The following is a 115,343-nucleotide window of genomic DNA, read 5'->3' on the forward strand; positions in this document are numbered from 1 at the left end:
GATCTCAGGTAGTTTTATGGTGGTTGATTTAACCAAGTTTCAAGAGGTATCAGGTTTCGATGAGCGTTATTTCATGTATTTTGAAGACAATGATCTATGCCGAAAAATGGAGGCAATGAATTATAAAATATTATATACCCCTCGCTATACTGTCACGCATCTCTATGAAAGAGGAGCTGTCAAAAGTCGGAAATTATTTCGTATTTTTATGTCCTCTATGGGAAAATACTTTGGCAAGTGGGGCTGGAAATTTTTTTAAAGGAGATACCACATGAACAAAAAAGATTTTTCAATTTCTGTTTGTATGGCAACCTATAATGGCATTCACTTTATAGAAGCACAATTAAATAGTATTCTTCCTCAATTAGCCGAAACTGACGAGTTAATTATTTCTGATGATCATTCAACAGATGGTACTTGGGATTATTTAACAAAGCGACAACAAGAAGACACGAGAATTCAGCTTCATTTGAACCCACAAAAAGGATTGACTAAAAATTTTGAGAATGCTATCTCTCGCAGCCAAAATGAACTGATCTTTTTATCTGATCAAGATGATGTTTGGGCAACTGAAAAAGTTGCAGTTACAAAGGAGTACTTCGCAAAAGCACCAGACAAGACAGTCATTATTTCAGATTTAATGATTGTCGATAATGATTTTAACGAGGTAATCAGTAGTTATCAAAAAATGCGTCATACCAAAAATGGCTTTTGGGCAAATCTGATTCGAAGCAGCTATATTGGTGCGGGGATGGCTTTTCGTAAAAGCTTAACCCAATTGATTTTACCAATACCTGCGGATGTCCCAATGCATGACATGTGGATCGGTTTATTAGCAGATAGTCAAAAAGGGGTTCAATTTATTCCAGAAAAATTGGTTTATTATCGTCGCCATGATTTTAATGTTTCTGAAATTAAAACGACAGCGAATAAAAAGCAACAATTTATCTGGCGTTGGCAAGCACTAAAATTAGTTAGACAAAGAATAAGAGAATTTAAAAAAAATCATTAATATATCTGTTTCGATAAGGAAATCGTGTATAATTGCAGAGTATGTATTACAGAAAAAAGTTAGGAGCGTTTCGATGAAAGGAATTATTTTAGCAGGCGGAAGCGGTACACGCTTGTATCCATTAACTAAAGCAACTTCAAAACAACTAATGCCGGTTTATGATAAACCAATGATTTATTATCCAATGTCCACTTTAATGTTAGCAGGAATAAAAGATATTTTGATTATCTCAACGCCACAAGATACACCGAGATTTGAAGATTTATTCGGTGATGGCAATGAATTAGGAATCAATCTTTCATATGCTGTTCAAGAAAGCCCAGATGGTTTGGCACAAGCCTTCATTATTGGTGAAGAGTTCATCGGTGATGACAGTGTTTGTCTAGTTCTAGGAGACAATATTTATTATGGTGATGGCTTATCTAGAATGTTACAACGGTCAGCTGAGCTGACTGAAGGTGCTACTGTTTTTGGTTATCATGTGAACGATCCAGAACGTTTTGGAGTAGTTGAATTTGATGCTGATATGCAGGCAATCTCAATTGAAGAGAAACCTGAAGAACCCAAATCAAATTACGCAGTGACTGGTTTATATTTTTATGACAATGATGTCGTAGAAATTGCAAAAAATATTAAACCATCTCCTCGTGGTGAATTAGAAATTACTGATGTGAATAAGGAATATTTAAAACGCAACAAATTATCTGTCGAGGTGATGAGTCGTGGTTTTGCTTGGTTAGATACTGGAACCCATGAATCATTATTAGAGGCATCTACTTTTATTTCAACCATTGAAAAACGACAAAATTTAAAAGTGGCTTGTTTGGAAGAAATTTCTTACCGGATGGGTTATATCAGTCGTGAACAATTAATTAAATTAGCACAACCATTGAAAAAAAATCAATATGGACAATATATGTTACGTTTAGCAGAAGAGGGTTAATCATGGGAAAAATTAAAGTAACAAAAACTAATTTAACAGACGTTTTAATCGTTGAACCAGCTGTGTTTGGTGATCATCGTGGTTTCTTTACCGAAAGTTACTCAGCTGAAGATTTCAAAGCAGCAGGTATTGATTTTGATTTTATTCAAGATAATCACTCTTTATCAACAGAAGCGGGAGTGGTTCGCGGATTGCATTTTCAAAAAGGACAATCTGCTCAAACCAAATTAATTCGAGTTGTTACTGGTGCTGTTTTAGATGTGATTGTGGACATTCGTAAAGGGAGTCCAACTTACGGTAAATCAGAAGGGTATATTTTATCTGAACATAATCATCGTCAATTGTTAGTTCCTCGTGGCTTTGCCCATGGATTTGCTACCTTGACGCCGAATGTGAATTTCTTGTATAAATGTGATAATTATTATGATGCAGCAGCCGATGGGGGAATCGCTTTTAATGATCCTGAATTAGGAATTGACTGGCCGATTGATATTGATAAAGCAATCACTTCAGAAAAAGATCAAAAACACCCAACATTGAAAGAATTTGAATCAGAAAATCCTTTCATCTATGGTGAAATTTAAGGAGAATATTATGAAAAACATTATTGTTACTGGTGGTGCTGGTTTTATCGGCTCGAACTTTGTACATTATGTGGTAAAAAATCATCCAGATGTTCACGTGACTGTTTTGGATAAATTGACTTATGCAGGTAATGAAGCCAATTTGGCTGGCTTACCGAAAGATCGTGTTGAATTAGTTGTTGGTGATATTGCTGACTTTGAGTTGGTAGATCAATTGGTGGCTAAAACTGATGCAGTTGTCCATTACGCAGCGGAATCTCACAATGATAATTCATTAAAAGATCCATTTCCTTTTGTGCAAACCAATTTAATTGGGACGTATGTATTATTAGAAGCTTGCCGGAAATACAAGGTTCGCTACCATCACGTATCAACAGATGAAGTTTATGGAGATTTACCATTAAGAGAAGACTTACCAGGACATGGTGAAGGTGAGGGTGAAAAATTCACTGATAAAACGCCATATAATCCATCTAGTCCATATTCATCAACTAAAGCTGGCTCAGACTTATTAGTACGCGCATGGGTTCGCTCGTTTGGATTACAAGCAACGATTTCAAATTGTTCAAATAATTATGGTCCTTACCAACATATTGAGAAGTTTATTCCTCGTCAAATTACCAATGTTTTAATGGGAATTAAACCCAAACTTTATGGTGAAGGTAAAAATGTTCGTGATTGGATCCATACAAACGACCACTCTTCAGCTGTTTGGACAATCCTGACAAAAGGAGAAATTGGTGAGACTTATTTAATCGGTGCTGATGGCGAAGAGGATAATAAAACAGTGATGGAAATGATTTTGACTGCAATGGGTCAACCAAAAGATGCTTATGATCACGTTACAGATCGTGCGGGACATGATTTACGTTATGCGATTGATTCAACAAAATTAAGAGAAGAATTAGGCTGGCAACCAGAATTTACGAATTTTGAAAGTGGCCTAAGAGATACGATTCAATGGTACACAGACAATAAAGACTGGTGGATTGCAGAAAAAGAAGCTGTTGAAAACAGTTATGCAAAAAATGGTCAATAATAAATGAACGTTTTGCTGAGGGCGGGATTTCCTGCCTTTTTTTGAGAGGAGAATTGAAAATGATTTTAATTACTGGAGGCCATGGCCAATTAGGTACTGAATTAAGAAAATTATTGGATGAAAAAAATGTTGATTACATTTCTACGGATGCTCATGATTTAGATATTACAGACAAAGAGGGCACTTTAAAATATATTAGTGATTTAAAACCTGAATTAATTTATCATTGTGCTGCCTACACAGCAGTGGATAAAGCTGAAGAAGAAGGCAAAGAACTAGATGAAAAAATTAATGTCGAGGGTACCCGTAATGTAGCTGAAGCAGCAAAAGCTGTAGATGCAACATTGGTCTATATTTCAACGGACTACGTTTTTGATGGTAAGAAAAAAGATGGTATGTATAAAGAAGATGATGTCAAAAATCCACTAAGCGAATATGGTCGAACAAAATTATTAGGTGAACAAGCTGTTCAAGAAATTATGGATAAATATTACATTATTCGAACTTCTTGGGTGTTTGGTTTATATGGACACAATTTTATTTTCACCATGCAAAAATTAGCTGAAACCCATGACAAATTAACGGTTGTGAATGATCAATTCGGCCGTCCGACGTGGACTAGAACATTAGCTGAATTCATGCATTTTGTTATTGAAAAACATGCTGATTACGGTGTTTATCATTTATCTAACGAAAATAGCTGTTCATGGTATGAATTTGCGAAAGAAATTTTAAAAGATACTGACGTAGATGTACAACCAGTCACATCGGCAGAATATCCTCAAAAAGCGACTCGTCCACAATATTCTGTTATGGATTTAAGTAAAGCTGAAGCGTTAGGTTTTAAGATTCCGACTTGGCAAGAAGCTCTGTCACAGTTCATTGCTTTAGAAGGAAATAATAAGTAAAAAAGAGGTGAGAAGATGTTTAATATTGTAGTTGTTTTATATGGTGTTACTTATCAAGAATCAACTACGGTTAATAGTTTAAAACATCTTCTCTCAAAAAAATCCTATCCTGAGTTAGCGGAAATTATTTTATTTGATAATAGTCCAAAAACTTATTGTCCTAATGATTTACCGGCTCAATTTACATACATGCATAGCGAAGAGAATGTTGGGCTGGCAAAAGCTTATAATTATGCTCTGAATTTTTCCAAAGATAAAATTGATTGGCTGATAACTTTTGATCAAGATACCGTAGTGACTGCAGAATATTTAGCTTTAATGATTGAAAATCAAAAGCAAGTATCTGATACGATTGTCGCGATAGCTCCAATTATTCAGAATGGAGAGCAACAAATTTCACCGGTAAGCAGTAATACTTTAAGACCATTAAAGGAAAAAAAAATTGCACCAAATCAAATTTATCTTCAAAATATTATGGTAATAAATTCTGGTACGGCAGTTAAAGTGGAATTTTTAAAAGAGATTAATGGTTATAATGAAGAATTTCCTCTAGATTATTTAGATCACTGGTTATCATGGGAAATTTTTGCAGAAGGAAAAGAAATAGAAATTATTGATACCGATTTGCAACATGACTTATCTGTTCTTAATTATCAGCAAGTCTCGCTTGTTCGTTATCAGAGTATTCTTAACGCAGAAACTAAATATTTTTCTAAATATCAAACAAAGCTTGCTAAAACTTATTCCAAGCAGTTATTATTACGTGTAATGAAACATCTAATTAAAGGACGCTTTTCTTTTGCAAAGTTAACATTTCGTTATTTTTTAATTTTTTTGGAGGAAGTCAATGGAAGCAGAAGTACAGCATCGATCGAGACGAAAAAGTCGAAAAAAAAATAAAATCAGAACAAATAACTTTACCAATATTGGTAATATTTTAATTAAAGGACGATTTGTCATTGGTCTATTACTGCTCATTTTGATTGTTTCTTTAAATTTAAATGGTAGTTCCATCAATGAATGGAATAAAATTTTGTCTGAAGATTCCAATGAAAAAACAAGTGATATTATTTTTGGTAAAAGTCGCGGCGCGCGTTCAGATGAATGGATGGTTCAAACACCTTTCTACTTATCTCAGGCGGAAGCGGATTATCCGTTAAATAATGATAATTATGGACTTAGTGGCCAAAATATGGTGATTGCTTATAATTCACCGGTTAAAGATATTACAGCAATTGGTAAACCATTTAACTGGGGCTTCTTTTTTTTAGGAAGGGATAGAGGATTATCATTTTATTGGGGTTTTAAATTAATTGCGCTATTTTTGCTGAGTTTCGAATTATTAATGATTTTAACGAAAAGAAAAAAAGGTCTGTCTGCTTTAGGTAGTTTTATGATCACCTTTGCACCAGCTGTTCAATGGTGGTTTATGCAACATGTAGGCGATTTGGTTTTCTTTACTATAGCAATTATGGTGGCAGTCTATTACTTTTTTGCGCCATGGACCAAACGTTGGCTAAAATTATTAATGGTTCTATTGGGTAGTATTTGTGCTATCGGATTTGTCCTAGTAATTTTTCCAGCGCATCAAGTAATTTTCGCGTATATGTTGATTTTTTGGTTAGTTGCTGTCATTTTACAGTTTAAAAAGGAACTAAGAGATCCAATTTTTATAGCTATCAGTGTAGCTCTTTTTATAACTATCGTTGGTGGTGTACTGCTGTACTTTTATAGCACGTCAAAAGAAGCGTTGGAAGCAACACTTAACACAACATATCCAGGCCACCGTGTTTCTACTGGCGGCAATTTAGATTTCTTCCAATTATTTATGTTTCTAACCAATTGGAAACTCCCTTTCAAAACGATTAATTTCGGAAATCAAGTTGAAGCAGCGCGGTTCTATAATTTATTTTTTGTTGCAATCTTTTTACTACCGATATTTTATCGTAAAAAAAGATTTAGACGGGAAAACTATTTAGGAACCAGTTTAGTTGTTACAGCTCTCTTTATTCTTTTTTGGATATCTGTAGGCTTGCCAAAGGGTTTAGCGGAACTAACTTTGTTGTCATACGTACCGGTCAATCGCGCATTGTTAACTTTTTCTTTTGTATCAATGCTAATAACTTTTTGGTTTATTAGTGTGATTTTAGATAGTCGGCAGTTAAATATTTATCTTCGATCATTGACAGTTCTTTTATTAGTGTTGTTAAGCTTTGCTACAATTTATCCTTCTTATATCAATTGGTATTTAAGTATTCCGGAAATGATTATATCCGTTTTAGTTTTTGGACTCGTTACTTGGTTGATTTTAAGTAAAAATATGAAAGTGTTAGCTCCTATACTAATTGCTGTGACCGTAGCTTCTGGTTTTTTTGTAAACCCAATAGTAAAAGGCACCGATACTATCTATGAGAGTAAATTGGCTAAGGCAATTTTAAAAATTAAACAAGAAGATCCCAATGCTTTGTGGTTATCAGAAGGATCAATTTACAATTTTGTTCCAGCGTTGGGCGTCCACACCTTAAATAGTGTACGCTTTTATCCAGATATGGAAATGTGGGATATCGTGGATTCTAAAGGGAAAAATGAAAAAATTTATAACCGATATGCACATGTTAGTGCGTATCTTACTGCTGAAAAAACTTCTTATAAATTAACCAATCGAGATTCTTTGACAGTTAATATAAATTATAAAACTGTAAAAAAATTGAATGTAAAATATATTGTTAGCCGTCGCTTGTTGGAACAATATGAACCTTTTGGTTTTGCCAAGTTTGAAAAAATGTACGGAGGTTCTAGTAAAAAAAGTTGGAAAGTCTATCGTGTAGTTTTTAATGAAGAAGAGCCTGCAGCACCTGAAACACCACCAGTAAGCAACACTATTCCAGAAATTAACATGAGTGAGAATCAATATAACTACTATAGTTATTAAAGTAGGAGCGTTTTATGAGAAATAAATTTACAAAAGAGATGAATACAATTTCAATTGTTCTATTATTTGGAATGATAATCCTGTGTTATTCACTTTGGACTTTTGGTATCCGTAATCAGTTTATGTTTGGATTATATAGTTCGATGCAACAAATCATGTTTATTATGGCCAGTATTGGTATTTTTATCAATCTCGCAAAAATGAAAAGTGTTGATATTATATGGATTTTATTAGCTATTTTTTCAATTGTCTTTTTTGTATTTTTTAATAACTTTAGAGAATCTAATTTCTTCCGAGATACAGCTCTGGCACTGATTATTTTTACAGTTTTAAATGTAAAATATACGGAGTTTGATAAATCAGCGCGAATTTTTTTATTAGGAATTGTTGGTATCTTTTTATTGATTACAGTTTATCGAATATTTACTGAGATACCTGTAACAGAAGGGGTTTCAATCTGGTCTGGAAAAAACAAGCCCCAAGAAATTTGGATCAATACAAATACAATTGGTGCCTCAGTGATGACACAAGTTTTAATTATGGTCCCGTTATTGCATTCTCTGAAAATAAAATGGACGCAAACCATTGTATATTTACTATACGTAATTGGACTATCAAGTCTTTGGGTTGTTCAATCTCAGGCAGCTTTCTTTGCATTAACAGTTTTCGTTTTAGTTGATATCTGCCCAAAAGAGATAATCGTCAAGAAAAAAAATATTTTAAAAGATATTTATACAGGATTTTTAGTTTTGATTTTTCCTGTTTCTCTTTGTTTGGCATATTCAGAAAAAATTGATTTATTTACTGGTAGAGAGGAAATTTGGCAGTCTTTTTATCATAAACTTTTCGAATCTACTGAAAGTTTTTTGGTTGGACCCAAACCATTTGTCTTTATCCGACGTGGTGTAATTCTAGGTCATCATAATAGCTATAATGCCACTTTGGGACAATATGGCCTAATTGGTTTCATTTTGTTAATAAGCTTTATTGTATATAATGTTTGGACGGTTGTTTCCAAAAAAACTTTTTCTAGCTTACAAGCAGGCTTTCTAATCGCATTTTTTAGTGTATTGCTACAATCAACGATGGAAGACGGATTAATGGCTGCTTTTTGGATTCCAGTTACATTTATATTGTTAGGTTTTGCCTTAAAAACAGATAACAAAAAAGGTGATATATCTAGTCTACCTAGGAATAGAGCATCTCGTCGAAATCGCAGAAGAAAATAAAAAAGTTGTACTTTTACATTTTGTAAAAGTACAACTTTTTTTAAATGGTTAAAAATAAGTAACCATAACAAATCATGCCCACTAAAAAAATCATTCCGGTTAAAAAATCATTTGTTTTCTTCGGAAGTTTTAAGGATGCAAACAAGGATAAAGTAACTAAAATAAAAATCCCAAAGGTAAAAATATAGGTGCGAGTCGCCGAGGCCCAAATAGTTGGCGAAAAGCCCATCATCATTCTGGAAGCCAATCCAGCTAACATCAGGATGATGGAGAATCCTCCTTGAATAGTTAGTCTTTGTAAATAAAGTATCGAAATTAAAACAGCCATAAAAGTGATAGCTAAGATGATATCTGCTATCCAAGTTTCAGGATTAGCTAAATTAAAAGCAGTACCATATCCATTGAACAGCGCCAAAATTTTCTTTACAAAAGAAAAATTCCATAGATCATTAAAACTAAAAATAATTGAGACAATTAATGGAATAAATCCCAAAAGACTTATAACTAGCGGTTTTTTCTTTAACTTTAGATAATAACCGACTAAGATTGCTAAGAGTATTGTGAATAAAAAAATTGTTATTTGTTTATCAAAAAACAAATGTCTAACAGTTGAAGAGAAGCCTAACTCTAATTTTCTAAATAATGTGAGTTTTTCAAAGTCTGGAAACCAATTAGCTACTTCCTGCTCATAACGGATATCATTTCCATTTGCTGAGAGCACGTAGAACAAACTTAAAAAGTTAATCACAAAAAAAGGCAACAGTATTTTAATCCGACGTTTCTTTATTAGCAGGTAACCTAAAAAGACTAGGTAAAAACCTAATAATAATGCGCACATTTGCTCCTGATTACAAGCATATAAGGCCGCCAGCCAGCTAATCAAATAAGTTGGTTGATTGACTTTTTCATCGTGTAGATACTTGGCAATTGGGTATAGGGAAACTAGTCCTAAACTGTATACCCACAAATAGTTAGTAGTTGTAGCAATCCAACCAGTTTCATTGAAAAAAGTTAGCGGCATAGTAAAGAATAAACCACCAGAAATTAATATGTCTGATGTTTTAACTGCATTATTTTTTTTCAAAAGAAAGGGTGGTAGGCTGATTGCCAAAAACATGATTATACTATTACAAATTCGCCAAAATATATGGTACTTGACACTTAGAAGCGTGAAGATCTCGATGACAGTTCTGGAACTCCAGGTTTGATAGCGATTGACTAAAAAAGCCAAAATATCACCGTTGAATTTATTCATTAAGGGATCATAGAATAAGAAATCATCGTCACCAAAACCTGTTAACTGAATTTTAAGATTTAAGATAAAGCAAGCAATTAAAAAAGCTGTTAATGTAATAAACAGCCATTGTGGTTTGTTTAAATTTCTTAGTTTTCTTTGCACAGAATCACTCCTTATAGGCAAACAAATTATACCATAAAAAAACTTTTAGCTAACTATTTCTAAAAATTCATTTAAAATGCTTTATTTGTATTAATGGTTTACCTGAGGTTTGCTTGCTTTTGAAGAGGTGTTTCTGTAGAATGGGACTGTTAATCATTGCTAGAAAATAGATAAAAACAGTGAACGAGAGGAAATAAAATGTTTAAAGATGTATTTGATTTTTTCAAGGATATTTATCAAAATCGGGTGTTGCTAAAACAGTTTTCAATGAATGATTTCAAAGCCCGTTATGCAGGTTCGGTATTAGGGATTTTTTGGGCTTTTGCCAATCCATTGGTTATGGTATTGACCTACTGGTTTGTATTTAGTTTTGGATTCAGATCAGGTGACAAGGAAGGATTACCCTTCATTTTGTTTTTAATTTCAGGTTTGGTTCCTTGGTTGTATTTCTCAGAAAATCTTGGAGCAGCAACCAATGTATTTCGTGAATATAGTTATTTAGTAAAAAAGGTAGTGTTTAATATTCGCATCTTACCGACTGTTAAACTAGCTTCGAATATTTTTATCCATGTATTCTTTATTGCTATTACTTTTATTGTAGCAGCGGTTAATGGGATATTTCCGAGCTTACAAAGCATTCAACTGATTTATTACTTGTTTGCTATGATGATGTTCTTGACGGGGTTAACTTGGATTACGTCATCAATTCAACCATTCTTCCCAGATATCAATCAATTTATTGTTGTAATTATGCAAGCTTTAATGTGGGGAACTCCGGTTTTATGGAGTGTGAATGATTTTGCAGGACACCCAACTATTCAATTTATTTTAAGACTAAATCCGATGTTTTATGTCGTCCAAGGCTATCGAGATGCATTTTTTGGTCGGGCATGGTTCTGGGAAAGCCCACAATTAACTATTTATTTCTGGGTAGTGACAATCGTAATGTTATTACTCGGCGCAGTAATCTTTAAACGTTTGAGACCACATTTTTCTGATGTGTTATAAGGAGAAAATTCATGACTGAAGCAGTAATTGAAATTAATCACTTAACGAAAAAATATGATATGTATAAAAAACCGGTGGATCGTCTGAAAGAGGCTTTAAGTATTCGCCATAAGTCTTATCATGAGGTTTTTTATGCTTTAAATGATGTCAATGTTAAAGTCGATCAAGGAGAAATGATTGGTTTTATTGGCGAAAATGGCTCTGGCAAATCAACTATTTTAAAAATTATTACAGGCGTATTGACACCGACAGATGGTGAAATCAATATTAGAGGAAATATCGCCGCTCTTTTAGAATTAGGTTCTGGTTTTAATCAAGAATACACAGGTTATGAAAATATCTTCTTAAATGGGATGGTATTAGGTTATTCCAGAGAAGAAATGGCTGATAAAGTTGATGATATTATTAACTTCGCGGACATTGGTGATCATTTATATCAACCAGTAAAAACTTATTCTTCAGGGATGATGGTCCGCCTTGCGTTTGCAGTAGCTATCAATGTTGACCCAGATATTTTAATTGTTGATGAAGCATTGGCGGTAGGGGATTTAGAATTCCAATTGAAATGTATGGAAAAATTTACTGAATTTCGAAATGCTGGTAAAACAATTCTTTTTGTTTCCCACGATGTGAATGCCGTTCGTCGTTTTTGTGACCGGGTTTATTGGTTAAAAAATGGTGTGGTAGAAGCAGAAGGTGAAACGATGGAAATCACCGAAGAATATGAAAACTTCCTAAAGAAAAAATCTTTGAAAACTGTTGATCGTGACAGCTCCGTGATGGAAGAATTTTCTGCTTACGATATTGTTGAAGTTACCAAAGCTGAACTTTTGGATGGTGAGTTGAATCCGTTAGAAATTATCGAGCAAGATAGTCGTGTTGTAGTAAAGGTTAATTACACAGTTAAAGATGATTCAATCAAGAAACCAGTTCTTGGTGTTGCTATTCGAACGGTTGATAATCAGTATGTTTGTGGGCTGAATACATTATTAGATGAAGAATCGATTCCTTGGGAAAAAGGCGAAAATGTCTTTTATTTAGATTATCAAAAAATGGCCTTACTAGGTGGCGAATATTATTTTGATGTGGCTATCTTTGAAGAAAATGCAACTGTTCCATTGGTTTACAAAACACGCTATTTAACAATGTTCATTACTGGTAAATATGTAGGCGAAGGAATCGTCGTATTAGATCACAAATGGAAGGATAAAATTTAAATGATGAAATATGACTTTGATTTATCGTTGGATCAACATACAAGCGTTGGCAAAATCATTGCTGAAATCAAAAAAGGTAGCAAAGTCTTAGAATTTGGTCCTGGAAATGGTCGAATGACGAATTATTTAGTCAATGAACTAAAATGTGATGTTTCTATTGTAGAATTTGATCCAGTATTATTTGAACATGTAATGAATACGGCGCAAAATGGCTATTTAGGAAATATTGAAGAATATAAATGGGTGGATTATTTCGCTGGTCAAAAGTTTGATTTTATAATTTTTGCTGACGTTTTAGAACATCTAACCAATTCGGAAGAAGCATTGAGAAGATGCCGCGATTTTCTTAGTCGTGAAGGTGAAATATTAGTTACTTTTCCCAATATTACCCACAATTCTGTGTTGATTAATCTTTTTAACGAAAAATTAGATTGGAATCAGTACGGTCTATTAGATCGTACCCATAACAGCTTTTATACCCAAAGTGGTTTTGAGGATTTGTTTTCGCGGATTGATTTACACATTCGCAAAGAAGATTTTACTTATGCCCAAGTAGGCCAAAATGAGATTGAGTCAAACTATGAGGATTTACCTGCAATTATTCGCTATTCATTTAAACAACGTCCGTTTAGTGAAGTTTATCAGTATTTCTACGCTTTAAGGAAAGAACCTGTAGCAGAGCCTGAGAGAACGATTCCGGTAAATTCTAATAATAATACACAAATTCAGTTGGCTTATCGAATTGATGGTAAATATGAGATTGAACCTTACTTAGTAAACCATAAGACCAAAGAAAACTTAGTAACTGAACATCATGCACCAGTTGAAACAGAGCGCTTGCGAATTGTTGTGGGACATTTTCCATCAACTGTTCGAATCTCAGTTGTTTCAAATAATCAGTTGTTGCCAATTAGAAACACCAATGCTGACTGGTATCAAGAAGATTTATTTGTTTTTGATCAGATTGAAGAGGAGCCATTTATTACGGTTTCCGGTCGTCACGTAGCAGATAAAGATTTTACTGTGACAATTGAAGTCTTGAATGAAGAAGAATTTTTACCTATCAATCAACTGATATTCAAAGATCTTGCTGACAATAAAAAAATCGAACGATTATTACGTGCTAAGATGGATTTTTATGACAAGTATCATTATGAATTAAGCAAAATCCCTTTTAAAAACCCAGATGAGTATGGTGATAATGAAGATCCAAACATAAATGACCAAATCAAAATAACGGTGGAGTCCCTTGAAAATAATGAAGTAGATAACGAACTGATTGTTAAAGGTTGGGCCTATAAAATTGCTACGGAAGAACCAGTTGATTTTTTATTGGCAGAAGGTAGCAATGATTTGCACGTAAATCATCTTTATCGTCCGGATGTAAATGAAGTGTTTGATTTGATGGACGATGTAAAATATGGTTTTATTTTAACCATTAAAGATTATCAGATTACTGATAGTTTTAGATTTTTAGCGATCACTAGAGAGAGTCAAGTTTTCCCTATTACTGTCTCGTTACCTGAGAAAAAAGTTGTTTCGACGGCCAGTAGAATTCGCCGTGTCTTAGGAGTGATTAGACGAGAAGGATTTAGCCAAGCTTATAAAAAATTCCAATTGCGTAAACAACAAAGCGCAGATTACGAAGATTGGATGGAAAAAATTGAAATACCTAAGAGAGTAGCTTTGATAGAAGAAGCCAAAAGCTTAGAATTTCAGCCTAAAATATCATTGGTGGTTCCAGTTTATAATGTAGATGAAAAATGGTTACGGGCATGTGTGGGTTCTTTAACAATGCAAATTTATCAAAACTGGGAACTATGTTTAGCCGATGATAATTCACCAAAACCTCATATTAAACCATTATTACAAGAATTGGCAGCAGAAGATGACCGTATTAAGGTAGTTTTCCGATCTGAAAATGGACACATTTCTGAGGCAACTAATTCTGCTTTAGAAGTTGCAACCGGAGAATATATCGGATTTTTAGACAATGATGATATTTTAGCTGATACAGCTTTGTTAGAAGTGGTTAAAGCATTAAATGAAAATCCTGAAATCGAGTTTATTTATACAGATGAAGATAAGTTATCAATGTCAGCTAAACGATTTGATCCATTTTTCAAACCTAACTGGAACGAAACCTTGTTATTAGGGCATAATTATATCACTCATTTTGTGGTGGTGAAAAAAAATGTTATCGATCAAATCGGTGGTTTGAGAACGGAATTTAATGGCAGTCAGGATTACGATTTTGTTTTACGTGCGACTGAAACTGCTAAAGAAATTAAACATATTTCTAGTATGGCTTATCATTGGCGGACGATTGAAACATCAGTTGCGATGGATCCTCAAAGTAAAGAGTATGCTTATGTTGCTGGTCAAAACGCAGTTGCTGCAGCTTTAGAACGTCGTAAAATCAAAGGGAAAGTTAGCATGACTAAAAATTATGGTGCTTATAAAGTTGATTTTACTTATGCTAAAGAACCAAAAGTTTCAATTATTTTTGCTAAGGATTTAACTGATGCAACCGTTATTGAAAAAATGATTGAACTAACAAATTGGGAAAACTTTGAAGTGATTGTACCAACTAAGATAGCTGAAAAAATTGATATAGCTAAGGTTATAGGTGCTGAAAATACTACTAAAGCTGTTGAGCAAGCAACTGGAGAATATTTAGTTTTTCTATCTGCAGATTTATCACCCACACGAGCGAATTGGTTACACGAGGGAATGAACTTTGCTCAATTACCTGATACAGGAATTGTAACCGGAAAAATTATCAGTGACTATGACGCAATCTTAAATATCGGCGTGGTGATTGATCAAAGAAATGAGACTCTCGTTTATGAACAACAGGGCCTATCTAATAAAACGATTGGCAATTATTTTAGACCTACATTGCCACGGGAAATTTATTCTGCGACAGAAGACTGTATTATTATCAGAAAAAGTGATTATTTAGCGGTAAATGGTTTTGATCTTAATTTACCTAAAGAAATAATGGGCGTGGATTTTAGTATTCGAGTTTACCGCGAATTAAATAAAAATATTATTTTCGATCCGTATTTTGAAATGATCGCGGAACAAGATCAACGATTTAATGTTAGAAGAGAAGAATTTCAAAAACTCTCAGAGAAACATTCAGTGGAAAACTTAAAAGATCCTTACATTAATTTTTATCAATTTAACATTGGAGGATAGCTTCGTGACAAAAAACAACTTAACAATTGCAATTGATAATAGTCAGTATCTTCCTGAAACCCAAGAATTTATTGTAACTGGCTGGGCACTTGATACCGGGACAAAAGCAGTACCCAAAATTGAAATTGTAGGTACGGGGATAAACGAGTCAAAGATTACTTATCAAGGACGTCACGATGTGGCTGCATTACACAAGACTAGTGCTACTTTACAAATGGGCTTTCAAATTGTCTTGAAAGTTAATAATCCGGAAGATAAAGTTGTGATTTCGTTTGTTTTGGCAGATCAAATCATAGAAAAAATTTTTATTCCTAACAATCAAATAATTACTCCAGAAAAAATGCCTTCAAAAACCCAGCAGTATTATACAAAAATCCGTAAAGGACTGGGTTATTTAAAGCGTAATGGTTTAAAAAGTACTTTGCGGCGCATTTCATTGGAGCAGGATAAACAAAGTGATGAAACCTATCAAACATGGATTGCTCAAAATGAAAATTGGGACCGTAATTCAATAGAAAAAGAAATTAAGGATTTTTCTTATCAGCCTAAAATTTCTATTTTAATGCCCACTTATAATGTTGAAGAAAAATGGTTGACCAAGTGTATTGAATCAGTAATAGGGCAGTTTTATGGGAACTGGGAACTGTGTATTGCTGATGACCATTCTACTGATGATAGTGTGCGACCACTATTAGAAAAATTTGCGGCTGAAGATGACCGCATCAAACTGTTTTTCCGTCCAGAAAATGGTCATATTTCTCGAGCAACGAATTCTGCTTTAAAAATAGCAACAGGGGAATTCGTAGCACTATTAGATAACGATGATGAGCTAGCGCCAATTGCGTTATATGAAGTTGCAAAGCTTTTAAACCGTCAAACAGATTTGGATCTTATTTATAGTGATGAAGATAAGATCGATATGGAGGGGCGACGATTTGATCCGGCTTTTAAACCAGATTGGTCACCAGATTTATTATTAGGAACAAACTATATTTCCCATTTAGGTGTTTATCGAAAAACAATTATGGATAAAATTGGTGGTTTTAGAGTTGGGTTGGAAGGCTCACAAGATTATGATTTAGTTTTACGGTTTACTGAACAAACGACAGCAGATAAAATTGGACATATTCCCCAAATTTTATATTATTGGCGTATCTTACCGAGCTCTACAGCAGCAGACCAATCGACTAAGAGATATGCTTTTGATGCCGGATTAACTGCTGTTCAAGATGCAATCCAAAGACGTGGCATTAAAGCAACGGTCACACATGCTGCAGGAAATGGCCTTTATGATGTTAATTACGATATTCTTTCAGAAGATTTGGTCAGTGTAATCATTCCAACAAAAAATGGATATGATGATGTAAAACGCTGTATTGATTCAATTATTGCATTGACGACTTATTCTAATTACGAAATTATTTTAGCGGATAATGGCAGTGATGATCCTAAGATGACTACTTTATATCAAGACTATCAAGAACAACTTGGTGAAAGGTTTGTTGTTGAGGTGATTGATATTCCATTTAATTATTCACGTATTAATAATCTAGCTGCCAAAAAGGCAAAAGGTAAATATTTATTGTTTTTGAATAATGATACAGAGGTTATCACGCCAGAGTGGATGAGTAAAATGGTTTCTTTTGCACAATTTTCGAGAGTGGGTTGTGTTGGAGCGAAGTTATATTATCCTAACCAAACGGTTCAGCATGCCGGAGTTGTTTTAGGCTTAGGCGGCGCTGCTGGACATGTACATCATACATTTCCAAGAGGAGATTTTGGTTATTTTGGGAAATTAGAAATTAATGTAAATTATTTAGCTGTTACAGCAGCTTGTATGATGATGCGTGCAAAAGATTTTTCTGAATTAGGTGGTTTTAACGAGGAATTAACCGTTGCCTTTAATGATGTAGATTTATGTTTACGAGAATATGAAGCTGGACATGACAATGTGTGGCTCCATGGTGCTGAATTGTATCATTTTGAATCTCAGTCTCGTGGTTATGAGAATACACCAGAAAAATTGGAGCGTTTCGAAGCAGAAACAGCCTATATGGAAGAAAAATATCATGAATATATTGAAAATGATCCTTACTATAATCCCAATTTGACTCGCCAAGGCGGGAATTTAGCAGTAAGAATTGATTAGTTGAACTCAGAGGATTTTCTCTGGGTTTTTTTGAAGAATGACTTTTTGATTTCTTTAACAATTATGATCAATCCTACTTTTTTCAAGCTAATTATGGTATTATCATAAATGGATTATTTTATCAGTTAGGAGTGTCATGATGAATAATAATGAATGGGGCGGGGCAAGAAGAGCAATCATTATTCTTTTTGATGTGATTTGTTTTAATTTTTCCATTTATTTAAGTTTTTTAATAAAATTTCATGGAAATATTCCAGCACGAAATTTTGAATCCTTTCAGAATTCAGCGATTTTTATTTCCCTTTTTTTTATTGCGTTAAACATTTTATTAGGATCTTATGTTTTTTATAATCGAATTATCAGTGATATTGTTTTTGTAACAGTGATTGGGCAGTTTTTAATGTCATTAGGAATTATGATTATCACTTTTGCAGGTCGCTGGTTTGCCTTTCCAAGGAGTGTAATTCTGTGGTCTTTTTTAATTGGGACAATTTTATTGATTATTTATCGGATCATTGTTTATCGTATTTATTTAAAACTGAGTAAAAATAAACAAGTCTTAATTATAGGCTTTGAAAAAGATGTAGCACCAGCTGTTCAAAATTTTAATTCTCAAAAAAATAATAAACATAAAGTTTATGGTATTGTTGTTGATCATTTTTTTGATCATCTAAAAGAATTAATTGACAATGTCGATATTGTTTATTTAGCTTCTGAAATCAATGAAAGTGAAAAAATAAATATATACCAACTGGTTACGAAAAAAGAAAAAAAACTTTTTTTGAATACCACATTTGAAAATTTAATGACAATTAATTCAAATATTATGAATTTTGAAGATGAAAGTATTATTGAGTCAACAGGTTTTAAAATTCCGACCGAGGATGCATTATTTAAACGTTTGTTTGATATAGTTATCTCAATCGTATTATTAATAATTGCTTCACCTTTTATGCTGTTTACGGCGATTTTAGTCAAAGTAACTTCGCCAGGACCAGTTATTTATAAACAAATTCGAATTACCAAAAATCAAAAAGAGTTTCCAATTTATAAATTCAGGTCAATGACTGCAACAGCAGAAGCGAAATCCGGACCTGTCTTGGCTAAGAGTAATGATGCTAGAGTGACACCAGTCGGTAAATTCATTCGAGCAGTTCGTTTTGATGAACTACCACAATTAGTTAATGTATTAAAAGGTGATATGTCGATTATTGGTCCAAGACCAGAGAGACCTTTCTTTGTTGATCAATTTAATCGAGAAAATCCATATTACTATTTGCGACACAATGTCCGAGCCGGAATCACAGGATATGCGCAAGTATATGGAAAATATGTTTCAGACTATAATAGTAAATTAAGATTTGATTTGTTATATATAAAAAAATATTCTCTTATGTTGGATTTAAAGATTTTACTGCAAACCATTAAAATTCTTTTTGATAAAGTATCATCTCAAGGAATAGAAGAAGCGGCAGTGACAAAATTATGCGATATTGATTTTCCTAAAGAGAGTATTTATTCATAAGGAGCGAAAATTTGTGAAAGTTGCGGAGATTAGTGTATTGATGTCTGTGTATCAGAAAGAAAAGCCTAAATATTTTGCTGCAGCCATCAAAAGTACCTTGGATCAAAGCTTGCTACCGCAAGAATTAGTTCTTGTATTAGACGGACCAATTACAAATGAGTTGCAAACAATAATTGATGCAAATAAAGATAATGGCAAAGTGTTAATTAGAGTTGTTCCTTTGAAAACCAATCAAGGCTTGGGTATTGCTTTAGCAAAAGGGGTTACAGCCTGTCAAAATGAATTGATTGCTCGGATGGATACTGATGATATTATGCGAGAAGACCGTTTAGAAAAACAGTATCAAGCTTTTTTAGATAATAAAAACTTAACTATTGTTGGATCTGATATCGATGAATTTACTGGTGATCCTTCCAACGTCATTGGTAAAAGAGTAGTACCCGAAACAAACAAAGATATTAGACAATTTTCAAAAAAAAGAAATCCTTTTAATCACATGACAGTAATGTTTAAAAAATCTGATGTCTTAGCAGTTGGAAATTATCAAGCTCTAAATGGTTTTGAAGATTATTATTTATGGGTTCGTCTATTAAAAGCGGGTTACCAGGGAATGAATATTAAAGAGTCGTTGGTATACGCTCGTGGTGGAGAAGATATGTACGCTCGGCGTGGCGGGATGAACTATTTTATTTATGGATTGAATGCACGAAAAGTTATTTATCAAAATGGACTAGGAAGTCTAAATGACTACTTTGTATCGATTAGTGCGCATATAGTAACTAGTATTTTACCTAATCGTGTGAGAGGTTTTGTATATAAAAAACTACTAAGACAGCGAGGAAAGCTTAATGAAGATTAAAGTGAATATTACTGGTTATAAAAGATTTCTAAAAAAATATAGTTTATTCATTGTTTTGTCGACTATCATTTGTGGTGCAGCTATTTCAGGAGCTGCTTACTTTTTAACAGGGAGAGAATACGTCTCTGAGTCCCAGTTATTAGTGAACTTGCCTCAAAATGAGGCTACAACAAATGCTGATGCTATCGTTGCAAATGAAGGAATGATCAACACTTACAAGCAAATTATTAAAAGTGATGAATTTTTAGATCTAATTGCAAAAGATAATAAAATAGATACTTCTGATTTAAAAGACAACATTCAAATTGAGCAAGTAGAGAATTCTTATGCATTTAGTGTTAATGTAACAGATAAATCTAGAAAAACTGTGGCGGCATTAAGCAAGCAAATTTCTACCCAATTTAAAAATACAATTAATCAATATGTTGAAGTTGAAAATGTCCAAATTTTATCTTCAAATATAGTGTCCAGTGATAAAAGCCGCTTAATTAATTTACTACGTTTTGCAGCTATTGGATTATTAACTGGATTTTGTTTATCAATGGGATTCGCTTTGATTAAAGAAAATGTCATATTTGAGTAGGCAAAATTATGAGTATAATTTTTTGGTTCTTTTTAGCTCAACCTATCTTAGGAATGTTCTTAGTTCCTAAATTTATTTTCACTGAAAAAAATAAAGTGATAGCTTACGCATTATTATTAGGTGCTTTTTTCGGCTATTTAGCTTATTTTATTGATCCATCTCCAACAATTGATTTGGCTCGTTACTTTGAGAAAATGGAAATGTTATCACATTTTTCTCTAAATAGATTTCTTAATTATTATGATTTGAGTGCACAATTAGACTTATCCAATTGGTTCTTTTTTGGTATTTCAAAATTAAATGATGTAAATTTAATGCCATTGATAGTCATGTTTTTTGTTTATTCTTCGGTGTTTTACATGATTTTAGATAATAGAAAGAGAAATGATGTTAGTAACAAACTTCTTTTTGTTCAAATGTTTATCGTCGTTTCTTTTTTGTCTTTTCCAGGAATTGCTAGTAACATTCGAAACATTTCAGCCTTTGTCTTTTTTATGTTGGGTTTTTATCTAGAAGTGTACCATGAAAAGAATTGGAAAAGAGTTATTTGGTTATATTTAGTGGCAATTTTAATTCATAAAACGGCTGTCATTTTGATTCTTTTGAGAGTACTAGCCTATTTCATTAATAAGTGGAAAAGTAAAAAAATCTTAATCACTATATGTTTAATTTTTCTATTGTGTTCTGTTTCAATTATTGTAGTTTATAAAATTATACATGTATTACCCATAGCGATACCATTTAGTTCTTTAGTTGATAAGGCCTATTCGTATGCAACTGGTTTTGGAAGTACTGATGATTATATGGTTTATATTGAAGGTAGCTTATTCATGCGTCTTCAAAAAATGTTCTTTTTGATTGTTAATCTGTTATTTTTAAGCTTTTTCATCATAACAAAACAATACAAAAAGATTTCTCAATTTTCAAATGAAAATAAAACCAATCAATTTTCAATTTTTATTTTTCTGGTTTTAATACTTACAATTGGAACAATCCCAATTACGTTACCTGTTTATTGGCGTTTTTCTTTGGTTACAGTAATATATTCCTGGTCGTTTATAACTAAAGATATCTTAAAAAGACAGAATTTTTTAATCATCATAATGTGTGTTTGCATTGGGGGGCTTTTATATCAAAGTCTTCTTTTGGCTCAATTTACTGATATAACTCAATTTATATTCCACATTTTTACAAACAATTATTTTTCGATATTTTTCGGTAAATGATTGTTTTACTAAGATACACTATATTTGAAAGCTAGGATGTTTGTATGGAGAAAAAAATCAGCGTCATTGTTCCTGTATTTAACGTGGAGGACTACTTAAAGGCTTGTTTATTATCAATTTCAAATCAAACTGTTCAAAATATTGAAATTATTGTTGTTGATGATGGTGCGACTGATAATAGCGGTGATATTGCTGATCAATATGCTAAAGAAGATCAAAGAGTAAAAGTCCTTCATCAATTAAATGGAGGGCTAAGTGCTGCTAGAAATACAGGATTGGATTACGCTTCCGGCGAATACGTATGCTTTATTGACAGTGATGACTGGATAGAACCTGATTATCTGGAAATATTATTAGAAGCATTATTAAAATTTGAAGCAGATATCGCTGTTTTAAAAATGAAAAAAATTCAAGATTATCATCAAATCACTAACTTAACAGAAAATAAAAATCAATGGGAATTGATGGATCGACAAGTCGCAATGAAAAATTTATTTATGAATAACAAAATTGGTTATTCCTCCAACAATAAATTGTTTAGAAGCGAATTGTTTTTGAATTTAAGATTTCCTGTTGGAAGGTTAATGGAAGACATGGCAACAACTTATCTGTTAATTGACCGTTCTCAACTTGTTGTTGTTAATCAATCTGAGAAGTACCACTATTTTCAAAGTCCTAATAGCATTTTACGAGGAAGTTTCAATCCAAAGAGATTAGAACTATTCGATATTCAAAATGAAATCATCCAATTTATTGATGAAAAATATCCAGATGTGTCAGTTAAAGTTAGAACTAGAACTGTTTACGCGGCTATCAGGATGATTATGGCTATGATTGAAAATCAATATAGCAATCGAAAGAATTTTGACTATGTGCTGGCATTTATTGAAAAATATCAGGATTGTTTAAACGAAGATCCTGATTTTTCTAAGAAGTTAAAGTATTTAGCAAAGTTTATTGCCAATCATCCAAACATGATTTTTTCATTTACTAGAAAGAAAATCATAGGCAATTTTTTATCAAAAATAGAAATGATGAGGTAAAAATGAAAAATATAAAAAAGTTCTTTTTTCGCAATATCTTACCACTTCTTTTTAGGCTGTTTCCAATAAAATCTGACACGATTGTTTTTTCAAGTTTTGGAGGTAGAAATTATTCTGGAAACCCCAAAGTAATTTGTGAGAAAATGATTCAACAAGGCATTGATTTAAAGTATGTTTGGCTAATTAAACCTGAAGTAGAAGTGGATCTCCCAAAAGAAATACAGAGAGTGGCATATGATTCTTGGCGAGCAGCGTATTATTTATATACTGCTAAATTTTGGATAGATGATAGCCGAAAGACCATTGCTATAAAAAAAAGAGAGCCACAGATATATTTTCAGACTTGGCATGGTACGCCGCTTAAATTAATAGAATTTGATGCAAAAGATAAATTAAGTAATCATTATTTAAATTACTCTGCTCGTGATAGTGAATCTATTACTTATTTACTTTCGGGAAATCGATATTCCTCTGAAATTTATCCTCGTGCTTTTAAAATCTCTAAAGAAAAAATATTGAATATCGGTACGCCTAGAAACGATCAGTTGGCAATATATCCAAAGAAAGATATTTCTTTTTTTGAAAAAAAACAGTTAAATATTTTATTTGCACCAACTTTTCGCGACAACCTTTCAGAGAATGGAATTCCTCAATTGGAAAAGCTAAATATTCTTGAAATTAAAAAGTACTTTGCTACGCAAAATGTAGATATTATTTTCATGGTTAAATTTCATCCTAATGTAAACCGTAATTTATCAAATGATCAAACTAGTTTGAATTATATGAAAAAAAATCAGTTTAATTTATTACCAGATGGTCAATCATTAGAAGAATTATTTGAAGAAATTGATTTATTAATTACTGACTACTCCTCTATATTTTTTGATTATGCACTTTTAGGAAAGCCATTAATTCTTTTTAATTATGACGAAGCGGAATATAAACAAGAACGGGGTTTCTATTTAACTTTGACTGATTTGCCAGTTCCCACTGCAAAAAACGGTTTAGCATTGATTGATGTTTTTAAAAATCAAAAAGATAAATTAGAATATAGTAGTCAAAGATTACTAGATTTTATTGGCAATTTTGAGACTGGAAAAAGTACTGATTATATTATCGAGTTAATTTTGAAAGAAGTTTAGTATGAAAAAAACTATTAAAGATATTATGTATAATGCGGTCTACCAAGTATTTTTAATTATTTTACCCTTGCTTACAACACCTATTTTAAGTCGTAGAATTGGTTCTGAAGGGCTTGGGATTTACGGATATGTTTTTTCAATTGCCCAGTTTTTAATTACTGTTATTGCAATCGGCATGAGTCCGTTTAGAATAAGGAATATTGCAAAAGTTAAAAATGATCGAGAAAAGCTAACAAGTCAATTTTGGAATTTATACGCTATGCAATTTTTAATTGGCTTGATTTCTATTTTGTTTTATGTAGCGGTTATTTGGATTTTTCAAGTTAAGTATGCTTCTTTGTATTTGATTCAATTGCTCTTTATTATTGGGGTCACACTGGACATATCTTGGTTTTTTCAAGGCATTGAAGAATTTGCTAAGGTTGTTGTTCGTAATACTTTAATTAAAATTACTTCTGTCGTTTTGATTATTTTATTGATTAATAATCAAGAGGACCTTTGGTTATATATATTTATAACTTCAGCAGTTAATTTGGTTGGTAGTTTAGTTTTTTGGGTTGGTATTCATAAAAAAGTTGGAAAAATACAATTTGATCGAAAAATATTTGCGAGCATGTGGAAACCAGGTCTCTTTATTTTAATTCCGCAATTGTTTATGCAAGTCTATACAACTTTGGATAAAACTGTGGTGGGTCAGTTTGTAGATCCAACAGAATTATCATATTACGACCAATCACAAAAAATTGCTCGCATAATTTTGGCCTTGTTAACTTCTGTAACGATTGTCATGTTACCTAAGATGTCAAAAGCACAAGCAGAAGGAGATCGTCAAAAGATTGTCAGATACACCAAAAAATCATTTGATTACACCTTGATTTTTAGTATCATGTTTTTTAATATTATTTTTGCTAATACAATCACTTTTGTCCCTTGGTTCTTTGGCAATGACTTTATTAAAATGACCAGTAATATGTTGTTGGTGTCATTGATCATTATTTTGAGTCCACTTGGTGGAATTTTTTCAAATCAGTTTTCAATTGCAATTGAAAATGATCGTGCCTTTGCTTATCCTTTGATTACAGGTGCATTCATCAGCGTGATAGGGAATGTCTTGATTGTTCCAAAGTATGGAGCGATTGGCGGCACAATTGTACTGGTGTTTGTAGAATTTTCGATTTTTTTGATGAAAGTATTTTTAGTCAGGAAAGAACTAGATTTAAAACTTATTTTTGATAAATCAGTTGTGGTATTTACTGTTATTTCAATTTTTATTTCTTTGATCAGTTTCTTTTTATTACCAAATCACCTAGGACCACCGTTTGTCAATATGGTTTGGAAATCACTGTTAATTTTCTTAGTATACTTGATTGTGGCATGTGTAACATTTCCTGATTTACGACAGCTTTTGGGAAAATTTTTTAAGAGAGGTGCTTAATTAATTGGATGCTTTTTTAATCATGGCCCATGAAAAGCCAGAAAACTTAAAATTATTACTGCAACAACTAGATTATACTGAGCACGCCTTTTTTATTCACATAGATAAAAAAAGTAAGCTAACGAAAGAACTGATTAATTCTTGGAAGATGAAGAGTCCAATTACTTTTGTTGAAAATAGAAATGTTATTTGGGGAGCGTATTCTCAGATTGAGGCGGAGATACTACTTTTAGAAGAGGCGGTAAAAGGAAACTTTAATTATTATCATTTGTTATCAGGGATTGATTTTCCGATAAAAAGTAATGAAGCAATGCAAGCTTTTTTGAAGAAAAATGATGGTAAAGAATTTGTCCAATTCCAAAAAGAAATAATTAACGAGAAAAATTTAAAACGTGTAAAATACTACTATTTTTTACAGGAATATACTGGTAAAAAAAAGAATTTTTTTTGGGCAGTTCAAAAAATCAGCATTATTTTACAAAAAATAATTGCTATTGATCGCACAAAAAAAAGTACGTACTTTAAAGAATTTCAAATGGGTGCTAATTGGTTTTCTATTACAAATGAATTAGCTCATTATGTAGTGCAAAAAAAATCAGAAATTGAACAGACCTTCAAATTTACTCAGAATGGTGATGAGCTATTTTTACAAACGATTATTTTAAATTCACCTTTTCGAAAAAGTTTATATCACTTGGAATTTGATAATTCAACAGATTCCAATTTACGGTATGTATCTTGGGAAAATGATACACCAAAAGTTTTAACCGAAATTGATTTTCAACGATTAAAATCGGGTAACGAATTTTTTGCTAGAAAATTTGATGATCAAATAAGTAAAGCTTTGTTAAATAAAATAAAAAAATTAATAAATTAGACTAAGTACAATCTATAAACTGGTAAATAAAAAATTCTAACGACAAAAATCGTTAGAATTTTTTGTTAGATAAATTTAAGTTACTTTACAAAAGTTACCTATTTAAATCATTTTTGATTTGAGTTGTTGATATTTCAGGTGTTCGTGGTAGGTAAATTACTTTTGCATTCGATTCTTCTTGAACAAAATCAAATTTTCCGGTCCAATCATCGCCCATGACAAAATAATCCACGTGGAATTCATTTGCGTCAGAAACCTTTTGTTCCCAATTTTCTTCAGGAATAACTAAGTCAACATAGCGGATGGATTCTAATAATTGTTTTCTCTTCTCATATGAAAAATACGTTTTTTTATGTTTTTCATTCCAATTAAACTCATCAGTTGATAGCCCGACAATTAGATAGTCACCATATTGCTTTGCTCTTTTTAAAAGGTTGATGTGTCCATAGTGCAATAAGTCAAATGTTCCATAAGTAATTACTCTTTTCATGCTTTTCTCCCTCGATTAAAGTATAAATGATTGGCTTATACTTTAAATGTCTTATTAAAAAATTCTACTTCAAATGTATATTTAAAACAAATAATTATTATTTATGTTGGAAAAACGTCATTTTAAAATTGATTATATCACTTGAATCAAGCGATAAATCAAATAAAAAATTCAAAAAATGAAAAATGCCGTAATTTATTCCTATCAATTTTAGCATTTATTTGCTAAAATTGATAGGAATTCTTAATGTGAAGAGAGGAAGTTATCGTTGGTTGATAATAAAAAAATTCTGATTACTGGTGGCGCTGGTTTTATTGGCTCCACGTTAGCCAATTTTTTAAATGAAAACAATACCGTAACTGTTATTGATGATCTATCGATGGGTAAAAAAGAAAATGTAGATCAAACGATTAATTTCATTGAAGGATCGGTAACAGACCAAAGAGTGATGGAAAATATTCTATCAAAAGAGCAATTTGATTATATATTTCACTTAGCAGCTATTGCTAGTGTCGCTGATTCAGTTGAACGGCCGATTGAAACCCATAAAGTAAATTTTGATAGTGTATTATTATTATTAGAATTAATTAGAGAGTATCAACATAATTTAAAAAGATTGGTTTTTAGTTCGTCTGCTGCAGTCTATGGAAACGAGCCAACACTACCTAAAAAGGAAGAATCGATTATTCGTCCGCTGACGCCATATGCGGTTGATAAATTTGCAGCAGAACAATATGTTTTAAATTACCAACATTTATACAATGTGCCCACAAGTGCGGTTAGATTTTTTAATGTTTACGGTCCAAATCAGAATCCTGATTCGCCTTATAGTGGTGTCATTTCGATTGTAGTTGATTGTTATAAAAAAATGTTGGCAAATGAACCAGCTGAGTTTACATTATTTGGTGATGGACAACAGTCGAGAGATTTTATTTATGTTGATGACGTTGTTCAAGCATTATTATTAGTTGCCGAATCAGCTGAGGCTTTAGGAACACAATTTAATGTTGGTTTAGGCAAAGAAATATCACTAAATAAATTGATTACAGTCATGGATGGGCTATTAAAATTGCAATTACCAGTTAAAAATCTATCAGAACGTGAAGGAGATATTAAAGTTTCGGTTGCTGATAATTCAAAACTAAAAGATTTAGGTTTTAAAGAAAAATACGATGTTCAAACTGGTTTAAAAAAATATTTAACGTACGAAAAACTACTTTAAGTCAGTTAAAAAGCTGGCTTTTTTGATTTAGGGTAGTATTTTTTTGGGGTTTCTTGTATTCTAGATAGTGGTTTTTTAAAAGAGGAGAAGCAGATGAATAAAGATAAAGTAGCCGTTTTAATTCCTTGTTATAATGAAGCATTAACGATAAAAAAAGTAATCAATGATTTTCAGTTAGTATTGCCTGAAGCAGAAATTTACGTTTATGATAATAATTCAACCGATAATACATTCGATATTGCTGTGGCAGAAGGGGTAAATGTGAAAAAAGAACCTCGTCAAGGAAAAGGCAATGTGATTCGCCAAATGTTTTTTGACATTGACGCAGATTATTATTTAATGGTGGATGGAGACGATACTTATCCTGCTGAAGCAAGTCAATTATTATTAGAAGAATTACGATCGGGAAAAGCTGATATGGTTATCGGCGATCGCTTATCAAATGGGACTTATTATGAAGAAAATAAACGATCATTCCATGATTTTGGCAATAATTTAGTAAAGGGTACTATAAACTTTTTATACAAATCTAAAGTTAGTGATGTGATGACTGGTTATCGTGGCTTCAATCGCATTTTTGTCAAAAGTTTTCCTGTAATGAGTGCAGGTTTTCAAATTGAGACGGAGTTTACGATTCACGCACTAGACAAACGCTTTAAGTTGGTGGAAATTCCGATTGATTATCGTGATCGACCTGAAGGAAGTGAATCAAAATTAAATACCATTACTGATGGTACAAAAGTAATCTTTACTATTTTTAAAATGTGTAAAGATTATAAACCGATGTTTTTCTTTTCAATTTTTGCATCCATTTTTTTTATTTTGGCTTTAATTGTAGGAATTCCAGTCATTATTGAGTTTTTTACAACTGGTTTTATTACAAAATTACCCTCAGCGGTGTTGGCTTCAGGTTTAATGACGTTTGTGTTATTGCTATTAATTACTGGTTTTATTTTAGATACGGTTGTTACAGATGATAAAAAGCAATATGAGTTAAATTTATATAGAGTTTATCATGAGGAGAAAAATGATGAAAAATAAAATGAGAGGAATTATAATATTTGTTGGGTTAATTGCTCTTTTTTTTAGTAGCCTTTTGTTAGTATACACTATCCCCAACTCAGCTGTTGAGAAAAACATTGAGAAAAGTAGTGTAGTTTTTGAAGCTGAGGGTAATTATCCGGTTTTAAATTTTGGCGATAAAAGTGCATCGCAACTTGACAATTTTACCGATAGTCTGATGATAAAAGGAGCTTCTAAAGGGAATAAGGGTGTCGTGTATGAGAGTATGGATAATTCGGATTATCCTAGATATTGGCACGGTTATTTAATTTTTCTACGTCCATTGTTAGTATTTTTTAGTTACGGATCAATTCGGCAATTGTATGGTTTGGTTCTCGCTGTCTTGATCGGCTTGAATTGCCTTCTTCTAGCAAAAAAATTGAACATTTTCTTTGCTTTCTCTTTTTTAGTTACACTTTTTATGGCAAGATTTTATACATTCTTTGTTAGTATGCAGTTTTCAAATGTTTTTATTATACTAATGTTGTGCAACATATTCTTGTTAACTAGAAAAGAAAAATATTTTTCAAACTACGGGAACATTTTAATTACTTGTTTAAGTATCGGAATGATCACCAATTTCTTTGACCTATTGACTGTTCCTTTGATTACTTTGGCAGAACCACTTATTCTGTATTTGTGTCTCAAAAATAAATATATTGCACATACTGACTTTTTTACGAATGCCTTAGAAATTGTCACAAATTCAATAGTATGGATGGTAGGTTATACGGTTACTTGGTTTTCAAAATGGATATTGGCTAGTTTTATTTTGAAAAGAAACATTATCAAAGAATCGCTACATCGGATTTTATTTAGAACTGAAGGTAGTGCTGACTATCCTATTGACCGTGCATTTATGTTGAAAGGTAATACTTCTAACTTTTTTAGCAATTTTAATATAGTAATTTTACTCTTACTAGTTTTAGCTGCAATCATTTATTTCATAAAAACTAAACACATGCCTTTTTCTAAAAAGATGTGGCCGATACTTCTACTGATTGCTTATCCTTATATATGGTATATGATTGTCGTAAACCATTCACAGATTCATTCTTTTTTTACGTATAGATTACAAATCATCTCCGTATTTAGTTTGTTATCCTTTATTTCGATGCAATTTGTCACAGTTAGAAAAATTAGAAGGTAATAAAATTACTAGTTTTCTTTAACTTTTAAATTTCTCGTTTCCCTCCTCCTGACTTTCATGTATAATGGTATCCGTTATAACATGGAGTAAGGAGGAGTTGCTTTGTCTGAGGAAAATAAAGACTCAGGAGAAAGTTCTTTTAAAGATCAGATTATGCGCTCATTAGATGAGAGCCGTAAAAAAAGAGGACAAGATGACGCAACAGATCCAACAAGAAAAGTTTCCTTATCTTCTGATAGAATAAGAGAAAGCCGATTTCGCGGTAGAATTAGCACAGCTAGCAACAAAGAAAATGAAGAAACTGTTCAGAAAATTGAACATTCACCGAGAATCGAAAAAATAAATCATCAGGTTGAAGAGCAAGAGCAGGCTGAGAAACGTTCTACTGATTTTTACGAGAAGATGTTAGAAAAAGCAGAGCAAGAAAAAATTGACAGGAAAAAGAACCGCAAAAAAGATTTAGAACCTACTGTATTTAGAAAGATTAATCAGAAGTTCGATTCTTTGCAGGAAGAAAACCTACCTAAGAAGCGGTCAGCAAGTGAGGAGAACAATTTGAAGAAAACGAGACGACGCAAAGAAGATCGCGTAGTTCGTAAAATCGTGTATGTATTAACGATTGCAATGTTAATTATCGCTGGAATTGTTGTGATTTCTGGCTACAATTATGTTAGTGCAGGCTTGAAGCCTCTAGATACGAATGATAGTAAGTTGGTCCAAGTTCAAGTACCAAGTGGTTCATCGAATCGTCAAATTGGAGAAATTTTACAGCGAGATGAAGTTATTCGAAGTGGTCTAATTTTTAACTTCTATACAAAATTTAAAAACTTAACCAATTTTCAATCAGGTTATTATCATTTTTCAGCTGATATGAGCTTAGATAAGATTAGTAAAGAGTTGCAGCAAGGTGGTAGTGCTGAACCGTTAGATGATGCTACTAAGCTGACAATTCCGGAAGGTTACGATGTGGATCAGATTGGTACCTTGATCGCGAAGAAATCTGATTTCAAAAAAGATGATTTCATTAGTTTAATGCAAGATCAAGATTTCTTCTCTGAATTAGAGGCTGCTTATCCAAATCTTTTAACAGATGCTGGAACGGCTACGGATGTTCGTTATCGTTTGGAAGGCTATTTATTCCCAGCGACGTATAATGTTCACAGCGATACAACATTGAAAGACTTAGTCTATCAAATGGTTGATGCGACGAATAATATTTTAAGCCCATATTATAGCCAAATTACTGAAAAAGGCTTAAATGTTCAAGAAGTAATGACTCTAGCATCGTTAGTGGAAAAAGAAGGGGTAACTGAGTCTGATCGTAAGAACATCGCTCAAGTCTTCTTTAACCGAATTGATGCCGGTATGGCCTTACAGTCAGATATTTCAATTCTTTATGCTCTTGGTGAGCACAAAGAAAATGTGACTTACAAAGATACTGAAGTGGATTCACCGTATAACTTGTATGTAAACTTAGGCTATGGTCCAGGACCATTTGATAATCCAAGTGAGCAAGCAATTCAGGCAGTCTTAAATCCGACAGCAAATGATTACTATTATTTTGTTGCAGATACTTCAACCGGTAAAGTTTATTACGCTGAAACGTATGACGAACATTTGGCTTTAGTAGAAAAATATGTAAATAACTAAGAAACAATTTACAACTGAAGAATAACGTGGTAATCTTTTGAGGATTATACTTCAAAAGATTACCTTTTTGTAATTTTTTGTATGAAGGAGATTTTTAAATGGTAGAAAAAACATACCCGATGACTCATGAGGGAAAAGCAAAGTTAGAAGAAGAGTTAGAACAATTAAAGACTGTGAAACGTGGAGAAATTATCGAACGAATTAAAATTGCTAGAAGTTTCGGTGATTTATCGGAAAACTCCGAATATGAATCTGCTAAAGATGAACAAGCATTTGTTGAAGGACGTATCAATACATTAGAGAATATGATTCGTTTTGCTGAAATTATCGATAATGATAACGTTGATAACGATGTCATCTCTATCGGAAAAACAGTGACATTCATTGAATTACCCGATGGCGATGAAGAACAATATACCATCGTTGGGAAAGCAGAAGCTAATCCATTAACAGGTAAAATTTCAAACGACTCACCGATTGCTCAAGCATTAATTGGTAAAAAAGTTGGTGACAGTGTTGCTATTAGTACGCCTGGTGGCGATATGCAAGTGAAGATTGAAAAAGTAGAACAAATTTAAGCTGAGGCATTTGCCTTAGCTTTATTTTTTGGCTGATATCCTTCTTAGGTCCCATAGTAATTTTAAATTTTTAACAGTAATATATAATTAAGAAACTTTCAGAAAGGATGATTGGGTGAAAAATCCTTGGCGCTTCTTTTTATTGATAGAAGCATTATTAGCGATTCTTCTACTTTGGCAATTAGCATCAAATACCGCTGTTTTAGTGATGTTTATTTTTGGTGTTTTAAATATTTATTGGGCTTTAAGAAAAAATCGCAAGCGACGATTCCAACTAATTTTGGGATCGGTTATTTTAGCTTTATGTTTAGTCAATTCACCAGCTACTTGGGCAATGTTGATATTTGGTGTATCTTTTATTTTCTTAAAAGGGGCAGAAATTGCTGGTGTTAATTTTTCTAGTTATTTTTCAAAAAATAAAAAAGCCATCATAATGGTTGAAGCTGTTGAGCCCACCGGTCATCATGGAGAAAAGAAGAAACAAAATTGGATGGGCAGCGAAAGAATCGGCAATGAAATATTTGAATGGGATGATATTAACCTGTCCGTATTTGCTGGTGATACCATTATTGATTTAGGAAATACATTATTACCAAAAGAAGACAATGTAGTTCTGATTCGAAAAGGCTTTGGGCGAACACGTATCATAGTGCCAGATGGAGTCGGAATTATGTTAGAACATGCAAGTATTTACGGAAAAATTGAATTTGATCACGAGGAAACATTACTTAAGAATGAATCGATTAAAATTTATAGTGAAGACTATGATCAAACACCTCGTCGCTTAAAATTAGTCACCAACACATTATTTGGAGATGTTGAGGTGATACGTGCATGACAGGAAAATATGGTAAGCTACAACTTGCCTTTTATTCTGGGTTAACGACTTTTTTGATTATTATTACGACTCTTTTTCTATATATGTATGCAATTGGTCGTAAGCAACTATTTGCCCAATTGTTTTCAGCTAGAATTTTCTATTTACCTATTTTCTTTCACCTAATAGTTATTTCGCTGACAGCAGGAATTGTAGTGTACGGGATTATTACTTTTATCCAAAAAAGGCAGATTGGTCGCGTTGCAGAAAAACTGGAACGATTAGCATCAGGAGATTATGACCATCCTTTATTAGATCGACAGTTGGGACAAAGTCATGAATTAGAAAATATTAATCAGGATATAAAAACTTTACAAAAAAAATTAGTATCAGTCAGTCGCGAGCTACAGCAATTAAGTAGTCAGCCACAACTATTTGACGGTTTGACAAAAGAAAAAATTTTGGAGGAAGAACGGCATCGTTTGGCCCGAGAATTACACGATTCCGTATCGCAACAGCTTTTTGCAGCGATGATGATGCTGTCTGCACTAAATGAACAAGCGCAAGTTGCTAAGGAATTAGAAATTTACAAAAAGCCGCTAGCGACTGTTGTAGATATTATCAATGCTGCTCAATCTGAAATGCGGGCATTATTGTTACATTTACGACCAGTAAATCTTGAAGGTAAAAGTTTAAAACAAGGTATTGAGCAATTATTGAGAGAATTACAAACGAAGATTTCAATTAAATTAAATTGGAATATTGAAGATTTGAAAGTCACCTCAGGGATTGAAGATCAGATTTTCAGAGTAGTCCAAGAAATTTTGTCTAATACATTACGTCATGCCAAAGCCAGCGAGTTAGAAGTCTATTTGAAAATTGTCGGACCAACTTTAATTTTACGGGTTGTTGATGATGGAGTAGGTTTTGACCCTGAAGACGATCATGCTGGAAGCTATGGATTAAGAAATATTCGTGAACGAATAGCAAGTATTGGTGGTTCTACCAAAATCATAAGTTTTAAAAATCAAGGAACCAGTGTTGAAATAAAAGTACCGATTGTGAAGGAGGCAGAAGATGATACGAGTGTTGTTAGTGGATGATCATGAGATGGTGCGCTTAGGAGTGTCTTCATACTTATCGATTCAAAATGATATTGAAGTTGTTGGTGAAGCTGAAAATGGGGAAGATGGCTATCTTAAAGCCATGGATTTGAGACCTGATGTAATTTTAATGGATTTAGTGATGGAAGTGATGGATGGAATTGAATCCACTAAGAAGATTCTGGCTGATTGGCCAGAAGCCAAGATATTAATTGTGACTAGTTTCATTGATGATGAAAAAGTTTATCCTGCAATTGAAGCTGGCGCATCTGGCTATTTATTAAAAACTTCAACAGCTCATGAAATTGCAGATGCAATCCGAGCAACTTTTCAAGGTGAACGAGTTTTAGAACCAGAAGTGACAACTAAAATGATGGAACAAATGTCCAATCGCAATCGACGCTTCTTACATCAAGAATTAACGAATCGCGAAGAAGAAATTCTAATGCTCATTTCTCAAGGGATGAGCAATCAAGAAATTGCAGATGAATTGTTCATTACTCTCAAGACGGTTAAAACCCACGTTTCAAATATTTTAGCAAAGTTAGAAGTCGAAGATCGAACACAAGCAGCCATTTATGCTTTTAAACATGGGTTGATAAAATAGAGAGTTCTCTATTTTATCGACTCTTTCTTTTTGTTATACTAAAAAGATGAATTGAATGTATAAATTAATTCCTCCTCTTTAGTTCATTTATGACTGAATTACAGAGATTTAAAGAAAGGAAATAAATCATGAAACGTAGTTTTGCAATTGTAGGTTTGGGCCGTTTTGGTGGCAGTATTTGTCGGACCTTGGTAGAATCAGGGCAAGAAGTCCTAGCTATTGATAACAATGAAGATCGAGTAAATGAATATATGAACATTGCTACACACGCTGTTGTAGCTAATGCACAGGATGAAATGACTTTGCGATCGTTAGGTATTCGCAATTTTGATTATGTCATTGTGGCGATTGGTGAAGATATTCAAGCAAGTATCTTAGTTACTTTGATGGTTAAAGAAATGGGTGTACCAACAGTTTTAGCAAAAGCACAGAACGAATACCATGCGCGAGTCTTAGAAAAAATTGGTGCGGATCGGGTCGTCCATCCAGAAAGAGATATGGGGAATCGAATTGCCCATAATTTGGTATCTCGAAATATTTTGGATTATTTAGAGTTGTCAGATGAATATTCTTTGGCTGAGATCGTGGTAACCAATCGTAAATTCTATGGGAAAACCATCCAGGAATTGGATTTTCGCCAACGCTTTGATTTAAATATAGTTGCAATTAGACGAGTTGGAAAGAAAGAGCCGATTGTTACACCAACAGCTGATGAAGTTGTTTTACAAGACGATCATCTTGTTGTAATAGGTAAGGACGTTAGCATTGATTATTTAGATGAAAAAATGAATGGATAGGAGTTCTTACAAATGAAATTAACAATTACACCGAAAGCTTTAAATTGGTTCAAATCAGAAATTGAAGTAGCAGATGGTCAAGGTATTAGATTTTTTGGTAAAGTATACGGTAGTACACAAGTTCATGAAGGTTTTTCAGTTGGAATGTCTGTGGACACATCAGAAAATATTTTAGCTGAGACAACAGAAGATGGATTACTATTTTTTGCCGATGAAGCAGATGAATGGTTTTTTAAAGGCTATGACTTAGTAGTTGACTATGATGAAAAATTAGATGAACCGAAATATGAGTTCAACGAAGCATAAAGGGTGAGAACATGATATCAGTAATTATTCCTTGTTTTAATGAAGAGGAAGCGATTCCTCTTTTTTTTGCGGAGATGGAAAAAATAAAATCACAAACAGGTCATTCGATTGAGTATATATTTGTCAATGATGGCTCTAAGGATCATACGCTTTTAGTTATGCGTAATTTGGCCCGCAAATATGAGTATGTTCGCTATCTGTCTTTTTCTAGAAATTTTGGGAAAGAGGCTGCTTTATATGCCGGCTTACAAAATGCGCAGGGTGATTTAGTGACTGTGATGGATGTGGATTTACAAGATCCTCCTGAATTATTGCCTGAAATGGTGAAAATGATTGAATCATCTGATATAGATTGTGTTGGTACTCGGAGAGGTGATCGAAGTGGAGAACCGCCGATTCGCAGTTTTTTTGCTAAGAAGTTTTATCAGCTGATTAATAAAATAAGCGATACTGAAATGGTCGATGGTGCTAGAGACTATCGCTTAATGACACGGCAGATGGTAACTGCTGTTTTAGAATTAACTGAATACAATCGTTTTTCTAAAGGCTTATTTAGCTGGGTGGGTTTCAAAACGGAATATCTGTCATTTGAAAATAGAGAACGCTCGGCTGGGGAAACTACTTGGTCTTTTTGGAAATTATTTAACTATTCAATTGATGGCATTGTCAATTTTTCAGATGCTCCTTTAAACATTGCTTCATTTGTGGGTGCATTTTCCTGCTTTGTTTCAATTATCGCGATGATTTTTATTGTAGTAAGAGCAGTTTTATACGGTGATCCGACTGCAGGATGGCCTTCGATGGTGTCAATCTTTTTATTTATTGGTGGCTTACAATTGCTTTGCTTGGGAATTATCGGCAAGTATATCGGGAAAATATTTTTGGAAACAAAAAAACGCCCCGTCTATATCGTAAAGGAAACAGAAAAAGACTTAAATTAATTGGATATTTCGTGAAATAAATAATGAGTAAAGCACTTATACTCGTCAGAGTGTGTACCTATTACTTAGTCGTTGCCGTTTTGTTTGAGCTATCAAGTTTATATTTTATACAAACATTTTTCTATCCAATGTAACAGTAGAAATTATTGAGTTAATATTCAAGTAACTAGTACAACTGGACTAATTAGGTTCGGTTGTTTTTTTGCTTTTTAAACTATTATTAAAGTTTTTCTGACCTGTCATTATTGGCTTAAGATATGTTATAGTATAACCTGATTTAATTGCAAAATTTATAAATTGATTTGGAGTTTTAGACTGAGATGATAGAAAAAAAAGTTCGGAAATATCCTTTTATAACAATATTAATTGCCAGCTTATTTATGGTGTTACAGCGAGTTTTGACTTCGGCTACGGTCATTCCGAGTTTTAGTGGAAATCCTGATCGCTTTTATCTTTATCAAACAATTTATTGTATCTTTTTTATTGGTTTAAATTTAATCCCACTTTATTTTGGCTACTATCAGAAAAAAATCCGTAAAACTTCTTTGGTTCATCGATTAAGTCGTTATTTATTGCTTTATATAGTAATGGCTTTATCCTCAAATTTATTTTTCATGGCGTTAAGAGGGTCATTTGACATTAAAAACTATTGGATGATTTTATTTCCCATTAGTCAAAATTATTTTCAATACGCTGTAGCGTGTGTCTTATTATTGCTGGCCTTACCTTACTTAGTTGATTATTTAGATAAAATAAACGAAACGTTATTCAAACGCGGGATGATCGTTGCGACAATTGCCTTGATTGGTCTACCTACTTTATTTAGTAATGATTTATGGAACTTTGGTCTTCGCGGTGAAAATATTTTATGGTTACTTTATCTCGTTATTTTAGGCTATACGTTTCAACGCTTTGATATAATTAAAAAAATAAATCATCCGAAACGTCATTTGTTTTTTAGCTTGGCTGCGATGATTGGTTCTGTTTTTCTGATGGCACAAGTCTCCTTGGCGGTCCATAATGACGGCTCAAGTGCTACGAGATTTGTGGTACCTTATTCCATTTTTGCGATGTATTATACTATAAGTTTATTTGTTAATTTAGAGAAATGGCAAAATAAATCTCAGCATTTTTTTGTTTCTGGGAGATTATTGGCTACGTTCCTGATTGCAATACAAGTTGTTATCAATTGGCGTTTAACTACTTTTAGCGTGGCGACTTATTATCGTGATGCAATGCCTCATTTAAAAATGATGTGGGTTTGGGCTATTTGTTTGTTTACTTTGATGTATTTAACAGCTGTCTTAGTTTTTACTATAGCTGGTTATTACTTACAAGGAACACGCCCATTTATATTTTTAGAACAAAAGTTAAGCTTTAGTTCTTTGGCACAGCTAAAAGCCAAAGCTGAAAAATTGATTCATTGGATCGGCGGAAAAAAACGTTTACTATATGTGGTTGGCTTCTTTTATTTGTTTACGATTGGTCAGATGTTTTTACTATCTGGTAACCAGATTGCTGTAAGTGTTTCTAATACTGTCAACGCCTATTTTTATATTCTTTTTCATCGGCAATCAGCAATCCTTTTAAATGTACTTGTTATTGTCCTTTTCTTCTTATTACTTTTTTACGTGACCAATCGTTATTGGTATTCGTTTATTTTTACAATTTTAGCCGATTTGCTAATTACCATTTCTAATTTTCTTAAAATGTCTTTAAGAGAAGAGCCGATTTTACCTTCTGACATGACGATGATTAGTGGCATGAATGAAATTTTAAATTATGTCAATCCGGTTATTATAGTAGCGGCTATAATAATATTAATTGCTTTTGCCTATTCAGCAATCCGCTTAGAACGGCGAGCTAAAAAGATGTACCGCATTAAATTCGGTTGGAAAAATAAACTTATAAAAATAGGTTTGATTTTATTATTCTTTGGCAGTCTTGGTTTTGTAAATCACAAAGATTCACCGTCGTATTTATTATTTAATTTTTTCAGAATTAATCGTTACTTTTATAATCAAAAATTAGGAGCCCAAATTAACGGTCCGATTCTTCAATTTTTAAATAATGTTGATACGACCGTCATGGATGAACCTGAAGGATATTCAAAAGAAAAAATTGAAGAAATTATGGCGAAATACAATGGCGAGGCCAATCAAATTAACCAAGAGCGACAAAATTGGGCGAATAATCAAACAGTTATTTTTAATTTAAGTGAAAGTTTTAGTGATCCGGCAAGAGTGCCAAATATTGAAGTAGATGGTAATCCAATCAAATATATTTTGAATATGAAGAAGAAAACCACCAGCGGTTTGATGCTGTCAAATGGATACGGTGGGGGAACTGCTAATATGGAATGGGCCTCACTGACAAGTTTAGATATTAGTAATTTGTCGCCGACTTTACCGACACCGTATACACAATTAGTTGAAAAACAAAAGAGTGCGCCCAATATTACTAATTTATTTGATGAAAGTGTTGCAATTCATCCTTACGTGGCAACTCTGTATAATCGAATTGGCGTTTATCAAAAATTTGGTTTTGATAAATTTTATTACGAAGGTGCTACTGAAAATAAACTTAAATTCATGGAGACGATCGATAATAGCCCTTACGTTTCCGATGAATCAGCTTATAAAGACACGTTAGAAGTCTTGAATGGTAATCTTTCAACTTCACAATTTATTCAGTTGTCTACCATGCAAAATCATATGCCGTATGAGCAAGATTATTATGAAGCCAATGATTATTCTTTCATTGGGCCAGCTGTGATTGATAGCCGTAAAAATGAGTTAAATACTTATATGCAAGGAATCCATTACACTGATGAAGCAGTCAAAGGATTTATTAAAGCAATTGATCAAATTCAAAAACCAATTACTTTCGTTTTTTATGGCGATCATTTGCCATCGCTTTATAGTGGAAATAATATGGCAACCTACGGTTTAGAACAACACGAAACTGATTTCTTTATTTACAATAACAAATATAGTCGTGAACAAAATAAGAAATTAGCAAATAAAATTGTATCACCGTATAATTTCTCTGCTCTAGCTTTAGAGCAAGCAGGGATAAAAGTGACGCCTTATTATGCTTTGATCACTGAGCTAACTAATCAAGTGTTGCCTTCAACAACAGATCCAGCCGCCAGCGTTTCAAACAACTATAACGGTGAGAAAGTTTTTATTACCAAGAATAATAAAATTTTAGCAGAAAAAGATTTGTCTAAAAAACAACGAGATATTTTAAGGGATTATACCCTGATTGAATATGATTTAACTGCCGGTAATCAATACAGTGCTGCTTGGGCAGAACAAAAAGTTAATCAATAAAAAATGGTTCACTCTCATGAGAGTGAACCATTTTTTAATATCCTTTTTTCAAACTGACTTGGTTTTTAGCTAAACTACCATCCTTAACAAAGCTGGTTAGGTTTGGCAAGAAAATCTGCATTAATTTTGTTTGAAAATGTTTTGTTAAGCCTGAAATGTGAGGAGTAATTAAAAGATTATCTAATTCCCATAAAGGGCTATCTGCTGGCAACGGTTCTGCTTCAAAAACATCTAAAGCGGCAAAAGCAATGGTCTTATTTTGTAGAGTTTCTGTGAGTTCCCGTGTATGAACAGTATCACCACGGCCAACATTTATAAAAATTGCTGAAGGTTTCATTTGACTAAATAAATCGTTGTTAAAGATATGGAAAGTATCATCTGTGCCTGGTAAAATTCCAACCACAATATCCATTGTTTGTATAATTTTCGCAAGATTTTTCATGGAATACGTTTCGATAAAGCCATCCACGGTATGTCCTGTTGTATTAATTCCAAAAGGATTGACTCCTAAACTGACTACTGATTTTGCTAACTTTTCTCCAATATGTCCGGTACCGATCACTAGCATGTTTTTTCCAGATAGTTGATCGTAATGAATATCATCAGTATCCCAAGTGTGAGCAAGCTGATTTTTCTGAGCGGTATTTAAGCCCCGATAATAGGAAAGAATCACTCCAATCACGTGTTCAGAGATTGAAATACTATGAAGACCGCTGGCATTGGTTAAAAGAATACCTTTCTTCTCAAACTCTTTTAGTGGTAAATAGTCTACACCGGCTGAAATAGCTTGAACCCACTTCAACGGTGAATGTGCTAATAGTTGTTGTTCATTCTTTTTATCCCAACCAACCGAGATTTCAACAAATTCTAAGTCTTCATCTATTAAAGTTGTTTTGACACGATATTCAGTTGCATTAGCTTTAATTTTTTCAATAAACTCTGCTCGATAGTTTCCTTGGATAAAAATTATTGGTTTTGTCATTTCACTATCACCTCGAAGAATATTGTACCAGAGAAACATCAAAAAAACTCCTCACAAAATTGTAAGGAGTTAGGCACCAGGTAATTTCACGTTAGGAAAGCCTCTGCTAGCAGTGAAGAAGATAAACATACTAATAATTGTAATCAGTAAGCTATAGTCAAACTGTGGCTGGAAAAATAAAATAATCATCGACAAGACGGTAGGGATTGATGCACAAAAGATAATTGTCTTAAAACAATCTAAGAAACCAACACTTTTAAGACGCATCCGCGCAAAGATCCAAGCAGCAAACGAAATAAACACAATGGTCACAGCTAGGCTAATCAAAGTAGGATAAATACCGGCAACCAGCATCAAAATTGGTAACCAGCCAGGTAAATTGACATTTTGAATGGCTGATTTTAATTTTTGACTAGTTAAACCTTTAAAAGGTTGCTGATTATAAGAAAATTTTAAAACGTTGTCACCTAAAACAGAGGTGCTGATACCACCATAATCTGGTAAAGCCAAAATCGCTTCTTTTTTTAGTAAACCAATACTAAAATAATTTCCCACTAAATCATTTTTGACATCTTTTTCACTACGAGAACCATCAGGATCAAAAGTAAAAATAATTGAGTTTGTTTGGTAAATAAAGCCATCTGCATCATTGTCGGCAGTTTTAATCTCTCCATCACTGATAGTAAAATCAGGAATTCGTTCGACTATCTTTAAGCTGTCGGCTTTGATTTCTTTTAAAACATCGATTGCTTGAAAGACGCTAGGGATTGCCAATAACACACTGAGTACTAGTAAATAAATAATTGCCTTCCAAAAAGGGGTATCTTTAGCACCTTTTAGATCTGAAAAATGAAAAAAACTGCCTTTAATTAATTGACGAAAAGTCATTTTATCGCTCCATTTCTATATTCAATCAATATTGTAGCGAAGTCATAGTTAAATCACAAGCTAAAAAGATAAGATTTATCAAATGGAATTGACCATTTATAATGATTTGAGGTAAGGTACAAAGGAATAAAATAAAAAGGTGAAGAAAATGAAAATTTATCAGAAGTTTAAAACATATTTAGAAGAAAAAAAATTATGGGAAGTATTTATTTATTTGTTTTTCGGTGGATTGGCTACTTTAGTCAATATTGTAACTTTCCAAGTTGCACAACAAGGTTTTGATTTAAGTTGGACCATTTCTAATACTATCTCTTGGGTCTGTTCGGTATTATTTGCATTTGTCACTAATAAGTTATGGGTATTTCATTCAAAAACGGAGAGTTTTACTGCACTGACTTGGGAATTTGCTAAATTTATTTTGGCAAGATTGGTTTCTTTTGCCATGGACATGGCTTGTATGTTTCTATTTATCGATATCTTGTCCACTGGGAATCTGATTGCAAAAATCGTGACCCAAGTAGTAGTAGTAGTAGCAAATTACTTTTTTAGTAAGCTATTTATATTCAAAAAAGTAGAGATTATTGAAGACGAGAAACCGAATTCATCACCGCGTTAAGCATATCTTTTGAAGATATTTGCTAAGTTAGGTACAATAATTATTGTAATGATATTAAAGGAGGAAACTTAACATGGCTTATACTTTACCAGAATTACCTTACGGATACGATGCATTGGAACCTTATATTGATGTAGAAACAATGCATTTACATCATGACAAACACCACAATACTTATGTGACAAACTTAAACGCAGCAATTGAGAAATATCCAGAATTAGGCGAACAATCAATTGAAGATTTGGTTGCAAACTTAAATGAAGTACCTGAAGATATCCGAACTGCTGTACGTAATAATGGTGGTGGACACGTAAACCACAGTTTCTTCTGGAAAATTTTAGCACCAAATGCTGGTGGACAGCCAACTGGTGAAATCAAAGATGCAATTGAAGCTTATGGTGGATTTGAAAAATTAAAAGAAGATTTTAAAGTAGCAGCAACTGGCCGCTTCGGTTCTGGCTGGGCATGGGTTGTAGTAAAAGATGGCAAATTAGCAATCATTTCTACAGCAAACCAAGATTCGCCATTAACAGATGGTTTAGTACCAGTTATTGGTTTAGATGTTTGGGAACATGCTTATTACTTGAAATATAAAAATGTACGTCCAGACTATATCGCAGCTTTCTGGGAATTAGTAAACTGGGATCAAGCAAACAAAAACTTAGCAGCAGCTAAATAATTTATTCATCTTAAAGAGACTGATTTTTAATCGGTCTCTTTTTTTGGTTAAAGTTTGTGATATAATGAATTTTGTCTGGTTTTTCTGTGAGGAAATTTCTTTAAGTTTTATTTATATCAAACAGACGCATTTGATAATTGATTGAATCGTTAGAAAGATTGTGAGAAAATAAACCGACAAATCGTTGGATGAGGTGTATTATGAAGCTTTGGAAAAAAATTGTGGTAACACTGATTTTATTAATAAATGTAGCTGCTGGCGCAGGAACTTATTACTTCGCTAAAGTTACTAGTGATGCTAGTAGCGCAGTCAACAGCATTCGAAAGACAATTGACCGTGATAGTGATAATTCAACTGCGGATATAAATAATAATGAACCATTCTCAATTTTATTGATGGGAACAGATACTGGTGACTTAGGTCGGACAGAACAAGGGCGATCAGACAGTATGATGGTGGTCACATTAAATCCAGAACAGAAAAAATCAACGATAGTTAGTTTAGAACGTGATATTTTAACTGAAATTGTCGGTTATGGCGGGGAAGATAAATTAAACGCAGCTTATGCATACGGCGGAACAAAAATGGCGATGGACACAATTGAAAATTTATTGGACATTCCTTTAGATCATTATGTTGTCATCAATATGAAAGGTCTGAAAGATTTAGTTGATGCTGTTGGCGGAATCACGGTTAATAATAAGTACGATTTTGAATTAGATGGTATCTCATTAACAGCAGGAAAACATACTTTAAATGGTGAGCAAGCTCTAGCCTTTGCTCGTTACCGCTATGAAGATCCTGATGGCGATATTGGTCGACAAAAACGTCAACGCCAAGTTGTAACCAAAATTCTAAGAAAAGTAATGTCGATGGATGGAGTCAGCAATTACCGCAAAATTTTAAAAGCTGTTCAAAAAAATGCTGAAACTGATTTAACTTGGGATGAAATGTTAGATATTGGTACCAACTACTTACCAGCTTTTGAAAATATTGAACAAAAACAATTACAAGGAACCAACCAAATTATTAATGAAATTTATTACCAAATTTTAGGCACCTCTGAATTATTAGATGTTCAAAATACTCTGAAAGAACAACTAGGTATTCAAACATCAGATACATTACCGAATTTAGAAGATTCTGATCAGGCCCAACTATTTAATAATGATGGTGGCACGGCTACAAGTGATACTTATTCAGATTCATACGGTACGGATAATGGTTATGATTCTAGCTATGTTGATCCAAACTACGTTGATCCGAATTATGTGGATCCGAATACACAGTATGATCCGAATTACGGAACCGGCTATTAAAATATTTTAAAAAATATAGTGACCTTCGAAAGTTAGATTTTTAGCTAACTTCCGAAGGTCACTCTTTTTATTTTTTAGTTAATTTCACAACTACTTCACAACGAGCAGTCTGGGGGAACATATCGACAGATTGTAAATAATTCACCTGATATGTTTTAGCCAGTATCACCAAATCTCTTGCTAAGGTTGAAACATTGCAAGATACGTAAACCAATTGTGGACTTGGTTGTTTTACTAAGGCTTGCAATAATTTTTGATCCAATCCAGTTCGTGGCGGATCGACAACAATTGCATCAGGGGCAAAACCTTCTGCTAACCATTTTGGTAATAAATCTTCCGCTGTGCCTACCTCATAACGAGTATTGGTTAAACCTAAGGCGGCAGCATTTTTTTTCGCATCATCAATAGCTTGAGCAATAGTGTCCATCCCACGAACTTCCTTCACTCGGTCTGCTAACGATAATCCAATTGTGCCCACACCACAATACGCGTCGACGACTTTTTGTTGCGGGGTTAGTTCTAGGGCTTTCAAAGCCTCTTGATATAAAACTTTCGTTTGAAAAGGATTTAATTGGAAGAAGGCTCGTGGAGAAAGTTCAAAAGCGACTTGATTAATTTTTTCATCAATTACACTTTTTCCCCATAAATGAATGGTTTCATCTCCCATAATCACAGAAGTTTTTTTGTCTTGAATATTTTGCATGATGGAAACTACTTCTGGTAAACGTTGATTGATTTCGCGAATCAATGGATTAATTTTCGGTAGTTTTTTAGTTTTTGAAATAAAGACAATTTGAACCTCACTAGTTTCAATTCCAATTCGAACCATAATAGTTCGTAAAATTCCCGCGTTTTTCTTTTCATCGTAAATGGGGAAATCATATTTAGTTAATAACTGAGTGACGACATTCATAACTTTTTGAGTTGTTGGCTCTTGGACTAAGCAATCTGTGATTGGCACCAGTTCATGAGACTCTGCTTGATACAATCCAGCTTCAACTTTTTTTAATTGTTGATTATAGCGTAACTGAAATTGTGCCTTGTTACGATAGTGCCAAGGTTCTTCCATGCCAATGGTGTCTTTTAGTAGATAATTTTGATAATTTGCTGGTTTATATTTTTCTAAAGCTTGAGCCAACAAATCTCTTTTATAAATTAATTGCTGTTGATAGGCTAAATGCTGAATTTGGCAGCCACCACATGTTTCGTAAACAGGACAGGGTGGTGTAATTCGATGCTTACTAGCCTCAGTTACTGTGACTAATTTTGCTTCTGCAAAGCGAGGCGTAGCTTTGGTAATTTTGGCAATAACTTTTTCACCAGGTAAGGCACCAGTCACAAAAACAATCATTTTCTTGTAATAAGCGATGCCTTCACCGTTAATTCCCAGTCGTTTTATTTTTAAATTTAAAGTTTGATTTTTCGTTAATTGAACAGCCATAATCTGCTCCTTTCTGGCTATTATTTTAGCATATTTTTCAGAATAAAAATTCTTTTATGTTAAAATGAATCTTTGAATGGGGGATTTGTATGTTAACCATTGTGAAAGTTAGTAAAGGACGAGGAAACTATTATAATATTGAAGTTTCCAACGGAGAAAAAGTTCGCGTATCAGAAGATACATTAATCGATTTTCGTTTGTTAAAGGATCAGGAAATTGATGAAGCGACGTTAACAGAAATAAAAAATGCTAGTCGCCAGGATATTGGTTTTCAATTGGCGCTAAATTACTTAAGTTATCAATTGCGGACCGAAATGGAGATCCGTAAATACTTGAAAGATAATGAGATCCCAAAAGAAGACCGCCATTTAATTGTGCAGCGATTAGTTGAAATGAATTTATTAGACGATGAAAATTTCGCTGAAAGTTATGTTCGGACTCAGATGCGTCTAGGTGATAAAGGACCCAAAATTTTAGCCCAAAAACTGAAACAAAAAGGTATTTCCAATCAATTAGTAGAAACAACACTGGCTAATATTAGTTTATCTGATCAGCAAGATTTAGCCTTACAAGTTGCTAATAAAGCCCTAAAAAAATATCGAGGGAAAAGTAGTCGGGAAACCACGACTAAAATATTTCAATATTTACTACAAAAGGGTTTTAGCGGGGACGTGATTGATTTTGCGATTGCTGAACTTGATTTTAGTGATGTCATAGAACAAGAGTCAGAAGCATTAATCAATCAAGGTGAAAAACTTTGGCGTAGTAATCAGCGGTTTGAATTAAGTAAAAGAAAACAAAAAGTGAAACAAAGCCTATATCAAAAAGGATTTCAATTAGATCAAATTGATACCTTTATTCGAGAAAAAGAGGACGCCGAAACTAGTGAATAAAAATATAGAAAATTGGGATGCCCAAAAAATTGCTAACTTTCAAAAAGATTTTTTGACTTGGTATGATGACAATAAAAGAAATTTACCTTGGCGTTTTAATACTGATCCTTATAGAATTTGGATTTCAGAAATCATGTTGCAGCAAACCCGGGTTGATACGGTAATTGATTATTTTTATCGATTTATGGAAACATTTCCGACGATTGAGGATTTGGCTAATGCACCAGAAGATAAATTATTAAAAATCTGGGAAGGTTTAGGTTATTATTCTCGAGCTAGAAATATTCAAACAGCTGCTAAACAAATTATGACTGAATTTCACGGTGAATTTCCTAAAACGGTAGAGGAAATTGGAGGTTTAAAAGGAATAGGACCTTATACTACCGGTGCAATTGGGAGTATCGCCTTTGATTTATCTGAGCCAGCAGTTGATGGTAATGTGATGCGGGTGGTTAGTCGATTATTTTTAATTGAAGATGATATTGCTAAAGCCAATAGCCGAAAAAATTTTGATGTAGCGATGCGTAAAATTATTAGTCATGAGCATCCAGGAGATTTTAACCAAGCAATGATGGATTTAGGTTCTAGTATTTGTACACCGACAAATCCCGATTGTGATAATTGTCCAATTCAACAATACTGTCTCGCCTATCAAGAAAATCGGCAAACAGAATTTCCAATTAAGTCTAAAAAGGCCAAACCAAAGGATTTATATTTTGTCGCTGGTGCAATCGAAAATGGGCGAGGAGAATTTTTACTTGAAAAAAGAGCTGAGACTGGCTTGTTAGCAAACATGTGGACTTTTCCAATGGAAGAAATTTCGCAAGAAAAATTCGCTCAGTTAAAGATTAATTTCTCTGAAGAACAGTTAGATTTATTTGAGGTAGCGGAAGATACAGCCAATTTTCTAGCTGATTATCCAGTTGTCTGGCAAAAAAAAGTAGTAGGGGAAGTGAAGCATATTTTCACTCATCTGCGGTGGCACATTTTAGTTTTTTACGGAAGAAATACGACAGATGTTTCAGGAACATGGGTAAAACCTAACGATTTTGATGATTTTGTCTTTCCTAAACCCCAGCAAAAAATGGTTGATTTACTAGAAAACGTTTTACTTAGAAAAGATTAGTAGGCAAGCTCTTGATTTATTGCTATAATAATTTCGATGTCGGTGTGATAACACCCAAACAAATGCAAAGGTTTCTTTGCTGAGGGAAGGGTAGCTATGAAGATTCCAAAAGAAGGAGAGTTTATAACCATCAAAAGTTATAAACACGACGGCAGTTTGCATCGAACGTGGCGTGATACCATGGTATTAAAGACAAGTGAGTGTTCAATTATCGGCTTAAATGACCACACGTTAGTGACAGAGTCAGATGGGCGCAGATGGGTCACTCGAGAACCAGCGATTGTTTATTTTCACCAAAAATACTGGTTCAATATTATAGCAATGATCAGAGAGAAGGGCGTATCCTATTATTGTAATCTAGCTTCACCGTATTTATTAGATGAAGAAGCTTTGAAGTACATTGACTATGACTTAGATGTCAAAGTGTTTCCTGATGGGGAAAAACGTCTATTAGACGTTGATGAGTACGAAGCTCATAGTAGACAAATGCATTACTCGAAAGAAATTGATTTTATTTTGAAAGAGAATGTTAAGATTCTTGTCGATTGGATTAATAATGAAAAAGGTCCATTTTCTGACGGCTATATTGATATTTGGTATGACCGCTACCAGCAATTGTCGCGGAAATAAAATTAAAACGTTGAGGCAGATGCCCCAACGTTTTTTTTATATATCTTTTCTCATGTGTATATGGTCAAGGTTTGCATCTAAAAAGATATCTCCATAGCTTTGATAACCACGTTTTTCATAAAAGCCTTCTGCAGTTAACTGGGCACTTAACTCAATCGTGGTGAATTCCTGCTCTTTAGCAAATCTTTCGACTTCATCAATTAACTTTTCTCCTAAATGCTGTCCTCGATAATTTGGTAAAACAGCCATTCTTTGTAATTTTGCAATGGTTTCTTCTAAGGGAAGTAAACGAACAGTCGCAATTGGCTGCCCATCTGCTAAATATAAAACAAAATGGATACTGTAAGCTTCATCTTTATCGACTTCAAAATCCAAAGGAACATTCTGCTCATCTACAAAAACTTCATGACGGATGCGTAAAGCGTCCAAATAAATATCGCTCATCGTATCTCTGGTAATTAAAATTTTCATATTTTTCTTCCTTTCACACTCTGACGCTAAAATAATTTGCGCAACTGTTGTATACTATAAACTAAATTCTAAGAAAGGAGTAGATAAATGTTTGAAAAAGTAAAAAGTTCAAAATTAATGTTTTGGTCCTTAGAAATTTTAATCATTGCTTGTTTGATTTTTATTTCTAGTAAAATTGATTTCATTTTCCAACCGATTGGCACCTTTTTTACTACTTTATTTGCGCCATTACTAATTGCCGGATTTTTATATTATTTATTAAATCCTCTGGTGCATTTGTTAAACCGTTTAGGTTTGAACCGGACCTTATCTGTTGTTTTGATTTTGTTATTGTTGGTAGGTTTGATCGTTTTAATTATTTTAAGCATTATCCCTAGCTTGGTTACGCAGATTATTTCATTAACGTCGAGCATACCTTCATTTATGAATGATATGCAAAATTGGTTGCGAGAAACTGCCGATCAAGCATCAAAATATCCGCTATATAAAGAACTAAAGATTGATCAATACATTAATAATTTAGATGTATCATACGGTACCATTATACAGCAGTTCTTAGAAGGTCTGACTAGCGGTTTGGGATCGGTGATTGGAAAAATTACTTCAATTGTAATTTTGGCGATTACAGTGCCGTTTGTTTTATTTTATATGTTAAAAGATGGTCACCGGTTAGTCCCCAGTATTTCTCGCGTTTTCCCAGAAAATCAACGAGAAAATATCAGTAATCTTTTAGGGGAGTTAAATAAAACTTTGTCTAGCTATATTAGTGGACAAGCCATCGAGTGTTTATTCGTGGCTACTTTTACCTTTTTAGGCTATTTGTTAATTGGTGTGGATTATGCTTTCTTATTTGGTGTAGTTGCTGGCTTAACCAATTTAATTCCCTATCTAGGACCTTATTTAGGCTTAGCACCAGCGCTAGTTTATACGTTCTTCTCAGGTAGCCCGACTACCGCTTTACTATGTATTTTAGTAGTATTAGTGGTTCAGCAGGTTGATGGGAATGTGATTTACCCTAATGTTATTGGTAAAACTTTAAATATTCATCCGTTAACAATTATTATTATCTTGTTAGTTGCTGGAAATTTATCTGGTGTTTTGGGTGTATTTTTAGGAGTACCAGTTTACGCGATTTTAAGAACCATCGCTGTCTTTTTTATTCGAATTTTCAAAGAGAGTCGTCAAGAACAAAGAGAACAAGAGTTTTTAAATTAATCGAGATTTAATTGCATAAAAATAAGCGATATGATACGATTTATCTGTGGCCTTGTGCCACTTTTTTTACACTTTATTTTAAGGAGCGAATGCAATTATGAACGCTGACCCCGATAGTCAGTCGATAATCTTGGAGATTGCTTTATTGGTAGTCTTAACCTTGATTAATGGATTTTTAGCTGCGGCTGAAATCGCTGTTGTTTCTGTTAATAAAAACCGTGTAGAGCAAAAAGCCGAAGAAGGCAATAAGAAATCACAAAAATTATTACAGATTATCCGAGACCCTAATAACTTTTTATCTACGATTCAAGTTGGTATTACCTTGGTAAATATCTTATCTGGGGCATCTCTGGCTGAAAGCTTGACGAGATCTTTGACACCTGTTTTAGGAGGCACAGCTGTTGCCCGAACAGTTTCTTATGTGATTGTCATGGTTTTTCTAACTTATGTTTCGATCGTATTTGGAGAACTTTATCCAAAACGAATTGCTATGACTAAGACAGAGGAAGTAGCTCAATTTACTTCAGTTGTAGTAAGAAAATTAGGGATTATCACGAAGCCGTTTGTTTGGTTATTAACTGCTTCAACCAATTTATTGGCGAAAATCACGCCGATGACTTTTGATGATGAAGATACGAAAATGACTCGTGATGAAATGCGCTACATGTTAGAAACAGAGGGCGTCTTAGATTCCGATGAAATTGAAATGCTTCAAGGGGTATTTGACTTAGATACAAAGGTTGCCCGTGAAGTTATGGTTCCACGAACAGATGCATTTATGATTGATATCAATGATCCCGTTGGTGAAAATATTGATGAGATTTTAAATGAAAGCTACTCACGTATCCCTGTTTACGATGATGATCGGGATAAGATAATCGGTGTAATTCATACGAAAACAATTTTAAAGGCAGCCCGTCAAGTTGGTTTTGATAATGTCAACTTACAAAAAATTCTGCAAGAACCATTATTTGTTCCAGAAACAATCTTTATCGATGATTTATTATATGAGTTGAAAAAGACTCAAAATCAAATGTCTATCCTACTTGATGAATATGGTGGCATGGTGGGATTAGTGACTTTAGAAGATCTATTGGAAGAAATCGTTGGTGAAATCGATGATGAGTCTGATGAGGTTGAAAAACTTTACGAAAAAATTGACGAGAATGAATACTTCATTAACGGAAAAATGTTAATCGATGATTTTAACGAAGTTTTCGATACTACTTTACACATGAGCGATGTCGATACGATGGCAGGTTATTTAATTACTGCCTTAGGAACAATTCCTGATGAAGGAGAAAAGTTGTCATTTGATGTTGATAACGTTACTTTGATTTCTGAAGAGATGGAAGGATCACGAATCATGACATTAAAAGCTATTTTTCATCCTGAATTAGCCGAAGTCGAGCCTGAAGAAGATCGTCGTCATTTCAGTAAAGAGTTTGAAGAAGATGAACCAAGAAGATAAAGTAAAAGAAACAAAGTCTCAGACTTTGTTTCTTTTTTTGGGCTTTTACTAAAAAGCTATCATTCAACTTTCCTTAGTTATGTTAATCATGCTATACTAATTGGGTTGAAATTTTAGTCAAATGAATGGAGTAAAAATATATGAACAATCCTAATTTAGTCGAAGAAGTCGATCGTCGTCGTACCTTTGCGATTATTTCCCATCCGGATGCCGGGAAAACGACAATCACGGAACAATTATTATTATTTGGTGGAGCGATTCGCCAAGCTGGAACAGTTAAAGGTAAAAAAACGGGCAATTTTGCCAAATCTGACTGGATGGATATTGAAAAACAACGGGGAATTTCTGTAACCAGTTCGGTAATGCAATTAGATTACGATGGAAAACGAGTAAATATATTAGATACTCCTGGACATGAAGATTTCTCTGAAGATACTTATCGGACATTGATGGCTGTCGATAGTGCCGTGATGGTAATCGATAGCGCTAAAGGGATAGAAGCCCAAACTAAAAAATTATTCCAAGTTGTTAAGCGGCGTGGTATTCCAATTTTTACCTTTATTAATAAATTAGACCGAGATGGTCGGGAACCTTTAGAATTATTGGAAGAATTAGAAGAATTATTACAAATTGAGTCTTATCCTATGAATTGGCCAATTGGTATGGGAAAAGGTTTAGAAGGCTTGTATGATATCTACAATGAACGAATTGAATTCTACCGTCCTGAACGTTATGAAGGAGAAAAATATGTTACTTTAACTGATGGAGAAATTGCTGGCGATCATCCACTAAAAGAGCAATCAATCTATGAAGATGTCTTAGGTGAAGTAGAATTAGTCAAAGAAGCTGGTGATCAGTTCGATCCAGAAAAAATTGCAAAAGGTGATCAAACGCCCGTTTTCTTTGGCTCAGCTTTAACCAATTTCGGTGTTCAGACATTTTTAGAAACTTTTGTTACTTTAGCTCCTAAACCATATGCCCATAAAACAGAAGACGGAGAAGCTGTTTCTCCTTATGAAGAAGAACTTTCAGGTTTTGTTTTTAAAATTCAAGCGAATATGAATCCGAATCATCGTGACCGGATTGCTTTTGTCCGAATTTGCTCAGGGACTTTTGAACGAGGCATGGATGTCACGTTAAATCGGACTGGGAAAAAAATGAAATTAAGTAATGTGACACAATTTATGGCAGATGCTCGGGAAAATGTTGAGGAAGCTGTAGCAGGTGATATTATTGGTGTCTATGATACAGGTAATTATCAAATAGGTGATACCATTTATGAGGGTAAGTTGAAAGTTCAGTATGAAGAATTACCTTCTTTTACGCCAGAATTATTTATGAAAGTTACCGCAAAAAATGTTATGAAACAAAAATCATTTCATAAAGGTATTTATCAGCTGGTGCAAGAAGGTGCCATTCAGTTGTATAAGACTTATTTGACGGATGAGTATATCATTGGTGCTGTTGGACAATTGCAGTTTGAAGTTTTTCAGCATCGGATGTTAAATGAGTACAATGCTGAAGTTGTGATGACGCCGATGGGACATAAAATTGCCCGTTGGATTGATCCAGAGCAGCTAGACGAACGAATGAGTTCTAGTCGAAACATCTTAGCTAAAGATCGTTTTGATCAGCCACTGTTTTTATTCGAGAATCAATTTGCGATGCGTTGGTTTTCAGATAAGTACCCTGAGGTTGAATTGAAGAGTCTAATGTAATAAAATAAAAAATTATCAGTAAGTTTAAAGCTTTACTGGTAATTTTTTTATTCTTGGTAAAACAAGGAGGAAGCAATGAAGAGAAAAATAACGATCATGTTTATTTTCTTATTTTTTAGCATGATTTATGTGGCACCTTTGTTTATTAGATCTGGTCTGGTTCATTATAATAATCAAGACGCATATTTTCATTTAGCACGAATTGATGGTTTGGCTACCGTTTGGAAAAGTCCCATCAATTTTATTAGTTTTCACCAAATTGGCTCAGATGTAAATCAGTTTTACCCGTGGCTACTGATTTACCCCGCTTATATTTTTAAAGTTATCACTGGGAGTACTATTTTAGGATATAAGTTATATATTTTATTGGTGACTTTCTTTACTATGCTGATTGCTTATTATTCCATGAAATCAATCAAAAATAATGGGAAGACAGCTTTAATTTTTAGCCTAATTTATACTTTTTCTAGTTACCGCAGTACTGATTTATTTTATCGAGGCTCGTTAGGTGAATTTTTAGCAATGACTTTTTTGCCGTTAGTATTAGCAGGGGCCTATCAAGTCTATTATGGCGATGAAAAACGGTGGAAGTTGTTAATGATTGGCATGAGCTTATTAGTCTACAGTCATGTATTGTCAGTTTTTATGGTAGGGATATTGTTGTTTTTATTTGCCATTTTTAGCTTTTATTTTTGGGATAAAAAAATTTCACGGCTATTAGGCATTGCAAAAGCTGCTTTAGGAACCGGCTTACTTTCTCTAGGTTTTGTAATCCCGATGCTGCAGCAAAATGCCTGGCAAGAAATTTATTCACCAACTACTAATTTAATTAATGGCATTAACTTGTCGGAATTATTGAAAAATACTATGTTGAATAACATAAATGGTTATAGTATTGGTGCGGTACTTTTTTTTGGAATTTTAATTACCCTTTATAATTATAAAAAATTAACTAAAGTAGACTTAGTAATTTACATAAGTGGGATTATTTTATTTTTATTTGTGTCTAATTTATTTCCTTGGCATTTTATCTCAACGACACTGTTAGTCAGAATTCAATTTGCATGGCGCTTAAGTGCTTTTGCAACATTGTTTCTTGCCTATGGCTTAAGTGTTGGCTTAACACCAAATAAGAAAATTGAGTTGCCATTCTTTATTTCATTAATAGTATTAGTGGTTGGCTTGAATACTTTTTCTGTATACAATATATACAAATCACCGAGTGTGTATAATTTAGCGGCCGAAGCAAGCGATGAGCGGGTTATTTTAACTGATGAAATTTCGGGAATTTGGAAAAATCAAATGTTTTTTGATTATGTCAGTGTGGCTGCTCAAGAAAATAGCAGTTTGGTTATACCTTATGCTTTTGTTTTAAATAAAGAGCAGATTCATCCAGAGGTAAAAAACCATGGAGATTATGTGACGATTAGTTATGATAATCAAGAAGGAGCTGGACAATTAGAAACGCCTTTTTTAAAATACTTAGGTCAACAAGCAACTTTAAATGGAAAAAAAGTCGCTACAGAAATTTCTTCTTTTGGGACAACCGGTCTAGCTATTGTAAAAGGACAAAATGAAATTACGATCCAGTATCATTATACGAATGTTGCCATCTTTTCAGCTTTTATTAGTTTCATGACTCTTATAGGTTTTATCTCGTGGGAAATATTTTTAATTTATCAACGAAAAAAAGATGATGGTCACTAGGCCATCATCTTTTTTGGTTATTCTTCTTTTGTCGCAGTATCTTCTTTAGCCAAACGTTCTGGTTTAGAAGTAATCACGATCCGGTCATCTTTATCAAGTTTTGCTTTTAGTTCATGAATAGTTGGATGATCTAAATAAAACTCGGCAATCCCGTCTTCGATATTTTCTTGTATTGTCCGACGCAATGGACGTGCACCCATTGCAGGATCGTATCCTAATTCAACCAATTTTTCTTTGACATTTTTCGGTACATCAATCGTAATTTTTTGTGGTGCCAACATTGCGTTGACATCATCTAGCATTAAGGAAACAATTTCCATTAGGCCTTCTTTAGATAGAGTACCAAATTCTACAATCGCATCAAAACGGTTTAAGAATTCTGGTGCAAAGAAATTGTTTAATTGTCCTAAGACTGAGCGAGTGACGCCATCTTTAGCAGCACCAAAACCAACATTGGCTTCGATTTTACCAGTTCCGGCATTACTTGTCATAATAATGATTGTATCTTTGAAGCTGACAGTTCGACCTTGAGAGTCAGTCAAACGACCATCATCTAAGATTTGTAAAAACATGTGAAGTACATCTGGATGTGCTTTTTCAATTTCATCTAATAAAATTAAGCTGTATGGATGACGACGTACTTGTTCAGTTAATTGACCGGCTTCTTCGTAGCCAACATAGCCTGGAGGAGAACCGATTAATTTAGAGACACTGTGTTTTTCCATATATTCACTCATGTCAAAGCGAATCATTGATTCATCAGAACCAAACAATTCTTTCGCTAATTGACGAGCTAATTCAGTTTTACCAACCCCGGTTGGTCCAACAAATAGGAATGAACCGATTGGACGATTTTTCTTATTCAAACCGACCCGGTTACGACGAATCGCTTTCGCCACTTTATCAATTGCTTCATCTTGCCCAATGACATGTTTTTTCAAATCATCAGATAAATTTTTCAACTGTAATTGTTCTTTTTCTTTTAGTTCGCCAACTGGAATGCCAGTGCTTTTTTCGATAATTTCCTCCATGTCTTTTTCAGTAATGACAGGAGTTTCTTCATCGGTTAATTGTTTTTCTTTCATTTTTTGTAATTTATCGATTTGGTCACGATAATAAGCAGCCTTTTCAAAATCTTCTTGTTGAGAAGCATATTTCTTTTGTTCTTCAGCTTCAGCTAGTTTTTTATCGATCGTTTTTGGATCAACCAATTGAATAGTTAAATTTTTCTTTGAACCAGTTTCGTCTAACAAATCAATAGCTTTATCTGGTAAAAATCGATCTTGCACGTAGCGATTTGAAAGTTCAGCTGCAGCAACAATTGAATCATCTGTATATTTCACATGATGATAATCTTCATAGCGAGGTTGTAAACCTTTCAAGATTTCAATCGTTTCTTCAACAGAAGGTTCTTCCACTCGAACAGGTTGCATCCGACGTTCTAATGCCGCATCTTTTTCAATAATACGGTATTCATTTAAGGTAGTTGCGCCAACCATTTGTAATTCGCCACGAGCTAAGGCTGGTTTCAAGATATTTCCTGCATCCATATTGCCATCTCCGGCAGCACCAGCGCCAACAATTTCATGAACTTCATCAATAAATAAGATGATATTTTCAGCAGAGCGAATTTCTTCGATTAATTTTTGCATCCGTTCTTCGAATTGTCCGCGAATACCAGTACCTTGAACTAATGAAGCCACATCTAAACGAATGACTTCTTTGTCCATTAGTTTTTGAGGAACGTCACCGTCAACAATTTTTTGTGCTAAACCTTCAACTACAGCTGTTTTACCAACCCCAGGTTCACCAATTAAAACTGGATTATTTTTTGTCCGTCGATTTAAAATTTCAATCACACGTTGAATTTCATCATCACGTCCTACAACAGGATCGATGTTTCCTTCACGTGCTTGTTTTGTAATGTTAATACCATATTCATCTAGTAGTCCACCGCCGCCATTACGAGGGGGTTGATTGTTCAATCCATTTCCGCCACCAAATTGTGTTGGTGGTGTTTGATCAGGTTGACCTTGTCTACCTTGGTTCATTTGGTTAGACATATTACGGAATAAATCATCTAAACTACCAAATCCAAAAGGATCATTTTGGGCCATTTGCGGAGCACCTCCACTTGCTTGATTTTTTAATTTTTGATAACAACTTTGGCAATAATCTAGTTGCTTATTTTGTCCATTGACGTTTGCATATAAATGAATTGTTGCCTCGTTTATATGACAGTTTTGGCAAAGCATCGCATTCACCCTTTCAGTATTTTCTTTTATTTTACAACTAGCAAGGGCGTACGTAAAAAGATACGCTGTAAAAGTTGCGGCCATAAGTTTGACTTTCACTGACCTTGAGTTTATTATACTGACTTTAAATTTAAAATCAAGGGTTTTGCTCAAAAAATTAGCACTTGAATCAAAAGAGTGCTAAATAGCATATTTAAAATTTTTATGAATGATTAAAAAGAAACAATAATTATTTTTTTGCCGCAAGCCGAAAAGAAAGGGGATACATTAATTTGAATTTATTTAATTAAAATTGTTGTATCAAAATTCAAAAAATGGTAATCTAATGAAATGAAGGGCTAAGGCTAAAGGTGTTTTAAAAGCCCTAACATAAATTTTACTTTCTTATTATAAAGGAGAATGGTCAAGATGGAAAAACAAGATTTTCACGTAGTAGCCGAAACAGGTATTCACGCGCGCCCTGCAACATTATTGGTGCAAGCAGCAAGTAAATTCAACTCAGATATTAATTTAGAGTATAAAGGTAAATCTGTTAACCTTAAATCAATCATGGGCGTAATGTCTCTTGGTGTTGGTCAAGGCTCTGATGTTACTATCTCTGCTGAAGGTGCTGACGAAAAAGAAGCAATCGAAGCGATCGTAGAAACTATGAAGAAAGAAGGACTATCTGAATAATGGTTGAAATGCTAAAAGGTATTGCCGCTAGTGACGGAGTTGCCGTTGCGAAAGCTTACTTGCTAGTACAACCGGATTTGTCTTTTAAAAAGAATAATATTGAAGATGTGGCTGCCGAAGAAAAGCGTTTAGATGACGCTTTGGCAGCTTCTTCTGCAGAATTACAAAAAATTCGGGATAAAGCAGCAAAAAGCTTAGGTGAAGAAGAAGCACAAGTATTTGATGCACATTTAATGGTATTATCTGATCCAGAAATGATCGGACAAATTAAACAACACATTACTGATAATAAAATCAATGCAGAAAGTAGCTTGAAAGAAGTTACTGATATGTATATTGGTATGTTTGAGGCAATGGATGATAACGCTTATATGCAAGAACGGGCAGCTGATATTCGTGACGTTGCTAAACGTGTCTTAGCACATTTAATGGGCGTAACATTACCAGATCCGTCAATGATTGATGAAGAGGTTGTCGTTGTGGCTCATGACTTGACTCCAAGTGATACAGCCCAATTAGACAAAAACTTTGTAAAAGCTTTCGTTACTGATATTGGCGGTCGTACTTCACATTCTGCAATTATGGCTCGTTCTTTAGAAATTCCTGCTATCGTGGGAACTAAAGAAATTACTGCCAAAGTTAAAGAAGGCGATCAGTTAGCGGTTAATGGTATCGCTGGTGAAGTTATTGTTAATCCAACCGAAGACCAAGCCAATGATTTTATCAAAGTTGGCGAAGCCTATGCTGCTCAAAAAGCAGAATGGGAAAAATTAAAAGATGCTGAAACAGTTACGGCTGATGGTAAGCATTTTGAATTAGCTGCAAATATTGGTACGCCAAAAGATTTGGCAGGTGTTCACGCTAATGGCGCTGAAGCTATTGGTTTATACCGTACAGAATTCTTATACATGGATGCACCAGATTTTCCAACTGAAGAAGATCAATTTGAAGCTTACAAAGCAGTTATTGAAGGTATGGATGGAAAACCTGTCGTTGTTCGGACTATGGACATCGGTGGAGATAAAGAACTTCCTTATTTGAAATTACCGCATGAAATGAATCCTTTCTTAGGTTACCGGGCATTACGAATTAGTTTATCTGAACTAGGTGATGGTATGTTCCGTACACAACTACGGGCATTATTACGCGCTTCTGTTTTTGGAAACTTACGGATTATGTTCCCAATGGTAGCTACTTTGAAAGAATTTAGAGCAGCTAAGAAAATTTATGAAGAAGAAAAAGCTAAATTGATTTCAGAAGACGTAAAAGTTTCTGATACAATCCAAGTAGGGATTATGATTGAAATTCCTGCGGCAGCTGTTTTAGCAGATAAATTTGCTAAAGAAGTTGATTTCTTCAGTGTTGGTACCAACGATTTAATTCAATATACAATGGCTGCAGACCGTATGAACGAACAAGTTTCATACTTATATCAACCATACAACCCATCAATTCTACGTTTGCTTAAAAATGTTATTGATGCAGCACATGCTGAAGGTAAATGGGCTGGTATGTGTGGTGAGATGGCTGGCGATCAAACAGCTGTGCCGATTTTAATGGGTATGGGTCTGGATGAGTTCTCAATGAGTGCCACTTCTATCTTAAAAACACGTAGCTTAATGAAACGTTTAACAACAACAGACATGCAAGAACTTGCTGAAAAAGCATTAAATGATTGCGATACAATGGAAGAAGTTGTTGACTTAGTAAATCAATACGTAAAATAATCATCTAAAGAGTATTGTCTGAAAAAGACAATGCTCTTTTTTTTTGAATTCAGTCTCTGGTTGGAGCGTATAAAAATCTGGCTATGGTATAATGGGTTTTGATTACAGGAGGTTACCATGAAAATATTATTATATTTTGAAGGCCAAAATGTCATTGGAAAATCTGGGATCGGTCGAGCTGAGGCCCATCAAAAAAGAGCATTACAATCAGTCGGAATTGATTTTACTACGAATCCTAAAGCGGAAGATTATGATATCTTACACGTGAACACCTATGGACCGAAGAGTTATCAATTAGTGAAAAAGGCAAAGAAAAATGGCAAGAAAATTATTTATCATGCCCATTCAACAGAAGAAGATTTTCGTAATTCTTTTGTAGGATCTAATCAAATGGCACCGCTATTTAAAAAATGGCTGGTATCTTTATATCAAGAAAGTGATTTTATTATTACGCCAACAGCATATTCGCGAAAGTTATTGAAAAATTATGGGTTAAAACAACCAATTGCAGCAATTTCAAATGGGATTGACCTACGAAAGTATTACCCTGATGAACGAAAAAGAACGCTCTTTCGTGATCACTTCAAATTAACGGCTAGTGACAAAGTAATTATTTGTGTTGGCTTGTTTTTTGAACGAAAAGGAATTATTGATTTTGTAGAAATTGCAAAGAACATGCCAGATTACACATTTATTTGGTTTGGTCATGTTCCAATGGCATCAATTCCCCATAAAATTCGTAAAATCGTGAAGAAAGATCATCCTGAAAATGTCATTTTCCCTGGGTATATCAACGGTGATATTATAGAAGGGGCCTATTCAGCGGCTGATTTATTTTTCTTTCCTTCTTATGAAGAAACAGAAGGTATTGTTGTCTTAGAAGCTTTAGCTAGTCAGCAACAAATTTTAGTCAGAGACATACCAGTCTATGAAGGCTGGCTGAAAAATGGTTATAATTGTTACATGGGTCATAATAACCAAGAGTTTCAAGAGTTAATCAGGAAAATTACTGAGAAAAAATTACCGAATGTAAGTTTAGCAGGATTTAGGACTGCCCAAACAAAAAGTATTAATGAGATTGGTAAAGAATTGCAAACCGTCTATCAATCAGTACTGGATCTACCTTATAACCATGAAATTTATCGACGGATTATGTGATAGCTTGGAGGAAGAAGTGTGAGAATTGGATTTTTTACAGATACTTATTTTCCGCAAGTCAGCGGAGTATCAACATCTATTCGAACGTTGAAAATCGAATTAGAAAAATTAGGTCATGAGGTTTACATATTCACGACGACTGATCCCGATGCTTTGGAATTGGAAAAAGATATCGTGCGTATGCCAAGTGTCCCTTTTGTCTCATTTAAGGATCGCAGAATAGTTGTTCGAGGAATGTGGTTTGCTTATCAAGTGGCCAAAGATTTACAATTGGATTTAATTCATACCCATACAGAATTTGGGGCTGGCTTTTTAGGAAAAATGGTGGCTAATCGTTTAGAGATTCCAGTGATTCATACTTATCACACTATGTATGAGGATTATTTACATTATATTGCCAATGGAAAAGTTGTTCGACCAGGTGCAGTTAAATATTTTATTGGCCGCTTTGTTAACCATTCAACCGGAGTCGTGTGTCCCAGTGAACGGGTGGTAAATACCTTGAAACGTTACGATGTGAATATCCCGATGAAGGTGATTCCGACTGGGATTGATATAAAACAATATCTGCGGCCAGATATTACTAAGGAAATGACCGATCAGTTACGCTTAGATTTAGGAATTTCATCTGATGAAATAATGGCGTTGTCATTGAGCCGTATTTCATATGAGAAAAACATCCAAGTGATTGTCAAACAGTTTCCTGAAGTACTTGAAGCTTTACCAAATGTTCGATTGGTAATTGTGGGAAAGGGTCCTTATCGTAAAGATTTGGAAGAAATGGCTGAAGATTTAAACATTTCGAAATCAGTTATTTTTACAGGGGAAGTTCCTCATGAAAATGTTTCGCTCTATTATCATGCAGCGGATTATTTTGTGAGTGCATCAACGTCTGAAACACAAGGACTAACATATGCAGAAGCGATTGCTTCAGGGTTGCAATGCTGCGTTGAAGGCAATGAGTATCTCAATCAATTATTTGACAAACCTTCATTAGGTATTACTTACACAAATGATCAAGATTTTGCTAAAACTTTTATTGAATATGTTCAGAGTAATATTTCTATGAATACGTCAGATCGGGCACAGAAGTTAAAAGAGATTTCAGCTGAAAAATTTGGTGAAGATATGCAAGATTTTTACCAAGAAATGCTTGTTCATTATCAACTTGAAACAGAAAATAAAACAGCACCTGTAGAAAAGGTAAGAATGAAATTAACTTCATTGAAAAATTCTAATAGCAAGTAAAAAAAATAGAAACATGGAGGAAGTTAAGATGAAAATTGGATTTATCGGCACTGGTGTCATGGGCCAATCAATTGTTAAACATTTCTTAGAGGCAGGACATGAAGTAGCGGTATATAACCGGACAAAGAGCAAAACAGATGAATTAGTCGCTAAGGGAGCTATTTGGCAAGATACACCAGCAAAAGCTACTGAAAGTAGTGAGGTAGTTTTTTCAATGGTTGGCTATCCAAGTGACGTTGAAGAGATTTATTACGGCGATAATGGTGTCTTTAGTGTAACTGTGAAAGATAAAGTTTTAGTTGATTTAACCACTTCTTCGCCCAGTTTAGCTGAGAAAATTTATCAAACTGCTAAAGAAGCTGGCGCTGAAAGTTTAGATGCACCAGTTTCTGGTGGCGACTTAGGGGCACAAAATGCCACCTTAACAATCATGGTTGGCGGCGACCAAGCAACCTTCGATAAAGTAGTACCATTATTTGATATCATGGGTAAAAGTTATTCTCTTCACGGTAGTGCTGGCTTGGGTCAACATACTAAAATGGCCAATCAAATTATGATTGCTGGAACAATGACTGGTATGACGGAGATGTTAGTCTATGCTGATAAAGTGGGATTAGATTTAAATAGTGTGATTGAGACTTTAGGCGGTGGCGCAGCATCAAATTGGTCATTGGCAAATTATGGTCCCAGAATTTTGAAACAAGATTATTCACCAGGCTTTTTTGTTAAACATTTTATTAAAGACTTGAAAATTACTTTGGATGAAGCCGAAAAAATGAATTTAGATCTACCGGCCACTGAACTAGCTACTGAACTTTACGAAAAATTAGCAGCTGATGGTTTTGAAAATTTAGGTACACAAAGCTTAATCAAACTATGGTGGAAAGACTGAACAAATAAATTGAAATAAATTGTCGAAAATCAATGCATAAATTAGATGGATTTGATACAATATACAAGAATTAATTGGAAAGGGGGCATCTAGATGAAACATTCACAATTAGTTGCCATTATTAAGCGTTTGGAAGCAATGACAGAGTCAACTGACAGCGAAGTACAAGTAAGACGTTTTGAAAAAGAAGGCGTTGAAAAATGTACTGTAACATATGATAGTTCAACCGAAACTTTCGAATTAACAGAATCTGACAGTAAGCAATCTTACCAATTTGATAATATCGATATCGTTGCGATGGAGATTTACGATTTGATTCAATAGTTTAGGAACAAGCCTGAAAATATGGCTTGTTTTTTTTGTAAAAATTTTCCGGAAATTCGCTGCAAAATATTTGTAAAATTTTTCATTTCCAGTCATTATATATATAGTAATGGAGGGAAAAAAATGTTAGACAAAGAAGTATATAATCAATTATTTAAACCATCATTTTCAGAAAAAACCGAAGTTACCTTTTGGGACGGTTCAGTAAAAGAATATGGTAACAATGACGGTGAAACAGTTTTTAAAATTAAATTTAATGAAAAAATTCCAGTTAAAGATTTAACTAACAATGCTTCGCTTGCGCTAGGTGAAGCCTATATGAGTAAGAAAATCGAAGTTGAAGGTAACATACAAGCTTTAATTTACGATGTCTATAAGCAAGCCAATGGTTTTTTTGCAAATAAAAATTTTAAAAAATGGTTACCAAAAGAAAAGCATACAAAGAAACAAAGTAAAGAAGATATTCACAGTCATTATGATTTAGGCAATCAGTTTTATGAGCTGTGGTTAGATCCAACAATGACTTATTCGTGTGCTTATTTTGAAACACCGCAAGATACCTTAGAGCAAGCACAAATAAATAAAGTTCATCACATCCTAAATAAATTACATGCCAATCCTGGTGAAACACTATTGGATATTGGCTGTGGCTGGGGTACGCTTATTTTAATTGCTGCTAAAGAGTACGGTTTAAAATCAACGGGAATCACTTTAAGTGAAGAACAGTATGACCATATTCAAAAAATTATAAAAGACGAAAAATTAGAAAATCAAGTCTCTGTTTATTTGATGGATTACCGCGATATGACAGATAAATTTGATCATATTACTAGTGTAGGTATGTTTGAACATGTCGGTAGTGAAAACTTAGGTGAATATTTTACTAAAGTAAATGATTGCTTGAAGCCTGAAGGAACAGCACTTATTCATGGAATTAGTCGTCAACAAGGCGGCGCAAAAAATGCATGGATTAACAAATATATTTTTCCAGGCGGATACATTCCAGGTGTGACTGAGATCGTTGGGCACATTACAGAAAATGATTTGCAATTAATTGACTTAGAAAGTTTACGCCGAGATTATCAATTAACTTTAGAACACTGGACTGAAAATTTCCATCAAGTTAAAGATAAAATCGTTGCTAAAAGTGATGAAAGTTTTTACCGCATGTGGGATTTATACTTGCAGGCTTGTGCAGCATCATTCCAATCAAGTAACATTGATGTGGATCAGTATTTATTAGTTCATGCTAATAATAATTCGATTCCAATGCATCGTAACGTATAAAATTTATAAAAAGTGACGTAAGTTAAAAGACTTGCGTCACTCTTTTTTTTGGTTAAAATTAACTTGGATATCAAAGTAATTAATACAGCTGATACGTGTGTAAAGTTACTTCCATTAAGATTTTAAATAAATTTTAAAGAAATAACCTTGCATTCACAAATGATTTAAGATATAGTTTGAGAGTCAAATGATTTGATAATCAAACTAATTAGGTGAGGGTCATGGAACATAACTGGGAAGAATTAAATACCTACTTGGTTTCAATCTTTAATGACGTTTTGTCGATTGAAGAAAATGAACTAAAAAAATCACAGTTTAGTGATTTGACGATTACTGAAATGCATACGCTTGATGCGATTGGCATGTATAAGAAGAAAACAACTACTGAAGTTGCAAAAGAGTTATTAGTGACGGTAGGAACTTTGACCACGTCGATCAATCGTTTAGTTAAAAAAGGTTATGTTGATCGGATCCGTAGTGAAGATGATCGTCGGGTAGTAAAATTAGCATTAACAAAAAAAGGGAAGCTAGTCTTTCGAGTTCATCAGCATTTTCATCGTGAAATGGTGAAACGGGCGATTAAAGATTTAAATGATGACGAACAAGAAGTATTCTTACGAGCTTTAATAAATTTATACAGTTACTTAGAGGAAATCAAATGAGTATGAACCAATATGGGAAAATTACCGCAACCGCACGTTATTTACCAGATAAAGTTGTAACCAATGATGACTTAACTAGTTTTATGGAAACTTCTGATGAATGGATCGCCAGTCGAACTGGTATCAGACAACGCCATATTGCGGTTGAAGAAAATACGTCAGATTTATGTTTAAAAGTTGCTGAAAAATTAATTGCTCAGGCTGCTATATCGGCTGAAGAAATTGATTTTATTATCGTTGCTACGATGTCGCCAGATTATACATGTCCTTCGGTAGCTTGTATGGTTCAAGGACAACTAGGTGCTCATAATGCAATGGCATTTGATATTAGCGCAGCTTGTTCTGGTTTTGTCTATGCTTTGACAACTGCCGAGAAATTTATTCAAGGCGGGATGCAAAAAGGCTTAGTTATTGGCGGTGAAAAAATTTCAAAATTGCTTGATTGGAATGATCGTGGCACATCGGTATTATTCGGTGATGGTGCAGCAGGAGTTTTATTAGAAGCAAGTTCTGAACCAGGCATTTTAAAAATGTCACTGGAAGCTGACGGACAAAGAGCACAAAGCTTGACCTCTGGTTATCACAATAGTCAGAATGTTTTTGAAATGGAAGAAAAAGATAGTTATTTACAAATGGATGGTCGCGGTATTTGGAATTTTGCTTTGAATGATGTGACGAAAAGTTTGAAAAAATTTACTGCTGATGAACCAGTGGTAGATTATTATTTATTCCATCAAGCCAACAAACGAATCATCGAAAAGATGGCACGGAAATTAAAAGAACCAATTGAAAAATTTCCTATGAATCTAATGAATTATGGCAATACATCAGCTGCTAGCATTCCAATTTTATTAGATGAATTAGTTGAACAACAAGTCCTTCAATTAGGAGGCAACCAAACTGTGTGTCTAACTGGTTATGGCGGCGGCTTAACGTGGGGTAACCTACTTGTCCAGCTGTAATGAGTTAAAAATATTAAAATTAAAAATTAAGTGGAGGAACTTATAATGACATTTGAAAAAATCCAAGGAATTATTGTTGAAGAACTAGGGGTAGAAGCAGACGAAGTGAAATTAGAAACAAATATCCAAGAAGACTTAGAAGCAGATAGCTTAGATTTATTCCAAATCATCAATGAAATCGAAGACGAATTTGACGTGAAAATCGAAACAGAAGACGGAATTGCTACTGTAAAAGATTTAGTTGAATACGTTGAAAAGCAACAAACTGCATAATCAATAAAATTTTAGGCTAGGCTTAGGCCTGGCCTTTTTTTCTAGGAGATTAATATGAAAACTGCTTTTTTATTTAGTGGCCAAGGGGCACAATATGTCGGCATGGGTCAAGAATTATACAATCAAGAGCAAATTGTAAAAGATACCTTCACTGAAGCGAGTGATTTACTAGGTTTTTCAGTCGCTGATTTATGCTTTACGGAAAATGAGCAATTAAATGAAACAAAATATACACAACCCGCAATTTTAACTGTTAGCACTGCTTTTTTACGTTTATTGAAGTCAAAAGGCTTTACAGCAGATGCTACTGCAGGTTTAAGTTTAGGAGAATATACGGCCTTAGTTGCTAGTGGAGCGTTAGATTTTTCTGATGCGGTAAAACTTGTTCATAAGCGTGGTCAATATATGGCAGAAGCAGCGCCAACCGGAAGTGGAAAAATGGTCGCTGTGATGAATACGCCAGCTGAAATAATTGAAAAATGCTGTGAAGAAGCTAGTGCATTTGGGATTGTCACACCAGCAAACTATAATACACCGCAACAGATCGTTATTGGTGGCGAAGTTGCAGCAGTTGAAAAGGCCGAAGAATTATTAGCCGTAGCGGGAGCCAAGAGAATGATTCCATTAAATGTGAGTGGTCCTTTTCACACCGCTTTGTTAGCATCGGCGAGTGATCGATTGGCGGAAGAATTAAAAACTATTACATTTAAAGAAATGGACATTCCAGTTATTTCTAATACGACTGCTGAAATCATGCAGCAGGATCAGATTAAAGCACTATTAACTAAGCAAGTAATGTCACCTGTCCGTTTTAGTGACAGTATTGTGACTTTAAAAAATATGGGTATTGAACAAATGGTGGAGATTGGTCCAGGTAAAACCTTAACTGGCTTTATCAAAAAGATTGATCGTGCCATTGCCACAAGCCGAGTAGAGGATTCTAAAACTTTAGAACAAACCATCACATTTTTAGGAGGGTCAAATGGAGCTAACCAATAAAGTTGTTTTAGTAACTGGTAGTAGTCGAGGCATCGGCTGGAGTGTTGCTGAAGCATTTGCTAAGAAAGGTGCCAACATTGCCTTAAATAGCCGTAGCCAAATGGCACCAGAAAAGATTCAGGCAATTGAAGCACTTGGGGTAAAATGTATTTCAGTGACTGGCGACATTGCTTCTTATGAAGATGCAACTGCTATGATAAAGGAAACTGAAGAACAATTAGGCTCAGTCGATGTACTAGTTAATAATGCTGGGATAACCAACGATAAATTATTATTGCGCATGAAGCCAGAAGAATTTGCAGCTTGTATTGATGTGAATTTAAAAGGTACGTACAATATGACGCAACAAGTTTTAAAGAAAATGATGAAAAAGCGTGAAGGGGTCATTATTAATATGGCCAGTGTAGTTGGTTTAATCGGGAATGTTGGTCAGAGCAACTATGCAGCAAGTAAAGCTGGCGTAATTGGGTTCACTAAATCTGTTGCTCGCGAAGTTGCCCCTCGAGGTATCACTTGTAACGCGATTGCACCGGGATTTATTGTGACTGATATGAGTAATGAATTAAGTGATGCAGTTAAAGAACAAACCATCACCCAAATTCCATTACAACGTTTTGGAGATAGTCAAGATGTCGCTGATGCAGCTGTCTTTTTAGCAGAAAGTCCTTATATCACAGGGCAAGTGCTAAATATTGACGGCGGAATGGTAATGTAAGAAAGGATTGAACAAAATGAATCGAGTAGTTATTACAGGTTTTGGTGTCACTTCTCCAATTGGAAATGACGAAGAAACATTTTTAAATAGTTTGAAAACAGCAAATAACGGAATTGGTCCAATTACTTCTTTTGATGCTGAAGAAACTGGCGTTACTTTAGCTGGTGAGGTTAAAGATTTTCCATTAGAAAAATATTTCGTCAAAAAAGATACGAAACGAATGGAAAAATATTCACTTTATGCAATTTACGCAACACTAGAAGCGATGGCTATGAGCGGTATCAATACGGAAGAAGAAAACATGGAACGTTTTGGTGTCTTAATTGGTTCAGGAATTGGTGGCTTGGGAACGACACAAGACCAAGTAATCAAAATGGATCATAAAGGCCCAGCTCGAGTGTCACCAATGTTTGTTCCTTTAGCAATTGTCAATATGGCTGCCGGAAATGTGGCTTTAAGAATTGGTGCAAAAGGAATTTGTTATAGCCCAGTTAGTGCTTGTGCTAGTGGGACGCATTCAATCGGTGAAGCTTTCCGCAATATTAAACACGGTTACTCAGATGTGATTGTGGCCGGTGGAGCGGAATCTTGTATTAATGAAATCGGAATTGCGGGCTTTGCAGCTTTAACGGCTTTAAGTACGGCCACTGATCCAGATCAAGCATCAATTCCTTTTGATAAAAAACGGACAGGTTTTGTGATGGGTGAAGGTGCTGGAGTCTTAGTCTTAGAATCTTTAGAACATGCTCAAGCACGTGGAGCCAATATTTTAGGCGAAGTTGTTGGTTACGGTGCTACTTGCGATGCATATCATATGACTTCACCATCACCAGATGGTAATGGGGCAGCCAGAGCAATTACAGAAGCAATTACAGAAGCTGGTATTTCTCCAACGGATGTTGATTATGTAAATGCTCATGGAACAAGTACACAAGCTAATGAAAAAGCAGAGAGTAAAGCAATTGTAGCAGCTTTATCAAAAGATACTTATGTTAGCTCAACAAAATCAATGACTGGTCATTTATTAGGTGGAGCTGGCGGGGTCGAAGCGGTAGCAACATTAATGGCTTTACAGCATCAATTTATTCCACCAACTGCTAACGTTACTGAATTAGACGAAGAAGTGGAAGCAAATATTGTTGTAAACGAAGCTAAAGATGCGAAGGTAAACTACGCAGTCAGTAATTCACTAGGCTTTGGTGGTCACAACGCAGTGATTTGCTTGAAGCGTTGGGAGGATTAGAAGTTAATGGATATCCAAGGTGTAAAAGATTTAATGAATCAATTTGATCAATCTTCACTAACTGAATTTGACTTACGTGAAGGCAGTTTTGAATTGTACATGAATAAAAATAAAACGAGCCGTCAAGTGCAAACAACCAACAATGAAGTAGCCACAGAAGGACCAACATCTGTGACCCCATCAGTTGTCGAAACAACCGAAACCATTGTTGAAACGGTTGAAACAACAGTACCAAAAACTGGCGATATTATTTCTTCCCCAATTGTTGGGGTGGTGTATTTAAAACCGGCACCAGATCAATCAGCCTTTAAAGACTTAGGTGATACTGTCAAAAAAGGCGAAACCATCTGCATTATTGAGGCGATGAAATTATTAAATGAAATCACTTCTGAATTTGATGGTACAATTACCGAAATTTTAGTCGAAAACGAAGAAGTTGTTGAATATGGTCAACCACTCTTCAGAATTAGTTAGGAGAAAATTATGCTTACAATCGAAGAAATTAAAGAAATTATTCCTCATCGCTACCCTATGTTATTAATCGATCGGGTGGAAGAATTAGAAGCTGGAAAAAGTATTAAAGCAAAGAAAAATGTTTCTATGAACGAACCATTTTTCCAAGGTCATTTCCCTCATGAACCAGTAATGCCAGGGGTGTTAATTATTGAAGCAATGGCGCAAGCTGGCGCAGTTGCTTTGCTTTCTTTGGAAGATTTCAAAGGCAAAACTGCTTACTTTGGCGGTATTGATAAAGCAAAATTTAGAAGAAAAGTTACACCAGGAGATACATTAATCTTAGAAGTAGAACTAACAAAGGTAAAAGCCAATGCTGGAATGGGCAAAGGAATCGCATATGTTGACGGTAAAAAAGTCGCAGAAGCGGAATTAACCTTTATGATTGGATAGGTGTCTATGTTTTCAAAAATTTTAATTGCTAACCGTGGCGAAATTGCGGTTCGTATTATTCGCGCTTGTCGTGAATTAGGAATTCAAACAGTCTGCGTTTATTCTGAAGCAGATCGAGAAGCGTTGCATACAGAAATGGCTGATGAAGCTATTTGCATTGGTCCAGCGCGATCGACTGACTCCTATTTAAATATGCAAAGTATCTTAAGTGCTGCTATTGTGACAAACGCTGAAGCGATTCATCCAGGCTTTGGTTTTTTATCAGAAAATAGTTTGTTTGCAACTATGTGTCATGAATGTAATATTAAATTTATTGGTCCATCTGAAAAAACAATTGACGCGATGGGAAATAAAATACATGCCCGTCAATTGATGCAAGCAGCAAAGGTGCCAGTTATTCCTGGAAGCGACGGAGCAATCTCAACCTTGGCAGAAGCAGAAAAAATTGCTGATGAAATCGGGTATCCTGTGATGTTAAAAGCTGCTGCTGGTGGCGGCGGTAAAGGTATTCGAAAAGTTCAAACTAAAGACGAGTTAGAAAAATTGTTTATGGCTGCGAAAGCCGAAGCAAAAGCGGCTTTTGGTGACGACTCGATGTATTTGGAAAAAATTATTTTTCCTGCCCGTCATATTGAAGTTCAGATATTAGGTGATTCTTTTGGTCATGTTATTCATTTAGGAGAACGTGATTGTTCTTTACAGCGAAATAATCAAAAGGTTTTAGAAGAAGCGCCTTCAATTGTATTAGACCAAAAAACCCGTGATGAAATCGGCGGGATTGCTGTTAGAGCTGGGGAAGCTGTAAATTATGAGAGTGCGGGAACCATTGAATTTTTAAGAGATATGGATGGGCAGTTTTATTTCATGGAAATGAATACGCGAATCCAAGTCGAGCATCCAATTACAGAAATGATTACGGGAATTGATATTGTTAAAGAGCAAATTAAAATTTCCAGTGGTGAACCTTTAGAAATTCAACAAGCAGAAGTTACTTTCAGTGGACATGCGATTGAATGCCGGATCAATGCGGAAAATCCTGCTTTTAACTTTGCGCCATCACCAGGAACAATAAAGACTTTATTATTGCCAAGTGGTGGTTTAGGTTTACGAGTAGATTCAGCGATGTATAGTGGGGTGACAATTCCTCCATTTTATGATTCAATGATTGCAAAAGTAATTGTCCACGGGGAAAATCGTTTTGAAGCATTAATGAAAATGCAACGGGCACTGGGAGAATTTGTTTCGGAAGGTGTTATTACCAATGTTGATTTTCAAATGGACTTAATTAGTCACCCCAACGTTCTTGCGGGAGACTATGATACAAGTTTTTTACAAAATAAATTTTTACCGGAGTGGCAAGAAAGCGAGTAGGAGGCAGTTAAGTGGGTTTATTTAATAAGAAGAAAAATTATATTCGAATTAATCCTAATCGCTATACCAATAGCCAAGAGATTGCAAAACCGGCTGTACCAGACAATATGTGGGCAAAATGTCCTAGTTGTAAACGAACATTGTATACAAAGGAAATCGGTGCTGAAAAAGTTTGTCCTCATTGTGGCTATAATTTTCGCATTAGTGCCTGGGAACGTTTGGCGTTAACCATTGATGAAAAAAGTTTAGAAGAATGGGATACTGGAATTATTGAAAAGAATCCGATTGATTTCCCAGATTATCCCGAAAAAATTGCTGAGACTAAGAAAAAAACAGGTTTAGATGAAGCCGTTTTGACTGGGAAAGCAACAATCGAAGGCACAGCTTTTGCTATTGGTGTAATGGATACTAATTTTATTATGGGTAGCATGGGGACTGTTGTTGGAGAAAAAATTACCCGTCTATTTGAGCGGGCCACCAAAGAAAAATTAGCTGTAGTTTTATTTACAGCTTCAGGCGGCGCGCGGATGCAAGAAGGTATTTTTTCTTTAATGCAGATGGCTAAAATCAGTGCAGCAGTTAAACGCCATAGTAATACTGGTTTGTTATATATCACAGTCTTGACTGATCCGACTACCGGTGGTGTAACAGCAAGTTTTGCAATGGATGGCGACATTATTTTAGCAGAGCCTCAAAGTCAAATTGGTTTTGCTGGACGGCGGGTAATCGAACAAACGATTCGACAGAAATTACCAGATGATTTTCAAAAAGCTGAATTTTTATTGGCCCATGGTTTTATTGATCAAATTGTCCCACGAACTGAATTGAAGTCTCGCTTAAAAAGCTTATTAGAACTTCATCAACAGGAAAGTTGGTGCCAAAATGAGTAAATCTGCAGGCGAAATTGTTAAATTAGCTCGTCATCAGGATCGCATTACCAGTCTAGAATTATTTGACCAAATTTTTACTGATTTTGAAGAATTTCATGGGGATCGTCGCTTTGGAGATGATCCGGCAATAGTCGGTGGTGTCGCTTACTTAGCTGGGAAACCAGTCACAGTAATTGGCGTTCAAAAAGGAAAAAATCTAAATGAAAATATGGCCCGAAATTTTGGTCAACCTAGTCCTGAAGGGTATCGAAAAGCATTACGCTTGATGCAACAGGCTGAAAAGTTTAAACGACCTGTTCTCTGTTTTGTGAATACACCTGGCGCATTTTGCGGTGTTGAAGCGGAAGAAAGAGGAGAAGGGGAAGCGATTGCGGCCAACTTATTAGCAATGGCTGATTTAAAAGTGCCAATTATTTCATTGGTATTTGGTGAAGGCGGTAGCGGTGGCGCATTAGCTTTGGCATTGGCCGATGAAGTTTGGATGATGGAACACAGCATTTATGCCGTCCTTTCCCCAGAAGGGTTTGCATCTATTCTTTGGAAGGATGGCAAACGAGCGGATGAGGCTGCTGAGTTAATGAAAATCACAGCTCCAGAGCTTTTAGAGTTAGGTGTCATCGATAAAGTTATTCCTGAAACCTTTAAAGGTGAAAGATTAGCTGAAGAGAAAATTTCTCGAATGATTCAAAAAGCTTTGATTGAAAAACTAACAGAATTAACGCAGCTTTCTATCAGTACTTTACTAGAAAGACGTTATGAAAAATTTCGTAAATTCTAACAGTCTCTTTATAGAGACTGTTTTTTTATACGTATATTAGATAAAAAGATAAATAATTATTCAATTTTATCTACATTTTGTGGAATTTTATGCTATAATCTTTTTATCTTAAAAAATGAAGGATAATAATGGAGGTAGTAAGATGAAAAAAAGTTTAGCGATTTTATTTATGGGATTAAGTATTTTTGGTTTAGCAGCATGTGGCTCAAGTGGTGAGAGCGGTGGCGACGGCGATCAATTATCACAAATTAAAGAAGATGGTGTCATCAAAGTAGCTACGTCTCCTGATTATGCGCCATTTGGCTTCCACACGGAGATTGACGGCAAAGATGAAATTGTGGGTGCAGACATTGACTTGATGGAAGCAATAGCTAAAAAAATGGATGTTAAAGTTGAATGGCTAGATATGAGTTTTAATAATGTACTAGCAGCTACTAAAGAAGGAAAAGCAGATGTGGCAATTTCAGCAATTTCAGTCACTGACGAGCGGGAAAAGAGTTTCGACTTCACAGATACTTACTATACTTCTCCACAAGCAGTAGTCATTAGAAAAGCTGATGCAGATAAATATACTGGCACAGATAGTTTTGAAGGGAAACAAGTTGGTGCGCAAAAAGGGACAATTCAAGAAAACGTTGTGAAAGAACAGTTAACTGGATCCACATTAGTGGCAATTGAAAAATTACCAAATATTTTTGTGGAATTAAAGAATGGTTCATTGGACGGTCTAGTTACAGAAAAGACAGTTGCACAATCATATGTGGATCAAAATCCTGATTTGATGATTGCCGATATGGCTTTAGAAAGCATGAAAGAAGATTCCTTTTCGATTGCTGTACCTAAAGGAAATGAAGATTTAGTAAAGGAATTAAATAAATCCATTAAAGAATTACAAGATGATGGGCAAGTGGATGAAATGGTAGCAAAAGCGCAAGAATTAGCAAAAAAAGCAACGAACGAATAAAATAAATATACATTTAAAGCTGAATATAATAGATATTATTCAGTAATTAGTGAGAATAATTCAATAATTATACAACTTAATGCTTTTCTTTTGAAATTTTCATGCTATAATAAGTGCATTGAAAAAAAGAAGCTTTAAATTTTTAGGAGGAATTAGGATGAAAAAAATTACCGGCATCGCCATTGGTTTATTGGCATTAGTAACACTAGCTGCTTGTGGCAGCAGTAACGATAGTGGCACAGATAGTTCAGGAAGCAACAACACATCAAGTGAAGTAACATTAGATTCTATTAAAAAAGCGGGTGTTTTAAAAGTAGCAACTTCAGCAGACTTCGCACCTTTTGAGTTCCACACAATGGTTGACGGCAAGGACCAAATCGTTGGAGCAGATATTGATATGGTTAATGCAATTGCTGATGAACTTGGTGTAAAAACCCAAGTTTCAGATATGAGCTTTAATACAGTTTTAGCTTCTGTCAAAGAAGGGAAAGCAGATATCGCTGTTTCAGGGATTTCGGCAACTGCTGAAAGACAAAAACAGTTTGACTTTACAGATAACTACTACAATCCACCACAAGTAATTATTATCAACAAGAAAAATCAAGATACTTTAAACAGTATTGCAGCTTTTGACGGAAAACAAGTTGGCGCACAAAAAGGCTCAACCCAAGAAGATATTGTGAAAGATCAACTATCTGGCGCCAAATTAGTTTCTATCGATAAAGTACCAAGCATGATCGTTGAATTAAATCAAGGATCTTTAGATGGTATGGTAGTTGAACAAACCATCGCTGAATCTTATGTTGAACAAAATTCTGATTTAATGATTGCCAACGTAGAATTAAAAACAGATGATGACAATGCCTTTTCAATCGCTTTACCAAAAGGTAGCACTGAATTAAAAGATGAGTTAAATAAAATTATTGCGAAATTAATCAGCGAAGGAAAAATTGATGAATACGTAAAAGCGAACAATCAAGTCGCTGAATCAACAGAAGAATAGAGGTTAGGTCATTGGATTTTTCGTTTTTACATCAGTATTTAGGTTACTTTCTTTCAGGAGCCAGTATTACAATTGTCTTATCAATGTGTACTGTGGTTTTAGGGACATTGATTGGTCTTGTGATGGCTTTAATGAAATTAGCAAAAACAAAACCTTTAAATTGGCTAGCTAATATTTATATTGAGATTTTTCGTGGGACACCAATGTTGCTGCAAATCATGATTGGTTTCTTAGTCTTACAAGGGTTATTTCCTTCAAGAGATCTATCAGTAGGTGTATTGACCGTTGATTTAGGTCGCTTGATTCCAGGTATGTTGGTTTTATCTTTAAACTCAGGTGCCTATGTGGCTGAAATTATTCGTGGCGGGATTATTGCCGTGAATTATGGTCAATCAGAAGCAGCTTATTCACTGGGCTTAAGACCTGCGCAAACGATGCGTTATGTGATTTTGCCACAAGCATTAAGAAATATCCTACCGCCATTAGGAAATGAATTTGTGACTTTAATTAAAGATTCTTCTTTGCTGACAACGATTGGGATTAACGAATTAATGGGTGCGGCTCAAATTGTTATTTCAAATTCTTATATTCCGTTAGAACCTTACGTAGTTGCAGCAGGTATTTATTTTGTAATGACCTTTGTGACTTCCCGTTTGCTAGCTTTATGGGAAAAACGTTTAGGTCGCGGATATCAAAGATAGGAGAACAATTATGAGTGAAGCATTGGTTCAAGTAGAACATTTAAATAAAAAATTTGGTGATAATGAAGTACTAAAAGATATTTCGACTGAAGTCACACCAGGAGAAGTATTGGTTATCATTGGACCTTCTGGTTCTGGTAAAAGTACTTTTCTAAGATGTATCAATCTATTAGAAATACCAACATCTGGCACAATTAGATTTGAAGGTACCGACATTACTGATAAGAAAAATGATATTTTTAAAACACGGGAAAAGATGGGAATGGTGTTTCAACAATTCAATTTATTCCCTAATATGACTGTTTTAGATAATATTACCTTGTCACCGATTCGGGTAAAAAAAATGTCTAAAGATGCTGCTGAAAAAATTGCTAAAGAACTTTTGGTAAAAGTTGGTTTGTCTGACAAGGCAGATGCATACCCTCAGTCATTATCTGGAGGACAACAACAGCGGATTGCGATTGCTAGAGCTTTGGCAATGCAACCAGATGTGATGCTGTTTGATGAGCCAACATCTGCATTAGATCCTGAGATGGTTGGTGATGTTTTAGCCGTGATGCAGCAATTGGCTAAAGAAGGTATGACGATGGTTATCGTAACTCATGAAATGGGTTTTGCCAAAGAAGTTGGAGACCGGATTATTTTCATGGATGAAGGTGTTATTGTAGAAGAAGGAACACCGCAAGAAGTTTTTGATCAAACCAAAAATTCCAGAACCATTGATTTCTTGTCTAAAGTTTTATAGAATTTTTATTAAGAAGGACTCTTTTAACAGAGTTCTTCTTATTTTATTGCCACGATTGTGGAGTTTTCAAAGGATTTAAGTTATAATCAAGATTTGTAGATATGAAAAATGAAGAAATATAGGAGTTGCTATGTTCGAAAAATATAAACCAACCTGGATGGTTGAAGCAATATACCAAATTACTCCCCAACAATTGAAAGCAAGAGGCATAAAAGCCGTTTTAACAGATTTAGACAATACTTTGATTGCCTGGAATAATCCGAATGGGACGAAAGAATTATTAGACTGGTTGCAAGTGATGGCTGAGGCTGATATTCCAGTTGTCGTGGTGTCGAATAATAATGCTAGTCGGGTAAAAAAAGCCTTAGCAAGTTTTGAATTAGACTTTGTTTCTCGAGCGATGAAGCCTTTTGCCAATGGAATCAATGAAGCCCGCAAAAAATTAGGTTTAGAAAAATCTGAGATTGTCATGATTGGTGATCAAATTATGACTGATGTTCGCGGATCAAATGCTGCAGGTATTCGTAGTATTTTAGTGCGTCCAATTGTGGATAGTGATGCTTGGAATACGCAAGTGAATCGTTTTTTTGAACGTTTTATTATGAAACATTTGTTAAAAAAGAATCCAGATATGAAATGGAAGCGTGAAATATAAATGGAAGAAGAAATTTATTGTATTGGTTGTGGTGCAAAGATTCAGACAGAACATCCCAATCAACTAGGTTATACACCTCAATCAGCTTTAGAAAAGGGGTTGGCTAGTGGTGATGTTTATTGCCAGCGTTGTTTTAGATTACGTCATTATAATGAAATTCAAGATGTTCATTTAACGGATGATGATTTTTTACGTTTGTTAAATGAATTAGGTAAAACAGATGCTTTGATTGTTAATGTCGTGGATATTTTTGATTTTAATGGCTCCTTGATTCCAGGATTGCATCGATTTGTTGGCGACAATCCAGTTTTATTGGTAGGGAATAAAGTTGATATTTTACCTAAATCATTGAAAAAAAATCATTTGATTCAATGGATGAAAGAGCGTGCCCATGAAGAAGGTTTGCGCCCTGAAGAAGTTTTATTGACAAGTGCTAGAAAACCTCACGAAATGGAAAATTTACTAGCAAAAATCGAAGAATATCGCAAAGGCAGAGATGTCTATGTTGTGGGAGTTACCAATGTGGGTAAATCAACTTTGATTAATCAAATTATTAAGCAAAGTGCTGGTGTACAAGATTTAATTACCACATCACAATTCCCTGGAACTACATTAGACAAGATTGAAATACCTTTAGACGATGGTCATTTCTTAATTGATACGCCAGGAATTATTCATCGACATCAAATGGCGCATTATTTAGGCAAAAAAGATTTGAAAATTATTGCCCCGCATAAAGAAATTAAACCGAAAGTGTATCAATTAAATGCTGGTCAAACATTATTCTTAGGTGGTTTAGCACGGTTCGATTTTGTTAGTGGAGAGAAAGCCTCTTTCATTGCTTATGTATCAAATGATATTACGCCGCATCGTACTAAATTAGAAAAAGCGACTGAATTTTATGCAAAACATGTGGGAGTATTATTACAACCGCCTCGACCAGATGAAGTCGCTGAATTTCCTGAATTGGTTCGTTTTGAATTTTCGATTAAGGAAAAAACCGATATTGTATTTGCTGGATTAGGTTGGGTAACTGTTTTAAAACCAGCAGTAGTTGCTGGTTGGGCACCTAGAGGAGTCGACGTATTGACTCGCAAAGCATTAATTTAAAAGGAGTTTATTCATGGAATTAAGAGGAAAACAAAAACGGTTTTTAAGAAGCCAAGCGCACCATTTGAATCCGATCTTTCAAATCGGAAAAAATGGTCTAAATGAAGAAGTATTGGTACAAATAGCAGAAGCATTGGAAAAACGTGAATTAATAAAAATCAGTTTGCTACAAAATACTGATGAAGTGGCTGAAGATGTAGCGACAGTTCTTGAAGCTAAAATTCATTGTGAAGTTGTTCAAATTATTGGTCGGGTATTGGTTTTATTTAAACCTTCCAACAAAGAAAAATATCAAAAAATTTCTCGTGAAGTAAAAACTATTTAATCACAGGAGGCATTATTGTGTTTCAAACGAATGTAGTTACTTTTCCTGAAGTTGTTCCAATGACGAAAGTGAATGGCAAAAAAAGACAAATCGGTTTAATGGGTGGGACTTTTAATCCGATTCATACCGCGCATTTAATGGTGGCCGATCAAGTAGGTCAAAAGCTGGGATTTGATGAGGTTCATTTAATTCCGTCATATCTTCCTCCTCATGTAGATGAGAAAAAAGCAATTGCCAGCCAACATCGATTAAAAATGGTAGAATTAGCAACGGAAGACAATCCTAATTTAGTGATTGATCAAAGAGAATTGCGACGTCAAGGAAAAAGTTATACATATGACACGATGAAAGAATTAATTGCTGAAGATCCAGAAGCAGATTATTATTTTATCATTGGTGGCGATGAAGTAGCTTATTTGCCTAAATGGTATAAAATTGATGAACTGGTTCAAATGGTTCATTTTGTAGGTGTTAGCCGCCCAGGTTATCCGCAAGAAAGTAATTATCCAATCATTTGGGTAGATGTTCCTCAGATTCAGCTGTCTTCCAGTTATATTAGACAACAAGTCAAGCAAGGTTGTTCTATTCGATATTTAGTGCCAGAAAAAGTCAGAGAATATATTGCGGAAGAAGGATTGTATTTAGATGAATTATAGCAAAAATTATTCAGCAATGGATCGCGAAGCTTTGATGCAGCAAGTACAAATGCGAATGAGTGAAAAACGCTTCAAGCATGTTTTGGGTGTGGAAGAAATGGCTATTTTATTGGCGGAAAAATACGGTGTTTCAACTGAAAAAGCTAGTATCGCAGCACTGACTCATGACTATGCTAAAGAACGTAGCGATGAAGAATTTTTATTAGAAATTGAACGCCAAAACTACCCTGATCAAGCTATGTTAAAAAAATTTGGAAATGCCATTTGGCACGGATTGGTTGGTGCAGATTTTGTTGAGCTGGAATTAAAAGTTCATGATGTCGACATTTTAGAAGCCATTCGACTTCACACTACAGGTGCTGCCAACATGACTGATTTAGCTAAAATTATTTATTTGGCTGATTATATTGAACCTGGAAGAGATTTTCCTGGAGTAGAAGAAGCACGGCGTATTGCATTGATGGATTTAGATCAAGCAGTCGCCTTTGAGACAAAACACACATTAAGTCATTTAATCGAAAATGAAAACCCGGTCTATCCTAAAACGTTAGAAACTTATAACCGTTTTGTTGCCGGTCAAAAATAGGAGGGAATCACCATAGATAGTAAACAAATGTTAGAAACAGCAGTAAAAGCAGCCGATTCAAAAAGAGCTGTTGATATCGTTGCTTTGGATGTAAGAGAAGTTTCTTTATTAGCGGATTATTTTATGATTTGCCAAGCGAATTCAGATCGTCAAATTAACGCAATAGTGGAAGAAATTGTCGATAAAGAGGAAGAAAACGGCGCTACAGTTAAACGAATTGAAGGTAAAGATGGCGGGAAATGGGTCTTAATCGACTTAGGCGATTTAATCGTTCATGTTTTCAGCCCAACCGAAAGAGAATTCTATAATTTAGAAAAACTTTGGTCAGATGCACCATTAGTGAATATTTCTAACTGGTTAGATTAATGGCGTATGAAACTTTTGCTTTTGTCTATGATGAAATTATGGATGAAACTTTATATGATCAATGGTTGGCTTTTACTAAACGTCATTTAACCAAGGGACAAGAGAACATCTTAGAACTGGCTTGCGGTACCGGAGATTTAGCGGTGAAATTTGCTGAAGAAGGTTATCAAGTGACCGGTTTAGATTTGTCTGAAGAGATGTTGACAATTGCCAGCCAACGAGGCATCGAAGCAGATCTAGCGATTCAATGGATTCAAGGTGATATGTTGGATTTAAAAGATATTGGTACTTATCAAGCAGTGACTTGTTATTCTGATTCTTTATGCTATATGAAAAATGCTGAGGATGTAGTAAAAGTATTCCAAGGGGTATTTGATTTATTAGAAAAAGATGGCACTTTTATTTTTGATGTACATTCCACTTATCAAATTGATCAAGTCTTCCCAGAATATAGTTTTCATGATCAAACCGAGGAGTTTGCCTTTTTATGGGATAGCTATCCCGGAGAGGAACCTCATAGTATCGAACATTTTTTAACTTTTTTTGTAAAAAAAGGTGAACTGTTTGAACGCTTTGATGAGTTACATCAAGAAAGAACTTATTCTTTGAATACCTATCAAGTAATGTTAGCAGAAGTGGGCTTTAGTTTTGAAGTTTTTGCAGACTTTGAAGATGAGAATCCTAAAGAAAATAGTCAACGATGGTTTTTTGTTTGTCATAAGAGCTAGACTTTTAGTCGGCTCTTTTTTGTGAGGTGAGAATTTGAAAAGTTGTGGCATTATTGTAGAATATAATCCATTTCATTATGGGCATGCGTATCATGCAAAAATGGCGCGAAAATTATCTGGTGCTGAGATAATCATCGCAGTCATGAGTGGGAATTTTTTACAACGAGGAGAACCTGCTATCTTAGATAAGTGGGATAGAGCAGAAGTGGCGCTAAGAAATGGCGTCGATTTGGTTGTGGAATTACCTTTTTCATGGGCAGTTCAATCAGCTGACTATTTTGCAAGAGGCAGTGTTAAAATGCTGCAATCCCTGCAGTGTGAAGCACTTTGTTTTGGAACGGATGAGGAAAATGACTTTGATTACCAAAGTTATGGCGATTTTTTTAATCAACATCAAGTTGAAATTGACAATTATTTTAAGAGCTTACCAATTAATTTAAGTTACCCTGAAAAAATGGCTCAAACAGTTCGACATTTTTTACCAAAACTGGCTGAATTTCCACCGAATCATATATTGGCGTTAAGCTATGCGAAGGAAAATGCAAAGTATGCAAAACCAATGACATTATTCCCTTTAAAGCGACAAGGACAGGGCTATCATGATAATCAATTGATGGTGCAGAGTTTTGCTTCGGCAACTGGAATCCGGCAAGCAGTTAACTTAGGAAACGATTTTTCAAATTTTGTACCGGAACTAACTGAAAAAAAATTATTTGATTATCATCTTAGCTGGTCTGATTTTTGGCCATACCTTTATTATCAGTTAAAAGTCAGCACACCAAAGGAGCTAAAAATGCTTTATCAGATGAATGAAGGCGTTGAATTTCGTTTGTTGAATCAATTGCGACCAGATTTTTCTGATTATTTAGCTGGAATTCAAACCAAGAGATATACGAAAGCACGACTTCAGCGTTTATTAGTCTATACTTTATTGCAAGTAAAACCAGCTGAGATTGCCTATGAACAAGAAAATTCACTGCTACATATTTTAGGCTTTACAGACGCAGGAAAAAAATATCTCAATCAGCATAAAAAAGATTTTACTTTGCCGATGGCAGCTAAAATAGGTAAGCAGGAGCAAGCCAATCATTTGTTAACTTATCGAAGTGATCAAATTTATCAGATGCTTCATCCAGTAGAACAAAATCTAGGGCGTTTTCCGTTGCAAGTATAAAAAAGACTATGCAAAAAAAGCGTCAGTCGTTATAATAGATGAGTATGAAATTAACGAAAGTGAAGTGAAAATATGGGACGCAAATGGGCCAATATCGTAGCAAAAAAAACGGCTAAGGATGCCAATAATAGCCGAGTATATGCAAAATTTGGAATTGAAATATATGCAGCAGCAAAATCAGGTGATCCTGATCCCCATGCTAATCAAAAATTACGTTTTGTTATCGAAAGAGCAAAAACATATAATGTGCCAAAACATATTATTGATCGTGCAATTGAAAAAGCTAAAGGCTCTGGTGATGAAACATATCAAGAACTACGTTATGAAGGATTCGGTCCCAATGGTTCAATGGTAGTAGTCGATGCATTGACAAATAATGTCAATCGAACAGCTGCAGATGTGCGGGCGGCTTTTGGTAAAAATGGCGGGAACATGGGTGTTTCTGGCGCTGTTTCTTATATGTTTGACAACACAGCATTGTTCGGTTTTGCTGGCGAAGATGCTGATGAAATTCTTGAATATTTAATGGATCAAGAGATTGATGTCAGAGATGTTGTCGCTGAAGATGGTCAAATTATTGTTTACGGAGAGCCTGAAGATTTTAACAGTATCCAAACGGCTTTAAAAGAAAAAGGAATTGAAGAATTTTCAATTGCTGAAATGCAAATGATTCCTCAATCCGAAGTTATTTTAACTGGTGATGATTTAGAAAAATTCGAAAAAATGATTGATGTCTTAGATGAATTAGAAGATGTTCAACAAATTTACCACAACGTAGAACTAGACTAAGCAAAAAGGAATGAGTTTTTAAGCTCATTCCTTTTTTTATACACTTTTTACTTCAAATAAACCTTCTGGAATTTCCTCTAATAATGGACTTTTTTGTCCTACAACTAATAAATTTAATTCATGCATCGCTCGGGTACAGACAGTATATAAAATCAAATTATCTTGCTCTGTTTGATAATTATCTGGTGAAACATTCCAAGCAAAGACTCGATCAAATTCTAACCCTTTCGCTAAATAAGTTGGAATAATAATCAGAGATTTCTTCATAAAATCTTCTTCGTCAGTTAGCAGCTGAACATTTTCTTTTTGCGCATCACTTAAAGAATCATATAAGTCCTGACATTCTTCAGCAGTTTTGGCGATGATAGCAGTACGCCAATATTTGGCTACTTCGACCGTATCAGTTAATTCTTGGGCAATCCGGGCAATCATCTCATTTTTTTTAAGTGAAAAGTACATTTTAGGTAGATCACCTGCTCGTGCTGTCAGCTTTACACGATTTTCTTGAGTCAAAAATTGATTGGCAAAATTGGTAATTTCTTCAGTCGAACGGTAACTAGTAGTCAATTCAAAATGCCGAATCGTTTGATCACTAAATATTTCTGCTAAAGATTGGACCATGCTTTCATTACCAAATACTTTTTGATTTAAATCACCGCATAAAGTGTAGGTTGCATTAGGATATAAATATTTTAAAACGGCTACTTGCGCAGGTGAAAAATCTTGCATTTCATCAATAAAGATGAAGCGGGCTTTTTGATTTACTTCCAAAGGATAGATAGCTTTCATTAGAAGGAAAAGCAAATTACCATCTTCTAAACTAATGTCTTTATTTTTAAAATCTTGAATCAATTCCTTTAGCATCATTTGCCAATCGGATCGACTTAATTGGTAATGGGACAAAAGGTTATTTGGTATATTCTGTAAGAAATGTAAATACTGTTTCGCGTAATTTACAAAGGTGTAGCGGTTAATTTTTCGACGAATGCCTTTGAAACGACGGTTCACAACTTTTTGTAGCATTTGACGTCGTAATCGTCTCTCAGCCTTTTCAGAGTCTTCCATATTGGGATTGTTAACAAAAGCTTCTTGAATTAGGTCTTCAGCAGCTTCTTTGGCCCAATCTTTTTTCATTTCGTCTTTAACAAAACCACCGATTTTTTTAAGTAGTTTTGTTTGTAACAATTGCATTCGTTGATACATTGGTAAAGCAGGATTGGTTTCTTGGTACCATGAGCGAATTTGTTTTTTTGAGATTAACGTTTGCTCGCCAATTTTTAAGTCTCTAAAGAGTGGCCCTAGATCAGTAATCTGTTGCGTATATTTTTCTAAAGCAGTAACAATCATTAAACTACTTTTTGCTCGTAAAATACGATCATCTTGTCCCGATAAAAAGACTTCTTCATGACTCTCTTCTGTATGGATGGCATAATTTGGTAATAGTTTAGTTAAAAATGTTTTAAAGGTCTCAGTTGGAATGCCACTTTCTCCTAAAGAAGGCAGGACAGTCGACACATACTCTGAAAAGATATGGTTCGGTGAAAACAATAAGACTTGATCATTTTCTAACCACTTACGGTTACTATAAAGTAAATAGGCCACTCGTTGTAATAAGGCAGAAGTTTTTCCGCTACCAGCAATTCCTTCCACAACCAAAACTTTGCTGCGGTTGTCACGGATAATTTCATTTTGGGCTTTTTGAATAGTAGCAACAATGTTTTTCATGTGATTGGAGGAAGCTTCATCTAAAATTTCAAGTAAGAAATCATCGTTGATGGCTTCCGAAGTATCCACCATTGATAGAATTTCACCGTCGCGAATTTTAAATTGTCGTTTTAAGATTAATTCGACTGGGATGACTGCATCATAACTTTCATAACTAGTGTCACCTAATTCTCCTTCATAATAAAGGTTAGCGATTGGTGCACGCCAGTCAATGACGATAGTCTCCTCTTGGCGATCTCTTAAAGAGGCGATACCTAAATAAAGGGTCTCTTTTCCAGCATCTTCTTGAAAATCTATGCGGGCGAAATAAGGATTCCCACTCATTAATTGTAAAACTTTTTGGCGTTTTTCTAAGGCAGCCAGTGTTTGATAGCGAACCAATAGTTCTTGTTCGTGTTGGCGGGTGTCAGCCATGGAATCAGCTAACGCTTCAAAGGAACCAGACTGAACTCTTTGACCAGCGTTTTCCATCATGGAAGCATCAAATGTCTGTTTACTTTTAGCAGTTCTTTTTTTTAAAATTTGATCTTCTTGATCAATAATCTCTAAGGTATTTAATAGATGTTGTTTCTCTAATTCTCTTGCTTGCATCTCATGTCCCCCTTGTGCTAACGGCTATCAAGTATAGCACATCTCAAGCAAAATAAAAAAGAGAAAACCTAAATGGTTTTCTCTTGATAGAATTATCTTTTAGCAAAGTAGCTATCTAAAACTAAATAACCATCTTGAAAAGCTTGTTCATCAAAAACTATTTCCGAAATTTGGGTTTTATTTTGTAAGAAAGTAGCTGATGTAACGGATGTTTTTTTAATAAACCAAGTTTTGAATAATTGGTTAACTAAAGTTATTCGCGCACCTTCATTCTCACTGTAAATGAAAGTACTAGCTTTTGTTAGGTCCTTGTATAAGTCAACATCCAATACCAGTTCTTGGCAGCAATATTTTTGATTTAAAAGAGATTTTAGTGGCACCTCTTGATAAACAATTTGTAATAAAGTTTCTCCAAGTTCATTTAAGGTTTCGGCCTTTTCAAATAGTTGGTCAAAGGTCGTTTGATAAATCTCGTTGCCATATAAAAAACGTTTCACTATTTTATTTGTAAAGGTTTGTTGATCGACAGCTGATTGTCCTTCTTTTTCTAAGTGTGTATTCAGTGCTTTTAAGTATGCAGACATGACCATTTGTAAACTCTTTTCAAAATAAATACCAGTATTGATTTGTTTCATTTAAAACATCCTCTCGAAATAAGTTAATTTTAGCTTATCATCTCCAGCAGAAAAATGATTGAAGAAAAGACTGAAACCTTATTTCCTTAAAAGATAACGAGTGTTAAAATGAAATTATTAATTTAAAAGGGGAGATTTGTATGCCATTTGTACACATTGAATTAGTCGAAGGTCGCACGCAAGAACAATTAACCAAGATGATGGAAGATGTAACTGAAGCAATTTCAAAAAATGTTGGCGCACCAAAAGAAGCAGTGCATGTTATTATTACTGAATTGGCTAAAGATCGATTAGCACAAGCAGGAGAATGGAAAAAATAAGTATCAATTAATACTTGCATTTTTTTTGAAGACATGTTTATAATGTTACATAAATTGATTGATATGAAAGACAACAGATCTTGTTATTTGTTTTAAAGAGAGGAAAAGCTAGGCTGAGAATTTTCCAACAAAACTTGAGATGACCACTTTCTTGACCTTTGTTAAATGCAAGGGCGGATACAGCACCGTTATCGCTTAGAGGAGCTTCGGCTCAAAGATTAGGTGGAACCACGTTGATTCGTCCTAGTGTCATGCAGACACTAGGACTTTTTTTATATCATCAAATATTAAGGAGGAATTTTTTAATGACAGTTAAGATTTCATTTCCAGATGGATCAGTCAATGAATTCAAGGATGGGATTACCGGCTTAGAGATTGCAGATAGTATTTCTAAATCATTAGCAAAAAAAGCATTAGCAATTGTAGTAAATGATCAATTAGAGGACTTAAATCGACCAATCGATCAAGATGCATCAATTAAATTAATTACTGATCAAGATGAAGAAGCGTTAGATTTATTACGTCACTCTTCAGCGCATTTAATGGCTCAAGCTATGCGCCGTCTGTATCCAAATATTCATTTTGGTGTCGGACCGTTTATCGATACCGGTTTTTATTATGATACCGACAATGGTGAAGTTCAGGTTTCTGAAGAAGATTTCCCAGCAATCGAAAAAGAAATGGCAAAAATTGTCAAAGAAAACTTACCAATTGAACGCAAAGTAATGAGCCGTCAAGAGGCGCTAGATTTCTTTAGCTATGACCCTTATAAAGTTGAATTAATCAATGATTTACCAGAAGACGATGTAATTACTGCTTATACTCAAGGAGAATTTACAGACTTATGTCGTGGACCGCATGTACCATCAACTGGTAAAATCAAAGTCTTTAAATTATTATCAGTCGCAGGTGCATATTGGCGCGGAAATTCTGATAATAAAATGATGCAACGGGTTTACGGTACAGCTTTCTTCAATAAAGCAGATTTAGAGCATTTCTTAAAAATGCGAGAAGAAGCTAAAGAACGTGATCACCGTAAATTAGGGAAAGAATTGGATCTATTTATGGTTTCTCCAGAAGTTGGTTCAGGTTTACCATTCTGGTTACCAAAAGGTGCAACAATCCGTCGTACCATCGAACGTTACATTGTAGATAAAGAAATCTCAATGGGCTATGAACATGTATACACGCCTGTTTTAGCCGATACAGAATTGTATAAAACTTCTGGACACTGGGATCATTATAAAGAAGACATGTTCCCAATTATGGATATGGGAGACGGCGAAAGTCTTGTCTTGCGTCCAATGAACTGTCCACATCACATGATGATTTATAAAAATCACGTGCATTCTTATCGTGAATTACCAATTCGTTTAGCCGAATTAGGAATGGATCACCGCTACGAAAAATCTGGTGCATTATCAGGTTTGCAAAGGGTACGTGAAATGACGATGAATGATGCCCACATCTTTGTTCGTCCAGATCAAATTAAAGATGAATTCCGCCGTACTTTAGATTTAGTTTTAGCAGTATATGAAGATTTCGGTTTTGAAGATTATCGTTTCCGCTTAAGCTATCGTGATCCATCAAATACAGAAAAATATTTTGATGATGATGAAATGTGGGAAACTTCTCAACGTCTGTTAAAAGAAGTAATGGATGAATCAGGATTCCCTTATTTTGAAGCAGATGGTGAAGCAGCTTTCTATGGTCCTAAATTGGATGTGCAAGTACAAACAGCTTTGGGTACAGAAGAAACATTATCAACGATTCAATTTGACTTCTTATTACCAGAACGATTTGAATTGGAATATGTTGGTGAAGACGGAAAGAACCATCGTCCAGTCGTTGTCCACCGTTCAGTTGTTTCAACGATGGAACGCTTTACAGCTTACTTGATTGAACAATACAAAGGCGCTTTCCCAACTTGGTTGGCTCCAGAACAAGTGGTAATTATCCCAGTCTCTCCTGAACATCATGGTGAATATGCCTATGAAGTTAAAGATCGCTTGGTACGTGAAGGTGTGCGTGTGGAAGTCGATGAAAGAAATGAGAAAATGGGCTACAAGATTCGTCAAGCACAAACGCAAAAAATTCCTTACATTTTAGTTGTTGGGGATAAAGAAGTAGAAAGTGCTAGTGTGAATGTCCGTCGCTATGGTCAAGAAGAACAAGAAGTTCAAGCATTAAATCTTTTTGTTGAAGCGATTAATGCAGATATTAAAAACTTTAGCCGTGGCTAAAGTGAACCAAGGTACTCTTTGATAAATGAAGAGTACCTTTTTTTTGTGGAAATCTTTTTTAGAAGACTTTATTTCAATGGATTTTAAAGATAGTGACTTTTCCACAAAAAAAAACAGTAAAAAATGTTTCACGCTCAACAATAATTTTATCTGGTAAAAAAACTGATATTTCGGTTTTGGTAAAAAAACGATTGCCTTTTTTAAAATGAATGTGAAACATTTGTGAATATTATAAGACCTAAAGATTAAACTTATAAAAAGATAAGCAGACTAATCCTTTTTAAAAAATCAAATTTCAGCTACAATATGAAAGTAATGTAAACTGGAAGGAATGTACATATGAAGTTATCAAATCTACTAAAAAAAATTTTTAGTCCTTTTATAAAATTAACCCGAAAATTGGCTGATGCCGAACGTAAACATCGAGGGAAATCAAAGACGAGCCATGTACCATTTCGGTTAAACTTTTTGTTTTTTGTTATTTTCACATTGTTTGCTATTTTAGTTGGACGCTTGGCTTATTTGCAAATTGATCAAAAAGAAGCTTTAACCAAAGAATTAGATGCATCAACCTCGGTCACGGTAACTGGCAGTACGCCGCGAGGAATGATTTATGATGCTGAAGGAAATGCTTTAGTAAGCAATCAATCCAATGCTGCTATTATCTATACTCGTGGAAACAACACCGAAGCTGCCGATATTTATCAATTAGCGAATCGCTTAAATGAATTAATTGATATGCCAGTTAATGAAGACTTAACAAGTCGAGATAAAAAAGATTACTATTTAGCAGATCCCGAGCATTTAGAAGAGGCGCAAAACAATTTAACCAACCGACAAAAAGTTCAAAGTACTTCTGACCAATACAGCGAGATGGTTAAGAATGTGACTGATGAACAAATTGATTTTAATGAAGAAGAATTAAAAGCAGCGACAATCTTTACAAATATGAATGCAGCGACTGCCTTGAATACGGTTTTTGTGAAAAATGAAGGAGTTACTGATGAAGAATTAGCTGTTATTTCTGAGAATGCTTCAAGCTTAAACGGTGTCTCAACCGGTTGGGATTGGTCTCGTTCTTACAGTAGTAATTTAGATAGTTCGCTAAGAAGCATTTTGGGAACTGTTTCCACTGAAAAGGAAGGTTTACCCGCTGATGAAGTGGATGAGTATTTGAAAAAAGGTTATTCTCTAAATGATCGAGTTGGACAAAGCTATCTTGAGAAAGAATATGAAAGTGAACTTCAAGGAAAGAAAAGTAAAACTAAAGTAAATTTAGATAAACAAGGCAACGTTAAGTCTACTGAAGAAATTAATTCAGGTAGCAAAGGAAATAATTTGAAATTAACAATTAATAGCACTTTTCAACAAAAAGTAGAAGAAATTGTTGAGCGGAATTATCAAACGTTGATTAGTAATGGCGATGCACAATATTCACCGGGAGTTTATGTGGTTGTGACCGATCCAAACAATGGCGATATATTATCAATGGTTGGCTATTCTCATAAAGCTGGAAGCAGTGATTTAGATGAATATGCTTTAGGAACAGTCAACGACTTTTTTGAACCAGGCTCTGTGGTAAAAGGGGCAACCGTAACTGCTGGTTATGAACAAGGTGTCATTACTGGAAATGATACTTTAATCGATGAACCAATTAAGCTTGCAGGTACGGCGATCAAAGGCTCCATTTACAATCGGACATCAATTGGTAATCAAATCTCCACAAACACAGTCAAAGCTTTAGAATGGTCATCAAATGCCTATATGATGAAACTGGTGTTGAGAATGTTAGGTGTTGAATATTCCTACAATATGACCTTGCCGCAAATAGCTAGTACTAAAGCTGCTTACGATAAATTAAGGAATTCATTTGCCGAATATGGTTTAGGTGTTAAAACTGGGATTGATTTACCAAGTGAAGACACTGGGATTGTGAGACAAAACTTTGGCGAAAGCACTGGACCTGGTGGAGGTAACTTGCTTGACCTTTCTTTCGGTCAGTATGATACTTATAGTGCGTTGCAATTGGCGCAATATGCAGCAACTGTCGCGAATGGTGGCACACGGATTTCTCCTCACCTGGTTTCAGGAATTTATGACAATTCAAGTGACGGTGGTTTAGGTGATTTGGAAAAAGAAATTACTGGAGAAGCATTGAATAATGTCAATATTTCTGCTGAGCAAATGGCAATCATTCGTCAAGGATTTTACCAAGTGGTTCACGGCAGCGATCCGAATACAACAGGAACCTCATTGCGAACAGCGGCGTTAGATATGTCAGCTAAAACTGGGACAGCAGAAACTTCAGTTACGGTAAATGGTGAAGTGATCAATACAATTAATAGCAATTTAGTTGCTTATGCACCATCAGATAATCCGACGGTTTCTTTAAGTGTTGTTATTCCACAACTTACATCGTCTCACGATTCAACAGCCCAAACAATTGGAAGAGAAATTATTGATGCTTATGCCGCACAATTTGGCGCAACACAATAAGTGAATCCCCTAAGGAGGAAAAACAATGTCAGTTTATGATTTTCAAGTAAAAGAAGTCGACGGTAGTCAAAAAAGTTTGGCTGATTACGAGGGCAAGGTTTTATTGATTGTTAATACAGCAACTGGTTGTGGTTTTACACCACAATATGAGGGTCTGCAAAAACTTTATGATACTTATCAAAAATCAGGTTTTGAAGTATTGGATTTTCCTTGTAACCAATTTGGTCATCAAGCGCCAGGTTCGAATGAAGAAATTGTTGAATTTTGTCAATTGAATTATAATACCACTTTTGAAACCTTTGCTAAAATTGATGTGAACGGTGAAAATCAATCACCGCTTTATAAATACATGAAGGAAACGCAAGGTGGTTTACTTAACAATGCAATCAAATGGAATTTCACTAAGTTTCTAGTAGATCGTCAAGGAAATGTAGTAAAACGCTATAGTTCACAAACAGAGCCGGAAAAAATTGCGTTAGATATTGAAAAATTGTTGGCTTAAACGTCAAGTAGAATTACTTAACAAATTTTCTCAAAACACTAGTCAAGCAACAAAAAAAATGCTATGATGTCATAGTCTGAGAGATATCTTAGTAAATTTTGTTGTGAGGGAGGGAAAATCATGCGCGTAAACATCACTTTAGAATGTACTTCTTGTAAAGAACGTAACTACTTAACAAATAAAAACAAACGTAACAATCCTGACCGTTTGGAAAAGAAAAAATATTGCCCACGTGAACGCAAAGTTACTTTGCACCGTGAAGTAAAATAATTTTTTAAAAGTCGAGCTGGGATTCTCAATTATTGAGGATTTCAGCTTTTTTGTGTTAAATAATTTCAAAGACTCATGAATAGTTCTTGGTATCATCAATATTTTTTGCTAAACTTTTAACAAATGATTTTTAAAATCAAACTAAAAAATTTCTATTGCGACAAATGAATAGAGAGGAATGATCACGTGCGTAATGTCCCACCAATTTTAAAACCAATCGCTTTATTGACGTTATCAACTTTAATTGCTACAGCAACAGGAGTTGTCAATAGTTCCAGTTATCGCAGTAATTCTGGAAATAGTTCAACGGAAACAACTAGTCAAAGCAATAGTTCTGTGACAAGTGAATCTCAAAGTAGTATTTCAACTGATAGTTCAACTAGCTCACAAGATTCTTCTGGCAGTTCTTCTAGTTCCCTATCAACAGTAGATAGCAATAATTATAATAATTATGATTCGAGTAGCTCGCAAACCAATGATGATGGTTATGGTTCGTCTAGCAGTTCATCTATCCAACAAGATGACACAACTCCTTCATCATCGGCGACAAATGAAAATGCTGTGACACCGGAAGCAGGTGGCAACGAATGACCTTTCTCTTAGATATCATTAATGGAATCAATAAGTTTTTAGGTTATTTGGATATCAGTCCTAAATATTTAAATCGAGGCTATACGATTTTGAGTATTATACCTACTGTCTACATTTTACGGATTATTTATGGCTTGTGGAGTAATGGCCGCTATGTTCAATTTTTCTTGTATGCCTTAGTATTTTTAATCTTTGTTTACTTCTTTGTCTTGAATTTCTTTTATTATTTTCTTAATAAAAACCTCAAGTTTGATATCACGCAACTTTTTGTTAAAGTTTTGCCAGATGATGCCTTTAATATTCAAAGTGAAGAAAAGAAACGAACAACGGCTAAAATGTTTAAAAATGCCAAAGAAGTTTCAGTTGACTACCATGATGATTATCAACTAACCTTAGCTGCTAATATTCAGACAATGATTGTTTCTGGAGAAATAAAAACCAATGATTTAGCTAAACGGGAAGGCTTCTTGATTGATGAAAATACGCTGTATCCATATTACTATGTAAAGAAATTAAGTGAGTCAGAATACTCTTTGCAGATTGGTCAAAATTATCAAAGTCTATCTGAAATTGGTCGTATTCATCAAGAAGAACCTCTGGCAACCGTTGGGTTATTCATTGTTGGTGGTGATTTTTCTAAAGGAGGAATTACTTACCACGAACCTTATCGTTTGAAACTGATGGCAAAAGACGAAAATAAATTAGAAGAAAAAAGTGGTGCTACTCGCAGTGGTCGCCGCAGTCGCCATGAAGCGGACACGAATTCAATTGAGAATAGCTCAAATGAAGAGACGGATTTTTCATCAACTTCTTCTACAGAAAATAATTTCCGGCGTAGTCGGCGTCAGAAATAAATGCCGAGGGCCGTCCTTGGTACAGATAGTCATTTAAAAGGGTCCAAACTCATTTTTTTGAGCTTGGACCTTTTTTTTAAAATATTTATTTTAAAGCATTAGTGACATCTTTAGCCATTTCAGTGTAGGCAATCGGGCCATTATATAACCAGCTACTTTCAGCTCCGTAGCTAAATAATTGATTATTTTGCACTGCTGGAATATTTTTCCATAAATCATCATTAAACATTTCAGCACCTTCATCACTATTAACCAAGAATAAATAATCTGCATCTAATTGGGATAAGCTTTCTAAAGAAACTTGCGTCCAATCGGAAGTTGCTTCAGTACTGATGTCTTTGGTTAATTCTGGAACTTCAAAGCCTAGGTCACCATATAATAGACGACCGCTTGAACGATTTTCTGCCACCATAAAAGCAGAATTGTTAGTCACCCAGATAACTGCTGCAGATTTTCCTTCGATTTTATTGGCTAAGTCATTTTTAGTTGTCTCAATTAAATCTTTGTAGTCAGCCTCGACTTCTTTGGCTTTGTCTTCTTTGTTTAGAACCTTAGCAATATCATTTAATTGATCTTCCCAAGTGACATTATCACCATTGGTTACAACATAAGTCGGCGCAATTTTATTATATTGTTTGTATTTTCCATTTTCGACTGTTGCATTAGAACCGATGAGTAGTAAATCAGGATTAAAGCTTAAAACATCTTCATAGGGTAAATCATAATTTATTTTTGGTACATCTTTTAACTGATCTTGTAAATAAGCTTGATCTGAATCATTACCGACAGTCCATTGGGCTACGGGTGTTTCATCTAAAGCAACAAGATAATCTTCTAAATATGAAGCGATGATCCGTTTGGGTTTATCTGGGACCTCGACTTTATGATCCATTGAATCAGTTAATTCTCTAGTGTCACCAGCCTTAGAACTATCTGTTGTATCATTATTATTTTGACCGCAAGCAGCCAGTGTAAATAGTGTAACTAAAGAAATCGTAGCGAAAGTTATTTTCTTAAACATTTTTGCACTCCTCGTGATTTAATTGAGAATCTTTCTCATCTATTATTATCACTGAAAGAGATTTGTCTGTCAATTGGATTTTTTATCAAAATTTTGATTGACGATACACTTTTTTAACGCCATAATTGAGAATGGTTATCACAGAAACGAGGAAAATTTTTATGACCAAATTACATACAGCTGATTTAGTGGTTGGCTACGAAAAAAAAATAGTCATCAAGGATGTCACGATTGAAATTCCTGATGGGAAAATCACTAGTTTAATTGGCCCTAATGGTAGTGGGAAAACTACACTGTTGAAAGCAATGGCTAGAATCCTAATCCCAAAAAGTGGCACAGTATTTGTTGATGGAGAAGATGTTCAGCGACAAGATTCTAAACAGGTTGCACAAAAAATTGCTTCGTTATCTCAAAATAGTCAAGCAGTCAATGGTTTAAAGGTGGCAGAAATTGTTGCATATGGTCGCTTTCCTTATCAAAAAGGTTTTTCTAGCTTGAAACAAATGGATCATGAATTAATTCGTTGGGCACTAGATGCTTGTAACATTACCCACTTAAAGGATCGCCCAATTGCCTCTTTGTCAGGTGGTCAGCAGCAGCGGGTCTGGATTGCGATGGCACTTGCACAAGATACCGATATTTTAATTTTAGATGAACCGATTACATTTTTAGATCCTGCCCATCAGTTGGAAATTTTAGAGTTGTTGGAAACTATTAATCAGCAAGGAAAAACTATTTTAATGACTATCCACGATTTGAACCATGCTTCACGTTTTTCAGACCATATTTTAGGTATGAAAGAAGGCATTTTAACATTTCAAGGAACGCCGAAAGAAATATTTACACCAGAAAATTTAGCACAATTATTTGACATTCAAGCAACAATTATTGAATCGACAGAAAATCGTAAACCAATTGTTGTTTCTTATAATTTAAAGAAGGAGGCCTAGCGGTTGAAAAGACGAATCTTTTTTTCTAGCGTGCTGGTGCTTTTAGTAGTTGCGATGATTATTTCTTTACGTTTTGGTGCTGTTACAACAAAATGGACTGATATTTATCCCGCACTCTTTAATTTTGATGGACAACAGCAAAATCAACAACTGATCAGAATGTTACGTTTGCCTAGAATGTTAGGAGCTGCAATTGTTGGAGCGAGTTTTGCTGCCTCAGGTGCTTTGATGCAAGGTATTACTTCTAATCCTTTAGCCGACTCAGGATTATTGGGAATAAACTCAGGCGCTGGTCTGGGATTGGCAATTATTTTCATGCTTAATCCCATTCCTTCGCCAATGTATGCGATTATCGGTTCATTCCTGGGTGCCTTGGTAGCAATTTTAATAATTTATTTTGCTTCTAGCAGACCTTCAATTGGCATGTCACCTATTCGAATTGTTTTGTTAGGGGCTGCAATAAGTGCCTTCTTTACTTCTTTAAGCCAAAGTATTAGTTTGGTTTTTAATTTGAATCAAGACATCACTTTCTGGTTAGTTGGTGGCACAGGGAATATTGCTTGGGACCAAATAAAAATTATCTCACCAATCATTATTATTGGTTTAGTCGGAACTATATTAATCAGTCCGCAAATTACCCTGCTCAGTATGGGGGATGAGGCAGCAATTGCTTTAGGACGTCAGCCTCAAAGAATTCGAAAAAGGACAATGTTTTTGGTTTTATTATTAGCCGGAGGAGCGGTCTCTTTAGCAGGTACGATCGCCTTTGTCGGATTAATTGTGCCACACATTGTGAGATATTTTGTTGGTTATGATTATCGGACAGTCTTACCTGCATCAATTTTATTTGGTGCTTTATTCTTTATTGTTGCAGATTGTGGTGCGCGTTTTGTTGCACCACCGACGGAAACGCCTGTCGGTGTAATTATAACTATTATTGGAGTCCCATTTTTATTGTTGCAGATTAGGAAGGGGAGTCTATGAAAAAGAAAGTTATTTGGATCCTCCTGCTTATCCTATTGTTAGTAGGTGCCTATTTCAGCTTAACAATCGGGACATTACCGATTAGTAGTAAAGACTTGTATCAATTTTTTTCTGGAAATGCCAGTTATGCGCAACAATTAATTATTCTGGATTTTAGATTTCCACGATTGCTGATTTCTATTTTAGCAGGTATTGGATTGAGCATTTCAGGCTATTTATTTCAAAGTGTAACGCATAATGAACTAGCGGATCCTGGAATTTTAGGGATTAACTCTGGTGCTGGATTAACAGTCCTGATTTACTTAAGTTTTTTTTCTAGCAGTGACACCAGTTGGGGATTGCCATTGATAGCTTGTTTAGGAAGTTTTGTTGCCGCTGCTTTAATTTATTTTTTTGGACGTCAGGCTCATCGTTTAGCACCTAATCGTATTTTGATAGCGGGAGTAGCTGTTAACGCAGGAATTTCGGCTTTAACATTAATTAGCACAGTGAGAGCGTCCAGTAATAGTTATCAATTGGTTACTTCTTGGTTGTCGGGAACAATCTGGGGGACTACTTGGCAACATGTTTTCTTACTATTACCTTGGCTGCTGATTTTATTACCAATTATATTAATAAAAGGGCGTCAGTTGGAGGTCTTAGAATTAGGTGACGAGACAGCGATTGGTTTAGGTATTAAATTAAAAAGAACTCAAATGACTTTTTTATTTTGCGGAGTTTGTCTTGCTGCGGTTAGTGTCGCAATGGCTGGTAGTATTAGCTTTATTGGATTAATTGCACCGCATATTGCCCGAAGGATTTCTGGTAAAAAAAATAATACAACTTTACTTTTGACTGGCTTTATCGGAGCCGTATTATTACTTTTTAGTGATATTATTGCCCGAGTAATAGTAACCAATGGCGAACTATCAACTGGAATTATCGTTTCAATCATTGGCGCACCTTATTTTGTATTTCAATTACTACGACCAAAATATTAAGAGGAAGACCTCTTTTTATTTTGGTTCTTTTTTGGTAGTATCGAAGGATAGGAGATGAGCCCGATTAATAAGAAAGAAAAACGTAATCAAATGATCCAAACTCTAAAAGAAATTAGTCTATCTGAGAAAGGTAGACGTGCACAGGCTATCTATCAGGAGCTTTTTGCTAGTCAAACTTGGCAAGCAGCAAGATCAATTGGTATCATTATTTCAAGCGAGATTGAGTTTCCGACGGCGCCAATCATAAATGAAGCTTTTTTAACTCAAAAAAAAGTTGCTGTACCTAAATCTATGCCTGGAAGAAGACTAGTCTTTCATTGGATTAATCAAAATACAGCTTTTTACACTTCAAAATTTGGTGTCCAAGAACCAGATACAGAAAACGAAGCTATCAAAGAGCAAATCGATTTATTGATTGTTCCAGGATTGGTTTTTAGCCATCAAGGAAAACGAATTGGATTTGGTGGTGGTTTTTATGATCGTTATTTGGTGGATTATCAAGGAGAAACGGTCAGTCTGCTCTATCGAGAACAGCTTTCTGATGACTGGCAAGCAGCAGAGTATGATATACCCGTTAAGCAACTATTTATTGCAGAATAGGAGAATTTATGAAGAATAAACCTTATGTTACTTATACCATTTTTGGAATTACAACAGCAGTTTTTTTGATTCAATTTTTAATTCCATATGATTCAGTTGAAAGATTGCTTGGTATGTCCAGCTTATCAATCGCTTACGGTCACCAATATTGGCGCTTCATTACCCCAATCTTTATTCATTTTGGATTGATGCATTTTGCCTTTAATATGGTTGTTTTATATTTTATGGGTCAGCAATGTGAAGCAATTTTTGGTCACTGGCGGTTTGCCATTGTCTATCTTTTATCAGGAATTACTGGTAGTGTAGCTGGCTTTGCTTTTAACCAACCCAATGTTTTGTCAGGCGGAGCCTCTGGCGCAATCTTTGGGATTTTTGGTGGTTTTCTAATGATTGGTCTGCATTATCGTGATAATTACGCGATGCGGGCTTTAACCAGACAATTCACCATCTTTATTTTGTTAAATTTAGTATTCAATCTTTTTGACACGTCGATTGATATTTGGGGTCATATTGGTGGGCTTGTTGGTGGTGGGTTACTTGGAGCAATCGTGGGTATTCCAGGAGCGAAAGATCGCTTTTCTGTCCGAACTCGGGTAGTTAGCGCTATACTTTTAATCTTTTTTACCGTTATTTGTATTTTAATCGGTTTAAGAAAAGTTGGATTAGCATAAAAAATTAACTTTTGTGCTTGTTTAACAATTGGCTTATTTGTATAATATTTAGGATGTGAAAAATGTGGAGAGCCTCTACGATGTGCAGCAATTATTAAAACAATTTGGCATCTATGTCTATTTAGGCAAAAGAATTTATGATATTGAACTGATGCAAATAGAACTGAAAAATTTATACGACGGTCACTTGATTGATCGAGATACTTATTTAAACGGCTGGCGAATTTTAAAACGTGAGCATCACATTGAAGAAAGTTTGGAAGGTGAAGACCGTGAGTAAAAAATTATTAGGAATTGATTTAGGTGGTACAACGATTAAATTTGCTATCTTAAGTGAGAATGGTGATGTCCAACAAAAATGGAGTGTTGAAACCAATATTTTAGATGAAGGGACGCATATTGTTCCAGATATTATTGCTTCAATTAATCATCATTTGGATTTATTTAATATGAAAGCCGCAGATTTTATTGGTATTGGCATGGGGACACCCGGTAGTGTTAATATTGTCAATGGAACAGTTATTGGTGCCTATAATTTGAATTGGACAACATTGCAACAAGTCAAAAAACAAGTTGAAGCAGGAACTAAGATTCCTTTTAAATTGGATAATGATGCTAATGTTGCTGCACTAGGAGAGCGCTGGCGTGGTGCTGGTGAAAATGATCCAGATGTTGTTTTCGTGACTTTAGGAACAGGTGTTGGCGGCGGAATTATTATGAATGGTCAATTACTTCATGGCGTTGCAGGAGCTGCTGGTGAAATCGGTCATATTACTGTTGATCCTGGTGGTTATATGTGTACTTGTGGAAAACGTGGTTGCCTTGAAACTGTAGCCAGTGCAACTGGTGTTGTGCGCGTAGCTCGTTCAATGGCGGAAGCATATGCCGGCTCGGCTGAATTAAAATCACGCTTGGATAATGGTGAAGATATCACTAGTAAAGATGTCTTTGAGTTGGCACAAGCTGGTGATGATTTGGCTTTAATGGTTGTAGATAAGGTATGTTACTTTTTAGGCTTGGCTTGTGGCAATTTGGGCAACACTTTAAATCCATCTTCAATTGTCATCGGTGGTGGTGTATCAGCTGCAGGAGAATTTTTAAGAAGTCGTGTGGAAACTTATTTTGAAGAATTCACTTTTCCACAAGTTCGTGAAAGTACCAAAATTAAATTAGCCGTTTTAGGTAACGAAGCTGGAGTCATTGGTGCTGCTTCGTTAGTGAAATAGAAGAGGAGATTTTAAGAGATGTCAATTTGGTGGGTAATTAATATTGTTTTATTTTCAATTTTAGCAGTTATGCTGCTTTCAAGCTTACGAGTGCGTCTAATGACGCGTCGTTCGGCAACTATTTTAACACAAGAAGAATTTCAAGAAGGGATGCGTAAAGCCCAAGTAATTGATGTAAGGGAACGTGATGAATTTAAAGCGAAACATATTTTAGGTGCACGGAGTTTTCCTTATACCCAATTAAAAGAAATTTATGTATCTTTGAGAAAAGATCAACCTATTTATATTTATGATCAAAGTCGCGCTTTAAGTGCTCGAACAGCTAACTTTTTACGAAAAAAAGGTTATACGAATCTGTTTATCTTAAAAGGTGGACTAGAAGAATGGACAGGTAAAATAAAAGAAAAAAATTTGGATTAAATTTGAAGTCTGTGGAAATTATTGATTTTTCATGGGCTTTTTTGTAAAGAAGGCATTGGAATGATAAAAATTAAAAGAATCTATCAAGAGGCTGAAAAAAATGACGGATATCGAGTATTAGTAGATCGAATCTGGCCTAGAGGAATTTCTAAAGAACGGGCGCAATTAGATTTGTGGCTGAAGCAAGTGGCCCCATCGACTGAGCTTAGGAAGTGGTTCAATCATGATGAAACTAAATTTTCTGAGTTTAAAACGCGCTATTTAGCTGAACTTGCTGAAGGAGAAGCAGCAAGTGCTTTGATGCAATTAAAAGAAATTGTAGCAACTCAAGATACAGTTACTTTATTGTATGGTGCCAAAGATCAAGTAGATAATCAAGCAGTTGTCTTAAAAGAAGTTCTAGAAAAATAAGAGTGTCGGCAGGAATCGTTCTTTCTGCCGACACTCTATTTTTTAACGAGAAACCCGTTTTCTTTGTGCTTTACGTCGATTTTCTTCAATCTTCGCTTCTTTTTCTTCGATTGGATCAATGACTGTTTTTTTAACACCCATTACAAAGCCTGCAACAACTGCTGCAGTAGTTAGGGTCCCTGTTACAAAGCCTGTGAAAAATTTTCCCATAAAATCATCCCCTTTTCTATATTTCTATTATGAAGGAAAAAGGAAAAAATGAAAAGTTTTATGAATAAAACACTTGTAAATATTTAGTAAACAAAATATAATTTGTTTACTAAATATTTTTCTCTTAGAAAGGAGATTCCTTATGTCAATTCTAGTTTTAGGTGGCGCAGGCTATATCGGTTCTCATACAGTCGACAAATTAATTCAAAAAAATTATCAAGTAGTGGTGGTGGATAATTTATTAACTGGGCACCGTGATGCAGTTCATCCTGATGCAACATTTTATTTGGGAGATTGTCGTGATAAGAAATTTTTGGAACATGTTTTTGAAAAAGAAGCCATTGAGGGTGTTGTTCATTTTGCCGCTAGCTCCTTGGTGGGAGAGTCCGTTGAAAATCCCTTGAAGTATTTCAATAATAATGTTGGTGGGATGGAAATTTTATTAGAAGTGATGGAAGAATTTAAAGTAAAAAATATTGTTTTTTCTTCAACTGCTGCAACTTATGGAGAACCTACCGTTTCTCCAATTACAGAAGACGTACCGACAAACCCGAAAAATCCATATGGGGAAAGCAAATTAATGATGGAAAAAATGATGAAGTGGTGTGACAATGCCTATGGGATGCGTTATGTAGCCTTACGTTACTTTAATGTGGCAGGTGCAAAAGAAGATGCTAGCATCGGTGAAGACCACACACCGGAAACACATTTAGTTCCGATTATTTTACAGGTTGCTTTAGGCCAACGAGATCATTTAACCATTTTTGGCGATGATTATGATACGCCAGACGGGACTTGTATTCGCGACTATGTCCATGTAGAAGATTTAGCAGATGCGCATATTTTGGCTTTAAAATATTTACAAGCAGGAAATACCAGCAATTTCTTCAATTTAGGTTCAAATAATGGCTACTCTGTAAAAGAAATGCTGGATGCTGCACGCTTAGTGACGGGCAAAGAAATTAAAGCTTTAGTAGGCCCACGTAGAGCCGGTGATCCAAGTCGTTTAGTTGCTTCTAGTGACAAAGTTAAAGAAACTTTAGATTGGAATCCAAAATATACAGATATTAAAAAAATTATTGAAACTGCTTGGAATTGGCATGTTAGTCATCCAAATGGTTATGGAGATAAATAAGCGGAGGAATAGACATGTCAATCAGTCAAGTTGTGACAGATTTTATTAGTTTAGCCATTCAATCTGGTGGTTGGATGGACTTGGATCGAATTTATTTAGAAAATAAATTATTGGCTTTAATCGGTGAAGATGTGTTAACAGAAAGAAAAGTTCGGGTGGTTACTGAGAACAGCCTTGATTTGCTGGAAAAATTATTAGCTCAAGCACTTGAGAACCAATTAATAGCTGATATCCCGGCAGAACGAGATATCTTAGAAGCTCAAATCATGGATTTGCTAACGCCACCACCATCAGTGGTAAATGCTTATTTTGCCCAATACTACTCAAAAGATCCAAAAATTGCTACTGACTATTTTTATAATTTAAGTCGTGACAATAATTATATTAAGACTCGGGAAATTGCTCAAAATATTATTTTTCCTACTGAAACAGACTACGGTACCTTAGAAATCACCATTAATTTGTCGAAACCAGAAAAAGATCCAAAACAAATTGCTGCTGAAAGAAATGCTGTCAAAGTCGATTATCCAAAATGTTTATTATGTATGGAAAATGAAGGATATAAAGGTCGTCTAAATTATCCTGCTCGAACAAATCACCGGATTATTCGAATGAATTTAGATGGAGAGTCTTGGGGCTTACAATATTCACCTTATGCTTATTATGACGAGCATTGCATTATTTTGTCGGAAGAACATCGGCCGATGAAAATTAACCAAGCAACCTTTACACGACTGTTGAAAATTGTTGAAGTCTTGCCTCACTATATGGTGGGCTCTAATGCTGATTTACCAATTGTCGGAGGCTCGATTTTATCTCATGACCATTATCAAGGGGGCCGTCATACTTTTCCGATGGCGGTTGCTGAGATCGAACATGCTTTTAATTTAACAGGTTTTCCTGAAGTAAATGCAGGGATCGTTAAATGGCCGATGTCTGTAATTCGACTAACCAGTAAAAATTCTCAAGATTTAAGTCTAGCAGCAGATTATGTTTTAAAACAATGGCAAAAATATACGGATTCCACGGTGGAAGTTGTTGCTGAAACAACTGATGGCGTTCAACATCATACCATCACACCGATTGCGCGAAAGGTCGATGAGGTCTTTCAAATTGATTTAGTTTTACGGGATAATAATGTTTCAGAACAATATCCTGACGGGATTTTTCATCCTCATCCTGATGTTCAGCATATTAAAAAAGAAAATATTGGTTTGATCGAAGTAATGGGTCTAGCTATCTTACCACCTCGTTTGAAACCCGAATTAGCTGAGGTTGAAAAGTATTTATTAGATCAACCCAATAAAATCTCTGAATATCATCTTGCCTGGGCAGATAACCTGAAGCAAGAAAAAGAAATCACCACAGAAAATGTAGAAAAAGTTGTTCAAGAGGCAGTTGGTCAGGTTTTTGCACGTGTCTTAGAAGACGCGGGTGTCTTTAAGCGGAATGAAAAAGGTCAAAATGCTTTTAAAAAATTTACTGATTCTTTGTAGGGGGAGAAAATATGGCAACAATTCGTGATATTGCCAAACAAGCCGGTGTTTCACCAGCCACAGTCTCTCGTGTATTAAATTATGATGCGACCTTATCTGTCGGTGAGCAAACAAAAGCTAAAGTTTTTGCTACGGCAGAGGAATTGAACTATACCAAACACAAACGCCCAAATAAAAAAGAAGCGACCGTCATTCGTTTGCTCCAATGGTATGACAGTCAAGAAGAATTGGCAGATTTATACTATTATTCGATTCGAATGGGGATTGAGAAAAAAGCAGAAGAGCTGAATATCCAGTTATTGAGAGAGTCTTTTGAACAGTTATCAGAAACAGTTGTAAATGGAACCATTGCAGTGGGAAAATTTGATACTGAGCAGATTCAAAAATTAAAAAAACTGGATGACCATTTGTTGCTCGTTGATTTTGATGGGACTGCAGCAAATGTTGACTCTATTATTGTTGATTTTGAAGCAAGTATTGGAAAACTCCTGGCCTTCTTCCAAGAAAAATCTTTTAAACATGTGGCTATTTTAAGTGGCAAGGAATATACAAAAGGTAGCCAGCAAGAAATTCCCGATCCCCGATTGAAGTTTTTTAAAGCTTCAAGTACTCAGCAAAATTTATTAGCTGATTATATCGTTGCTGATCATTTTTCCGTTGAGGCAGGAAAAAAAGCCATCAAACTATTTTTAAAGGAAAAAAGAGCTATTCCTGAAGTGTTTTTTTGTGCTAGTGACGCATTAGCGATTGGTGCGATGCAGGCGTTAAAGAAAAAAGGTTATCTCATTCCAAAAGACGTTTCAATTGTTGGTTTTAATGACATCAGTGTGGCGCAATATTTATCACCACCGTTAACAACGATTAAGGTTGAAACTGATTGGATGGGCGAATTAGCAGTAACAACTATGTTAGAAAATATTAAAGAGCCGCCACCAGTTTCTCGTAAAATTATGTTAAGTACAAAATTAATAATAAGAGATTCAGTCAGCTAATCTTTAAAAGCAAAGTAGTTCAGTCTGCTTTGCTTTTTTGGTGAAACACAGAGGCTATAACCAAAAACTATTTTATGTTAAACTATCGTTATCTTAAAAAAGCGAGGAAAGAAAATGAAAGTTTTAGCCATGGATACATCTAACCAAGCCTTAACAGTTGCGGTAGTGGTAGATGATCAAGTCATTGCTAATTTCCAATTAAATAAAAAAACCAACCATAGTTTAACTTTGATGCCTGCTATTGAGGCAGTTATGAAAGCCAGTGATTTAGTTCCAGCTGATTTGGATCGAATCGTGGTGGCAAAGGGACCAGGGTCATATACTGGTATTAGGATTGCCGTAACAACTGCAAAAACATTGGCCAAAACGTTAGATATTGAATTGGTAGGGGTATCAAGTTTGGCTGGAATTGCAGCAAATATTCTAACGGATGAATTGATTGTACCGATCTTTGATGCCCGTCGAAATAATGTTTACGCGGGAATTTATCAATGGCAAGACAATAAGCTGACAAATGTATTACCAGACCAACATATTCCTCTGCCTGAGTTATTAAATAAATTACAACAAAAAGCTATTTTTGTGGGGGAAGCTGAAAAGTTCTTGTCAGACATTCAAACGATGATTCCTGACGCAAAAGTTACAATAAGTCAGTTGAATTTACCTAGCGGCGCAGTCTTGGCCAAATTAGCAGAGGACTTTTTGCCGGAAAACAATATTGATGGTTTTGTTCCAGCCTATTTAAAACGTGTAGAAGCAGAAGAAAAATGGTTAGCTACCCATGAAGCAGGCAGTGACTATGTTGAAAAAGTTTAGCGGATTTTTAAGAAGTTTAATTTACGGACAACAGCCAAACTTTACGCCAAAAGAAGTTATCATAAACAATGAAACTTTTTTTGTGAGAACGATGAAAAATAGCGATGTATCAATGGTTATTGAATTGGAAAAAGATGTTTACGCTGGTTTTGCTCCGTGGAGTAAAAGTGCCTTTATTTCTGAAATTTATTCTCCAATGATTCATCTATATTTGTGTGTGTTCAAAGAAAGTGAGCTGGTAGCTTTTATTGGTAGTCGGGTCATGTCTGGAGACAATCATATTACAAATGTTGCAGTTAAACCAAGCTATCAAAATAAAAAGATTGGCGGCTATTTATTGGCAGAAACAGAAAAATTTGCACGATCTTATCACTGCCAAACGATGTCATTAGAAGTGCGGGCATCAAATCATGCGGCCCAAAGACTTTATCGTCGTTTTGGTTTTGATTTGGCTCAGGTTCACGTAAATTATTATACAGAAGACCAAGAAGACGCTTTGGAAATGGTGAAAAAAATAGATGATTAAGGATGAAGTACCACAAATAGTCTGGGATATTTGCCAAACTGCATACGAATACGGTAGTCCATGGCAGATCCGTGATTTCGAAAGTGACTTAGCACTTGACCACAGTCATTATTTTTTTGCCGGCAATGATCTGTCAGAGGCATTTTTAAGTATCCACCATGTTTTAGATGAGATTGAAATTACCAATATTGCCACTAAACAAAAGGGCTTAGGCAGTGAACTATTGAAGAAACTAATTGAGTTTGCAGAGTCGCAACAAGTCAAAACTATTTTTTTAGAAGTAAGAGAGTCAAATCTTCAGGCACAAAACTTTTATTTAAAAAAAGGTTTTGAGAAAATTGGTCAGCGGAAAAATTATTATCATCAACCCACGGAAAATGCGGTATTGATGGCCTTAAAGGTAGGAAAAGAAAATGGATAGAGAATTAATATTAGCAATCGAAAGTAGCTGTGATGAAACCAGTGTCGCAGTAATTGAAAATGGCAATCAAATTTTATCAAATATTGTCGCATCGCAAATTAATAGCCATAAACGTTTTGGCGGAGTCGTACCAGAAGTGGCTAGTCGTCATCATGTGGAACAAATTACTCTTTGCTTAGAAGATGCACTGACTGAAGCAAAGGTAACAGCAAAAGATCTATCAGCAGTTGCGGTAACGTATGGTCCTGGTTTGGTTGGGGCATTATTAATAGGCTTAAGTGCTGCTAAAGCTTTTGCTTGGGCGAACAATTTACCACTGATTCCAGTAAATCATATGGCGGGACATATTTATGCAGCAAAATTAGTTAAACCCTTGAATTTCCCGTTGATGGCTTTATTAGTCAGCGGTGGTCATACTGAATTGGTTTACATGGCAAAAGATGGTTCTTATGAAATTATTGGTGAAACACGAGATGATGCTGCCGGAGAAGCTTATGACAAAGTTGGACGGGTGTTGGGTTTAAGCTATCCTAGCGGTCGTGAAATCGATCAATTGGCGCATCTTGGAAAGGATACTTATCATTTTCCTCGTGCCATGTTAAAAGAAGACAATTATGATTTTAGCTTTAGCGGACTGAAAAGTGCCTTTATAAATTTAGTACATAATGCCGAACAACGAAATGAAATATTAATTAAAGAAGACTTGGCCGCTAGTTTTCAAGCTAGTGTAATCGAAACGTTGGTGACTAAAACTTTACGGGCTTGTACCGAATATGATGTAAATCAATTGGTTCTAGCCGGTGGCGTTGCAGCTAATCAAGGCTTAAGAGAGAAATTTAGTCAAGAAATTGCTGAATATTTTCCTGAATTAGACTTTGTTGTACCACCTCTACGTTTGTGTGGCGATAATGCAGCCATGATTGGTGCTGCTGCTGAAATCGAAATGCAACAACAACAGTTTGCAGCTATGGACTTAAATGCTGACCCAAGTTTGGCTTTTGAACACATCTAATTTAAGAATCGTCGAAAAATATTCGACGATTCTTTATTTTGCTTGAAATTTGCAAAAACATCATGTAAAATGAATAAAAATAAATTTTAAATGAATATTTTGATTAAATATTCACGCGGAGGTAGTTTATGTATTCAATATTTCAAGGGAAAAGTTTCTTAAAAGAATTGGATTTTAACCAGGCAGAGCTGAATAATTTGATAGATTTCGCAGCTCATTTAAAGCACTTGAAACAACAAAATATCCAACACCATTATTTAGCAGGAAAAAATATTGCTTTACTATTTGAAAAAACGTCCACTAGAACCCGCGCGGCTTTCACTACAGCAGCGATTGATTTAGGTGCGCATCCAGAGTTTTTAGGAAAAAATGATATTCAATTAGGAAAAAAAGAATCGGTTGCCGATACAGCAAAGGTTTTAGGCAGTATGTTTGATGGGATTGAATTCCGAGGCTTTTCACAAGCAGTTGTGGAAGATTTAGCTAAGTATTCAGGGGTACCGGTATGGAATGGTTTAACAGATGATTGGCATCCTACTCAAATGTTAGCCGATTTTTTAACCATTAAAGAACAATTTGGAACTTTAGAGAATCTTACTTTGGCTTATGTTGGAGATGGTAGAAATAATGTTGCTAATTCTTTATTAATTACCGGAGCAATTTTAGGTGTAAATATTCATATCGTCACACCTGAAAGTTTATATCCGAAAGAGGAATTAATTGCTTTAGCAGAAAAAACGGCAGCTCAATCCGGTGCAAAAATTCTGATTACAGCAGATATTGATGAAGGTGTTTCAGGAGCAGATGTGATTTATACTGATGTGTGGGTATCTATGGGTGAAGAAGACAATTATCAAGAACGGATTGATTTGTTATTGCCTTATCAGGTGAACCAAACATTGATGAATAAAACGAAAAATAATAAAACTATCTTCTTACATTGCTTACCAGCTTTTCATGATTTAAATACGGAAGTAGCTTTAGAAATCAAAGAAAAATATGGCTTGAGCGAAATGGAAGTCACTGATGAAGTCTTTAATGCGCCATATGCTCATCAATTTGAACAAGCAGAGAATCGAATGCATACGATTAAAGCGGTGATGGCTGCAACTTTAGGAAATTTATTTATTCCGAAAGCATAATTGACTAGCCAGATGGAAAAATATTTGATAAGATGAGTTCAAATATTTATTTCATCGTAGAAAAAGAATTGTTTATCGGAAATTTTTAGCGAGTCTGGGTTAGTGAAAGCCAGATAAATGGAAGGTAAAGATCGCACTTTTGAGATGAAACGGCAGCTACCGTTATAGAAAAGTAGGTCGTTTTACGACAATAAGAGTGGTACCGCGGGAATTCTCGTCTCTGATGTTTTTACATCAGGGACTTTTTTTGCGTTTAAGGGAGGAAACAGGAATGAATAATAAAGAAATCGTAGCAAAAGCATTACAAGCAGCAATTGGTGATGAATTATCTTATGATCAAATCGTTAATTTTTTAGAAAAACCGAAATCAGCCGACCATGGAGATGTAGCATTTCCAACTTTTGCCTTAGCTAAAATTTTTAGAAAAGCGCCACAACAAATTGCAGCAGACATCGCTGAGAAAATTGATTCAACTGATTTTGAAAAAATTGAAGTTGTCGGACCTTATTTAAACTTCTTTATGAACAAAACAGTTATTAGTCAAGCCGTTTTAAAAGAAGTAGTTGCTAACGGGAATCATTTTGGTGACAGCAATATTGGTAATGAAAACAATGTCACGATTGATATGTCTTCGCCAAATATTGCCAAACCAATTTCGATGGGCCATCTACGTTCAACAGTTATCGGGAATTCAATTAGTTTGATTTTAGCAAAAATTGGTTATCAACCAGTAAAAATCAATCATTTAGGAGATTGGGGAACTCAATTCGGTAAATTAATTGTTGCCTATAAAAAATGGGGATCTGCTGAAGCCGTTAAGGCTGCGCCAATTACCGAGTTATTGCGTTTGTATGTTGAGTTTCATGAAAGAGCTGAGACAGAACCGGTATTAAATGACGAAGCACGAGCTTGGTTTAAAAAACTAGAAGAAGATGATGCAGAAGCCTTAGAGTTATGGCAATGGTTTAGAGATGAATCATTAAAAGAGTTTAATAATATTTATGATATGTTAGGTATTACCTTTGATTCTTTCAACGGTGAAGCTTTTTATAATGACAAAATGGCTGAAGTAGTAACTATGTTGGAAGAAAAACATTTATTGAAAGAAGATCAAGGGGCAGAAATTGTTGATCTTGAAGCGTATAATTTAAATCCAGCTTTGATTAAAAAATCTGATGGTGCAACTTTGTATATCACTCGCGACTTAGCAGCAGCGATTTATCGCAAACGGACTTACAACTTTGAAAAATCTTTATACGTCGTTGGAAACGAACAAACCGTTCACTTTAAGCAATTAAAAGCAGTTTTAAAAGAAATGGGCTTTGATTGGTCTGATAATATGGAACATATAAAATTTGGTCTAATTACTAAGGATGGTAAAAAATTATCTACTCGTAAAGGGAAGATTGTTTTACTGGAAGAAGTTTTGAATGAAGCAAAAGACTCGGCGTTACAACAAATTGTTGAAAAAAATCCTGATCTGCCAAATAAAGAAGAAGTAGCTCATCAAGTCGGTGTTGGAGCTGTAATTTTCCATGATTTGAAAAATGATCGCTTAAATAATTTTGATTTTGACTTAAAAGAGGTCGTTCGTTTTGAAGGGGAAACAGGGCCATATGTACAATATACACACGCGCGGGCAATGACAATTTTAGAAAAAGCCAACTTTAAGCCAGATGCGAAAGTGAGTTATCAATTAAATGACGCTGATAGCTGGGAAATCATCAAACTATTACAAACTTACCCAGAAACAGTCACTCAAGCTGCGGATCAGTATGAGCCATCAGTTATTGCAAAACATGCGATTAAATTGGCGCAAGCCTTTAATAAATATTATGCCCATACAAAAGTATTGGTAGAAGATCAAGGAAAAGAAGCACGTCTTGCTTTAGTTTATGCGGTAACAGTAATCTTGAAAGAAGATTTAAGATTGCTAGGCGTAGAAGCGCCTAACAAAATGTAACTTTTTAACGGAGATTAGTGTCTCCGTTTTTTTTTCCGCAAATTTTCATATAACTGTCAAGACACCTAATGGTTGTGTTATAATTAACAGGCAATTATCAAAATATTTTGAATGAAAAGAGGGAAAAGAGTGAAATTTTTACGGGGATTATTTGTATTAGCTTTTTTGGGCGTTTTAGCAGGTTGTGGCAATGGTAGTGAAACGTCGAAATCTGATAATCAAGGAGATAGTGGGAAAATTGCTTTGGTTCTCGGCTTTGGCGGTGTGGATGATCGTTCTTTCAATCAAGCTGGCTGGGAAGGTTTAGAAGCTTGGGGCAAAGAAAAAGGATTGACTGAGAAAAAAGATTTTACTTATATTGAAACCAATGAACCAGCAGACAATAGTACAAATATTGCCAATGCAGTCGAAAATGGATTTCAAACCATTATTAGTTTGAGCTATTTACAAGCCGATGCTATTAAAGAAGCGGCTGAACAAAATCCGAGTTTAAATTTTGCTTTAGTAGATGGTGAAGTGGAAGATGTTGATAATGTAGTGTCAGCTACCTTTAATGATCAAGAAAGTGCGTATCTAGCCGGATTAGCGGCAGCTTATTCAACTACAACAGGTCAAGTCGGGTTTATCGGCGGTATGGAAGGGCCAGTTATTGCACGTTTTGAAAAAGGTTTTGAAGCCGGTGTTGCTGCTGGCGCAGAAGCGTTAGAAAAAGAAATTACTGTTAATAGTCAATATGCTGCTTCGTATGATGCGCCTGATCGGGGGAAAGCAATTGCTGCTTCAATGTATGAAGCTGGAGCCGATATCATTTATCAAGCAGCTGGTAGCACTGGTGCTGGTGTTTTCCAAGAAGCAAAGGCCCGCAACGAAAATAATCAAGATCAAAAAGTTTGGGTAATTGGTGTTGATCGTGATCAATCTGATGAAGGAGATTACGAGATGGCTGATGGTAGTACAGGAAATTTCTGCCTGACTTCAACTAAAAAGAATGTTGGCTCAGCGGTTGAAGAAATTGCTAATTATTCCTATACCGACAAATTTCCTGGGGGGAAACTTTTGACTTTTGGTCTTAAAGAAGATGGTGTTGATTTAACTGATGGGCAATTAAATGAAGAAACGTTAACTGCCGTAAATGCTGCCAGAGAAAAAATAATTAGTGGTGAACTAATTGTTCCAGAAAAATAAATCAAAGGGCTGTGGCGAATTTCGTCATAGCCCTTTGATTATGGGGAATTGTATTGCTAATTATTTACGTTGCAACTGAAATGTTCAACCAAACAATTTTATTTTTTGATTCTCTTTTGCCAAATACTCAACCAGTTCATCAAGATTTTTTACGCATAAATCCGCTCCCCAATGGTGAAATTGGTCCTCTAAATTCACGATCAAGCGCTGTTTTTGTCGTACATCCAAAGCTTCATATTCTGCTTGCGACAAGCCCATTTCCGAACTGCCCTCAATCACTGCTACAGTAAACACGCCGGCATTTTTTCCTTCTTCAATATCTGAGCGAGTATCGCCGACCTTTACTACTTCTTTTAAGGAAAGGTTTTTAAAGTGTTGCATATTCTGATAAATCATATAAGGATAAGGTCGTCCTAAATTTTCTACCTCATCGGGTGTCACAATAAAATCTGGAGAATAACCCTGTTTTTGCGCTTCTGCGGCTACGATTTCCATCATTTGACGGGTGTAGCCAGTGGTAGAGCCGATGTTAAAACCTTCTTGCTTTAAAGCCTTCATGACTTGCAACGTTTCTGGTTTTAATTGGGAATTTACTGCTAGATCACTAAATAAATATTTTTCAAAAGCTGCATAAATAATTGCCACATCTTTTTCAGTAGGCAGTTTTTGATAATGGGCTAGCCATTGCTCTTGTACTTTTTGACTATTGATAAGTGTCCGAGTGTGGTCTATTTTTAATTGCCCCATTGGTTCACGAATTTCTTGGTTGGTTAATTCTATTTTGTGTGCGATAAATGCTTTTTTAAAGGCATTGACTGGAGCCATACAACCGTAGTCAACTGTGGTTCCAGCCCAATCAAAAATAACTGTATTAAATGACATTTGCAACCTCCTGATAAGTAGCGATAACTTCAGTTAATTTTTGGATATCTGTGGGATAAATTTCACCGATATTGCCGATTCTAAAACAATCTATTTGGCTGATTTTCCCAGGATAAATCACAAAACCATGATCTTTTAAATGCTGATAAAAATTGGTAAACGAGAAATTTTTTGTTGGAAACATGAAGGAGGTAATAAACGGTCCTTGATGCTCGGATAAGTAGCTTTCATACCCAAGATCAGCCATATTTTCTCTTAATAACTGATTGTTGGCCAAATAACGTAAATGTCTTTGGTTGATGCCGCCTTCCTTTCTTAATTCTTTTAAAGCTTCCAAAAAGGCTAACACTGTATGGGTGGGAGAAGTGAATCGCCATTTACCATCTTTTTCCATCACTTGATATTGATCATACAGATCTAATGAAAGTGTCCGAGCATGGTTTTTTCGTTTCTCCAAAGCTATTTTTTTAGCAATTACAAAAGAAAATCCTGGCACCCCTTGAATACATTTATTGCTACTGGAAACCAAAAAATCAATCTTTAAAGCAGCTACATCTAATTCAATTCCTCCAAAACTAGACATGGCATCAACAATGAAGAGTAAATTGTTTTCTTTTGCCACTTTTGAAATTTCTGTTAAAGGATTCAATATTCCAGAAGTTGTTTCACTATGGACGATGGCTAAAGCCGAAATTTCTGGATAGCTGATTAAAATATTTTCAATATCATTTGCTCTTGGCACTTCATTTTCATTGACTTCGTAGACATAATAACTTAATCCGTGACGCTCCGCCATTTGAACCATACGGTGACCATAGGCACCATTTACACAAATTAATACTATATCTGTGGGTGCAATGACTGAACTTAATACAGATTCAACACCAAAACTGCCACTTCCTTGCATCAAAACCGTTGTGTATTCAGCTGATGTGACATGGGCCAGTTGCAATAATTCTTGACGAATCGTTTGTGTGATTTCTTTATATTTTTGATCCCAAGTACAATGATCAACTAACATTGCTTGCTTAACACTGTCAGTGGTGGTTAAAGGACCTGGGGTTAATAATTTATAATTCATAAATGAAACTCCTAATCAATTAATTTTTGATGTTCTGCTAAAAGCTCTGCAGTTAATGTTTGTGGAAAAATTTTATTCTTTGCTGCGGTATCTAAGTCTTGGTTTTCTTCACCTTGATAAAGGGGACTTGGATAAATTTCCAACAGATTATTACGACCTTTAGATAAAATTGTATTGAGCATTTTTTGTGCTTTTGGATTGGTAGCTTCACCTTTGTCAACTAAAGCCAGTGATTCTGTTAAGCTATAAGTTCCTTCGGTTGGTTCAACGTAATCAATCGGCAAACCTTCGTTTTTGTCTTTGACTGCTTGGTGTCTTAAGCCAAAACCAATGGCTACTTCGCCTAAACGAACTTTTTTAATTGGTCCCGAACCGGAAGCTTCTAGATGATCGCCGGTATTTTTATAAATGTCTGCTAGAATTTCTTTGGCTTCTTTTTCACCATAGTTATCGATTAGCGCTTGGAATAATAACCAAGCAGTTGAAGATTGTTTAATATCAGAAATTGACAAAGCACCTTTATAAACAGGTTTTGCTAAATCTTTTAAACTAGCAGGAATAGGTAATCCTTTTTCTTTTAACGCTTCCGTATTATAAAAAATTGTTCCTTCTTGAACCGTAAATGGCGCGGTATAATTTGGAATTGTGTCTAAAGGCTCTAAGGTTGTATTGACTGGTTTGAACATTTTTTTACTATCTTGTGCACTCGTTAAATAAAAAGTACTCATAGTCACTAAATCAGTTTCAATATTTGTCCCTTCAGATAGCATTTTGCTACCTAATTCTGAAGTACCAAAAGACTGTAAAACATACTGATCTTGATAACCATTTTGATCCAAGACATTTTTAATTACTTCGACCGGTTCTTCATCGGCATTAGTGTAAATCACTACTTTGTCGTCTTGTGGATCTTTTTCTGCTTGCGAGCTGCTGCAAGCGCCGAATAATAATGCTGAAATAGTGAGTCCAATTGCTACGAGTGTTTTCTTTTTCATTTGTTAAGCTCCTTTTTATTAATTGAATCGTTCCTTGCACTAAAACATTAATTATTAATATAGAGAGTGAAAGGAAAAATATATCGTTAAAACGACCGAAATGTTGAAGTTCTTTCAACTTAGCCGTCATAACCATTGTATTGGCACTAGTTAAGAAAATTAGCGCTGAAATTGTTACCATACCGTTAACAAAGTAATAACTAAACATATCTAATAAAGTGATTTTTGAATTGGGAATCAACACGCGACGGATGGTGGTTAACCAAGAATCTCCCATTAATCGTCCGGTATTCTCCCAATTC

At 34.8% G+C, this 115,343-nt stretch carries 114 protein-coding genes and 1 pseudogene (2 of these 115 cut by a window edge); 100 read left to right on the plus strand and 15 right to left on the minus strand.

What is annotated here, in order from left to right:
- From ID741_RS08960 to ID741_RS09000, 9 genes are all read left to right on the plus strand, one after another.
- A protein-coding gene (locus ID741_RS08960) for a glycosyltransferase family 2 protein (RefSeq protein WP_218324911.1) crosses the window boundary here: on the plus strand, nucleotides 1-259 show its final stretch. The gene continues 536 nt to the left of window position 1, outside the view; 259 of the gene's 795 nt are visible here — the last part of the coding sequence; its start codon lies off the left edge, out of view; the stop codon is at nucleotides 257-259.
- A 12-nt stretch (nucleotides 260-271) separates the two neighbouring features.
- Complete coding sequence (locus ID741_RS08965; protein WP_438719765.1) at nucleotides 272-1,012, plus strand: glycosyltransferase; 741 nt, start codon at nucleotides 272-274, stop codon at nucleotides 1,010-1,012.
- A 73-nt stretch (nucleotides 1,013-1,085) separates the two neighbouring features.
- The gene (gene rfbA / locus ID741_RS08970; protein WP_218324913.1) at nucleotides 1,086-1,955 is read left to right on the plus strand and encodes a glucose-1-phosphate thymidylyltransferase RfbA; all 870 of its coding nucleotides are present in this window, start codon (nucleotides 1,086-1,088) and stop codon (nucleotides 1,953-1,955) included.
- 11 nt (nucleotides 1,956-1,966) lie between these two features.
- Nucleotides 1,967-2,539: a dTDP-4-dehydrorhamnose 3,5-epimerase gene (gene rfbC, locus ID741_RS08975; RefSeq protein ID WP_218325433.1), complete on the plus strand. Its 573-nt coding sequence runs from the start codon at nucleotides 1,967-1,969 to the stop codon at nucleotides 2,537-2,539.
- A 10-nt stretch (nucleotides 2,540-2,549) separates the two neighbouring features.
- The gene (gene rfbB / locus ID741_RS08980; RefSeq protein WP_438719766.1) at nucleotides 2,550-3,578 is read left to right on the plus strand and encodes a dTDP-glucose 4,6-dehydratase; all 1,029 of its coding nucleotides are present in this window, start codon (nucleotides 2,550-2,552) and stop codon (nucleotides 3,576-3,578) included.
- A gap of 59 nt (nucleotides 3,579-3,637) precedes the next feature.
- Nucleotides 3,638-4,486 (plus strand): dTDP-4-dehydrorhamnose reductase, encoded by an 849-nt coding sequence (gene rfbD / locus ID741_RS08985; RefSeq protein ID WP_438719767.1) that lies wholly within the window; start codon nucleotides 3,638-3,640, stop codon nucleotides 4,484-4,486.
- Between the two features lie 15 nt (nucleotides 4,487-4,501).
- A complete protein-coding gene (locus ID741_RS08990) occupies nucleotides 4,502-5,386 on the plus strand; it encodes a glycosyltransferase (RefSeq protein ID WP_218324916.1) in 885 nt (294 codons plus the stop codon).
- Nucleotides 5,334-7,418: a DUF7657 domain-containing protein gene (locus ID741_RS08995; RefSeq protein WP_438719768.1), complete on the plus strand. Its 2,085-nt coding sequence runs from the start codon at nucleotides 5,334-5,336 to the stop codon at nucleotides 7,416-7,418. The genes ID741_RS08990 and ID741_RS08995 overlap by 53 nt, the downstream gene beginning before the upstream one ends.
- Nucleotides 7,419-7,432: 14 nt before the next feature.
- Nucleotides 7,433-8,647 (plus strand): EpaQ family protein, encoded by a 1,215-nt coding sequence (locus ID741_RS09000; protein WP_438719769.1) that lies wholly within the window; start codon nucleotides 7,433-7,435, stop codon nucleotides 8,645-8,647.
- Nucleotides 8,648-8,687: 40 nt separating this feature from the next.
- On the opposite strand, the gene ID741_RS09005 is transcribed toward ID741_RS09000, so the two are convergent.
- The gene (locus ID741_RS09005; protein ID WP_438719770.1) at nucleotides 8,688-10,046 is read right to left on the minus strand and encodes a DUF6056 family protein; all 1,359 of its coding nucleotides are present in this window, start codon (nucleotides 10,044-10,046) and stop codon (nucleotides 8,688-8,690) included.
- 198 nt (nucleotides 10,047-10,244) lie between these two features.
- On the opposite strand from ID741_RS09005, the gene ID741_RS09010 reads away from it, so the two are divergent.
- The 12 genes from ID741_RS09010 to ID741_RS09065 all read left to right on the plus strand — a co-directional run bounded on the left by ID741_RS09010 (nucleotide 10,245) and on the right by ID741_RS09065 (nucleotide 26,314).
- The gene (locus ID741_RS09010) at nucleotides 10,245-11,054 is read left to right on the plus strand and encodes an ABC transporter permease (protein ID WP_218324920.1); all 810 of its coding nucleotides are present in this window, start codon (nucleotides 10,245-10,247) and stop codon (nucleotides 11,052-11,054) included.
- 11 nt (nucleotides 11,055-11,065) lie between these two features.
- A complete protein-coding gene (locus ID741_RS09015; RefSeq protein ID WP_218324921.1) occupies nucleotides 11,066-12,271 on the plus strand; it encodes an ABC transporter ATP-binding protein in 1,206 nt (401 codons plus the stop codon).
- On the plus strand, nucleotides 12,272-15,475 hold the full coding sequence (locus tag ID741_RS09020; RefSeq protein WP_438719771.1) for a glycosyltransferase: 3,204 nt from the start codon (nucleotides 12,272-12,274) through the stop codon (nucleotides 15,473-15,475). It begins immediately after the preceding gene.
- Nucleotides 15,476-15,479: 4 nt separating this feature from the next.
- Complete coding sequence (locus tag ID741_RS09025; RefSeq protein ID WP_438719772.1) at nucleotides 15,480-17,624, plus strand: glycosyltransferase family 2 protein; 2,145 nt, start codon at nucleotides 15,480-15,482, stop codon at nucleotides 17,622-17,624.
- 136 nt (nucleotides 17,625-17,760) lie between these two features.
- Nucleotides 17,761-19,149, plus strand: coding sequence for a sugar transferase (locus ID741_RS09030; RefSeq protein ID WP_218324923.1), 1,389 nt, complete (start codon nucleotides 17,761-17,763; stop codon nucleotides 19,147-19,149).
- Nucleotides 19,150-19,162: 13 nt separating this feature from the next.
- Nucleotides 19,163-20,008, plus strand: coding sequence for a glycosyltransferase (locus ID741_RS09035; RefSeq protein WP_218324924.1), 846 nt, complete (start codon nucleotides 19,163-19,165; stop codon nucleotides 20,006-20,008).
- Nucleotides 19,998-20,591 carry a YveK family protein gene (locus ID741_RS09040; RefSeq protein ID WP_218324925.1) on the plus strand — a complete coding sequence of 198 codons (594 nt, stop codon included), beginning with the start codon at nucleotides 19,998-20,000 and terminating at the stop codon, nucleotides 20,589-20,591. The genes ID741_RS09035 and ID741_RS09040 overlap by 11 nt, the downstream gene beginning before the upstream one ends.
- Before the next feature lie 8 nt (nucleotides 20,592-20,599).
- Nucleotides 20,600-21,817: an EpsG family protein gene (locus ID741_RS09045; RefSeq protein ID WP_218324926.1), complete on the plus strand. Its 1,218-nt coding sequence runs from the start codon at nucleotides 20,600-20,602 to the stop codon at nucleotides 21,815-21,817.
- Between the two features lie 44 nt (nucleotides 21,818-21,861).
- Nucleotides 21,862-22,860, plus strand: coding sequence for a glycosyltransferase family 2 protein (locus ID741_RS09050; protein ID WP_218324927.1), 999 nt, complete (start codon nucleotides 21,862-21,864; stop codon nucleotides 22,858-22,860).
- Between the two features lie 2 nt (nucleotides 22,861-22,862).
- Nucleotides 22,863-24,002 carry a CDP-glycerol glycerophosphotransferase family protein gene (locus tag ID741_RS09055; RefSeq protein WP_218324928.1) on the plus strand — a complete coding sequence of 380 codons (1,140 nt, stop codon included), beginning with the start codon at nucleotides 22,863-22,865 and terminating at the stop codon, nucleotides 24,000-24,002.
- Nucleotide 24,003: 1 nt separating this feature from the next.
- A complete protein-coding gene (locus ID741_RS09060) occupies nucleotides 24,004-25,437 on the plus strand; it encodes an oligosaccharide flippase family protein (protein ID WP_218324929.1) in 1,434 nt (477 codons plus the stop codon).
- 4 nt (nucleotides 25,438-25,441) lie between these two features.
- Nucleotides 25,442-26,314 (plus strand): beta-1,6-N-acetylglucosaminyltransferase, encoded by an 873-nt coding sequence (locus ID741_RS09065; RefSeq protein WP_246601395.1) that lies wholly within the window; start codon nucleotides 25,442-25,444, stop codon nucleotides 26,312-26,314.
- Nucleotides 26,315-26,408: 94 nt separating this feature from the next.
- Here ID741_RS09065 and tagD read toward each other — a convergent pair whose 3' ends face one another.
- Nucleotides 26,409-26,804 carry a glycerol-3-phosphate cytidylyltransferase gene (gene tagD, locus ID741_RS09070; protein ID WP_438719773.1) on the minus strand — a complete coding sequence of 132 codons (396 nt, stop codon included), beginning with the start codon at nucleotides 26,802-26,804 and terminating at the stop codon, nucleotides 26,409-26,411.
- Between the two features lie 268 nt (nucleotides 26,805-27,072).
- Between tagD and ID741_RS09075 the strand changes: the two genes are divergently transcribed.
- The 12 genes from ID741_RS09075 to ID741_RS09130 all read left to right on the plus strand — a co-directional run bounded on the left by ID741_RS09075 (nucleotide 27,073) and on the right by ID741_RS09130 (nucleotide 40,372).
- The gene (locus ID741_RS09075) at nucleotides 27,073-28,026 is read left to right on the plus strand and encodes an NAD-dependent epimerase/dehydratase family protein (protein ID WP_438719774.1); all 954 of its coding nucleotides are present in this window, start codon (nucleotides 27,073-27,075) and stop codon (nucleotides 28,024-28,026) included.
- A 93-nt stretch (nucleotides 28,027-28,119) separates the two neighbouring features.
- A complete protein-coding gene (locus tag ID741_RS09080; protein ID WP_438719775.1) occupies nucleotides 28,120-29,067 on the plus strand; it encodes a glycosyltransferase family 2 protein in 948 nt (315 codons plus the stop codon).
- Nucleotides 29,057-30,238, plus strand: coding sequence for a hypothetical protein (locus tag ID741_RS09085; protein WP_438719776.1), 1,182 nt, complete (start codon nucleotides 29,057-29,059; stop codon nucleotides 30,236-30,238). Before ID741_RS09080 ends, ID741_RS09085 begins: the two co-directional genes overlap by 11 nt.
- A gap of 402 nt (nucleotides 30,239-30,640) precedes the next feature.
- On the plus strand, nucleotides 30,641-31,888 hold the full coding sequence (gene mltG, locus ID741_RS09090) for an endolytic transglycosylase MltG (RefSeq protein WP_438720459.1): 1,248 nt from the start codon (nucleotides 30,641-30,643) through the stop codon (nucleotides 31,886-31,888).
- A gap of 98 nt (nucleotides 31,889-31,986) precedes the next feature.
- Nucleotides 31,987-32,466, plus strand: a complete 480-nt coding sequence (gene greA, locus ID741_RS09095) for a transcription elongation factor GreA (protein WP_218324933.1) — start codon at nucleotides 31,987-31,989, stop codon at nucleotides 32,464-32,466.
- A gap of 115 nt (nucleotides 32,467-32,581) precedes the next feature.
- A complete protein-coding gene (gene liaF / locus ID741_RS09100) occupies nucleotides 32,582-33,304 on the plus strand; it encodes a cell wall-active antibiotics response protein LiaF (protein WP_218324934.1) in 723 nt (240 codons plus the stop codon).
- Complete coding sequence (locus ID741_RS09105; protein ID WP_438719777.1) at nucleotides 33,301-34,386, plus strand: histidine kinase; 1,086 nt, start codon at nucleotides 33,301-33,303, stop codon at nucleotides 34,384-34,386. The genes liaF and ID741_RS09105 overlap by 4 nt, the downstream gene beginning before the upstream one ends.
- Complete coding sequence (locus ID741_RS09110) at nucleotides 34,361-34,993, plus strand: response regulator (RefSeq protein ID WP_438719778.1); 633 nt, start codon at nucleotides 34,361-34,363, stop codon at nucleotides 34,991-34,993. Before ID741_RS09105 ends, ID741_RS09110 begins: the two co-directional genes overlap by 26 nt.
- A 128-nt stretch (nucleotides 34,994-35,121) precedes the next feature.
- A complete protein-coding gene (locus ID741_RS09115) occupies nucleotides 35,122-35,790 on the plus strand; it encodes a potassium channel family protein (protein ID WP_218324937.1) in 669 nt (222 codons plus the stop codon).
- 12 nt (nucleotides 35,791-35,802) lie between these two features.
- Entirely contained in the window at nucleotides 35,803-36,096 is a 294-nt protein-coding gene (locus ID741_RS09120) for a HesB/YadR/YfhF family protein (protein ID WP_438719779.1), read from the plus strand.
- An 11-nt stretch (nucleotides 36,097-36,107) separates the two neighbouring features.
- On the plus strand, nucleotides 36,108-37,037 hold the full coding sequence (locus ID741_RS09125) for a glycosyltransferase family 2 protein (protein ID WP_218324939.1): 930 nt from the start codon (nucleotides 36,108-36,110) through the stop codon (nucleotides 37,035-37,037).
- 320 nt (nucleotides 37,038-37,357) lie between these two features.
- Nucleotides 37,358-40,372, plus strand: a complete 3,015-nt coding sequence (locus ID741_RS09130) for an LTA synthase family protein (protein WP_218324940.1) — start codon at nucleotides 37,358-37,360, stop codon at nucleotides 40,370-40,372.
- 34 nt (nucleotides 40,373-40,406) lie between these two features.
- Here ID741_RS09130 and ID741_RS09135 read toward each other — a convergent pair whose 3' ends face one another.
- Together ID741_RS09135 and ID741_RS09140 are read right to left on the minus strand one after the other, a co-directional pair.
- On the minus strand, nucleotides 40,407-41,354 hold the full coding sequence (locus ID741_RS09135; protein ID WP_438719780.1) for a phosphoglycerate dehydrogenase: 948 nt from the start codon (nucleotides 41,352-41,354) through the stop codon (nucleotides 40,407-40,409).
- Nucleotides 41,355-41,423: 69 nt separating this feature from the next.
- Nucleotides 41,424-42,242, minus strand: coding sequence for a DUF1189 domain-containing protein (locus ID741_RS09140; RefSeq protein WP_438719781.1), 819 nt, complete (start codon nucleotides 42,240-42,242; stop codon nucleotides 41,424-41,426).
- A 148-nt stretch (nucleotides 42,243-42,390) separates the two neighbouring features.
- Between ID741_RS09140 and ID741_RS09145 the strand changes: the two genes are divergently transcribed.
- The 3 genes from ID741_RS09145 (at nucleotide 42,391) to ID741_RS09155 (ending at nucleotide 44,856) form a co-directional block, all read left to right on the plus strand.
- Nucleotides 42,391-42,858 carry a GtrA family protein gene (locus ID741_RS09145; protein ID WP_438719782.1) on the plus strand — a complete coding sequence of 156 codons (468 nt, stop codon included), beginning with the start codon at nucleotides 42,391-42,393 and terminating at the stop codon, nucleotides 42,856-42,858.
- A 73-nt stretch (nucleotides 42,859-42,931) separates the two neighbouring features.
- Nucleotides 42,932-43,537 (plus strand): superoxide dismutase, encoded by a 606-nt coding sequence (locus ID741_RS09150; RefSeq protein ID WP_438719783.1) that lies wholly within the window; start codon nucleotides 42,932-42,934, stop codon nucleotides 43,535-43,537.
- Nucleotides 43,538-43,737: 200 nt separating this feature from the next.
- Nucleotides 43,738-44,856, plus strand: coding sequence for an LCP family glycopolymer transferase (locus ID741_RS09155; RefSeq protein WP_438719784.1), 1,119 nt, complete (start codon nucleotides 43,738-43,740; stop codon nucleotides 44,854-44,856).
- Nucleotides 44,857-44,923: 67 nt separating this feature from the next.
- Here ID741_RS09155 and rlmD read toward each other — a convergent pair whose 3' ends face one another.
- On the minus strand, nucleotides 44,924-46,297 hold the full coding sequence (rlmD, locus tag ID741_RS09160; RefSeq protein WP_438719785.1) for a 23S rRNA (uracil(1939)-C(5))-methyltransferase RlmD: 1,374 nt from the start codon (nucleotides 46,295-46,297) through the stop codon (nucleotides 44,924-44,926).
- An 89-nt stretch (nucleotides 46,298-46,386) separates the two neighbouring features.
- On the opposite strand from rlmD, the gene recX reads away from it, so the two are divergent.
- From recX to ntdP, 3 genes are all read left to right on the plus strand, one after another.
- On the plus strand, nucleotides 46,387-47,190 hold the full coding sequence (gene recX, locus ID741_RS09165) for a recombination regulator RecX (RefSeq protein WP_438719786.1): 804 nt from the start codon (nucleotides 46,387-46,389) through the stop codon (nucleotides 47,188-47,190).
- Nucleotides 47,183-48,316, plus strand: a complete 1,134-nt coding sequence (gene mutY / locus ID741_RS09170) for an A/G-specific adenine glycosylase (RefSeq protein ID WP_438719787.1) — start codon at nucleotides 47,183-47,185, stop codon at nucleotides 48,314-48,316. Before recX ends, mutY begins: the two co-directional genes overlap by 8 nt.
- Before the next feature lie 96 nt (nucleotides 48,317-48,412).
- Nucleotides 48,413-48,946 (plus strand): nucleoside tri-diphosphate phosphatase, encoded by a 534-nt coding sequence (gene ntdP / locus ID741_RS09175; RefSeq protein WP_218324949.1) that lies wholly within the window; start codon nucleotides 48,413-48,415, stop codon nucleotides 48,944-48,946.
- A 36-nt stretch (nucleotides 48,947-48,982) separates the two neighbouring features.
- Here the strand turns inward: ntdP and ID741_RS09180 are convergent, their stop codons facing one another.
- A complete protein-coding gene (locus ID741_RS09180) occupies nucleotides 48,983-49,417 on the minus strand; it encodes a GNAT family N-acetyltransferase (RefSeq protein ID WP_218324950.1) in 435 nt (144 codons plus the stop codon).
- A gap of 87 nt (nucleotides 49,418-49,504) precedes the next feature.
- Between ID741_RS09180 and ID741_RS09185 the strand changes: the two genes are divergently transcribed.
- The 4 genes from ID741_RS09185 to ID741_RS09200 all read left to right on the plus strand — a co-directional run bounded on the left by ID741_RS09185 (nucleotide 49,505) and on the right by ID741_RS09200 (nucleotide 55,528).
- On the plus strand, nucleotides 49,505-50,632 hold the full coding sequence (locus tag ID741_RS09185) for an AI-2E family transporter (RefSeq protein ID WP_438719788.1): 1,128 nt from the start codon (nucleotides 49,505-49,507) through the stop codon (nucleotides 50,630-50,632).
- A 97-nt stretch (nucleotides 50,633-50,729) separates the two neighbouring features.
- The gene (locus ID741_RS09190; protein ID WP_438719789.1) at nucleotides 50,730-52,103 is read left to right on the plus strand and encodes a hemolysin family protein; all 1,374 of its coding nucleotides are present in this window, start codon (nucleotides 50,730-50,732) and stop codon (nucleotides 52,101-52,103) included.
- A 140-nt stretch (nucleotides 52,104-52,243) separates the two neighbouring features.
- Nucleotides 52,244-53,821: a peptide chain release factor 3 gene (locus ID741_RS09195; protein ID WP_438719790.1), complete on the plus strand. Its 1,578-nt coding sequence runs from the start codon at nucleotides 52,244-52,246 to the stop codon at nucleotides 53,819-53,821.
- Nucleotides 53,822-53,896: 75 nt separating this feature from the next.
- Nucleotides 53,897-55,528: a hypothetical protein gene (locus tag ID741_RS09200; protein ID WP_438719791.1), complete on the plus strand. Its 1,632-nt coding sequence runs from the start codon at nucleotides 53,897-53,899 to the stop codon at nucleotides 55,526-55,528.
- A gap of 17 nt (nucleotides 55,529-55,545) precedes the next feature.
- Here ID741_RS09200 and ID741_RS09205 read toward each other — a convergent pair whose 3' ends face one another.
- Complete coding sequence (locus ID741_RS09205; RefSeq protein ID WP_438720460.1) at nucleotides 55,546-57,783, minus strand: AAA family ATPase; 2,238 nt, start codon at nucleotides 57,781-57,783, stop codon at nucleotides 55,546-55,548.
- 408 nt (nucleotides 57,784-58,191) lie between these two features.
- Between ID741_RS09205 and ID741_RS09210 the strand changes: the two genes are divergently transcribed.
- The 31 genes from ID741_RS09210 (at nucleotide 58,192) to ID741_RS09360 (ending at nucleotide 83,695) form a co-directional block, all read left to right on the plus strand.
- Nucleotides 58,192-58,458 (plus strand): phosphocarrier protein HPr, encoded by a 267-nt coding sequence (locus ID741_RS09210; RefSeq protein WP_218324955.1) that lies wholly within the window; start codon nucleotides 58,192-58,194, stop codon nucleotides 58,456-58,458.
- Nucleotides 58,458-60,185 (plus strand): phosphoenolpyruvate--protein phosphotransferase, encoded by a 1,728-nt coding sequence (ptsP, locus tag ID741_RS09215; RefSeq protein WP_438719792.1) that lies wholly within the window; start codon nucleotides 58,458-58,460, stop codon nucleotides 60,183-60,185. The genes ID741_RS09210 and ptsP overlap by 1 nt, the downstream gene beginning before the upstream one ends.
- 117 nt (nucleotides 60,186-60,302) lie before the next feature.
- Entirely contained in the window at nucleotides 60,303-61,343 is a 1,041-nt protein-coding gene (locus ID741_RS09220) for a glycosyltransferase (RefSeq protein WP_438719793.1), read from the plus strand.
- Between the two features lie 18 nt (nucleotides 61,344-61,361).
- The gene (locus ID741_RS09225) at nucleotides 61,362-62,591 is read left to right on the plus strand and encodes a glycosyltransferase family 4 protein (protein ID WP_438719794.1); all 1,230 of its coding nucleotides are present in this window, start codon (nucleotides 61,362-61,364) and stop codon (nucleotides 62,589-62,591) included.
- A gap of 28 nt (nucleotides 62,592-62,619) precedes the next feature.
- Nucleotides 62,620-63,483: an NAD(P)-dependent oxidoreductase gene (locus ID741_RS09230; protein WP_438719795.1), complete on the plus strand. Its 864-nt coding sequence runs from the start codon at nucleotides 62,620-62,622 to the stop codon at nucleotides 63,481-63,483.
- 93 nt (nucleotides 63,484-63,576) lie between these two features.
- On the plus strand, nucleotides 63,577-63,807 hold the full coding sequence (locus tag ID741_RS09235) for a YkuJ family protein (RefSeq protein WP_218324960.1): 231 nt from the start codon (nucleotides 63,577-63,579) through the stop codon (nucleotides 63,805-63,807).
- Between the two features lie 123 nt (nucleotides 63,808-63,930).
- Nucleotides 63,931-65,094 carry a class I SAM-dependent methyltransferase gene (locus ID741_RS09240; protein WP_438719796.1) on the plus strand — a complete coding sequence of 388 codons (1,164 nt, stop codon included), beginning with the start codon at nucleotides 63,931-63,933 and terminating at the stop codon, nucleotides 65,092-65,094.
- A 221-nt stretch (nucleotides 65,095-65,315) separates the two neighbouring features.
- Entirely contained in the window at nucleotides 65,316-65,756 is a 441-nt protein-coding gene (gene fabT, locus ID741_RS09245; RefSeq protein WP_218324962.1) for a fatty acid biosynthesis transcriptional regulator FabT, read from the plus strand.
- 2 nt (nucleotides 65,757-65,758) lie between these two features.
- Complete coding sequence (locus tag ID741_RS09250) at nucleotides 65,759-66,718, plus strand: beta-ketoacyl-ACP synthase III (protein ID WP_438720461.1); 960 nt, start codon at nucleotides 65,759-65,761, stop codon at nucleotides 66,716-66,718.
- Nucleotides 66,719-66,763: 45 nt separating this feature from the next.
- Nucleotides 66,764-66,991, plus strand: coding sequence for an acyl carrier protein (locus ID741_RS09255; RefSeq protein WP_218324963.1), 228 nt, complete (start codon nucleotides 66,764-66,766; stop codon nucleotides 66,989-66,991).
- 54 nt (nucleotides 66,992-67,045) lie between these two features.
- Entirely contained in the window at nucleotides 67,046-67,990 is a 945-nt protein-coding gene (gene fabD / locus ID741_RS09260) for an ACP S-malonyltransferase (RefSeq protein ID WP_438719797.1), read from the plus strand.
- Nucleotides 67,974-68,705 (plus strand): 3-oxoacyl-[acyl-carrier-protein] reductase, encoded by a 732-nt coding sequence (fabG, locus tag ID741_RS09265; protein ID WP_218324965.1) that lies wholly within the window; start codon nucleotides 67,974-67,976, stop codon nucleotides 68,703-68,705. Before fabD ends, fabG begins: the two co-directional genes overlap by 17 nt.
- A gap of 16 nt (nucleotides 68,706-68,721) precedes the next feature.
- The gene (gene fabF / locus ID741_RS09270; protein WP_218324966.1) at nucleotides 68,722-69,948 is read left to right on the plus strand and encodes a beta-ketoacyl-ACP synthase II; all 1,227 of its coding nucleotides are present in this window, start codon (nucleotides 68,722-68,724) and stop codon (nucleotides 69,946-69,948) included.
- A gap of 6 nt (nucleotides 69,949-69,954) precedes the next feature.
- Nucleotides 69,955-70,422, plus strand: coding sequence for an acetyl-CoA carboxylase biotin carboxyl carrier protein (gene accB, locus ID741_RS09275; RefSeq protein WP_438719798.1), 468 nt, complete (start codon nucleotides 69,955-69,957; stop codon nucleotides 70,420-70,422).
- Nucleotides 70,423-70,431: 9 nt separating this feature from the next.
- Complete coding sequence (gene fabZ / locus ID741_RS09280) at nucleotides 70,432-70,854, plus strand: 3-hydroxyacyl-ACP dehydratase FabZ (RefSeq protein WP_218324968.1); 423 nt, start codon at nucleotides 70,432-70,434, stop codon at nucleotides 70,852-70,854.
- Between the two features lie 6 nt (nucleotides 70,855-70,860).
- Nucleotides 70,861-72,225 carry an acetyl-CoA carboxylase biotin carboxylase subunit gene (locus ID741_RS09285; RefSeq protein WP_438719799.1) on the plus strand — a complete coding sequence of 455 codons (1,365 nt, stop codon included), beginning with the start codon at nucleotides 70,861-70,863 and terminating at the stop codon, nucleotides 72,223-72,225.
- An 11-nt stretch (nucleotides 72,226-72,236) separates the two neighbouring features.
- Nucleotides 72,237-73,115: an acetyl-CoA carboxylase, carboxyltransferase subunit beta gene (accD, locus tag ID741_RS09290; protein ID WP_218324970.1), complete on the plus strand. Its 879-nt coding sequence runs from the start codon at nucleotides 72,237-72,239 to the stop codon at nucleotides 73,113-73,115.
- Nucleotides 73,108-73,893 carry an acetyl-CoA carboxylase carboxyl transferase subunit alpha gene (locus ID741_RS09295; RefSeq protein ID WP_438719800.1) on the plus strand — a complete coding sequence of 262 codons (786 nt, stop codon included), beginning with the start codon at nucleotides 73,108-73,110 and terminating at the stop codon, nucleotides 73,891-73,893. The genes accD and ID741_RS09295 overlap by 8 nt, the downstream gene beginning before the upstream one ends.
- Before the next feature lie 142 nt (nucleotides 73,894-74,035).
- Complete coding sequence (locus tag ID741_RS09300) at nucleotides 74,036-74,857, plus strand: transporter substrate-binding domain-containing protein (RefSeq protein WP_438719801.1); 822 nt, start codon at nucleotides 74,036-74,038, stop codon at nucleotides 74,855-74,857.
- A 157-nt stretch (nucleotides 74,858-75,014) separates the two neighbouring features.
- Complete coding sequence (locus ID741_RS09305; protein WP_218324973.1) at nucleotides 75,015-75,860, plus strand: transporter substrate-binding domain-containing protein; 846 nt, start codon at nucleotides 75,015-75,017, stop codon at nucleotides 75,858-75,860.
- Between the two features lie 11 nt (nucleotides 75,861-75,871).
- Nucleotides 75,872-76,561, plus strand: coding sequence for an amino acid ABC transporter permease (locus tag ID741_RS09310; protein ID WP_218324974.1), 690 nt, complete (start codon nucleotides 75,872-75,874; stop codon nucleotides 76,559-76,561).
- Between the two features lie 10 nt (nucleotides 76,562-76,571).
- Nucleotides 76,572-77,306, plus strand: a complete 735-nt coding sequence (locus tag ID741_RS09315; RefSeq protein WP_281419004.1) for an amino acid ABC transporter ATP-binding protein — start codon at nucleotides 76,572-76,574, stop codon at nucleotides 77,304-77,306.
- 130 nt (nucleotides 77,307-77,436) lie between these two features.
- Nucleotides 77,437-77,961 (plus strand): YqeG family HAD IIIA-type phosphatase, encoded by a 525-nt coding sequence (locus ID741_RS09320; RefSeq protein ID WP_218324975.1) that lies wholly within the window; start codon nucleotides 77,437-77,439, stop codon nucleotides 77,959-77,961.
- Nucleotides 77,962-79,071, plus strand: a complete 1,110-nt coding sequence (yqeH, locus tag ID741_RS09325) for a ribosome biogenesis GTPase YqeH (RefSeq protein ID WP_218324976.1) — start codon at nucleotides 77,962-77,964, stop codon at nucleotides 79,069-79,071.
- Between the two features lie 13 nt (nucleotides 79,072-79,084).
- Nucleotides 79,085-79,396 (plus strand): ribosome assembly RNA-binding protein YhbY, encoded by a 312-nt coding sequence (gene yhbY, locus ID741_RS09330; RefSeq protein WP_218324977.1) that lies wholly within the window; start codon nucleotides 79,085-79,087, stop codon nucleotides 79,394-79,396.
- A 59-nt stretch (nucleotides 79,397-79,455) separates the two neighbouring features.
- Nucleotides 79,456-80,052: a nicotinate-nucleotide adenylyltransferase gene (locus ID741_RS09335; protein WP_218325441.1), complete on the plus strand. Its 597-nt coding sequence runs from the start codon at nucleotides 79,456-79,458 to the stop codon at nucleotides 80,050-80,052.
- Nucleotides 80,042-80,638 carry a bis(5'-nucleosyl)-tetraphosphatase (symmetrical) YqeK gene (gene yqeK / locus ID741_RS09340; protein ID WP_438719802.1) on the plus strand — a complete coding sequence of 199 codons (597 nt, stop codon included), beginning with the start codon at nucleotides 80,042-80,044 and terminating at the stop codon, nucleotides 80,636-80,638. The genes ID741_RS09335 and yqeK overlap by 11 nt, the downstream gene beginning before the upstream one ends.
- 27 nt (nucleotides 80,639-80,665) lie before the next feature.
- Entirely contained in the window at nucleotides 80,666-81,004 is a 339-nt protein-coding gene (gene rsfS / locus ID741_RS09345; RefSeq protein ID WP_218324979.1) for a ribosome silencing factor, read from the plus strand.
- Nucleotides 81,004-81,732 (plus strand): class I SAM-dependent DNA methyltransferase, encoded by a 729-nt coding sequence (locus ID741_RS09350; protein WP_218324980.1) that lies wholly within the window; start codon nucleotides 81,004-81,006, stop codon nucleotides 81,730-81,732. Before rsfS ends, ID741_RS09350 begins: the two co-directional genes overlap by 1 nt.
- A gap of 34 nt (nucleotides 81,733-81,766) precedes the next feature.
- The gene (locus ID741_RS09355; RefSeq protein ID WP_438719803.1) at nucleotides 81,767-82,906 is read left to right on the plus strand and encodes a nucleotidyltransferase; all 1,140 of its coding nucleotides are present in this window, start codon (nucleotides 81,767-81,769) and stop codon (nucleotides 82,904-82,906) included.
- A 72-nt stretch (nucleotides 82,907-82,978) separates the two neighbouring features.
- Nucleotides 82,979-83,695: a YebC/PmpR family DNA-binding transcriptional regulator gene (locus tag ID741_RS09360; RefSeq protein ID WP_218324982.1), complete on the plus strand. Its 717-nt coding sequence runs from the start codon at nucleotides 82,979-82,981 to the stop codon at nucleotides 83,693-83,695.
- A gap of 36 nt (nucleotides 83,696-83,731) precedes the next feature.
- On the opposite strand, the gene helD is transcribed toward ID741_RS09360, so the two are convergent.
- A complete protein-coding gene (helD, locus tag ID741_RS09365) occupies nucleotides 83,732-86,011 on the minus strand; it encodes an RNA polymerase recycling motor HelD (protein ID WP_438719804.1) in 2,280 nt (759 codons plus the stop codon).
- Nucleotides 86,012-86,103: 92 nt separating this feature from the next.
- Nucleotides 86,104-86,646: a hypothetical protein gene (locus ID741_RS09370; protein ID WP_218324984.1), complete on the minus strand. Its 543-nt coding sequence runs from the start codon at nucleotides 86,644-86,646 to the stop codon at nucleotides 86,104-86,106.
- A 140-nt stretch (nucleotides 86,647-86,786) separates the two neighbouring features.
- Here ID741_RS09370 and ID741_RS09375 point away from each other — a divergent pair, with 140 nt between their 5' ends.
- From ID741_RS09375 to ID741_RS09405, 7 genes and pseudogenes are all read left to right on the plus strand, one after another.
- Entirely contained in the window at nucleotides 86,787-86,966 is a 180-nt protein-coding gene (locus ID741_RS09375) for a 2-hydroxymuconate tautomerase (protein ID WP_218324985.1), read from the plus strand.
- A gap of 305 nt (nucleotides 86,967-87,271) precedes the next feature.
- Complete coding sequence (thrS, locus tag ID741_RS09380) at nucleotides 87,272-89,209, plus strand: threonine--tRNA ligase (RefSeq protein WP_218324986.1); 1,938 nt, start codon at nucleotides 87,272-87,274, stop codon at nucleotides 89,207-89,209.
- Nucleotides 89,210-89,548: 339 nt separating this feature from the next.
- Nucleotides 89,549-91,705, plus strand: a complete 2,157-nt coding sequence (locus tag ID741_RS09385) for a peptidoglycan D,D-transpeptidase FtsI family protein (protein WP_218324987.1) — start codon at nucleotides 89,549-89,551, stop codon at nucleotides 91,703-91,705.
- A gap of 25 nt (nucleotides 91,706-91,730) precedes the next feature.
- Nucleotides 91,731-92,207, plus strand: coding sequence for a glutathione peroxidase (locus ID741_RS09390; RefSeq protein WP_218324988.1), 477 nt, complete (start codon nucleotides 91,731-91,733; stop codon nucleotides 92,205-92,207).
- A gap of 120 nt (nucleotides 92,208-92,327) precedes the next feature.
- Nucleotides 92,328-92,477, plus strand: a complete 150-nt coding sequence (gene rpmG, locus ID741_RS09395; protein ID WP_010759508.1) for a 50S ribosomal protein L33 — start codon at nucleotides 92,328-92,330, stop codon at nucleotides 92,475-92,477.
- Nucleotides 92,478-92,663: 186 nt separating this feature from the next.
- On the plus strand, nucleotides 92,664-93,068 hold the full coding sequence (locus tag ID741_RS09400; RefSeq protein WP_438719805.1) for a hypothetical protein: 405 nt from the start codon (nucleotides 92,664-92,666) through the stop codon (nucleotides 93,066-93,068).
- Nucleotides 93,065-93,820: pseudogene (locus tag ID741_RS09405) on the plus strand (DUF6681 family protein); the annotation flags it as partial. The gene ID741_RS09400 and the pseudogene ID741_RS09405, both read left to right, overlap by 4 nt.
- Nucleotides 93,821-94,007: 187 nt before the next feature.
- On the opposite strand, the gene ID741_RS09410 reads toward ID741_RS09405, so the two are convergent.
- Nucleotides 94,008-94,943, minus strand: coding sequence for an ABC transporter substrate-binding protein (locus ID741_RS09410; RefSeq protein ID WP_218324990.1), 936 nt, complete (start codon nucleotides 94,941-94,943; stop codon nucleotides 94,008-94,010).
- A gap of 161 nt (nucleotides 94,944-95,104) precedes the next feature.
- Between ID741_RS09410 and ID741_RS09415 the strand changes: the two genes are divergently transcribed.
- The 9 genes from ID741_RS09415 (at nucleotide 95,105) to ID741_RS09455 (ending at nucleotide 101,185) form a co-directional block, all read left to right on the plus strand.
- Nucleotides 95,105-95,893, plus strand: coding sequence for an ABC transporter ATP-binding protein (locus tag ID741_RS09415; RefSeq protein ID WP_218324991.1), 789 nt, complete (start codon nucleotides 95,105-95,107; stop codon nucleotides 95,891-95,893).
- A gap of 3 nt (nucleotides 95,894-95,896) precedes the next feature.
- Nucleotides 95,897-96,877, plus strand: a complete 981-nt coding sequence (locus ID741_RS09420) for a FecCD family ABC transporter permease (RefSeq protein ID WP_438719806.1) — start codon at nucleotides 95,897-95,899, stop codon at nucleotides 96,875-96,877.
- Nucleotides 96,874-97,857, plus strand: coding sequence for a FecCD family ABC transporter permease (locus tag ID741_RS09425; RefSeq protein WP_438719807.1), 984 nt, complete (start codon nucleotides 96,874-96,876; stop codon nucleotides 97,855-97,857). Before ID741_RS09420 ends, ID741_RS09425 begins: the two co-directional genes overlap by 4 nt.
- 54 nt (nucleotides 97,858-97,911) lie before the next feature.
- A complete protein-coding gene (locus tag ID741_RS09430) occupies nucleotides 97,912-98,457 on the plus strand; it encodes a 5-formyltetrahydrofolate cyclo-ligase (RefSeq protein ID WP_438719808.1) in 546 nt (181 codons plus the stop codon).
- An 8-nt stretch (nucleotides 98,458-98,465) separates the two neighbouring features.
- A complete protein-coding gene (locus ID741_RS09435; protein WP_218324994.1) occupies nucleotides 98,466-99,128 on the plus strand; it encodes a rhomboid family intramembrane serine protease in 663 nt (220 codons plus the stop codon).
- A 64-nt stretch (nucleotides 99,129-99,192) separates the two neighbouring features.
- The gene (locus tag ID741_RS09440) at nucleotides 99,193-99,408 is read left to right on the plus strand and encodes a YqgQ family protein (RefSeq protein ID WP_218324995.1); all 216 of its coding nucleotides are present in this window, start codon (nucleotides 99,193-99,195) and stop codon (nucleotides 99,406-99,408) included.
- Nucleotides 99,401-100,354, plus strand: coding sequence for an ROK family glucokinase (locus tag ID741_RS09445; protein ID WP_218324996.1), 954 nt, complete (start codon nucleotides 99,401-99,403; stop codon nucleotides 100,352-100,354). The genes ID741_RS09440 and ID741_RS09445 overlap by 8 nt, the downstream gene beginning before the upstream one ends.
- 18 nt (nucleotides 100,355-100,372) lie before the next feature.
- Nucleotides 100,373-100,774: a rhodanese-like domain-containing protein gene (locus ID741_RS09450; RefSeq protein WP_438719809.1), complete on the plus strand. Its 402-nt coding sequence runs from the start codon at nucleotides 100,373-100,375 to the stop codon at nucleotides 100,772-100,774.
- A gap of 60 nt (nucleotides 100,775-100,834) precedes the next feature.
- Nucleotides 100,835-101,185: a DUF488 domain-containing protein gene (locus tag ID741_RS09455; protein ID WP_218324998.1), complete on the plus strand. Its 351-nt coding sequence runs from the start codon at nucleotides 100,835-100,837 to the stop codon at nucleotides 101,183-101,185.
- 42 nt (nucleotides 101,186-101,227) lie between these two features.
- Here ID741_RS09455 and ID741_RS09460 read toward each other — a convergent pair whose 3' ends face one another.
- Nucleotides 101,228-101,395, minus strand: a complete 168-nt coding sequence (locus tag ID741_RS09460) for a DUF3042 family protein (RefSeq protein WP_218324999.1) — start codon at nucleotides 101,393-101,395, stop codon at nucleotides 101,228-101,230.
- 142 nt (nucleotides 101,396-101,537) lie between these two features.
- On the opposite strand from ID741_RS09460, the gene galE reads away from it, so the two are divergent.
- The 10 genes from galE to ID741_RS09510 all read left to right on the plus strand — a co-directional run bounded on the left by galE (nucleotide 101,538) and on the right by ID741_RS09510 (nucleotide 112,083).
- Nucleotides 101,538-102,530, plus strand: coding sequence for a UDP-glucose 4-epimerase GalE (galE, locus tag ID741_RS09465; protein WP_218325000.1), 993 nt, complete (start codon nucleotides 101,538-101,540; stop codon nucleotides 102,528-102,530).
- A gap of 14 nt (nucleotides 102,531-102,544) precedes the next feature.
- Entirely contained in the window at nucleotides 102,545-104,026 is a 1,482-nt protein-coding gene (gene galT, locus ID741_RS09470; protein ID WP_438719810.1) for a UDP-glucose--hexose-1-phosphate uridylyltransferase, read from the plus strand.
- Nucleotides 104,027-104,037: 11 nt separating this feature from the next.
- On the plus strand, nucleotides 104,038-105,018 hold the full coding sequence (locus ID741_RS09475) for a LacI family DNA-binding transcriptional regulator (protein WP_438719811.1): 981 nt from the start codon (nucleotides 104,038-104,040) through the stop codon (nucleotides 105,016-105,018).
- A gap of 114 nt (nucleotides 105,019-105,132) precedes the next feature.
- Nucleotides 105,133-105,834, plus strand: a complete 702-nt coding sequence (gene tsaB, locus ID741_RS09480; protein WP_218325003.1) for a tRNA (adenosine(37)-N6)-threonylcarbamoyltransferase complex dimerization subunit type 1 TsaB — start codon at nucleotides 105,133-105,135, stop codon at nucleotides 105,832-105,834.
- Entirely contained in the window at nucleotides 105,818-106,360 is a 543-nt protein-coding gene (gene rimI, locus ID741_RS09485) for a ribosomal protein S18-alanine N-acetyltransferase (RefSeq protein WP_218325004.1), read from the plus strand. The genes tsaB and rimI (ID741_RS09485) overlap by 17 nt, the downstream gene beginning before the upstream one ends.
- Nucleotides 106,353-106,781 carry a ribosomal protein S18-alanine N-acetyltransferase gene (gene rimI / locus ID741_RS09490; RefSeq protein ID WP_218325005.1) on the plus strand — a complete coding sequence of 143 codons (429 nt, stop codon included), beginning with the start codon at nucleotides 106,353-106,355 and terminating at the stop codon, nucleotides 106,779-106,781. The genes rimI (ID741_RS09485) and rimI (ID741_RS09490) overlap by 8 nt, the downstream gene beginning before the upstream one ends.
- A complete protein-coding gene (gene tsaD, locus ID741_RS09495) occupies nucleotides 106,774-107,793 on the plus strand; it encodes a tRNA (adenosine(37)-N6)-threonylcarbamoyltransferase complex transferase subunit TsaD (protein ID WP_218325006.1) in 1,020 nt (339 codons plus the stop codon). The genes rimI (ID741_RS09490) and tsaD overlap by 8 nt, the downstream gene beginning before the upstream one ends.
- A 128-nt stretch (nucleotides 107,794-107,921) precedes the next feature.
- Nucleotides 107,922-108,935 (plus strand): ornithine carbamoyltransferase, encoded by a 1,014-nt coding sequence (gene argF, locus ID741_RS09500; protein WP_218325007.1) that lies wholly within the window; start codon nucleotides 107,922-107,924, stop codon nucleotides 108,933-108,935.
- 271 nt (nucleotides 108,936-109,206) lie between these two features.
- Complete coding sequence (gene argS, locus ID741_RS09505) at nucleotides 109,207-110,898, plus strand: arginine--tRNA ligase (protein WP_218325008.1); 1,692 nt, start codon at nucleotides 109,207-109,209, stop codon at nucleotides 110,896-110,898.
- Between the two features lie 111 nt (nucleotides 110,899-111,009).
- Nucleotides 111,010-112,083 carry a BMP family lipoprotein gene (locus ID741_RS09510; protein ID WP_438719812.1) on the plus strand — a complete coding sequence of 358 codons (1,074 nt, stop codon included), beginning with the start codon at nucleotides 111,010-111,012 and terminating at the stop codon, nucleotides 112,081-112,083.
- Nucleotides 112,084-112,167: 84 nt separating this feature from the next.
- On the opposite strand, the gene phnX is transcribed toward ID741_RS09510, so the two are convergent.
- The 4 genes in view from phnX to ID741_RS09530 are tightly spaced (at most 11 nt apart) and all read right to left on the minus strand, a layout consistent with a single transcriptional unit that may run on beyond the window.
- The gene (gene phnX, locus ID741_RS09515) at nucleotides 112,168-112,965 is read right to left on the minus strand and encodes a phosphonoacetaldehyde hydrolase (RefSeq protein ID WP_438719813.1); all 798 of its coding nucleotides are present in this window, start codon (nucleotides 112,963-112,965) and stop codon (nucleotides 112,168-112,170) included.
- On the minus strand, nucleotides 112,955-114,046 hold the full coding sequence (phnW, locus tag ID741_RS09520) for a 2-aminoethylphosphonate--pyruvate transaminase (RefSeq protein WP_438719814.1): 1,092 nt from the start codon (nucleotides 114,044-114,046) through the stop codon (nucleotides 112,955-112,957). Before phnW ends, phnX begins: the two co-directional genes overlap by 11 nt.
- Before the next feature lie 11 nt (nucleotides 114,047-114,057).
- Complete coding sequence (locus ID741_RS09525; protein WP_438719815.1) at nucleotides 114,058-115,041, minus strand: extracellular solute-binding protein; 984 nt, start codon at nucleotides 115,039-115,041, stop codon at nucleotides 114,058-114,060.
- Nucleotides 114,923-115,343: the 3' portion of an ABC transporter permease subunit gene (locus ID741_RS09530; protein WP_438719816.1), read on the minus strand. The gene runs 1,301 nt beyond the window's last position; only the last 421 of its 1,722 coding nucleotides appear in the window; its start codon lies off the right edge, out of view — the gene reads right to left on this strand; the stop codon is at nucleotides 114,923-114,925. Before ID741_RS09530 ends, ID741_RS09525 begins: the two co-directional genes overlap by 119 nt.

This window comes from Enterococcus sp. AZ103, from assembly GCF_051714685.1.
GTDB classification, from domain to species: domain Bacteria; phylum Bacillota; class Bacilli; order Lactobacillales; family Enterococcaceae; genus Enterococcus_A; species Enterococcus_A alishanensis.

Bases quoted from the DNA above. Each gene is read 5' to 3' on its own strand.
- ID741_RS08965 (WP_438719765.1), top strand. From the start codon at position 272: ATGAACAAAAAAGATTTTTCAATTTCTGTTTGTATGGCAACCTATAAT.
- rfbA (WP_218324913.1), top strand. From the start codon at position 1,086: ATGAAAGGAATTATTTTAGCAGGCGGAAGCGGTACACGCTTGTATCCA.
- rfbB (WP_438719766.1), top strand. From the start codon at position 2,550: ATGAAAAACATTATTGTTACTGGTGGTGCTGGTTTTATCGGCTCGAAC.
- rfbD (WP_438719767.1), top strand. From the start codon at position 3,638: ATGATTTTAATTACTGGAGGCCATGGCCAATTAGGTACTGAATTAAGA.
- ID741_RS08990 (WP_218324916.1), top strand. From the start codon at position 4,502: ATGTTTAATATTGTAGTTGTTTTATATGGTGTTACTTATCAAGAATCA.
- ID741_RS08995 (WP_438719768.1), top strand. From the start codon at position 5,334: ATGGAAGCAGAAGTACAGCATCGATCGAGACGAAAAAGTCGAAAAAAA.
- ID741_RS09000 (WP_438719769.1), top strand. From the start codon at position 7,433: ATGAGAAATAAATTTACAAAAGAGATGAATACAATTTCAATTGTTCTA.
- ID741_RS09010 (WP_218324920.1), top strand. From the start codon at position 10,245: ATGTTTAAAGATGTATTTGATTTTTTCAAGGATATTTATCAAAATCGG.
- ID741_RS09015 (WP_218324921.1), top strand. From the start codon at position 11,066: ATGACTGAAGCAGTAATTGAAATTAATCACTTAACGAAAAAATATGAT.
- ID741_RS09020 (WP_438719771.1), top strand. From the start codon at position 12,272: ATGATGAAATATGACTTTGATTTATCGTTGGATCAACATACAAGCGTT.
- ID741_RS09030 (WP_218324923.1), top strand. From the start codon at position 17,761: ATGATGAATAATAATGAATGGGGCGGGGCAAGAAGAGCAATCATTATT.
- ID741_RS09040 (WP_218324925.1), top strand. From the start codon at position 19,998: ATGAAGATTAAAGTGAATATTACTGGTTATAAAAGATTTCTAAAAAAA.
- ID741_RS09045 (WP_218324926.1), top strand. From the start codon at position 20,600: ATGAGTATAATTTTTTGGTTCTTTTTAGCTCAACCTATCTTAGGAATG.
- ID741_RS09050 (WP_218324927.1), top strand. From the start codon at position 21,862: ATGGAGAAAAAAATCAGCGTCATTGTTCCTGTATTTAACGTGGAGGAC.
- ID741_RS09055 (WP_218324928.1), top strand. From the start codon at position 22,863: ATGAAAAATATAAAAAAGTTCTTTTTTCGCAATATCTTACCACTTCTT.
- ID741_RS09060 (WP_218324929.1), top strand. From the start codon at position 24,004: ATGAAAAAAACTATTAAAGATATTATGTATAATGCGGTCTACCAAGTA.
- tagD (WP_438719773.1), bottom strand. From the start codon at position 26,804: ATGAAAAGAGTAATTACTTATGGAACATTTGACTTATTGCACTATGGA.
- ID741_RS09080 (WP_438719775.1), top strand. From the start codon at position 28,120: ATGAATAAAGATAAAGTAGCCGTTTTAATTCCTTGTTATAATGAAGCA.
- ID741_RS09085 (WP_438719776.1), top strand. From the start codon at position 29,057: ATGAAAAATAAAATGAGAGGAATTATAATATTTGTTGGGTTAATTGCT.
- mltG (WP_438720459.1), top strand. From the start codon at position 30,641: ATGTTAGAAAAAGCAGAGCAAGAAAAAATTGACAGGAAAAAGAACCGC.
- greA (WP_218324933.1), top strand. From the start codon at position 31,987: ATGGTAGAAAAAACATACCCGATGACTCATGAGGGAAAAGCAAAGTTA.
- ID741_RS09105 (WP_438719777.1), top strand. From the start codon at position 33,301: ATGACAGGAAAATATGGTAAGCTACAACTTGCCTTTTATTCTGGGTTA.
- ID741_RS09110 (WP_438719778.1), top strand. From the start codon at position 34,361: ATGATACGAGTGTTGTTAGTGGATGATCATGAGATGGTGCGCTTAGGA.
- ID741_RS09115 (WP_218324937.1), top strand. From the start codon at position 35,122: ATGAAACGTAGTTTTGCAATTGTAGGTTTGGGCCGTTTTGGTGGCAGT.
- ID741_RS09120 (WP_438719779.1), top strand. From the start codon at position 35,803: ATGAAATTAACAATTACACCGAAAGCTTTAAATTGGTTCAAATCAGAA.
- ID741_RS09125 (WP_218324939.1), top strand. From the start codon at position 36,108: ATGATATCAGTAATTATTCCTTGTTTTAATGAAGAGGAAGCGATTCCT.
- ID741_RS09130 (WP_218324940.1), top strand. From the start codon at position 37,358: ATGATAGAAAAAAAAGTTCGGAAATATCCTTTTATAACAATATTAATT.
- ID741_RS09135 (WP_438719780.1), bottom strand. From the start codon at position 41,354: ATGACAAAACCAATAATTTTTATCCAAGGAAACTATCGAGCAGAGTTT.
- ID741_RS09140 (WP_438719781.1), bottom strand. From the start codon at position 42,242: ATGACTTTTCGTCAATTAATTAAAGGCAGTTTTTTTCATTTTTCAGAT.
- ID741_RS09145 (WP_438719782.1), top strand. From the start codon at position 42,391: ATGAAAATTTATCAGAAGTTTAAAACATATTTAGAAGAAAAAAAATTA.
- ID741_RS09150 (WP_438719783.1), top strand. From the start codon at position 42,932: ATGGCTTATACTTTACCAGAATTACCTTACGGATACGATGCATTGGAA.
- ID741_RS09155 (WP_438719784.1), top strand. From the start codon at position 43,738: ATGAAGCTTTGGAAAAAAATTGTGGTAACACTGATTTTATTAATAAAT.
- rlmD (WP_438719785.1), bottom strand. From the start codon at position 46,297: ATGGCTGTTCAATTAACGAAAAATCAAACTTTAAATTTAAAAATAAAA.
- recX (WP_438719786.1), top strand. From the start codon at position 46,387: ATGTTAACCATTGTGAAAGTTAGTAAAGGACGAGGAAACTATTATAAT.
- ntdP (WP_218324949.1), top strand. From the start codon at position 48,413: ATGAAGATTCCAAAAGAAGGAGAGTTTATAACCATCAAAAGTTATAAA.
- ID741_RS09180 (WP_218324950.1), bottom strand. From the start codon at position 49,417: ATGAAAATTTTAATTACCAGAGATACGATGAGCGATATTTATTTGGAC.
- ID741_RS09185 (WP_438719788.1), top strand. From the start codon at position 49,505: ATGTTTGAAAAAGTAAAAAGTTCAAAATTAATGTTTTGGTCCTTAGAA.
- ID741_RS09190 (WP_438719789.1), top strand. From the start codon at position 50,730: ATGAACGCTGACCCCGATAGTCAGTCGATAATCTTGGAGATTGCTTTA.
- ID741_RS09195 (WP_438719790.1), top strand. From the start codon at position 52,244: ATGAACAATCCTAATTTAGTCGAAGAAGTCGATCGTCGTCGTACCTTT.
- ID741_RS09200 (WP_438719791.1), top strand. From the start codon at position 53,897: ATGAAGAGAAAAATAACGATCATGTTTATTTTCTTATTTTTTAGCATG.
- ID741_RS09205 (WP_438720460.1), bottom strand. From the start codon at position 57,783: ATGCTTTGCCAAAACTGTCATATAAACGAGGCAACAATTCATTTATAT.
- ID741_RS09210 (WP_218324955.1), top strand. From the start codon at position 58,192: ATGGAAAAACAAGATTTTCACGTAGTAGCCGAAACAGGTATTCACGCG.
- ptsP (WP_438719792.1), top strand. From the start codon at position 58,458: ATGGTTGAAATGCTAAAAGGTATTGCCGCTAGTGACGGAGTTGCCGTT.
- ID741_RS09220 (WP_438719793.1), top strand. From the start codon at position 60,303: ATGAAAATATTATTATATTTTGAAGGCCAAAATGTCATTGGAAAATCT.
- ID741_RS09230 (WP_438719795.1), top strand. From the start codon at position 62,620: ATGAAAATTGGATTTATCGGCACTGGTGTCATGGGCCAATCAATTGTT.
- ID741_RS09235 (WP_218324960.1), top strand. From the start codon at position 63,577: ATGAAACATTCACAATTAGTTGCCATTATTAAGCGTTTGGAAGCAATG.
- ID741_RS09240 (WP_438719796.1), top strand. From the start codon at position 63,931: ATGTTAGACAAAGAAGTATATAATCAATTATTTAAACCATCATTTTCA.
- fabT (WP_218324962.1), top strand. From the start codon at position 65,316: ATGGAACATAACTGGGAAGAATTAAATACCTACTTGGTTTCAATCTTT.
- ID741_RS09250 (WP_438720461.1), top strand. From the start codon at position 65,759: ATGAACCAATATGGGAAAATTACCGCAACCGCACGTTATTTACCAGAT.
- ID741_RS09255 (WP_218324963.1), top strand. From the start codon at position 66,764: ATGACATTTGAAAAAATCCAAGGAATTATTGTTGAAGAACTAGGGGTA.
- fabD (WP_438719797.1), top strand. From the start codon at position 67,046: ATGAAAACTGCTTTTTTATTTAGTGGCCAAGGGGCACAATATGTCGGC.
- fabG (WP_218324965.1), top strand. From the start codon at position 67,974: ATGGAGCTAACCAATAAAGTTGTTTTAGTAACTGGTAGTAGTCGAGGC.
- fabF (WP_218324966.1), top strand. From the start codon at position 68,722: ATGAATCGAGTAGTTATTACAGGTTTTGGTGTCACTTCTCCAATTGGA.
- accB (WP_438719798.1), top strand. From the start codon at position 69,955: ATGGATATCCAAGGTGTAAAAGATTTAATGAATCAATTTGATCAATCT.
- fabZ (WP_218324968.1), top strand. From the start codon at position 70,432: ATGCTTACAATCGAAGAAATTAAAGAAATTATTCCTCATCGCTACCCT.
- ID741_RS09285 (WP_438719799.1), top strand. From the start codon at position 70,861: ATGTTTTCAAAAATTTTAATTGCTAACCGTGGCGAAATTGCGGTTCGT.
- ID741_RS09295 (WP_438719800.1), top strand. From the start codon at position 73,108: ATGAGTAAATCTGCAGGCGAAATTGTTAAATTAGCTCGTCATCAGGAT.
- ID741_RS09300 (WP_438719801.1), top strand. From the start codon at position 74,036: ATGAAAAAAAGTTTAGCGATTTTATTTATGGGATTAAGTATTTTTGGT.
- ID741_RS09305 (WP_218324973.1), top strand. From the start codon at position 75,015: ATGAAAAAAATTACCGGCATCGCCATTGGTTTATTGGCATTAGTAACA.
- ID741_RS09315 (WP_281419004.1), top strand. From the start codon at position 76,572: ATGAGTGAAGCATTGGTTCAAGTAGAACATTTAAATAAAAAATTTGGT.
- ID741_RS09320 (WP_218324975.1), top strand. From the start codon at position 77,437: ATGTTCGAAAAATATAAACCAACCTGGATGGTTGAAGCAATATACCAA.
- yqeH (WP_218324976.1), top strand. From the start codon at position 77,962: ATGGAAGAAGAAATTTATTGTATTGGTTGTGGTGCAAAGATTCAGACA.
- yhbY (WP_218324977.1), top strand. From the start codon at position 79,085: ATGGAATTAAGAGGAAAACAAAAACGGTTTTTAAGAAGCCAAGCGCAC.
- ID741_RS09335 (WP_218325441.1), top strand. From the start codon at position 79,456: ATGACGAAAGTGAATGGCAAAAAAAGACAAATCGGTTTAATGGGTGGG.
- yqeK (WP_438719802.1), top strand. From the start codon at position 80,042: ATGAATTATAGCAAAAATTATTCAGCAATGGATCGCGAAGCTTTGATG.
- rsfS (WP_218324979.1), top strand. From the start codon at position 80,666: ATGTTAGAAACAGCAGTAAAAGCAGCCGATTCAAAAAGAGCTGTTGAT.
- ID741_RS09350 (WP_218324980.1), top strand. From the start codon at position 81,004: ATGGCGTATGAAACTTTTGCTTTTGTCTATGATGAAATTATGGATGAA.
- ID741_RS09360 (WP_218324982.1), top strand. From the start codon at position 82,979: ATGGGACGCAAATGGGCCAATATCGTAGCAAAAAAAACGGCTAAGGAT.
- helD (WP_438719804.1), bottom strand. From the start codon at position 86,011: ATGCAAGCAAGAGAATTAGAGAAACAACATCTATTAAATACCTTAGAG.
- ID741_RS09370 (WP_218324984.1), bottom strand. From the start codon at position 86,646: ATGAAACAAATCAATACTGGTATTTATTTTGAAAAGAGTTTACAAATG.
- ID741_RS09375 (WP_218324985.1), top strand. From the start codon at position 86,787: ATGCCATTTGTACACATTGAATTAGTCGAAGGTCGCACGCAAGAACAA.
- thrS (WP_218324986.1), top strand. From the start codon at position 87,272: ATGACAGTTAAGATTTCATTTCCAGATGGATCAGTCAATGAATTCAAG.
- ID741_RS09385 (WP_218324987.1), top strand. From the start codon at position 89,549: ATGAAGTTATCAAATCTACTAAAAAAAATTTTTAGTCCTTTTATAAAA.
- ID741_RS09390 (WP_218324988.1), top strand. From the start codon at position 91,731: ATGTCAGTTTATGATTTTCAAGTAAAAGAAGTCGACGGTAGTCAAAAA.
- rpmG (WP_010759508.1), top strand. From the start codon at position 92,328: ATGCGCGTAAACATCACTTTAGAATGTACTTCTTGTAAAGAACGTAAC.
- ID741_RS09410 (WP_218324990.1), bottom strand. From the start codon at position 94,943: ATGTTTAAGAAAATAACTTTCGCTACGATTTCTTTAGTTACACTATTT.
- ID741_RS09415 (WP_218324991.1), top strand. From the start codon at position 95,105: ATGACCAAATTACATACAGCTGATTTAGTGGTTGGCTACGAAAAAAAA.
- ID741_RS09425 (WP_438719807.1), top strand. From the start codon at position 96,874: ATGAAAAAGAAAGTTATTTGGATCCTCCTGCTTATCCTATTGTTAGTA.
- ID741_RS09430 (WP_438719808.1), top strand. From the start codon at position 97,912: ATGAGCCCGATTAATAAGAAAGAAAAACGTAATCAAATGATCCAAACT.
- ID741_RS09435 (WP_218324994.1), top strand. From the start codon at position 98,466: ATGAAGAATAAACCTTATGTTACTTATACCATTTTTGGAATTACAACA.
- ID741_RS09450 (WP_438719809.1), top strand. From the start codon at position 100,373: ATGTCAATTTGGTGGGTAATTAATATTGTTTTATTTTCAATTTTAGCA.
- ID741_RS09455 (WP_218324998.1), top strand. From the start codon at position 100,835: ATGATAAAAATTAAAAGAATCTATCAAGAGGCTGAAAAAAATGACGGA.
- ID741_RS09460 (WP_218324999.1), bottom strand. From the start codon at position 101,395: ATGGGAAAATTTTTCACAGGCTTTGTAACAGGGACCCTAACTACTGCA.
- galE (WP_218325000.1), top strand. From the start codon at position 101,538: ATGTCAATTCTAGTTTTAGGTGGCGCAGGCTATATCGGTTCTCATACA.
- galT (WP_438719810.1), top strand. From the start codon at position 102,545: ATGTCAATCAGTCAAGTTGTGACAGATTTTATTAGTTTAGCCATTCAA.
- ID741_RS09475 (WP_438719811.1), top strand. From the start codon at position 104,038: ATGGCAACAATTCGTGATATTGCCAAACAAGCCGGTGTTTCACCAGCC.
- tsaB (WP_218325003.1), top strand. From the start codon at position 105,133: ATGAAAGTTTTAGCCATGGATACATCTAACCAAGCCTTAACAGTTGCG.
- rimI (WP_218325004.1), top strand. From the start codon at position 105,818: ATGTTGAAAAAGTTTAGCGGATTTTTAAGAAGTTTAATTTACGGACAA.
- rimI (WP_218325005.1), top strand. From the start codon at position 106,353: ATGATTAAGGATGAAGTACCACAAATAGTCTGGGATATTTGCCAAACT.
- tsaD (WP_218325006.1), top strand. From the start codon at position 106,774: ATGGATAGAGAATTAATATTAGCAATCGAAAGTAGCTGTGATGAAACC.
- argF (WP_218325007.1), top strand. From the start codon at position 107,922: ATGTATTCAATATTTCAAGGGAAAAGTTTCTTAAAAGAATTGGATTTT.
- argS (WP_218325008.1), top strand. From the start codon at position 109,207: ATGAATAATAAAGAAATCGTAGCAAAAGCATTACAAGCAGCAATTGGT.
- ID741_RS09510 (WP_438719812.1), top strand. From the start codon at position 111,010: ATGAAAAGAGGGAAAAGAGTGAAATTTTTACGGGGATTATTTGTATTA.
- phnX (WP_438719813.1), bottom strand. From the start codon at position 112,965: ATGTCATTTAATACAGTTATTTTTGATTGGGCTGGAACCACAGTTGAC.
- phnW (WP_438719814.1), bottom strand. From the start codon at position 114,046: ATGAATTATAAATTATTAACCCCAGGTCCTTTAACCACCACTGACAGT.
- ID741_RS09525 (WP_438719815.1), bottom strand. From the start codon at position 115,041: ATGAAAAAGAAAACACTCGTAGCAATTGGACTCACTATTTCAGCATTA.